This is a genomic window from Dickeya aquatica (assembly GCF_900095885.1).
In the GTDB taxonomy this organism is placed as follows: domain Bacteria; phylum Pseudomonadota; class Gammaproteobacteria; order Enterobacterales; family Enterobacteriaceae; genus Dickeya; species Dickeya aquatica.
Genome location: NZ_LT615367.1, coordinates 173,014 through 288,111, shown reverse-complemented (window position 1 = coordinate 288,111; position 115,098 = coordinate 173,014). Strand labels below are relative to the sequence as shown.

Sequence of the window (115,098 nt, the reverse complement as noted above, 5' to 3'; positions counted from 1 at the left end):
CCACTGACCATCATGCACAGCTACGCTGCATGCATTGTTGTATACCGTAGCAAGTAAATTTTTTACTCAAATCTTCGATATTTTTCCAAGAAATCCACTTTTCTCTGTAACAAAGAAGGGTGACGAGTAACACCATCTTGGTTAACGAGACTGGAAAGCGGCTTATGAAGCACGCAACGCTGAGTGACAGGTTCTGGGTTCTGCGCATTTGTCCTGGCATCCGCACTTAGTCTGTTTTTTACTTCTTTTTCGGCCCCTCATGGTGGTAACCTGCCATTTGGACGATGAATTCTTATCAGGAAAGGACACTGCGGCTGCTGTCTGTTCAGCAGACCTGAATACCATACGCTTTATTACGGCTGGGTAGCGGGCTATTTCCTTCCTTAACTGGTTGCGCCATGCAGAACATACTTATGATTAAAGAGCAATCTTTCGCCACGCCTTATCTTCAATTCAATCGCCAGCAGTGGGCTAACTTACGTGATTCTGTGCCACTCACCCTGACTGAAGATGAAATTATTAAACTCAAAGGCATCAACGAGGATCTCTCTTTAGATGAGGTTGCAGAGATTTATCTGCCATTATCGCGTTTACTGAATTTTTATATTAGTTCTAATTTACGGCGTCAGGCTGTACTTGAGCAGTTCTTAGGCACGAACGAGCAAAAAATTCCGTATATTATCGGTATTGCAGGTAGCGTTGCTGTTGGGAAAAGTACAACTGCACGAGTATTACAGGCACTACTTAGCCGCTGGCCGGAACACCGTAAAGTTGAATTAATTACAACGGACGGTTTTTTACATCCGAACAAAGTATTACAGGAAAGAAACCTGATGAAGAAAAAGGGCTTTCCACAATCCTATGACATGCATAGCTTGGTAAAATTTGTTTCTGATATAAAATCAGGCGTCTCACGCGTTAGTGCACCGACATACTCCCATTTAACGTATGATATCGTTCCCGAAAGTAATAAGGTCATAGAACAGCCAGATATTCTTATCCTTGAAGGATTAAATGTTCTGCAAAGTGGTATGGATTACTCCCATGACCCACACCGCGTATTTGTATCAGACTTCGTCGATTTTTCTATTTATGTCGATGCACCTGAAGAACTGCTAAAGTCATGGTATATCAATCGTTTTTTAAAATTCAGGCAAGGTGCTTTTACTAATCCAAATTCCTATTTTCACAATTATGCCAGGCTCGCAGAAGCTGAGGCAATTAATATTGCTTCACAACTGTGGCAGGAAATCAATGGATTAAACCTACAGCAAAATATTTTACCAACGCGTGAGCGGGCCAGCCTGATTATGACGAAAAGCGCTAATCATGCCGTTGAATATGTAAGATTGAGAAAATAAGGGGGGCCCCCTTATTTTCCACGCAAGGATATTTCGCCACCTATGTAGGAGTAGATATCCCCATTTTGCTCCAGAAGCAAAGCTCCTTGTGCATCAATGCCTTTATCAATACCGTTTATTTCTTTGCTACCAACAATTAGTTTTACAGGGCGGTTATAAAAATTATCCAGCCCGATCCACCGAGGAATAAATGGCGAAAGCCCTTGCTGTTCATAGATTATTAATGCATTACGAAGTTCGGTAATTAACTGAACCGCTAACATATTACGGTCAATATCAACACCAGCCTCTTGTAAATTGATCCATCCCTGATTAATTACGTCAGAACCCGATGAATTCATACGCAGATTAATTCCGGCACCGATAACCAGATGCGCTGCATCTCCTGTTCGACCATTTAATTCAACAAGAATACCAGCTAGCTTCTTATCATTTAAATATAAATCATTCGGCCATTTAACTCGCACTCCCTCAGCTCCGAGGTTCCGTAATACTTCAGTCATAATGATGCCGATGACTAAACTGACCCCCACCGCCGCCGCTGGGCCTTGTTCCAAACGCCAGTAAAGTGACAAATAGAGGTTGCTGCCAAAAGGTGAGAACCACTGCCGGCCACGCCGGCCACGGCCTGATTGTTGGTATTCAGCAATACAAACATCGCCTGAGGTAAGTGAGTCAAGGCGATCTAACAGGTATTGATTCGTTGAATCAATAACGGGTAAGACCGCCACCTGGCCACTCGTTACTTCTGAGCGAATTTTATTCGCATCAAGCAACTGAATAGGCCCAGCCAAGGCATACCCTTTTCCTGTTACAGTAAACACATCCCACCCCCATTCTTTAATAGTCTGGATATGTTTATTAATCGCAGCCCGGCTCATTCCGATTATCTCACCGAGATATTCACCCGAATAAAACTCACCGTCAGATAAAATAGAAATTAATTTCAGTGGAACGGTATAATCTTTCATGACAATACCTCGACTGCATCGACTTCTCCAGATGTAGAAATGAATCGAACCTCAGGCTCAAGCCAGATACCAAATTTCATTGCAACTTGATTTCTGACATAACGGGCAAGTTCAACCACATCAAGACTCGTTGCCCCACCCTTATTCACAAGGACAAGGGCCTGTTTATCATGCACCGCAGCCTGGCCTATCTGGTATCCTTTTAAACCACATTGGTCGATCAACCAGCCCGCTGCCATTTTTACATCACCATCAGACTGAGGATAGTGAGGCGCTTGGGGATAATTTACTAATATCCGATCCGCGACAGCGACAGAAACTACAGGATTCTTGAAGAAGCTGCCCGCATTCCCCATTAACGCTGGATCAGGTAATTTACTTTTCCTCATCTGACAAACAGCCTCAAATACCTGTCCTGCCGTTATCGTTGCAGGATTAAAGCGAGTAAGATCGCCATACTCAAGAATAGGTTTCCAGTCTTTAGAAAGATGGAATCCTACCGCTATAATAGCGAATCCATCCTGATATTGGTGTTTGAATACACTATCCCGGTAGCCAAATTGGCATTCTTTAGCGTTCAGTCGTGTGACGTCCCCGCGTTTAAAATTAAGAACATCAACATACGTGCAAACGTTCTTCAACTCCATCCCGTATGCGCCAATATTTTGAATGGGAGCAGAACCAACACATCCTGGAATTAAAGCCAGATTCTCCAGGCCAGGGATGTGATGTTCCAGCGTATATTCCACCAGGTGGTGCCAGTTTTCCCCAGCCCCCACATGAAGTGTCCACCCTAAATTGCCCTCTTGGATCTCGATCCCTTTAATTCTGTTGAGCAGCACAGTGCCATGAAAATCTTCCAGGAAAAGCACGTTGCTGCCTTCACCTAATACCAACACGGGTTTTTCATTTTGATGGGCATATTGCCATGCAGATAATAGCTCAGGCACAGTTGTCGCAGTAATGATACCCGCAGCAACAGCAGGTAATGAAAAAGAGTTAAATTCTCTCAGGGAACAGACAGTGTTCGTCATAGTGAGCAATACCTAGTAAATAGTTAGGTATAGTCTAACTGATCCTGAAAGATTATTGGTTGATGTTTCGATGTCGGCTGAACTGATATCTAGTAATGAAATTATCCAGATATCGGGGGTTTTTAGATAAACCTTAAGTTGAAGGGCTCAAGCACCTGTCATCGCAAAAAGCATACAACGGGTGTAAAACCACACAAAAACCATAAAAAACAAAAGGCCCGGTCTTTCGACCGGGCCCTTCGCTCTGTTTGATGCCTGGCAGTTCCCTACTCTCGCATGGGGAGACCCCACACTACCATCGGCGCTACGGCGTTTCACTTCTGAGTTCGGCATGGGGTCAGGTGGGACCACCGCGCTGTCGCCGCCAGGCAAATTCGTTTCATTCCGGCCGTCATGCTCCGCTTTCGCTTACACACAACCACCCGAACCAATCTCTGAACAAGCTGAATCTCTTCTTTCCGTCTCTCTAAAACACCTTCGGTGTTGTAAGGTTAAGCCTCTCGGGTCATTAGTACTGGTTAGCTCAACGCATCGCTGCGCTTACACACCCAGCCTATCAACGTCTTCGTCTTAAACGTCCCTTCAGGGGAATCAAGTTCCCAGGGAAGACTCATCTCGGGGCAAGTTTCCCGCTTAGATGCTTTCAGCGGTTATCTCTTCCGCACGTAGCTACCGGGCAGTGCCATTGGCATGACAACCCGAACACCAGTGGTGCGTTCACTCCGGTCCTCTCGTACTAGGAGCAACCCCCCTCAATCTTCCAACGCCCACGGCAGATAGGGACCGAACTGTCTCACGACGTTCTAAACCCAGCTCGCGTACCACTTTAAATGGCGAACAGCCATACCCTTGGGACCTACTTCAGCCCCAGGATGTGATGAGCCGACATCGAGGTGCCAAACACCGCCGTCGATATGAACTCTTGGGCGGTATCAGCCTGTTATCCCCGGAGTACCTTTTATCCGTTGAGCGATGGCCCTTCCATTCAGAACCACCGGATCACTAAGACCTGCTTTCGCACCTGCTCGAGCCGTCACTCTCGCAGTCAAGCTAGCTTATGCCTTTGCACTAACCTCCTGATGTCCGACCAGGATTAGCTAACCTTCGTGCTCCTCCGTTACTCTTTGGGAGGAGACCGCCCCAGTCAAACTACCCACCAGACACTGTCCGCAACCCCGATTAGGGGCCCACGTTAGAACATCAAACATTAAAGGGTGGTATTTCAAGGTTGGCTCCATGCAGACTGGCGTCCACACTTCAAAGCCTCCCACCTATCCTACACATCAAGGCTCAAGGTTCAGTGTCAAGCTATAGTAAAGGTTCACGGGGTCTTTCCGTCTTGCCGCGGGTACACTGCATCTTCACAGCGAGTTCAATTTCACTGAGTCTCGGGTGGAGACAGCCTGGCCATCATTACGCCATTCGTGCAGGTCGGAACTTACCCGACAAGGAATTTCGCTACCTTAGGACCGTTATAGTTACGGCCGCCGTTTACCGGGGCTTCGATCAAGAGCTTCGCCTTGCGGCTGACCCCATCAATTAACCTTCCGGCACCGGGCAGGCGTCACACCGTATACGTCCACTTTCGTGTTTGCACAGTGCTGTGTTTTTATTAAACAGTTGCAGCCAGCTGGTATCTGCGACTCCCGTCAGCTCCGTCCGCGAGGGACTTCACCCACAGGAGCGTGCCTTCTCCCGAAGTTACGGCACCATTTTGCCTAGTTCCTTCACCCGAGTTCTCTCAAGCGCCTGAGTATTCTCTACCTGACCACCTGTGTCGGTTTGGGGTACGATTTAATGTTACCTGATGCTTAGAGGCTTTTCCTGGAAGCAGGGCATCTGTCACTTCAGCACCGTAGTGCCTCGTCATCACGCCTCAGTGTTGACAGCAGACCGGATTTGCCTGGTCCACCCACCTTCACGCTTAAACCGGGACAACCGTCGCCCGGATGACATAGCCTTCTCCGTCCCCCCTTCGCAGTAACACCAAGTACAGGAATATTAACCTGTTTCCCATCGACTACGCTTTTCAGCCTCGCCTTAGGGGTCGACTCACCCTGCCCCGATTAACGTTGGACAGGAACCCTTGGTCTTCCGGCGTGCGGGTTTTTCACCCGCATTATCGTTACTTATGTCAGCATTCGCACTTCTGATACCTCCAGCAGCCCTCACAGGCCACCTTCACAGGCTTACAGAACGCTCCCCTACCCAACAACACATAGTGTCGCTGCCGCAGCTTCGGTGCATGGTTTTAGCCCCGTTACATCTTCCGCGCAGGCCGACTCGACCAGTGAGCTATTACGCTTTCTTTAAATGATGGCTGCTTCTAAGCCAACATCCTGGCTGTCTGGGCCTTCCCACATCGTTTCCCACTTAACCATGACTTTGGGACCTTAGCTGGCGGTCTGGGTTGTTTCCCTCTTCACGACGGACGTTAGCACCCGCCGTGTGTCTCCCGTGATAACATTCTTCGGTATTCGCAGTTTGCATCGGGTTGGTAAGCCGGGATGGCCCCCTAGCCGAAACAGTGCTCTACCCCCGAAGATGAATTCACGAGGCGCTACCTAAATAGCTTTCGGGGAGAACCAGCTATCTCCCGGTTTGATTGGCCTTTCACCCCCAGCCACAAGTCATCCGCTAATTTTTCAACATTAGTCGGTTCGGTCCTCCAGTTAGTGTTACCCAACCTTCAACCTGCCCATGGCTAGATCACCGGGTTTCGGGTCTATACCCTGCAACTTAACGCCCAGTTAAGACTCGGTTTCCCTGCGGCTCCCCTATTCGGTTAACCTTGCTACAGAATATAAGTCGCTGACCCATTATACAAAAGGTACGCAGTCACCCTGATAAATCAAGGCTCCCACTGCTTGTACGTACACGGTTTCAGGTTCTATTTCACTCCCCTCGCCGGGGTTCTTTTCGCCTTTCCCTCACGGTACTGGTTCACTATCGGTCAGTCAGGAGTATTTAGCCTTGGAGGATGGTCCCCCCATGTTCAGACAGGATACCACGTGTCCCGCCCTACTCGTCGAACTCACGGCCTGTGCATCTTCGTGTACGGGACTGTCACCCTGTACCGTGCGCCTTTCCAGACGCTTCCACTGACACACACGCCGATGATGGTTCTGGGCTCCTCCCCGTTCGCTCGCCGCTACTGGGGGAATCTCGGTTGATTTCTTTTCCTCGGGGTACTGAGATGTTTCAGTTCCCCCGGTTCGCCTCACACACCTATGAATTCAGTGTGTGATAGTGTGTCGAAACACACTGGGTTTCCCCATTCGGGTATCGTCGGGTATAACGGCTCATATCGCCTTGCCGACGCTTATCGCAGATTAGCACGCCCTTCATCGCCTCTGACTGCCTAGGCATCCACCGTGTACGCTTAGTCGCTTAACCTCACAACCCGAAGGTGTTTCGGGATGCAAGTTTTTGAGAGACTCGAACAACACATGCATTCTCATACACATGCTGTCGTTTCAATTTTTCAGCTTGTTCCAGATTGTTAAAGAGCAGAATACTTCGCAGCATACTGTTGCCAGTACACTCTGAAGTCATTCGTTAATGGTGGAGCTATGCGGGATCGAACCGCAGACCTCCTGCGTGCAAAGCAGGCGCTCTCCCAGCTGAGCTATAGCCCCATTGTGTGAGTTCAACCTTTTTCAGCCCCGCGCCGTGCTCCCGCACCCTCGCGAAACTGGTAGGCCTGAGTGGACTTGAACCACCGACCTCACCCTTATCAGGGGTGCGCTCTAACCACCTGAGCTACAAGCCTATAAGGTTTTACTGCTCATCTTCTTCATCAGACAATCTGTGTGGACACCACGCAGGCTCTTCACTCGGTAAGGAGGTGATCCAACCGCAGGTTCCCCTACGGTTACCTTGTTACGACTTCACCCCAGTCATGAATCACAAAGTGGTAAGCGCCCTCCCGAAGGTTAAGCTACCTACTTCTTTTGCAACCCACTCCCATGGTGTGACGGGCGGTGTGTACAAGGCCCGGGAACGTATTCACCGTAGCATTCTGATCTACGATTACTAGCGATTCCGACTTCATGGAGTCGAGTTGCAGACTCCAATCCGGACTACGACGTACTTTATGAGGTCCGCTTGCTCTCGCGAGGTCGCTTCTCTTTGTATACGCCATTGTAGCACGTGTGTAGCCCTACTCGTAAGGGCCATGATGACTTGACGTCATCCCCACCTTCCTCCGGTTTATCACCGGCAGTCTCCCCTGAGTTCCCACCCGAAGTGCTGGCAACAGAGGATAAGGGTTGCGCTCGTTGCGGGACTTAACCCAACATTTCACAACACGAGCTGACGACAGCCATGCAGCACCTGTCTCAGCGTTCCCGAAGGCACCCTCGTATCTCTACAAGGTTCGCTGGATGTCAAGAGTAGGTAAGGTTCTTCGCGTTGCATCGAATTAAACCACATGCTCCACCGCTTGTGCGGGCCCCCGTCAATTCATTTGAGTTTTAACCTTGCGGCCGTACTCCCCAGGCGGTCGATTTAACGCGTTAGCTCCGGAAGCCACGCCTCAAGGGCACAACCTCCAAATCGACATCGTTTACAGCGTGGACTACCAGGGTATCTAATCCTGTTTGCTCCCCACGCTTTCGCACCTGAGCGTCAGTCTTCGTCCAGGGGGCCGCCTTCGCCACCGGTATTCCTCCAGATCTCTACGCATTTCACCGCTACACCTGGAATTCTACCCCCCTCTACGAGACTCTAGCCTGTCAGTTTTGAATGCAGTTCCCAGGTTAAGCCCGGGGATTTCACATCCAACTTAACAGACCGCCTGCGTGCGCTTTACGCCCAGTCATTCCGATTAACGCTTGCACCCTCCGTATTACCGCGGCTGCTGGCACGGAGTTAGCCGGTGCTTCTTCTGCGGGTAACGTCAATGAACAGACGTATTAAGCCTGCCCCCTTCCTCCCCGCTGAAAGTGCTTTACAACCCGAAGGCCTTCTTCACACACGCGGCATGGCTGCATCAGGCTTGCGCCCATTGTGCAATATTCCCCACTGCTGCCTCCCGTAGGAGTCTGGACCGTGTCTCAGTTCCAGTGTGGCTGGTCATCCTCTCAGACCAGCTAGGGATCGTCGCCTAGGTGAGCCTTTACCCCACCTACTAGCTAATCCCATCTGGGCACATCCGATGGCAAGAGGCCCGAAGGTCCCCCTCTTTGGTCCGAAGACGTTATGCGGTATTAGCTACCGTTTCCAGTAGTTATCCCCCTCCATCAGGCAGTTTCCCAGACATTACTCACCCGTCCGCCGCTCGTCACCCAGGGAGCAAGCTCCCTTGTGCTACCGCCCGACTTGCATGTGTTAGGCCTGCCGCCAGCGTTCAATCTGAGCCATGATCAAACTCTTCAATTTAAGTTTGATTGTGTTTTCCGAAGAAAACGGTGCTCAAAGAATTTACTGTTATTTCGTAATGAATTAACTGTTGTCACTCTTCAAGACTTTCACAAAAGTTTTTGCGAAGTGTCCTGCGAGTGCCCACACAGATTGTCTGATTAATTGTTAAAGAGCAGTGCGACCGGCCTGAGCCTGCTGTCGCGAGGTGGCGTATACTACGCTTTCCTCATGAAGAGTCAACGCTTTTTTTCGTTTCTTCTTCGCTGACACCGCGCTGCGTTGCCGCTGTTGCCGTGTCAGTGGAGGCGCATTATAGGGACTTCCTGCGGGCTGACAAGCCCTAATTGCAAAAAATCTCTCAAGCGTCTCTTTTTTCATCATCATGGCGAAACTTACCCCACAATGCGCTATTACTGTACTTTTTTATGCGCCATTTGCCCGAATGATTGCGCAAAACGCGCCACTTGCTCCCAGTCCGTGTACTCGATTTCTTTGGTGCTGTCCGTTTCTCCGCCGGTCATCCGCATGATGAGTTGGATCATGACTCGGTCAAACCAGCGATAACGAGGATAACGCAGCGCACCAGCAAACACCGCGCCAAGGTCAGGTTGCCAGGGCGAGCGTAGCAGGAACTTGCGGGTGTAGGCATTGGTTTGCAGCGAGCGTTTCTCAGGTTTCCGTGCGGTGAGATTGACGCAAAAGAAGGCGCTCGGCTTCTGCTGTAATCGCGCAAGGTTCTGGCGGATAAATTTCTCTACCGCCGGGTTGATATGCCCATAACGTACTGACGCGCCGATCATGATGCTATCGTACTTATCCAGATCAAACTCCTGGGCAGTTAGGATGTTGGCAATATCGCACTCCAGCACCCCTTTGAGGTTATTGGCAATAAAGGCGGATATCGCCCTTGTCTGCCCATCCCGGCTGGAAAACAGTATTAACGCTTTCATGGTTCTTTCCCTTTATCCGTTATTCTCGCCAGAAGGTCGGCGTAAACAGTACCAGCATAGTAAAGACCTCAAGGCGGCCAAATAGCATGGTGACAATCAGAATCCATTTTGCGGCATCGTTCATCGAGGTAAAGTTGTCAGCCACCGTGCCAAGACCCGGCCCGAGGTTGTTTAGCGTGGCTGTGACGGCCGCAAACGCCGAGAAATTATCGACCCCGGTTGCGATCACTGCCAGCATGCTGACAATAAACACCAGCGCATAAGCCGAGAAAAAACCCCATACCGCTTCGAGGATTCGCTCTGGCAACGCGCGTTGCCCAAGTTTAATGGTGTAAACCGCATTGGGATGAACCAGACGTTTTAGCTCCCGCGAGCCTTGCAAAAACAGCAGCAGGATACGTATCACTTTAAGTCCTCCACCCGTTGAACCGGCACAGCCGCCAATAAAGGCCGAGCACAGTAGTAGCACAGGTAAGAACAGCGGCCAGGATGCGATACTGTCTGTGGTGAACCCGGCAGTCGTCGCCATCGATACCACCTGAAAGAATGCCTGGTTCAGGGTTTCCAGCCCGCCCTTGTAGACATGATGCCCCCACAGTACCAGCGTGCAGACCACAACCAGCGACAGTTGCACAAAGATAAACATGCGAAATTCCGGGTCACGCCAGTAAACACGAAGGCTTCGCCCACTGAGTACCGCAAAGTGCAAACCGAAATTACAGCCGGAAATCAGCAGGAATATCGCAATAATGGTGTTAATCGTCGGGCTGTTAAAATAGCCGATACTGGCATCGTGGGTAGAAAATCCGCCAATGGCGATTGTGGAAAAGCTATGCCCGATAGCATCAAACACCGACATGCCCGCCAGCCATAAGGCCAGCGCACACAGCACCGTCAGCAAAACATAGATTAACCAGAGTGTTTTGGCGGTTTCGGCAATACGCGGGCGCATCTTGTTGTCTTTCAATGGCCCGGGCATTTCGGCACGATAAAGCTGCATCCCCCCGACACCGAGTATCGGCAAAATAGCCACCGCAAGCACAATGATCCCCATGCCACCCATCCATTGCAGCATCTGGCGATAAAACAGAATCGCTTTCGGCAACGCATCAAGCCCCACCAAAGTGGTGGCTCCGGTGGTGGTCAGGCCGGAAAAAGACTCGAAGAATGCATCGGTCATTGACAAACTGGGGCGCTCGGCGAACAAAAACGGTAACGCCCCAACGCTGCCCAGCACCGTCCAAAACAGCACCACTATCAAGAAACCTTCACGACTTTTCAGTTCGTGTCGATGCTTGCGATTCGGCAGCCATAGCGCCATGCCGATGGCCAGCGCGACAAAAAATGTCTGGATAAATGCGCGCCCCGCGCCATCGCGGTAGATAAGCGCCACCATGCCGGGAATAAACATGGTGCCGGAGAAAAGAATAACCAGTAGTCCGACAATGCGGGTTATGGCACGCAAATGCATCAGGGAGCCTTCCTTAATGGTTCAAGATTACGCGCTGGGATTATTGTGAAATTGACTGTAAATGCAACGCGCCACGACTCATATCTCGCAGGCGGCGTGCAGCCTCATCAAGCACGGTGACGGGAAGCGCCACCAGCAGCGAAACCTGACTGGTGTATTCGCTTGCTATCACCTGCCCTTGCAGGGCCTGTACCGTACTTTCCACCTGAGATAACAACGCATAGTCACACTGCAACCGAAACGGTTGCAGCATCACTTTTTGCTGCACCGGTAATTGTTTTAACGCTTGCTGAACGCCGCCGCCATAGGCTTTCACCAGCCCGCCGGTGCCAAGCTGAATACCACCATAGTAGCGCACAACAACCGCCACCACTTCGCCCATACCGCTGCCCATCAGTTGTGCCAGCATCGGTTTACCCGCCGTGCCGGAAGGCTCTCCGTCATCAGAAAAACCCAGTTGCTGCGAATCATCCGGCGCACCGGCGACATACGCCCAACAGTGATGTGCGGCATCAGGGTGCGCATGCCGCACCTGCTGGATAACCTCACGCGCGGCAGCCACCCCACACGCCGGTGACAACAGCGTGAGGAAGCGGCTTTTTTTGATCTCTTCCTGCACGCTGACCGACGTTGCAGGGATAGGGTATGACTGCATCAGGCTAAATCGAGATCGCGGGTCAGGTTTTCGATGCGTTTATCGTGCATGACCACGTTATCCTCAATGCGAATACCGCCAAACGGGCGCAGCGTGTCAAGCTTCTGCCAGTTGAAGTGCTGATGCATCGCGCCCTGACGCCAGGGCTCCAGCAGGGAATCAATGAAATAAATACCGGGTTCGATAGTCATCACCATACGAGGCTCCAGTATCCGCGTGCAGCGTAAATAAGGATGCGCGGATGGCGCAGGTAGCGTGGCACCGCTGTCGTCCTGCATAAAACCGCCGACATCATGCACCTGCAAACCGAGCGGATGGCCAAGGCCATGCGGCAGAAACGGCGTGGTGACGCCTTGCTCCACCATAGCCTCTTCACTCAGGCCGTTGACCAACTGATGACGTTTTAACAGCACCGCCACCCGGTGATGCATTTGCAGATGATAGTCGCTATAACGCACGCCGTTTTGCAACGTGCCTATCAACGCCAGTTGCTCAACGTTCAGGTCTTTCACCAGCGCCGCATAGTCATTATCTGGGTTCGCGGCATAGCTGCGGGTAATGTCTGCCGCATAACCGTTGTACTGCGCACCGGCATCGAGCAAAAAACTGCGGATATCGGCAGGCGCGCGCTGTTCGAGTTGAGTGTAATGCAGCACGGCAGCGTGCTCATTGAGTGCGACGATATTGTCATAAGGCACATCAGTATCACGATGGCCGGTCGCGGTCAGGTAGGCGAGGTTAATATCAAATTCACTCATGCCCGACCTAAAGGCCTCCAGTGCGGCACGGTGGCCAGTCACCGCGGTTTTCTGCGCCTCACGCAGGCAGGCCAGCTCATAATCGGTTTTATAGGCACGATGATAATGCAGGTAATCCAACACGCCTTGCGGGTTAACGTGTTGAGCGTCAATCCCTAGGCTCAATGCCCGTTGCGGCAGTGCGCCAATATAGGCGACCCGCTCGCGCCGGGCCGGAAGCTGCGTGCCAATATCATCAGCCTTGCGCAGCACCGAAATATCCCAGGCGGATGTCCAGAAACTCTCCGGCACCGGCGCGACGTTATGCCAGTAATCAACCGGGGAATAGAACCACAGTTTCGGCACGGACACACCATCGACCCACAACCAGCAATTGGGCACCTGTGTGACCGGTAGCCAGGCCTTAAATTGCGGGTTGACGGTAAACGGGTAGGCGTGGTCGTCGAGAAACGCCATCATCAACTCACCGGAGTGGATCAATAAGGCATCCAGATTATGCCGCGCCAGTACCGCCTGAGTGCGCTGTTGCAAGGTGGCGACATGTTGATGATACAAAGACGTTAGCGTTTCCATCACTATCCCTATCGTTAACAGTGTGTCTGCTCAGTGTACCACAGCCCCCGGTAGCGGCAGCGTTGCCTGCCTTGTGATCCCGACGGCAAATTACCCATCCGTTATTTGCATTTCATTAACATTCACACCACAATTTTCATCATCTGGTCGTACCAGATCAGGGATACTTTAGGGAGATAACTATGATCTACCAAGGCGACACCCTCTATCTGAGGTGGTGTGAGGAGGGTATAGCCGAGCTGGTGTTTGCCGCGTCAGGCAACATCAATACGCTCGACACGCGCACTGTCGCAAGCCTGGGCGAAGCCCTGCGCCACCTCACCCATCAGCCTGACTTGCGCGCTTTACTACTGCGTTCAGATAAACCGGCCTTCATTGCCGGGGCGGATATTACGGAATTTCTGTCGTTGTTTGCCGCCCCGGCGCAAACGCTGCAACGCTGGCTGACGCAGGCAAATGCCATTTTCAGCCAACTGGAAGATTTACCCGTGCCCACCTTGTCCGCCATTAACGGTTATGCGCTGGGCGGCGGCTGCGAGTGCGTGCTGGCAACGGATTTTCGCGTAGCCTCCCGCGAAGCGCGCATCGGTTTACCGGAAGTCAAACTTGGCATCATGCCGGGGTTTGGCGGTACCGTCAGGTTGCCTCGTCTTATCGGTGTCGATAACGCACTGGAGATCATCGCCGCCGGAAAAGACCTGTGCGCCGCCGATGCGTTAAACGTCGGGCTGATTGATGCACTCACCGAGCGCGATGCCTTGATTCCGGCAGCACTGCATACGCTGAGTCAGGCTATCAGCGGCAAACTTGACTGGCGCGCCCGCCGCCGCCAGAAAACCGCCGCGCTGCGCTTAGGCCGCAGTGAAGCGATGATGAGCTTTCTCACCGCCAAGGCGAGGGTGCAGCAGCTTGCTGGCCCGCACTATCCCGCACCGATGAAAGCGGTCAACACCATTGAAGCGACCGCCGGGCTGGCGCGTGATGCCGCCTTGTTACAGGAAACGGAGCATTTCGTCGCACTGACACAAACGCCAGCCGCTTCGGCGCTGGTAGGCGTATTTCTGAACGAACAGGCGGTAAAAAGCGCCGCCAAAAAATGGGTCGCAGGAGCCCGTGCTCCCGAGCGCCTGGCCGTATTGGGCGCAGGCATCATGGGCGGTGGCATCGCCTGTCAGGCCGCGCGCAAGGGTGTCCCCGTCTGGATGAAAGATATCCGTGACGCCGCATTAACGCTCGGCATGACAGAAGCGACGCAACGGCTGCATGCCGACGTCGAGCGCGGGAAAATGGATGTCATGACGCTGGCGCAGACGCTGGCCCGTATCCATCCCACGCTGCATTATGACGCAGTTGAACAAGCCGAACTGGTCATTGAAGCCGTGGTGGAAAACCCGCAGGTGAAAGCCAGCGTGCTGGCAGAGGCAGAAGCGCACCTCAGCGAGCATGCATTGCTGGTTTCCAATACCTCCACGATTTCCATTACCCAGCTTGCCAGCGCGCTGAAACGACCCGAGAATTTTTGCGGCCTGCACTTTTTCAACCCGGTACACCGCATGCCGCTGGTTGAAGTGATTCGCGGGGCCCAAACCAGCGACCAAACCCTTGCGGCAGTCGTCGCCTTTGCCGCCAAACTGGGGAAAACCGCGATTGTCGTGAATGACTGTCCTGGCTTTTTCGTTAACCGCGTGCTGTTCCCCTATTTTGCGGCGTTTTCGCTGTTGATGCGTGATGGCGCGGATTTCAGGGACATTGACGCCGTAATGGAATCCCGTTTTGGCTGGCCGATGGGCCCGGCGTATCTTCTGGATGTGGTAGGACTGGATACCGCGCATCATGCACAGGCGGTCATGTCCGCCGGTTTTCCACAGCGCATGGCGAAAAGCGAACGGGATGTGATTGATGTGCTGGTCGCGCACCAGCGCTTTGGTCAAAAAAGCGGAGCCGGTTTTTATCGCTATCACACCGATGGTAAAGGCAAGCAACACCGCGAACACGATGCACAGACGGATGTCTTGCTCGATGCGGTATGCCAGCCCAAACGCACATTCAGCGCCGATGAAATCATTGAGCGGCTGATGGTGCCGATGCTCAACGAAGTCGCACGCTGCCTGGAAGAGGGCATTGTAGCGAGCCCGGCACAGGCGGATATGGCGTTACTTTATGGACTCGGTTTTCCGGCTTTTCGCGGCGGAGCCTGCCGTTACTTCGACACCCTCGGTGCCGAGCATTATGCGCACATCGCACAGTCGCTCTCCGGTCTGGGGGCACTCTACAGCCTGCCTGAAAGCCTGCAACAGATGGCACAACAGCAGCAGTGTTTCTATCCGGCGGCCGCACCGCACGCCGATTTATCGCTTCATCACCCGGCATAAGGACGCAGAAATATGGAAAACGCCGTGATTGTTGATGCCCTGCGTACCCCGATGGGGCGCTCCAAAGGCGGGGCATTTCGTCAGGTACGCGCCGAAACGCTCGCCGCGCATGTGATGCGCAGCCTGCTGGAACGTAACCCGGCGCTGAATGCCGCTGATATTGATGATATTTACTGGGGCTGTGTGCAACAGACACTGGAGCAAGGCTTTAACGTCGCACGCAATGCCGCCCTGCTGGCCGACATACCCCACCATGTTCCTGCCGTCACGATTAACCGCCTGTGTGGTTCCTCTATGCAGGCGCTGCACGATGCCGCTCGCGCCATCAGGGTGGGTGATGCCCAGGTTTGCCTGGCCGGCGGCGTCGAACATATGGGCCATGTGCCAATGACACACGGGGCCGACTTTCACCCCGGGCTCAGCCACACCGTTGCCAAAGCGGCCGCCATGATGGGGCTTACCGCCGAAATGCTGGCGCGTCTGCACCGTATCAGCCGCGAACAGCAGGATGCGTTTGCCGCCCGCTCCCACCAGCGCGCCTTTGCCGCTACGCAGTCAGGGGCCTTTTCCCACGAAATTGTGCCTACCGGCGGGCATCGCGGCGATGGCGCTCTGCATCTGTTTGACTACGATGAGGTCATCCGCCCGGAGACGAACCTTGACGCGCTAGCCTCGCTGCGCCCGGCGTTCGACCCGGTTAACGGCACGGTCACGGCGGGCAGCTCGTCTGCACTATCAGATGGTGCCGCGGCCGTATTGGTAATGAGTGAGTCTCATGCCCGGGCGCTGGGCGTCACGCCCCGGGTACGTATTCGCGCCACCGCCGTGGTGGGATGTGACCCGTCGCTGATGGGGTATGGCCCGGTGCCCGCGACACGTAAAGCCCTGCAAAGAGCGGGGCTGAGCATCGGCGATATCGGCGTGTTTGAGTTAAATGAAGCGTTCGCCGCACAGGTACTGCCCTGCATCAACGACCTTGGCCTGATGGACTGCCTCGACGACAAGGTCAACCTGAACGGGGGGGCGATAGCGCTGGGCCATCCGCTCGGGTGTTCCGGGGCGCGCATTTTGACCACGCTGATAAACCTGATGGAACAGCGCGACGTGGAATTTGGCCTGGCAACGATGTGTATCGGACTGGGGCAAGGCATCGCCACCGTGCTCGAGCGGGCATGATAAAGCGCTTGCGGTGAGAAAGCGTTCAGGCGGCAGAAGAAGGCCGCCTGAATTTACCGCCACGCGCCAGACGACAACTTATTCTGGCTGTACCGTGGGGCAGTAGAGCGCGTAAATGGTACTGAGCAAGGTGAGTATTTTCGGGTCATCAATACGATAGAAGATCTGTTTACCTTCACGCCGGGTGGTGACCAGATGCAGGCGGCGCATCACCCCTAACTGCTGTGACAGCGTGGGCTGATGGATATCCAGCGCCTGCTCCAGTTGCCCGACGGAGGCTTCGCCCTGGCTGAGAAAGCACATCAGCATCAGCCGATCGCCATTCGCCATCGCCCGCAGGACATCCGCCGCGCCATGAGCCGCATCACGAATTCGCCGCTCGCTGATACCCGCTATTGCTACCGCCATGTCGTTACCTTTTTGCATGCCTGAAAGTGAATTGATCGCAAAATAGAGTGACCGAGACAATCTACTTTTTTATATAAAATAATCATTCACAACACGTCAAGACTGCATCGAAGACGCCGACAGGATCAGATAAACGAAAACGCATCGCTGTACATATGCGCAAGCTGCGCACCACGCTCATTACAAAAACGCTCACGGGCAATTTTCGCCATTTCAAAGCGCCCGGCGATATAAATATCGTGTGCCGCCAGTGAACCGAAGTCCTGCAATACGGCACTCAAAACCGTACCGGAGCGGCCATGCCAGGTTTCATCCGGCTGCTCAACCACCGGAATGACACTCAAATTCGCGTGCTGCTGCGAAAGCGACTCCAGTTCACCCAGGTCATACAAATGGCTTAATTCGCGCCCGCCCCAATAAACAGACACCGCTCGCTCAGGCTGATGTGCCAGCACCGTCAGCAGAATAGAGCGCACATAAGAAAACCCGGTGCCTCCGGCAATCAAGATTAACGGGCGATCGCTGTCTTCACGCAGCCAGGCCTCACCGTGGGGGATGTCCACCAGCAGTGATTTCTCTTGCAAAATGCGCTCCATGACCGCCATCGCATACAGGTTCATCTCGGATGCGCCGATATGTAGCTCAATAAAGCCTTGCTCATTGGGTGTTGATGCCATCGAAAACGGGCGTTTATCCCGTTCATCCATCACCACCATCAGGTACTGCCCGGCACGGAAAGAAAAAGGGGAGGCGGGCAACAGGCGCACCCGATAAACCGTGTCGGTGATAGCTTCCACCGACGTCACTGTACAGCTCAACGTTGTCATGCAATCCCTCTGTCGGGTCGAAGCAAAACGGAGAACAGCATAAGCGCCCTCAACGCGACTTATTGCTGTCATTCAAAATAGCCAACTCATGCCACATGGCGTCTACCCGCGCCACCACCGCCGGATCCTTGGTGATGGGATGGCCCCATTCACGCTGCGTTTCGCCCGGCCACTTGTTGGTGGCATCCAGCCCCATTTTGGAGCCGAGCCCTGAAACCGGCGAGGCAAAATCCAGATAGTCTATCGGCGTGTTTTCCACCAGTACCGTATCTCGCGCCGGATCCATACGGGTGGTAATGGCCCAGATAACATCTTTCCAGTCACGGGCATTGATATCATCATCGCAAACGATAACAAATTTGGTGTACATAAACTGGCGCAGGAAAGACCAGACACCCATCATTACCCGCTTGGCATGTCCGGCGTACTGTTTCTTCATAGTAACCACCGCCAGACGGTAAGAACAGCCCTCCGGTGGCAGATAAAAATCGACAATTTCTGGAAACTGTTTCTGTAACAGCGGCACAAACACTTCATTTAACGCCACGCCAAGCACCGCTGGCTCATCAGGCGGTCGTCCGGTATAGGTCGAATGATAAATCGCATCACGCCGCTGCGTGACATGGGTGACGGTAAAAACCGGGAACTGATCGACTTCATTATAGTAACCGGTGTGGTCGCCATAAGGCCCTTCGGGCGCGGTTTCACCCGGTTCGATGTAGCCTTCCAGCACAATTTCCGCGCTGGCGGGCACCTCAAGATCGCTCGACAGGCATTTCACCACTTCGGTTTTGTGGCCACGCAGCAACCCGGCAAAGGCATATTCAGACAAGGTATCCGGCACCGGTGTGACCGCGCCAAGAATAGTCGCCGGGTCTGCGCCAAGCGCCACAGCCACCGGAAAACGCTCACCCGGCCGCTGCTGGCACCACTCCTGAAAATCGAGTGCGCCACCGCGATGGGACAACCAGCGCATGATAAGCTTATTACGCCCAATCAACTGCTGACGGTAAATACCCAGATTCTGCCGCTCTTTAAACGGCCCACGCGTCACCGTCAACCCCCATGTTACCAGCGGTGCGGCATCTCCGGGCCAGCAGTGCATAATCGGAATACGCCCTAAATCAACCGCCTCGCCTTCCCAAACCTGCTCCTGGCAGGGTGCACCCGACACGCGTTTGGTAGGCATGTTCAGTACCTGACGAAACTTCGGCAGTTTATCCACCAGGTCACGAAACCCGCGCGGCGGTTCCGGCTCCTTTAAGAATGCCAGCAAGCGGCCAACGTCACGCAGCGCGCTCACTTCCTCTTGCCCCATCCCCAGCGCCACCCTTTTCGGTGTACCAAACAGGTTGCATAACACCGGCATGTCATAGCCTTTGGGGTTTTCAAACAATAAGGCCGGGCCTTCAGCACGCAGGGTGCGATCGGCGATTTCCGTCATTTCGAGGTAAGGATCAATCGGCTGACGAATGCGTTTAAGCTCGCCTCTCGCTTCAAGCTGAACGAGAAATTCACGTAAGTCACGGTATTTCATGCTGATCATCTGAAAAGTCAGTGGAGTGGCTATTATAGAGGCTCTTCACAATGCTGTCGCTTACCGGCAACACGGTTTGTTCTTGAACACTCAGAACATTCACCGGGGGAAAAATCCATTCTGGAAATTTTTATCCCGCATGGCTTTTGCTATGCTGCGCGCTGTGACAACCACAGAATGTGCCAACCACAAAATAAGTGAAACTATGCAAGCCTGGTATCTACTGTATTGCAAACGCGGCCAACTGCTACGGGCCAAAGAACATCTGGAGCGCCAGGAGGTCGTTTGCCTCAGTCCGATGATAGCACTCGAGAAAATCGTGCGGGGGAAACGCACCGAGGTCAACGAACCACTGTTTCCCAATTACCTGTTTGTGGAATTTGACCCGGAGCGGATCCACACCACCACCGTGGGTTCTACCCGAGGCGTCAGTCATTTTGTGCGCTTCGGCAACCTGCCAGCCACCGTTCCCCAGCAGGTGATTGATGATTTACACCAGCATCAGGACACGCGATATATTGACCCGCAAACACCGCAACCGGGGAATAGCGTGGTGATTACCGAAGGCATGTTTAGCGGCCTGCAAGCCATTTACACCGAACCAGACGGCGAAGCGCGTTCAATGTTGTTACTCAATCTGCTCAACAGACAGGTGCGACAGAGTATCGACAACCGTCAGTTTAAAAAAGCCTGACAGTCATGACGGCCCCATCAAGGGATGGATGCAGGAGCCGTCATCGTGACACAGTGAGGTGCGTTAGCGGCGTTGCGCTTCGTCATGCAGCCACTGTGCGACGCGTTTGGCAAAATAGGTTAATACGCCATCGGCACCGGCCCGCTTAAAACACAACAGCGACTCCATCACCAACGGTTGCTCCTGTAACCAGCCATTCTGAATCGCCGCCATCTGCATGGCATACTCGCCGGATACCTGATAGGCAAATGTCGGCACACCGAACGTGTCTTTCACCCGGCGCACCACATCCAGATAGGGCATGCCCGGTTTAACCATGACCATATCTGCCCCTTCCTGCAAATCTTGTGCTATCTCTTGCAGCGCCTCGTTACTGTTGGCCGGATCCATCTGATAAGTTTTCTTGTTGCCGCCTTTCAGATTGCCCGAGGAGCCCAGCGCATCGCGAAACGGGCCGTAATAGCAGGACGCGTATTTCGCGGAATAGGCCATGATTTGGGTATTGATCAGACCCTGAGTTTCCAGTTGATCGCGAATCGCGCCAATACGCCCATCCATCATGTCGCTGGGAGCGACAATCTCCGCACCGGCCTCCGCATGGGACAACGCCTGACGCACCAGAATCTCTTTGGTAATGTCATTGATAACGTAACCGTCATCATCAATCACACCATCCTGACCATGCGTGGTATAGGGGTCTAATGCCACATCCGTCAGCAACCCAAGTTCTGGCACGGCATCTTTCAGCGCCCGCACGGTGCGCTGCACCAGCCCTTCGGGGTTATACGCCTCTTCCGCCAGCAGTGATTTTTTATCCGCCTCAATCACCGGGAACAGCGACAATACCGGGATGCCCAATTTGGCGATAATCTCCGCTTCGCGGACCAGTTCATCAATCGTCAGGCGATACACGCCCGGCATGGAGGGCACTTCCTGCCGCCCTTGCTTGCCTTCCATCACAAATACCGGGTAAATAAGGTCATTCACCGTCACCTGATGCTCCGCGACCAGGCGGCGGCTAAAATCATGACGACGCAGGCGACGCATACGCCGCCCAGGGAACGTACCGGGAAAAGCAGTGCTCATCATTATTCTCCTTGCAGGCCCAGCCGGAAAACCCGACGGGCATTGTCATCCACCTTGCTGCCGAGCCTTTCGGCGTCCTGCCCGCGCCAGGCCGCAACCTGACGGACAATGTGTGGCAGAAAGCAGGGCTCATTACGCCGGGATGCAGGCTTTGGATGTAAATCCCGGGGTAACAAATAGGGGGCATCAGTTTCCAGCAACAGACGGTCATCTGGAATACGGGGCAACAGCGCGCGCAATTCCAGCCCGCGCCGTTCATCACACACCCAGCCGGTAATACCGATCATCAGCCCGGCACGCAGGCAAGCATCCAGTTCATCGCCCGTACCGGTAAAACAGTGCAATACCACCGCAGGAAGCTTGCCAAGCCAGGGGGTCAGTATCGACATAAAACGTTCATGAGCATCACGACAATGCAGAAAAACCGGCATCGCCCGCTCAGCGGCGATCGCCAGTTGAGCGCTAAACGCCTGTTCTTGCTGCGCAGGGGTAGAAAAGTGACGGTTAAAATCGAGCCCACATTCACCGAGTGCCAGCACCTGGTGATGTGCGGTCAATTGATATATCGCCTCTGCGGTCATTTCATGCCATCCACTCGCGTCATGCGGATGCACGCCCGCCGTTGACCAGCAATACCCCGGATACCGGCATGCCAGCGAATAGGCCTGCTGGCTCTCCTCAACGTTGGTTCCGGTTAGCAACAAGCCGGTGACACCCGCCTCACGCGCTCGCGCCACCACCTGTTCACGATCGGCCTGAAACTGCGAACTGGTTAAATTCACACCAATATCAAACATCGCTGGCAACCCCGCACATCATCACCGCCACGGTTCACTCGCTGATAGGCGGCCAAAAAGACAACACCTCCCGAAAGAGGTGTTACGCTAAACCGGTGTGACATCATCCACCACACGCATGTGACTGCACTATCAGGAAGAGGGGGCTGACTCGTCCACGCTCTCTTCTTCATCAGGATGACGCCGCTTGCCGACATAAAAACGCGCGAAAAACACGCCGATTTCAAACAGCAAATACATGGGGATAGCCAACAGCGTCTGGGAAAAGACGTCTGGCGGTGTCAGTAACATGCCTACGACGAATGCCCCGACCAGCACGTAAGGCCGTTTCTGCTTTAGCCCTTCCGGTGTGACAACACCACTCCAGCACAGCAGCACAATCGCCACCGGCACCTCAAACGACACCCCAAACGCCATAAATAGCGCCATCACAAAATCAAGATAGTTATTGATATCGGTGGCTATCAGTACCCCTTTGGGCGCAGTTTGTGCAAAAAAGGCAAACGCCAGCGGAAACACGATAAAATAGGCAAAGGCCATGCCCATATAAAACAACAAACTGCTGGAAACCAGCAACGGCATCATTAGCCGCCGCTCATGTTTATACAGTGCCGGGGCCACGAACGCCCACACCTGATACAGCACCAACGGTGCAGACAGGAACACCGAAACAATCAGCGTCAGTTTGATTGGTGTGAAAAACGGCGACGCCACATCGGTTGCTATCATGCTGGCTCCAGCCGGCATCTGCTTTATCAATGGAGCTGAGACAATCTGATAGATATCGTTGGCAAAATAGATTAACGCCAGAAATACCACCAGCACGCTGATAATGCTGTTTAACAGTCGTTTGCGTAGCTCTATCAAATGACTGATCAGCGGTTGGGTTTGATCAACAGCCATACGTTAACGATCACCAGAAGGTTGGGAAGAAACAGCCGCGACCGACTGCGCAGTATTTGCTTTAACTTCAGCGGTTTTATGCTCAGCGGAATGCTGCACAACGACGTTATGCTCATCCGATTGGCTGGCAGATGCGCCCGCAGCATGGCTTGCCACAGACTTTGATAACGTCACACGCTTCGCATCTGATACCTCACCGGGCGCAGAAGTAGCAACGGGTAACGTCGCTGCCTGCCGGTCATCACCCAGGGGCGGCTCTGATAACGGGATATGCTCCGGTAATTCGGTGCCATCCGGTTTGATACCGAGAGGACGCTTTATCGCTTGTGCCGCTTCTTTAAGCTCATCCATAGAGGCTTTGAGTTCCGGCGACAGATTCTGCAATTGGCTCGCCTGCTCGACTTTCTTCAGGCTTTCCTGCAACTCCTGTAATTTCATTTCCTGTGCCAGCTCGTTTTGCACCGTTGATGCCAGCGAGCGCAGGGTACGAATCCAGCCTGCCACCGTTCTTACCGCAACCGGCAGACGTTCAGGCCCCAATACCACCAGTGCAATCACAAACACCAGCAACAGTTCACCAAAGCCGATATCAAACACCGGTTACACCCGCTCTTTAGGCTGATTTTTCTCTTCCTGGCTGCTCTGCGGCTTGTGCTCCGTAACGGACTTGGTCGCAAAGTCAGCATCCTGTTGCTGTTTGTCATCCTGTGCAGCAGGCTGGTCATCACTCATCGCTTTCTTGAAGCCTTTGATAGAGGCACCGAGATCGGCACCAAGCGATTTGAGCTTGCCCGTACCAAACAATAAAACCACGATGACCGCTATCAATAACAAACTTGGAAGACTAATACCGCCCATACTCTGCCTGCCTCTTTGTTCAAAAGGAATTCATGCTACACACTCATCACCCTAACCTCGGTGACAAAGCCATATTCAACGTGTACACCGCCAACCTATTATCCAGGCCACCAAACCGGCCGCAATCAGCCCGGCAGGAACAACATGAGCCTCCGCCTGGCTTATCAGTAACGCAGTGCCACTGAGCAACAATGCCGCCCCAACACCCAGCATATAACGAGACTGCCCCTGACGGATGCGCTGGGTACGCAGCTCATTAGACAACCGATCCATATTCTGTTTTAGCATCTTATGCTGGCGTAAGCTGTCGTAGAACAGCTCTGGGATCTCAGGCAGTTTCTCTGCCCAAAACGGCGCTTTTTCTTTAAACGCCCGCAACATTGCAGGAAGACCAACCTGGTCTTTCACCCAGGTTTCCAAAAAAGGTTTCGCCGTCTTCCACAAGTCAAGTTGCGGGTAAAGCTGGCGGCCAACGCCTTCAATATACAGCAGCGTCTTTTGCAGCAGCACCAGTTGTGGCTGCACTTCCATATTAAAGCGACGAGCCGTATTAAAGAGGTTCAATAATACATGACCAAAAGAAATTTCTGCTAACGGCTTTTCAAATATCGGCTCGCATACGGTACGAATAGCGAACTCAAACTCTTCAACGTTAGTGTCTTGTGGTACCCAGCCAGAATCGACATGCAGTTCCGCCACACGGCGGTAATCCCGGTTGAAGAAAGCGATAAAATTCTCAGCCAGATAGCGTTTATCCTCTTTGTTCAGAGAACCAACGATGCCGCAGTCAATACCAATGTATTGGGGATCTTCCGGGTGTTCATAGCTGACAAAAATGTTGCCTGGATGCATATCTGCATGGAAAAAGCTGTCGCGGAACACCTGAGTAAAAAACACCTGCACCCCACGCTCTGCCAGCAATGGCATATTCACGCCATGCCGTTTAAGCGCGTCGATATCCGATACCGGAATACCGTAAATGCGCTCCATCACCAGCACACGCTCGTTACAATAATCGGAATAAATTTCCGGTACATATAGCATCGGGCTGTTTTCAAAGTTACGTCGCAGTTGAATGGCGTTGGCGGCCTCACGCAGCAGGTTAAGCTCATCAAGCAGGGTTTTTTCGTAGTCACGCACCACTTCACGCGGGCGCAAACGTCGGCCATCAGGCAACAAGATGGGCAGCCAGCCAGCCAGTCGGTTCATCAGGCGCATGTCGGCTTTGATAACCGGTAAGATATCTGGCCGAATCACCTTGATGACAATCTCTTTGCCTGTAGTTTTCAGACGCGCCGTATGCACCTGGGCAATCGATGCCGATGCCAGCGGCTTGACCTCAAAGTCGTCAAACCAGGTTTCCAGCTTCCCCCCCATCGATGCTTCAATTTGCTGGCGAGCAAGTTCGCCATCAAATGGTTCAACCTGATCTTGCAGCATGGCCAGTTGATCGGCGATAGCAACAGGAAACAGGTCACGGCGGGTAGACATCATCTGGCCAAACTTAATCCACACCGGGCCAAGCTCCTGCAACGCCAGACGCAAACGCTCTCCCAGTGGTTTCTCTTTGTGTCGGTTTGGCAGCCAAAACAGCAAGTGACGCCACAAACGCAGCGGTAGCGTTAGCGGAATGCGTGGGATAAGCTCATCAAGCCCGTAGCTCAGCAGTACCCCGATAATCCGGTAAAGACGCAATAATTCTCCCGGCGTCATTGTACTCCCTCCAGCCTGGCCAAACGCGCAGCCAGCGCATCAAGCGATTGCTCCAGTGCGTCAACCTCTCCTGCAAACCAGACCCCTTCCAGCTTGCCCGGTGACAAACGCCACTCTTCAGTGAGTGTTTCTGATAATGCCTGCTGTTGACGGCCGAGTCCTTGCGTTAAGCCCTTTACCAGCTTACCCGCTGCCTGGCTTAACCCTTCAGCCGCGATATCACCCAGCCAGGGTGACAGCCATTGCGCAAGGTCAAACTCCGCCATATCCAGCAGCGTGATAAATTGTTGTGCCACCTGAATATCCCCTTCCAGCACTAAATCACCACTGCGCATCAGCGCGGACAGTTGCTGACGATCGCGTAATGTCATCAATGCGGACAATCGGGTTTGCAGCAGGCAATCTGGTGGCGTTAGCCACTGGCTTACTACGTCAAGGCGATACTCAGAGAAAACTAACACCAGCGGTGTTTCCAGCTCCGCCACCTCGATTCTCAAGGTTTTACCATGCAAACGCTGACGCGCCGCCTTCATGCTGCGGTCACGAAACAAGAGCGAATTCAGTGCTGTTTCCAGCGCTGCCGTCAACACAGGCATTATCAACATAGGCATATCCCGCTCAGAATTTAAATCCGCGATGCAGTGCCACAATACCACCGGTGAGGTTGAAATATTCCACGTTGTCAAAACCGGCCTCGGCCATCATCCCTTTCAGCGTGTCCTGGTCAGGATGCATACGAATAGATTCTGCCAGATAACGATAGCTGCCAGCATCGCTGGCCACCAGTTCACCGATACGAGGTAATACATGGAAAGAGTAGGTATCGTAGACTTTACTGAGTGCTTTCACCGTCGGTTTGGAGAACTCAAGTACCAGCAAGCGCCCACCAGGCTTAAGCACCCGGCACATTGAACGCAGCGCTTTTTCTTTATCCGTCACGTTACGCAACCCAAAAGAGATGGTGATGCAGTCAAAGAAGTTATCAGGGAATGGCAACGCCTCTGCATTGGCCTGAACATAGCTGACATTGCCCACCACGCCATTATTACGCAGTTTTTCACGCCCAACTTTCAGCATCGAAGCATTAATGTCAGCCAGTACCACTTCGCCTTCATCACCCACCAGACGGGAGAATTTCGCTGTCAGGTCGCCAGTACCGCCCGCCAGATCCAAAACACGCTGCCCACGGCGCACACCACTGCATTCAATCGTGAAGCGTTTCCAGATGCGGTGAATACCAAACGACATCAAATCGTTCATCAGGTCATATTTGGCTGCCACAGAGTGAAATACATCTGCCACCATTGAGGCTTTTTCGTCTTTAGCCACCGTGCGAAAACCAAAGTGTGTCGTTTTGTCCGAATCGTCTGCCATGTTATCCGCCTGCTTTTTCAACTTCAGGAGCCTATTACCTATTAATGGGTAAGGAGTATAAACAGCTAGAGAGTGTAACAGACCCTGCCCAAAAGCGACCGCCCTTCTTTTCATACCCGCATACCCGGTCACACCCGCACCTCAAGCCTGCCGGTCATCGGCTACGCGTCTGCCGGTTCGCTATCCCCTTGTTCCGGCTCATGATGCGATGACGACAACGCCTGCACCGAGTCAGATGGTAAAAAATCATCCTCAACGGCTGGCAGATTTATCGGTTTTTTAATCTCAACCCCTAATGCGCGGAACCCTTCGGCCTGATTGATCAAATTACCCCGCCCGCCCGCCAGCTTTTTCATCGCTTGCCGGTATCCTGCCTGTGCTTTATCAAGCCCCTGCCCCAATGCAGCCATGTCATCGATAAACAGGCGTAACTTGTCATAGAGCCGGGAGGCACGTTCGGCAATGTGTTGAGCATTGCGGCTTTGTTGTTCGTAACGCCAGAGGTTGTTAATGGTTCGCAACGCAACCAGCAGCGTGGTGGGGCTGACCAGCATAATATTGTGACGCAACGCCTCGGTGATGAGGTCTGGCTGGTGGTTAATCGCCACCAAAAACGCCGGTTCCACCGGAATAAACATCAACACATAATCAAGCGAACGCAGCCCCGGCAGTTGCTGATAGTCCTTCGCACCCAGTTGACGCAGATGACTACGAATCGATAACAGGTGTTCATTTAATGCTGCCGCCCGCTCAGGCTCATTATCAGCGTTGAAATAGCGTTCATAAGCCACCAGCGACATTTTGGCATCAATCACCACATCTTTACCGTGCGGTAAACGCACCACCACATCGGGTTGCAGGCGGTTATTCTCCCCCGTTTTCAGGCTGACCTGCGTTTCATACTCATACCCTTCTCGTAACCCGGAGCTTTCCAGAATGCGGCTAAGCACCACTTCCCCCCAGTTGCCCTGAGTTTTATTATCGCCTTTCAAGGCGTTGGTGAGGTTGATAGCTTCCTGCGCCATGCGGGCGTTAAGCTGTTGCAGGTTACGAATCTCATGCGCCAGCGTATGCCGCTCGCGCGATTCCGCACCAAAACTCTCCTGCACCTGACGGCGAAAACCATCCAGTTGCTCGCGCAGCGGGGTCAGCAATTTCTCCATGCTCTGCTGATTTTGCCTATCCACCTTGTGACCATTCTGTTCAAAGATGCGATTGGCGAGGTTCTCAAACTGGGTGGATAAGCGTTGCTCGCTGTTCATCAACAACCGCTGTTTTTCTTCCGCCGCCAGCCGGGTTTCCTCAAGACGAATGGTGACTTCACGCAGCTCGGCTTCCTGCGCACCGTTCGCTTCGCGCAGCGTACGCAGTTCCTGATTAAGCTGAGTGCACTCTTCACGTAACTCCGCCAACTGGCGCAATTTTTCCTCACCGGCCGCGCGTTGCGCATGTAACGTGCGCAACTCCTGCGCCTGTTGCTCGAGCCGCTGTTGCTGTTGCTGGCTGGCCTTTTGCGTTTCAGCCAGCGACTGACGCGCCAGCGCCAGCGCCTGCTGCTGCAACTGCAATTCGGTGTCATGGCGTGCCTGGCGCTGCTGTTGCAGCAAGCTTGTCATCAGCCACCCCAGCAATAACCCCACCACACCGCCGCCTACACCATAAAACAAGGAGATATCCACACTCCCCCACATTGCTGATTACTGTTTGCGCCAAGGTAAAGTGAGACTGTATATCTGTCCAGAGGTGATCTGAAAAATCCGCCGTGAGAACCGCTTGCGAATGAAGGAAATGCGAGCCACCTTCAGAAACCCGGCGAGAGAAAAAACAAAACCGGCCAAGTGGCCGGTTTCTGAAGGTGGGTAACGCGTAGTTTAGGCCAGGCTTTGTTTGGCAACAGTGATAGCCTGAGCCACCTGCTGAGGCGACACGCCACCCTGGGCGGCACGTTTTTCCAGACAGGATTGCAGCGACAGCGCCGGATAAACATCGTCTGCGATAACCGCGCTAAACTGTTTAAGCTCGGCCAGCGACAGCGCTTCCAGCGCTTTGCCCTGACGAATCGCCTCTACCACCGCTTCACCGACGATATGGTGCGCTTCGCGGAATGGCACGCCCTTGGCAACCAGATAATCCGCCAGTTCGGTCGAATTCGCATACCCTTGCTCGGCCGCTTCCTGGCAACGCGGGCGTTTAACCTGAATACCTTCGAGCACCAGTGCTGCCATCAGCAGGCAGTCGTGCCAGGTGTCCAGCGCGTCAAACAGCCCTTCTTTGTCTTCCTGCATATCCTTGTTATAGGCCAGCGGCAGGCCTTTTAGCGTCACCAGCATACCAGCCAGCGCGCCCTGTACACGGCCGCACTTACCGCGGATCAGCTCCAGCGCATCCGGGTTTTTCTTCTGCGGCATCAGCGACGAGCCGGAAGTCACACGGTCAGACAACTCAACAAACGCGGCCTCACCACTGTTAAAGAAAATCAGATCTTCAGCAAAGCGCGACAGGTGCACCATGCCGATAGAGGCATCAGACAGCAGTTCCAGTACGTGATCGCGGTCAGAGACCGTATCCAGACTGTTGCGGGTAGCAGAGGCAAACCCCAGCCAACCGGCTAACTGCTCGCGATCAATCGGATACGCGGTGCCCGCCAGCGCGCCGCAGCCCAGCGGGCTGACATCCAGACGCTTAAGCGTGTCTTCCAGGCGGCTTTCATCGCGCGCCAGCATTTCGTGATAGGCCAGGCACCAGTGGGCAAACGTCACCGGCTGGGCGCGTTGCAAGTGGGTGTAACCGGGCATCACCGCATCCTGATTGGCTTCGGCGGTAGCGACCAAGGCCGCACGCAGATGACGAATCGCCTGCGCCAGCTCACTCACCTGCGCCTTGCACCACAGTTTCAGGTCAGTCGCTACCTGATCGTTACGGCTGCGTCCGGTATGCAGTTTCTTACCCAGATTGCCGACTTTCTCGATCAGTTTCTGCTCAACCCAGCTGTGAATATCTTCCGCATCGCTTTGCAGAATCGCCTCAGGGTCGGCCTGCACTTCTGTCAACAGCACATTGAGTGCCTGCTCCAGTTGCTGCTGTTCCTGAGCGCTCAGTACGTTCACCGTCACCAGCGCTTTAGACCAGCCAATGGAACCGATGATGTCCTGCTCCGCCAGACGGTAATCAAACCGCAGTGAATCGTTGAACTGTTTAAAACGCCGATCGGCTGCCTGCGTGAACCGCCCGCCCCACAAAGCCATAACTACACTCCCGGTCTCTCTGATAAAGGCGGGCCGACTCCTGTCAAACCCACCGTTGAACTGCTTGCGTTTCACCGGCGGCTTACGCCGGAAGAAAGCGTGATGAAGACTGGCCGATTACGCCAGAATACGGGTGCCGATAGACTCGCCATTAAACAGCGCGGGTAACTGCTCGGCATGTCGCCAGCTGGCGATATCCACCGGACGGCCCAGTGCGCGCGCGGCATCCAGCGCCGCGTTCACTTTCACAATCATGCCATCGGTAATAATGCCCTGAGCAATCAGATCTTCTGCTTTACCGGCGGTCATTTCCGCAATGCGCTGGCCTTTGCCGTCCAGAATGCCGCTGACATCGGACAACAAAATCAAATCCGCGCCCAGCGTCTGCGCCAGTGCGGTAGCCGCCTGGTCGGCATTGACGTTCATCAGCTCACCGCCAACAGTAATGCCGATAGAGCTGATAACCGGCAGATAACCCGCGCCCAGCAGGGTGTTAAGCAACGCCGGAGAACCCACTTCGGCTTTACCGACATGGCCCAGTTCGTCATTCAGCTGTGTCACCACCGTGCTGCCGCCGTCGGCCAGGCTCAGGCCCACGGCGTTGATGCCGTGACGAATCGCCCAGGCCAGCAGCGTTTTGTTAGCTGAACCCGCCAGTGCGCCGGTAATGATGTCGATTTGATCGGCGGGCGTCACACGCAGGCCGTTTTTCTTCACCACCGGTAGCGACAGTTTCTTCATCAGGTCATCGACCAGACAACCGCCACCATGCACGATAACCAGCGGGCGTTGATGTTGTTGACGGTAAGCCACCAGCGCGGTGAACAGGCGCTCCAGCGCCTCTTCGCTATCGAGTAACACGCCACCTAATTTGATAATTAACGGATTCATCGGTCTTTGCGCCTCAGCAGGTCATCAGAGTAAGGATTGGGTTTCAGGGAAACCGAAGCGAATGTTCATGCACTGCACCGCCTGCGCCGCCGCACCTTTAAGCAGGTTATCTTCGGTGGCCACCACGATCAGGTGTTCGTCTTGCACCACGAAGCCGATATCGCAGAACGGCAGGCCGACAACGGATTTTAGTGCCGGGACGCCTTTCTCATATAAGCGCACCAGCGGTTTGTCGTGATAGGCGTTGTGATACGCCTGCGCCACATCTTGCGCGGTAATGCCCGGCTGAAGACGGCAAGTGATGGTGGCCAGAATGCCGCGCGGGAAATTGCCCAAATGCGGGGTGAAAATCACCGGAATACCGAGATGGGTGGCGATTTCCGGGTGGTGGCGATGATTAAAAATGCCATAAGGTTGCAGGCTGACCTCACAAAAACTGTTGGTCATGCTGGCCTTGCGCCCGGCACCGCTGACGCCGCTGGTGGCATCAATCACCGGCCACTGGTTCGGGTTGAGCAATCCGCCTTCTACCAGCGGCTTGAGCGCCAGTTGGGAGGCCGTCGGATAACAGCCCGGCACCGCTATCAACCGAGCCTGTTTTATCTTCGCTGCCTGCCATTCCGCCAGACCGTAGACTGCCTGTGCCAGCCAGTCGGTATGCTGGTGCTCGAAGCCGTAGTAACGGGTATAGAATTCAGGGTCTTGCACGCGATACGCGCCAGAAAGGTCAAACACCGTACAACCGGCGGCCAGAAACTGCGGCGCTAAATCGTGGCTCACTTTGTGGTCGGTTGCCAGAAACACCACATCAACGCCGTTGGCGGCTTCAGCCACATCGGTCAGCGGCTGTACCGGCAAATCGACAATGCCTTTAAGCTGAGGATGCAACTCGGAAATGCGTTTTCCTGCATCAACACTTTGCGCAGAAACCGCCAAAGCGGTTATGTTCATTTGTGGGTGACGGTTCAGGTACAAGGCCAGCTCAGCGCCGGTATAGCCACTTGCACCAACGATCAACGTATTCAGCATGAGTTCGGTATACCTTTATTGCCAGATAGGTGAAACAGGGAGCAGGCTCATCAGCGCAGCTACGCCGTGCACCCACAAAGCCAGAAGAAATGATTATGCGATAATCTCACCTCGCCGCACAGCTTATTGATTTCATTTCGCCTGGCATTATTGTATTTTTATTCACAATAACTGCATGAATATTGATACTATCCTAACCCAGAGGCTGTCAACAGTGAAGATGAATTTACCCCCTTTTATGGAGATCTACCGGGCATTGATCGCCACGCCGTCCATCAGCGCCACCGAGCGTGCGCTGGATCAAAGCAACGAAACCTTAATCAACCTGCTGGCAGGCTGGTTTAGCGATCTGGGGTTTCACGTTGATGTCGAGCCGGTGCCGGGCACGTTCAATAAATTCAACCTGCTGGCCCGGCTGGGCGAAGGCAACGGCGGGCTGCTGCTGGCCGGTCACACCGACACGGTGCCGTTCGACGACGGCCGCTGGACGCGCGACCCTTTTACTCTGACGGAGCATGACAACAAGCTCTACGGGCTCGGCACCGCCGACATGAAAGGCTTTTTCGCCTTTATTCTTGATGCGCTGCGCGATGTGGACGCCAGTAAGCTGACCAAGCCGCTGTACATTCTGGCCACCGCCGATGAAGAAACCACCATGGCCGGTGCAAAATATTTCTCTGAATCAACCGGCATTCGCCCGGATTGCGCGATTATCGGCGAACCGACCTCGCTGCAACCCATTCGCGCTCACAAGGGCCACATGTCGAACGTGGTACGTATTCAGGGCCAGTCCGGTCACTCCAGTGACCCGGCGCGCGGTGTTAACGCCATCGAATTGATGCACGAAGCCATTTCCGAGCTGATGGGGCTACGTAACACGCTCAAAAATCGCTATCACAACCCGGCCTTCCACATTCCCTACCCGACCATGAATTTCGGCCACATTCACGGTGGCGACGCCGCTAACCGCATTTGCGCCTGTTGCGACCTGCACATGGATATCCGCCCGCTGCCGGGTATGACGCTCAGCGATCTCAACGGCCTGCTGAGTGACGCGCTGGCCCCGGTCAGTGAGCGCTGGCCGGGCCGCCTGACCATCAGCGAACTGCATCCGCCGATCCCGGGTTACGAATGCCCGGCGGATCACCCTCTGGCACAAGCGGTAGAAAATCTGGCCGGCCAGCCGACCGATGTGGTGAATTACTGCACCGAAGCGCCATTCATCCAGCAGCTATGCCCAACGCTGGTGCTCGGCCCCGGCTCTATCAATCAGGCGCATCAGCCGGATGAGTTTATCGATATGTCGTTTATCAAACCGACGCGCACGTTAATTAGCCAACTGGTGCAGCATTTCTGCCAGTCATAAGCCGAACCCCAGCCCGGCATTGCGTGCCGGGCTGTCACTTTCCCCCGCGATATTCCCTGCCTGACTTGCTTTTCGCTACGCCCTAAGATAAGTGTCACTTATCAGCAAGCTTTTGTAATTAAATTTCACAAATTGCCTTTGTACCGCGTAAACAGGTACAACTGTAGGGATTAAATCAGGTTGATTGACGAACAATGGCGAACGTGGCTAGATAACAGACAGTAACCACACCATTTTTGTGTGTAATAAATTTACAAAATCACGAGGCAGGTCAGGGTAACTATGAACGAACAATATTCCGCCATGCGGAGCAATGTCAGCATGTTGGGCAAGCTACTCGGTGACACCATCAAGGATGCGCTGGGAGCGAATATTCTTGAACGTGTTGAAACGATACGCAAATTATCGAAAGCATCACGCGCAGGCAGTGAAACACATCGTCAGGAGCTGTTGACCACCTTACAGAATCTGTCCAATGAGGAGCTGTTGCCGGTCGCCCGCGCGTTTAGCCAGTTTCTTAACCTGACCAATACCGCCGAGCAGTACCACAGCATTTCGCCGCATGGCGAGGCCGCCAGTAACCCGGAAGCGCTGGCAACCGTATTTCGCAACCTGAAAAGCCGCGACACATTAAGCGAGAAAGATATTCGTGATGCGGTCGAATCGCTGTCTATTGAGCTGGTGCTGACCGCGCACCCAACCGAAATCACCCGCCGCACGCTGATTCACAAACTGGTCGAGGTGAATACCTGCCTCAAGCAGCTCGACCACGATGACCTGGCCGACTACGAACGCCATCAGATAATGCGCCGTCTGCGCCAGTTGATTGCCCAGTATTGGCATACCGATGAAATCCGTAAAATTCGCCCGACGCCGGTGGATGAAGCCAAGTGGGGCTTTGCGGTGGTGGAAAATAGCCTCTGGGAAGGGGTGCCGGCTTTCCTGCGCGAACTTGACGAGCAGATGGACAAAGAGCTGGGCTACCGCCTGCCGGTGAATTCCGTCCCGGTGCGCTTTACGTCGTGGATGGGCGGCGACCGTGATGGCAACCCAAATGTCACCTCGGACATCACCCGCCACGTGCTGCTGTTGAGCCGCTGGAAAGCCGCCGACCTGTTCTTGCGCGATGTGCAGGTGCTGGTGTCTGAACTGTCCATGACCACCTGTACGCCAGAGCTGCAACAGCTGGCGGGCGGCGATGCGGTGCAGGAGCCGTACCGCGAGCTGATGAAGGCACTGCGCACACGCCTGAATATTACGCTCGAATACCTTGATGCGCGTCTGAAAGGCGAGCATGTCGTCGCGCCGAAAGAGTTGCTGGTCAATAATGATCAACTCTGGGAGCCGCTGTATGCCTGTTACCAGTCACTGCATGCCTGCGGCATGGGCATCATCGCCGATGGCCAGTTGCTCGATACGCTGCGCCGCGTGCGCTGCTTTGGCGTGCCGCTGGTGCGCATTGATGTGCGTCAGGAAAGCACCCGTCACACCGAGGCCGTGGCGGAAATCACCCGCTATCTGGGGCTTGGCGATTACGAGAGCTGGTCAGAGCCCGACAAGCAGGCGTTTTTGATTCGCGAGCTCAATTCCAAACGTCCGTTGCTGCCGCGCCAGTGGGAGCCGAGCGCCGATACGCTCGAAGTGCTGGAAACCTGCCGGGTGATTGCCGAAACCCCGCGCGACTCCATCGCCGCCTACGTCATTTCGATGGCGCGTACCCCGTCGGATGTGCTGGCGGTACATCTGCTGCTCAAAGAAGCCGGTTGCCCTTACGCGCTGCCGGTGGCTCCGCTGTTTGAAACCCTTGATGACCTCAACAACGCCGACAGCGTGATGACCCAGTTGCTGAATATTGACTGGTATCGCGGCCTGATTCAGGGCAAACAGATGGTGATGATTGGCTATTCCGACTCCGCCAAAGACGCCGGGGTGATGGCCGCGTCCTGGGCGCAGTACCGGGCGCAGGATGCGCTGATCAAAACCTGTGAGAAATACGGCATTGCCCTGACGCTGTTCCACGGGCGCGGCGGTTCGATTGGCCGTGGCGGTGCCCCCGCGCACGCCGCTCTGCTTTCTCAACCGCCGGGCAGCCTGAAGGCGGGCCTGCGCGTCACCGAACAAGGCGAGATGATCCGCTTTAAATTCGGCTTGCCGGAAGTCACCATCAGCAGCCTGTCGCTGTATACCTCGGCTATTCTCGAAGCCAACCTGCTGCCGCCGCCGGAGCCAAAACAGGAGTGGTGCCAGATTATGGATGAGCTCTCGCTCATCTCGTGTGACATGTACCGGGGTTATGTGCGTGAAAACCCTGATTTCGTGCCTTATTTCCGCGCCGCCACGCCGGAGCTGGAACTGGGCAAATTACCGCTCGGCTCTCGCCCGGCCAAACGTCGGCCCAACGGCGGCGTGGAGAGCCTGCGCGCCATTCCGTGGATTTTCGCCTGGACGCAAAACCGCCTGATGCTGCCCGCCTGGCTCGGTGCCGGAGCCGCATTGCAGAAAGTGATTGATGACGGCCAGCAAAACCAGCTCGAAGCCATGTGCCGCGACTGGCCGTTCTTCTCTACGCGCATCGGGATGCTGGAGATGGTGTTTGCCAAAGCCGACCTGTGGCTGGCGGAGTATTACGACCAGCGGCTGGTGGAGAAATCCCTCTGGTCGCTGGGCAAACAGCTGCGTGAACAGCTGGAAAAAGATATCAAAGCGGTACTCACTATCTCCAACGATGACCACCTGATGGCTGACCTGCCGTGGATTGCCGAATCCATCGCGCTGCGTAACGTCTACACTGACCCGCTCAACGTACTTCAGGCCGAGCTGCTGCACCGTTCACGCCAGCAAGACACGTTAGATCCGCAAGTCGAACAAGCATTAATGGTGACGATTGCCGGTGTCGCCGCCGGGATGCGTAACACAGGCTAATCGCCCTCGCCCCCGCCTGGCCATGCGCCCGGCGGGGGCGCTTTCCCGCATTACTCCAGATACGCCGCTTGCAGCGCTGCACAGGCGCTGGCATCCAGCCCATAATCCTGCGCCAGCCAGTTATTCACCGAGCCATGTTTTTCACGGATGGCACGCAGCGCCGTCAGCAAAAATTCCTCACGCGCGGAAAGCACGAAATCAAAGCGCGCCAGCGCTTTTTCGCTCAGGTTAGCCGCTAAATCTTCGAGTAGCTGGCGACGAAAAGCGGTCAGGGTTGATTCCGTTACCAGATAGTCTTCCATCACCGTGTGCTCATCGGCACCCAGCGCAAACAGCACCAGCGCCGAGCCAATACCGGTTCTGTCTTTCCCCACCGCGCAATGCTGCACCAGCGCACCGTCACCGGGCTGGCGCAGGAGTGACACCAGATGCTGATACGCCGGATTGCCAAACGGCAGGCGGCGATACAGCTCTAGCATAAAGGCCTGCGAGTCAAAGGCTTCAAGCTTTTCCGAACCCAGCGTTTCCAGGCTGGCAGTCACTTCATGGCGCAGCGGATTGGCGGGCACCTGATGATAACGCGCCCCTTGCCACAGCTTATCCGGGCGCAGCGAGGCCTCTTGCTGGTCACGATAATCCACCACATGCGCCACCGGAACACGGGCAAGGTGCGCCATATCACGCGCACTCAGCATGTCGAGCGCTCCAGCGCGAAACAACCGCCCTCGCCGCACCTGCCGCCCGTCGCTGACCCGAATGCCGCCCAAGTCGCGAAAATTGACGCCACCGTCAAGCGGCAGCACTGAAGGATGCAGTAAGGAAGTTAACGTCATGTTTTACCTTGTTATTATCAGTTCAGGTATCGGAATTTTGGCCACGCCATCACCCGCTCAGGCGCACAGGTATTATTCAATTCGTGCATTAAATTAGCATGAAGGCCGGAAAAAGCAGGGGCAATAGATGGGATAGGTGAAAACAGGCAGAGAAACTTCACAGGCCGCGACAGAAACCCCATCGCAGCCTGGCCTACACGACGATGCCTTACACGGCGTCGTTCAGTAACTGGCGGGCCGCCGCCAGCACCACATTAACAGAGGCGTGCTCCGCTTTTTGCATCGTGGCGGTATCAGGAATTTCCTGCTGGGTGCGGTTGACGATGACCCCAGCCACCATACCGGCGCGCAGCCCCTGACTGGCACACATCGTCAGCAGCGTGGCGGATTCCATTTCATAGTTCAGCACCCCCATGCTCTGCCACTCTTTCATCGAGCCCTGAAAGCGGCTCACTACCCGGCCGGAGTAAGTGTCGTAACGCTCCTGACCCGGATAGAACGTATCTGACGATGCCGTTACGCCGACATGCAGCGTCGCACCGGCGTCTCGCGCCGCCTGTGCCAGCGCGCTGGTACAGGCAAAATCGGCCACCGCCGGGAATTCCAGCGGCGCAAAATGCAGGCTGGCTCCGTCAAGGCGCACCGCCGCCGTCGTCACCAGCACATCGCCCACCGCAATGTGCGGCTGGATAGCGCCGGTGGTGCCAACGCGCAGGAACGTGCGCACGCCCAGTTGCGCCAGCTCTTCAACCGCAATCGATGTAGAAGGGCCGCCAATACCGGTCGAGCAGACAACCACCGGTTTGCCTGCCAGTTCAGCGCGCCAGGAGGTAAACTCCCGGTGCGAGGCCAGAAACACCGGGTTTTCCATCAGCCGGGCAATTTTCTCAACGCGGGCCGGATCGCCGGGCACAATCGCCAGCGTCGCGCCATGCAAATCTTGCTTGGTTAAACCGAGATGAAATACATCAGACATATATGCCTCCAGACAAACGCTCAGGTACGTTGTCATCTTAGCGCACAGCCACAGGCCAATTAAGTGAGGCATATCGCTGATTGGAAAGTAACAAATAGACTTTTACATTATTTTAGTGATGGAAATCACAATTTAAGCGGTAATCATGGCGCAAAGCACAGAGAGCGATGCCTGAATCCTCAGTCTTCGCCATACCTGACATGCCAGCATCACTGACTCACACACGCGGGCTCACCCGCTGACAGGAGGAAAGCCATGAATTCCGATGAGCAACTGACATCCCACCCCCTATCCCCCGGCTTTGCGAAAGCCGCCGGGCCCGATGCCACTGGCGCTATCATTACCGACGCCACCGGGCTGACCTGCGGTGAAACCACCCTGACAACGCAGGGAGAAGCGCTGCCGATTTACTTTGCTAAACCGCAACGCACCGATGGCCCGCTCCCGATCGTTTTGGTGGTACAAGAGATCTTCGGCGTGCATGAATATATCCGTGATGTATGCCGACGGCTGGCGAAACAGGGTTATCTGGCGATTGCGCCGGAACTCTATTTTCGCCAAGGCGACCCGCAGCAATACCATGATATTCCAACGCTGCTGCGCGAACTGGTGAGCAAGGTGCCGGACCATCAGGTTCTGGGCGACCTTGACCATACCGTACACTGGGCGGTGCAGCAGGGTGGCGATGCCGCACGTCTGGCGATCACCGGGTTTTGCTGGGGCGGGCGCATCAGTTGGCTGTACGCCGCGCATAACCCACAGCTGAAAGCGGCGGTCGCCTGGTATGGCAAGCTGGTCGCGGACAAAACGCTCACCTCGCCACGCCATCCGGTTGATATCGCCCCCGCATTAATAGCGCCAGTGCTGGGCCTGTATGGTGGGCAGGACGGCAGCATTGGGCCAGAACAGGTCGATGCCATGCGCCAGGCGTTGCAGGCAAGCCGTGTCGATACGGATATCATCGTCTATGCCGATGCCGGGCACGCCTTTCACTCCGATTACCGCGCCAGCTACCATGACGCCTCAGCCAAAGATGGCTGGCAACGCATGCTGGCCTGGTTTGCCCGCTACGGCGTGGTGTGATCCACATCCGGCAAAACGGACAAGGGAGACGCGATGGTCTCCCTTGTGATTATCAGGTGGTGATGAGGAATGCCCCCATCCTGTGTGTCACATCCTGTGGTGAACGCGTATCCTGTCAGCCGTCACGCCACTCCTCATCACCGTTGTCACTTCGCTTTACTTTACTGAGCGCTGTCACGCAGGCGTTTGGCCGCCGTCACCATGTTCGCCAGTGACTGGCGGGTTTCCGGCCAGCCGCGCGTTTTCAGGCCGCAGTCCGGGTTCACCCACAGGCGCTCTGCCGGAATACGCTGGGCCGCTTTGCGCAGCAGCGCTTCAATCCATTCCACGCTCGGTACGTTCGGCGAGTGAATGTCATACACGCCGGGGCCGATTTCATTCGGATATTCGAACTCTTCAAACGACTCCAGCAGCTCCATATCAGAACGTGAAGTTTCGATGGTGATCACGTCCGCATCCAGTGCCGCAATCGAATCCATGATGTCGTTGAATTCGCAATAACACATGTGGGTGTGGATTTGCGTATCGTCTTGCGCCACCGCCGCATTCAGGCGAAACGCATCCACCGCCCACGCCAGATAGGCCGCCCAGTCAGAGCGGTGCAGCGGCAGCCCTTCACGCAGCGCCGGTTCGTCAATCTGGATGATGCCGATACCGGCCGCTTCCAGATCCGCCACTTCATCGCGCAGCGCCAGCGCAATCTGTTTGGCAATGGTTTCACGGCTGACATCTTCACGCGGGAATGACCAGCACAAAATCGTGACCGGGCCGGTCAACATGCCTTTTACCGGCTTGCTGGTCAGTGATTGTGCATATTTCGCCCACTCCACCGTAATCGCTTCGGGGCGGCTGATGTCGCCAATCACCACCGGCGGTTTCACGCAGCGTGAACCGTAACTCTGCACCCACCCGTTCTGGGTAAAGACGAAACCGTCGAGATGCTCGCCAAAATACTCCACCATGTCGTTACGCTCGGCTTCGCCGTGTACTAACACATCCAGCTCCAGCCGCTCTTGTTCCACAATCGCCTGTTTGATGTGCCCGGCGATGCCGGTACGGTAGTTTTGACCGTCCAGACGACCTTGTTTGAAATCCAGCCGCAGGCCGCGAATTTCGCTGGTTTGCGGGAATGAACCAATCGTGGTGGTCGGCCAGGCAGGCAGTTTGAAGCGTGCACGCTGGGCTTCGGCACGCACCGGATACGGGTGCTGACGCTGGCTGTCTTGCGCGGTGATAGACGCCAGACGCTGCGCCACTTCTGGGTTATTCACCCGGGTCGATGTCTGGCGGGCGCGGATCGGTGCGCTATAGGCCACCAGCTCATCGCTATTGCCGCGGTTCAGCGCCTTGGTCAACAACGCCAGCTCCTGACACTTCTGAATCGCAAACGCGAACCAGCTTTTTACTTCGTCATCCAGACGGGTTTCCACACTGAGATCAATCGGGCTGTGCAGCAGCGAGCAAGAACTGCCCAGCCACAGGGTGCGTTTGCCGAGCAGCGGTTGCAGGCGCTCAAACCAGCTCGCCAGGTCGGCACGCCAGACGTTACGGCCATTGATAACACCGAGTGACAATACCCAGTCAGCCGGTAACTGCGCATTGAGCGTGGCGGCGTCATCTTTGCCATGCACCAAATCGACATGCAGCCCCTGCACCGGCAGTGCCTTGATAACGTCCAGATTCTGGCTGATGCTGTCGAAATAGGTGGTCAGCAGCAGTTTGCTCTGGCCTTGCAGCGCAGCGTAAGCCGGTTTAAACGCCGCCTGCCATTCGCCATCCAGCTCCAGCGCCAGCAGCGGTTCATCAATCTGTACCCATTCAATGCCGCGTTTGGCCAGTTCCGCCAGCACCTGCTGATAAACCGGCAGAATGGCACTGAGCAGATCCAGACGGTTGAACGCTTCCCCTTTCACCTTACCCAGCCACAGGTAGGTCACAGGGCCGAGCAGTACCGGTTTCACCTTGTGGCCCAGCGCCTGCGCTTCGTCTACTTCATCAAGCAGTTGCGTCCAGGTCAGCCTGAACGACTGGCCTTTGGTGAATTCCGGCACCATGTAGTGATAGTTGGTGTTAAACCATTTGGTCATTTCCGCCGCCGCTGCGGGCTCACCGGTCGGTGCGCGGCCACGGCCAATACGGAACAGAGTATCGAGATTTACTGCGCCGTCAGCGCTCTGATGGCGGGCCGGGACATTGCCCAGCAACAGGCTGGTGGTCAACACATGATCGTACCAGGCAAAATCGCCTACCGGCAGCAGCTCAACGCCTGCGTCTTTCTGCTGTTGCCAGTGACGGGCGCGCAGCTCACGCCCTACGGCCAGCAGTTCATCCTGAGTGCTGTTGCCCGCCCAATAGCTTTCCTGTGCTTTTTTTAGTTCACGACGCAGACCGACGCGCGGGAAACCGAGAGTGTGATTGATAATTGCCATGCCTGAATCCTCATTTAGCCGTCCAGATGTTTACACATCCATAATCCGCAGGTAGTGTAGTGAGCACAAGCGCAATTTATTCACTGTCACTGTGAAGGACTCTCATGATCGAACTTAAACACTTACGGACACTCCAGGCGCTGCGTAACACCGGATCGTTAGCCGCCGCCGCCGCCCAGCTCCACCAAACACAGTCGGCACTGTCACACCAGTTCAGCGATCTGGAACAGCGCCTGGGATTTCGCTTATTCGTCCGTAAGAGCCAGCCGCTACGTTTCACACCACAGGGGGAGATCCTGCTGCAACTGGCCGAACAGATCCTGCCGCAGATTCAGCAGGCGCTACAGGCCTGCAATGAACCGCATCAAACCACGCTGCGACTGGCGATTGAATGCCACAGTTGCATCCAGTGGCTCACGCCAGCGCTGGAAAATTTCCACCAACACTGGCCACAGGTGGTGATGGATTTTAAATCCGGCGTGACGTTCGACCCACAGCCTGCGCTCCAGCAAGGCGAGCTGGACCTGGTGATGACCTCGGACATCCTGCCGCGCAGTGGCCTTCACTATTCACCGATGTTTGATTTTGAGGTGCGGCTGGTGCTGGCACCCGACCACCCGCTGGCCAGTCGTGAAGTCATTGAGCCTGAAGATTTAGCGCAAGAAACGCTGATGATTTACCCGGTGCAGCGCCAGCGGCTCGATGTCTGGCGTCATTTCCTGCAACCGGCGGGTGTCAGCCCCTCGCTAAAAAGCGTCGATAACACGCTGTTATTAATTCAGATGGTCTCGGCGCGCATGGGTATTGCCGCACTGCCACACTGGGTGGTTGAAAACGTTGAGCGGCAAGGGCTGGTAGTGACCAAAACGCTGGGGGAAGGCTTGTGGAGCCGGCTGTACGCCGCGGTACGCGATGGCGAACAGCGCCAGCCGGTCATAGAGGCGTTTATTCGTTCTGCCCGCCAGCATGCCTGTGCGCATCTGCCGTTTGTGCGTGACGCTTCACGACCCAGCGCTGGTGCACCCACAGCGCGGCCACAATAACCGCGCTGCCCAGCATAAAGCGGCTCCAGTCCGGCGTTTTCTGCCAGAACGCGAAGTTGACCAGCAGCCCGGCCGGTACGTGAAAGTTGTTCATAATACTGAGCGTACCGGCATCAACCTGCGTCGCGCCGTAGTTCCACATAAAGTAGCCAAGCCCGGACACCACCACGCCAAGGAACACCAGCACCTGCCACTGTACTGTCGCCGCAGGCAGTTTTGCCATGTTGCCAAACAGCCCCCAGGCAATCAGTGTCACCAGCGCCGCCCCGAGGTAAAACCAGGAAAACGCGCTGTGCTGCGGCATCGGGTGCAGCTCCATCAGGCGCTTATAACCAACCTGACCGACGGCAAAACAGACGTTGGCCGCCTGCACCAGTAACAGCCCCCACCAGAAGTGATCGCTCACACCGTGGTAATGGATAATCGCCGCACCCAGCACCGCCAGCAGCGCGCTAAACGCATAGCCCCAGCGCAAGCGCCTGCCGCTTAACAGATCATAAATCAACGTCACGTAAAGCGGCGTCATTACCGAAAACAGCAGCACAGAGGGAACGTTCAGGTAGAGGTAACTGCGAAAGAAAAACAGGTACATGATGCCAAGCTGGAAAGCGCCGACCAGTAAATACAGCCCCAGCACTTTGGGAGAATAACCGCGCCAGCGCAAAAAAGGCAGGAACACCAGCGCCGCCAGCACCAGACGAAACATCGCCGAGAACCAGCTATCGACCTGGCCTGCCAGATATTCGCCAATCAGGCTAAAGGAAAAGGCCCACAAAATCGTGGTGATGATTAATAACGGCACAGTGAGGCTCGCTCCATAACACGCAACGGGTGCAGCATTGTAGTCGAGTTACGCAGCTGAATTTCCGTCAAGATGGTTTACATCAGAGCAAAAAAAGCGCACTCAGCCACTCAGAATTGCCAACGCAGCCAGACGAAAAACACAATTGCCCTTAAAAACACATTGCCGTTATTGTGCGAACCAGAAAAAGATGGCCTGCCCTTATCCGGCAGGCGTCAAACAAGACGTCAGAGCCCCAGCGTCAAATCCCGTCGCCGTCTTCAAAGCCGCGCAGCGAGCCGTTGAAGTATTGATCCATATCCAGCGACGGTTTGTCACTCTCCGGGCGGCCCACAATCCGCGCAGGCACACCGGCAGCGGTGGTATGCGGCGGCACCGGCTGTAACACCACGGAACCCGCACCGATTTTCGCCCCGCAACCGACTTCGATATTGCCGAGGATCTTGGCTCCTGCGCCAATCATCACTCCTTCACGAATTTTCGGGTGACGATCGCCATTGGTTTTACCGGTTCCCCCGAGCGTGACGGATTGCAGAATAGAGACATCATTTTCCACCACCGCCGTCTCACCAATCACAATACCGGTTGCATGGTCGAGCATGATGCCACAGCCAATACGGGCGGCCGGGTGGATATCCACCCCAAACGAGACAGAAATTTGATTTTGCAGGTAAATCGCCAGCGCCCGGCGGTCTTGCTGCCACAACCAGTGGCCGATACGGTAAGCCTGCAAGGCGTGAAACCCTTTAAGGTACAACAGCGGCGTGGAGTATTTATCCACCGCCGGGTCACGCAGACGCACCGCCATAATATCGCGGGCGGCAGCGGCAATCATTTGCGGGTCGGCGCGATAGGCCTCTTCCACCACTTCACGAATGGCAATGGCGGGCATGATGGCATTCGCCAGTTTGTTGGCGAGCATATAACTTAACGCACTGCCCAGGTTCTCATGTTTTAACAGCGTCGCGTGAAAGAAGCTGGCCAGCATTGGTTCGCAATCCGCCAGACTGCGCGCCTCATCCTTAATGTATTTCCAGACCAGTTCCAGCTCATCATTCGACATTGCGCTACCTCTTTGAAAAACCGTCAACTCACCGCGTTAACCTGTGCTGCCGCTCAATTTATTACCACAACGAAACGGTATTTTTGTCACAAAAACCATTTTTTTTACAATAAGACAACGCCGGGCCACCCGCAGGAAGCCCGAACCATATCCGGTGATTACACCCGGCTGCTTTCGTCTTTTCGTGCACGCCCGAGCAAACTTAGCGCGGCTTCACGGGCATCTTTGCCACAGTACAACACCTGCCAAAGCTGCTCGGTGATTGGCATTTCAACACCGTAGCGCTGCGCCAGCGCCATCACTTCTTTGGTATTACGGTAGCCTTCCACCACCTGACCTATTTGATTCTGGGCACTGATGACGTCCATGCCCTGCCCCAGCATCATGCCAAAGCGGCGGTTACGCGACTGGTTATCGGTACACGTCAGCACCAGATCGCCTAAACCGGCCATGCCCATGAAGGTGGACGGGTCAGCCCCTAACGCCATGCCAAGACGCGTCATTTCCGCCAGCCCGCGGGTAATGAGCGCCGTGCGCGCATTGGCACCGAACCCCATGCCATCAGACATGCCAGCGCCGATAGCAATCACGTTTTTTACCGCTCCACCGAGCTGCACACCAATAAAATCCGGGTTGCTGTAGACGCGAAAACTTTTGCCACAGTGCAGCAATTGCTGCAAATCATCGGAGAATTGCCGGTCGGTCGAGGCCAAAGCAATCGCGGTCGGGAGACCGGCGGCCAGTTCTTTGGCAAAGGTCGGGCCAGAGAGCACCGCCAGCGGGATAGACTCACCTAACACATCCCGCGCGACATCCTGCAACAAACGGCCCGTTTCCGCTTCCAGCCCTTTGGTGGCCCACACTAAGCGGGCATCCGCACGTAAATGCGGCCTGAGCTGTTGCAACACCTCGCCAAACACATGGCTTGGCACCACCACCAAAATATCGCGGCTGGACGCCAGCGCCTGTGGCAGTGAGCTTTCCAGTTGCAAGGTATCCGGGAAAGAGACGTCAGGCAAAAACGCCTGGTTGCAACGCGCAGCCTGCAACGCATGGATATGCTGCGGATCATGCCCCCAAAGTACGACACGATGGCCATTGCGGGCCACCGTGATCGCCAGCGCGGTGCCGTATGAACCGGCACCGATCACTGTCATGGCTGCATCAGGCACGCGCATCAGGCATCCAGCTTCTGGGTGCTGCCTTCCTGGCCTGCCTGCTGTTCCAGATAGTTCATGAACAGAGCATCAAAGTTAACCGGAGCCAGGTTGAGCTGCGGGAAAGTACCACGCGATACCAGGCTGGTGATGCATTCACGCGCATACGGGAACAACACATTCGGGCAATACGCGCCCAGGCAATGCGCCAGTTGAGTACCGTCAATGCCAGACACGGTAAAGATACCGGCCTGCTGAACTTCGCACAGGAATGCCGTCTCTTCACCCAGTGTCGAAGTCACGGTCACACGCAGTACCACTTCATAGACATCATCAGCCAGTTGTGTCGAGGCGGTGTCGAGATCCAGTTTGACTTCCGGGTTCCACTCCTGCTGGAACACTTGCGGCGCATTCGGCGCTTCAAACGAAATATCTTTGGTATAGATACGCTGGATCTGGAAATTCAGTTCGACGTTATTTTGTTCAGACATGTTGAATAATACCCTTTTGTTAGATTTCCTTGCGCGCTTCCTTTCGCCAGGAAAGTCACGCCATAACACAAACAGACAGCGCCCGCAGAGGGCACGGCCTTATTTACCGCGCACCAGCGGGAGATTCTCACCACTCCAGCCCGCCAGCCCGTCTTTCAAAATCAGAACGCGCTCAAAACCGGCGTTGAACAGATGTTCACCTGACTCGCGCGATGACATGCCATTGGCGCAAACCACAATCACCGGCTGTGCTTTGTGCTTTTCCAGCTCACCGAAGCTGCCGCTCTTGATGTCATTCGGCAACAGGTTGATAGCCCCGGCGATATGACCACGGCGATAATCGTCACGATTACGGGTATCCACCACTACCGCATCTTCTTTATTTATCAGCTGGATAGCCTCACCACGAGCCACTTCTTTTACCTTGGACAGTTTACTTTTCACTGTCAGCACGATGACTGCAATCAACAAGGCAACCCAGGCAACGCACATGACAGGGTGTCGGCTGATAAATGGCATAATCTCTTGCATGGGGTGTAACGACTCCGAAATCAGTTAATCAATTCAAATACAGGGTGTCTGAGTATACCTATGCCATAGTGCAATTACAGCCTGTAAGCCAATATCGCGTCACGATTCTGCGCAGCCGCCTGCATTTATCCCTCACGGCAGCGAAGATTAACCAAGGCACAACATCCGCCAACTGTCATGGATAGAAATAGAAATCCCAGACAACACAACTGGTAAGCGAAGGTTCATCGTGGAATAATCTTTCACCATGAGCAAAAACGCCTTCTCTGTACCGTTGCCCGTGGGCCGTGACAAATTGTTGATCCGGTGCGCCAGTGTGCTTTGTGTCGGCATGCTGCTGCTGCCGTGTCCTGGCCGCAGCGAAGACAGCCAGCAACAGCTGAAATCGTTACAGCAGGATATCGCAGAGAAAGAAAAAAGCGTGCGCGACCAGCAGCAGCGGCGCAACGTGCTGCTTACTCAGTTGAAACAGCAAGAGCAATCCATCGCGCAATCTACCCGTCAGCTACGGGATACGCGCGCCACGCTTGAGCGACTCAATCAAGACATCACCCACCTTGGCACGTCGATAACCAAACTACAGGCCCAGCAAAAAACGCAGGAAACGCTGCTGTCCCAGCAACTGGATGCCGCCTTTCGCCAGGGCCAACACAACGCCTTACAACTGGTACTCAGCGGTGAAGACGCACAGCGCCGCGAGCGCATTCTGGCTTACTTTACTTACCTGAACCGGGCGCGGGAAAAGTCCATCGGCGAGTTGCAACAAACCCGCGCGCAACTGGCGGCGCAAAAGCAGCAGATTGAGCAAAAGCAATCACAGCAAAAGCGCCTGCTTGGCGAGCAGCAACAGCAACAAAAAACGCTGGAGAAAGCGCAAAACGAGCGCCAAAGCATACTCGGCTCGCTGGAACAGGCGCTGGCAAAAGACCAGCAACAGTTAACCGAGCTGCGCCAAAATGAAAGCCGCCTGCGTGACCAGATAGCCCGCGCCGAGCGTGAAGCCAAAGCCCGCGCCGAGCGCGAGGCCCGCGAAGCCGCCCGCTTACGCGAAAAAGAGGAGCAGGCTAAACAGCGCGGAGCCCGTTACAAACCGACGGAGCAAGAACAGTCTTTGATAGCGCGAACCGGTGGTCTGGGTCAGCCTGCGGGTCAGTACGTCTGGCCGGTGCGGGGGCGCACCCTGCATCGTTTTGGCGAGCCGCTACAAGGCGAACTACGCTGGAAAGGGCTGGTGATTGCCACCAGCGAAGGCACCGAGGTGCGCGCCATCGCCGATGGCACAGTGCTGATGGCCGACTGGCTGCAAGGCTACGGCCAGGTGGTGGTAGTCGATCACGGCAGGGGGGATATGAGCCTGTACGGTTATAACCAGAGTGCGCTGGTTGCCGTCGGTGCACAGGTCAAAGCCGGCCAGCCGCTGGCGCTGGCAGGCAGCAGCGGCGGGCAGAGCCAACCCGCGCTCTATTTCGAAATCCGACGTCAGGGACAGGCGGTCAACCCCATCTCTTGGTTAGGAAGGTAAGTGTGCGTTTACTCCTCTGCCGTCTGTTGGCGGCTATCGCCCTATCAGGCGTAATACTCACGTCAGCGCAGCCAGTTCTGGCCGGTAAGCTGGCGCTGGTGATTGACGATTTTGGTTATCGCGCGCATAACGACAATCAGATTCTGGCAATGCCGACGGCGGTTTCCATCGCCGTGTTGCCCAACTCACCCAATGCCCGCGATGTCGCCACCAGAGCGCACGCACAGGGGCGCGAGGTGTTAATCCACCTGCCAATGGCCCCTATCAGCAAACAGCCGCTGGAAAAAGACACGTTACGCCCGGACATGAGTGAAGCGGAAATCACCCGCATCGTGCGTGAGGCGGTCAATAACGTGCCTTATGCAGCAGGGCTCAATAACCATATGGGCAGTGCGATGACTGCCAGCCTGCCGGGGATGCAAAAAGTGATGCGGGCCATGAGCGCCTATCGGCTCTACTTTCTTGACAGTATGACGATAGGGAGCAGTCAGGCCAGTCGCGCCGCGGCAGAGACAGGCATCAAGGTACTCAAACGCAAGGTTTTTCTTGATGACAGCCAAAACGTTGCTGATATCCGCCAGCAATTCAACCGCGCCTTAGACATCGCCAGACGCAGCGGATATGCGATTGCCATCGGCCATCCTCATCCCGCCACCATCACGGTGTTGCAGCAAATGCTGCCTGCGCTGCCTGCCGATATTGTGCTGGTACGGCCAAGCCAATTGCTCAATGAAGCAGAGCAGCGCTATCAGCCGGTGCCGACACAGCTCGCAGCAAGGCCCGCGCCGCAAAAACGCCTGCGCCCGGTTCAGGTCTGTGCATTCAAGCCTTTACCGGCGATGTCGCAGTTTGAACTGTGGCGTCGCCTCGGTCAGTACCTCAGCGAAAGCGCGGGTGTGCACTATATGCAACAGCGCTGGCAAATCTGGCTCGGCTGAGGGTAACCTGCGCCCGGCATCCGTGCATGCCGGGCGTGCTGATACGATAAACATCAATCGGGGCGCACAGGCTACCAGTCAAGGATCACTTTACCGGACTGCCCTGAGCGCATCACATCGAAGCCGTGCTGGAAATCATCGCGGTGAAAGCGGTGGGTGATAACCGGTGAGAGATCCAAGCCGGACTGGATAAGCGCCGCCATCTTGTACCAGGTTTCAAACATTTCTCGGCCATAAATCCCTTTAATTACCAGCCCTTTAAAAATGATCTCGCTCCAGTCCACCGGCGTTGCCTGCGGCGCAATACCCAGCATGGCGATACGCCCGCCGTGATTCATCACCGACAATAAGCTGCGAAACGCCTGCGGCGCGCCGGACATTTCCAGCCCCACGTCAAACCCTTCCGTCATCCCCAGCTCATGCATCACCGCCTCAAGCGCGGTATCGGCGACATTCACCGCCCGCGTCACCCCCATGCGGCGCGCCAGCGCCAGCCGGTACTCGTTGACATCGGTTATCACCACATGACGCGCCCCGACATGGCGGCACACCGCGGCTGCCATCACCCCTATCGGCCCGGCCCCGCAGATAAGCACATCTTCCCCCACCAAATCGAACGCCAGCGCGGTATGCACGGCATTGCCAAACGGGTCGAAAATCGCGGCTATCTCATCAGGAATGGCGGCTGGCAGGCGAAAGGCATTGTATGCCGGGATCACCAGATACTCGGCAAACGCCCCCGGTCGGTTCACGCCAACACCGGATGTGTTACGGCATAAATGCCGCCGACCGGCACGGCAGTTGCGGCAATAACCACAGGTAATATGGCCCTCACCCGATACCCGGTCGCCCAGATGAAACCCCTCAACCTCCTGCCCGATGGCCACAATCTCGCCAACATACTCATGGCCTGTCACCAGCGGTATCGGGACGGTTTTCTGCGACCATTCATCCCAGTTGTAGATGTGAACATCCGTGCCACAAATGGCGGTTTTGCGGATTTTAATCAGCACATCATTGTGACCAGGTTCCGGCTCTGGCACGTCAGTCAGCCAGATACCCGGTTCCGGTCGCAGTTTTGCCAGCGCTTTCATACCGTTCCCCCTCAGTCCACCACGCCAAGCTGCTGTCCCACACGAATAAATGCCGCCACCGCCTGTTCAACCTGCGCTGGCGTATGCGCAGCCGACAGTTGCGTGCGAATGCGCGCCTGCCCTTGCGGCACAACCGGGTAGAAAAAGCCGCTGACATAAATGCCCTGATGGCGCAGTGCAACGGCAAACGCCTGCGCCAGCCGGGCATCGCCCAGCATCACCGGAATGATGGCATGGTCAGCCCCAGTCAGCGTAAAACCGGCGGCGGTCATCTGTTGGCGAAACCGGTTTGCGTTGCGCCACAACTGCTGGCGCAGCGCCTGCCCGTCACGCACCAGCGTCAGTGCAGCAAGAGACGCCGTGACTATCGAAGGGGCGAGTGAGTTCGAAAACAGATAAGGGCGCGAGCGCTGGCGTAACCACGTAACCACCTCGCGGCGGGCCGCAATATATCCGCCGCTGGCACCGCCGAGCGCCTTGCCCAGCGTGCCGGTGAGGATATCAACCTGCCCCATCACCTGATGATATTCAGGCGTGCCGCGCCCCTGCTCACCGACAATGCCCACCGCATGCGAATCATCCACCATCACCAGCGCGTCATAACGGCGTGCCAGCTCGCAAATGCCCGGCAGATTGGCTATCACGCCGTCCATGGAAAATACGCCATCGGTAGCGATAAGCAGATGACGCGCCCCTTCAGAACGCGCCTGCTGCAACCGTGCTTCCAGTTGCCGCATATCGTTATTGCCATAGCGATAGCGGCGCGCTTTTGATAGCCGAATACCATCAATAATCGACGCATGGTTCAGCGCATCCGACACAATTGCATCCTCTTCGCCCATCAGGGTTTCGAACAGGCCGCCGTTGGCATCAAAACAGGAGGAGTAGAGAATGGCGTCCTCCATACCAAGAAAATGCGCCAGTTGTTGTTCAAGCTCGGTGTGGATATCTTGTGTGCCGCAAATAAAGCGCACCGAGGCCATACCGAAACCGTGGCTATCCAGCCCGGCTTTGGCAGCACCAATCAATGCCGGGTGATTCGCCAGCCCTAAATAGTTGTTGGCACAAAAGTTGATCAACTCATCACCGCAGGCGGTGCTGACCTGGGCCTGCTGGGGGCTGGTAATGGGCTGCTCGTCTTTGAACAGACCATCACGCTGCAACGCTGCCAGTTGAGCGGTCAGTTGCTGATAAAATGCCGCAGGCATCGCTTATTCTCCTTTCTCCATGACACACCCTATGCAGGTAAAGGTAGTGGAGAAATGCAAACCGGGCTGACGGCTTTAGCGCAAAACCCCACCGCCATCACACGATAAATGCGGCGCAGTACGCAGGATATAGCGAGAAAATCAGCACAGGATGCCCGCTGTGCGCGGTAATGTTATGATAGCGCCCAACAGGTGTAGAGCGCGGTGCTCTACCAGCAAGCTTAACAAGGTAACTCCCATGATTATCGTGACTGGCGGTGCCGGCTTCATCGGCAGCAATATCGTGAAGGCGCTCAATGACGCCGGACACCGGGATATTCTGGTGGTCGATAACCTCAAAGATGGCACCAAATTCGCCAATCTGGTTGATCTGGACATCGCCGATTACATGGACAAGGAAGATTTTATTGCCAGTATCGTTGCCGGTGACGATCTGGGCGATATTGACGCGATTTTCCATGAAGGTGCCTGTTCATCCACCACCGAGTGGGATGGCAAATACATGATGGATAACAACTATCAGTATTCAAAAGAGGTGCTGCACTACTGTCTTGAGCGCGGTATTCCATTCCTGTACGCCTCCTCTGCGGCAACCTACGGTGGCCGTACCGATAATTTCATTGAAGATCGCCAGTACGAACAGCCGCTTAATGTGTACGGCTACTCCAAATTCCTGTTTGACCAGTATGTGCGTGAGATTCTGCCGCAGGCTGAGTCACAGATTTGCGGCTTCCGTTATTTCAATGTCTACGGGCCGCGTGAAAGTCACAAAGGCAGCATGGCGAGCGTGGCTTTCCACCTCAATACCCAACTGAATCAGGGCGAAAAGCCGAAACTGTTCAGCGGCAGCGAAAACTTCAAGCGTGATTTCGTTTATGTCGGCGATGTGGCAGCGGTGAATCTGTGGTTCTGGCAGCACGGTGTCTCCGGTATTTTCAACTGCGGTACTGGCCGCGCCGAGTCGTTCCAGGCCGTTGCCGATGCGGTACTGACCTGGCACAAGCAAGACAGCGTCGAATACATCCCGTTCCCGGACAAACTGAAAGGCCGCTATCAGGCATATACCCAGGCCGACCTCAGCAAATTACGGGCTGCCGGTTATGACAAGCCGTTCAAAACCGTCGCCCAAGGGGTGACTGAATACCTTGCCTGGCTTAACCGCAGCGTTTGATTTGTCTGGCCGTAAGGAAATACCAACGGTATGAAAATTCTGGTCATCGGCCCGTCGTGGGTAGGCGACATGATGATGTCGCACAGCCTGTATCGCACGCTCAACGCGCAATACCCGCAAGCCTCGATTGATGTCATGGCACCGGCCTGGTGCCGCCCGTTGCTGGCGCGTATGCCAGAGGTCAATCAGGCGCTGGCCATGCCACTTGGCCACGGTGCGCTGGCGCTTGGCGAACGGCGGCGATTGGGCATGGGACTGCGTGAACAGCACTATGATCGCGCCTATGTGTTACCCAATTCGTTTAAATCCGCACTGGTGCCGTTTTTTGCCCGCATCCCTCAGCGCACCGGCTGGCGCGGCGAAATGCGCTACGGCTTACTGAACGACGTGCGGGTGCTTGATAAAGCCGCCTTCCCGTTAATGGTGCAACGCTATGTCGCGCTGGCCTATGGCCGCGATCGGATACATAGCGCCAGCGACCTGCCGCAGCCGCTACACTTACCGCAACTGAGCGTCAGCGAAGCCGAAAAAGCTACCGCACTGGCCGCATTTCCGCTCGCCGGGCAGAGACCCATTATTGGTTTTTGCCCCGGAGCCGAATTCGGCCCGGCGAAACGCTGGCCTCACTATCATTACGGCGCACTGGCGCAATCACTGATAGATAACGGCTATCAGGTAGTGCTATTCGGTTCTGCAAATGACCGGCAGGCCGGGGAAGATATCTGCGCCACGCTCAGTCACGAGGCGAAAGGATACTGCTTAAATCTGGCAGGCCAGACCTCGCTGGATCAAGCCGTCGTCCTGATCGCCGCTTGTCAGGCGGTAGTCAGTAATGACTCGGGCCTGATGCACGTCGCCGCTGCGCTCAACCGCCCGCTGGTGGCGCTGTATGGCCCCAGCAGCCCGGACTTCACACCGCCACTGTCTCAGCAGGCCGAGGTGATTCGCTTAATTAGCGGCTATCATCGGGTACGTAAAGGGGACGCCGAGCAGGGCTACCATCAAAGCCTGATCGACATTCAGCCACAGCAGGTACTCGAAGCCCTGTCACGCCATATTGCTGTTCAGGGGGCGCCAGCATGAGGGTGCTGATTGTTAAAACCTCATCCATGGGCGATGTGCTGCACACCCTACCGGCATTGACCGATGCAATGCAGGTGATTCATGGCATTGAATTTGACTGGGTAGTGGAAGAGGGCTTTGCCCAGATACCCGGCTGGCATCCGGCAGTTGACCGCGTCATTCCCGTCGCCATTCGCCGCTGGCGTAAAAACTGGTTTAGTGCGCCGGTTCGTGCTGAACGCGCGGCGTTTAAACAGCGCCTGCGGGAAAAGCGCTATGACGCAGTCATAGACGCGCAGGGATTACTGAAAAGCGCCTTGCTGGTGACACGACTGGCCCATGGCAACAAGCACGGCCTTGACTGGAAAAGTGCGCGTGAACCGCTGGCAAGCTGGTTCTATCAATACCGCCACCCGGTCGCGCGCCAGCAACATGCCGTAGAGCGTATTCGCGCGCTGTTTGCCATGAGTCTCAATTACCGCAAACCGGCAGAGCAAGGCGACTATGCGATTGCCGCACGCTTTCTCTCAACGTCGGTTGCCGATACATCACCCTATCTGGTGTTCCTGCACGCGACCACGCGTGATGAAAAACACTGGCCGGAAACCCACTGGCGTGAACTGATAGCCCTGACAGCGCCAACCGGGCTGCGTATTCTGCTGCCCTGGGGAGCAGAACATGAACATCAACGGGCACAGCGTCTTGCCGAAGGCTTTGCGCATGTCGAGGTGCTGCCAAAGCTCACGCTGGAGCAGGTTGCCGCCGTGCTGGCGGGCGCGCAGGTCGTGGTATCGGTGGATACCGGTTTAAGTCACCTGACGGCGGCACTTGATAGGCCCAATATCACCTTATATGGCCCGACCGACCCTGGACTGATTGGCGGCTACGGGAAAAACCAAACGGCGGTGATATCTTGTAACAATAAGATGGACAGTATTTCCGCCGAAAATGTATTCAGGCAGCTCACAGAGAATGATATAAAACGCTAATCCTTAATAGTGATAAGGATTAGCGGCGTTGTATGACAGCAGTTAACGGACGTCAGGGGCCTTAAATGATAGACGAAACTGCATTGAATCAATGAATTGAAGCAAGGCACCTGGAAAAAGCATGTTGATATTTCAAAAAAGAACCGCAATATCATTATTATTGGCAATGACCTTGTTGTTGTGTGCTTTTTGGGCTAGTCCAAGTCAGATACTTCCATTTCACAGAAATTTTTTAATCTATTCTGTATTTTTTATTGCCATGGTCTATCTGTCAAAAGATAAAAACCTTTTAGCGTGTATAGATATTAAAAAAATAAAAAGTGTCATATGGATATTGGCGGCTATGACGGTTATCACACTTGGTTGTGGTCTTCTGTTTTCACCCTCTCATAAAGAGATGCTCAGTGCATGGCAAAGCCAATGGTTACGCCCGCTAATGTTATTTGCTTATGGCTTGTTATTTTACCCCCTGATTTTAAGTTATTTTAAGAAAATAACCATTAACTGGATAATTACTGCAATTATTACCAGCTTTTGGGCTCCAATATTTATTCACAACCTATCCATAGCATATTTATCCTTCAAGACAGGTAGTATCCCCTGGGGAGATACGTATATATTCCCATCCCGCCTTGAACTGAGCTTTCAAATCAACCTAATCAGTATCATTATTTTTACCGACTTATTTCTTCGTATTTTTAACGAAGAACACTTACTAAAAATCAACACCAGCACCCTGATTTTCTTTATCATTAACAATATTATCGCCACCATCTTCGCCAATACACGCTGGGGCACTATTGGTATGATTTTGGGGTTATTGTCTATCGGGTTTGTTTTTTTCATAAAAAACATAAAAAAAGCAAACCTCATAAAAATATCCATATTCCTGAGTTTAATCATATTCAGTACCATCACTGTTGGCGTGTTTTCTTATAAAGAAGATCCAAGATGGAAAGGCATCAGCGGGGATATGATAGTTGGCTGGAATGCACCGAGTGACAGCTTCTGTTTTATATTCAACAGCCCGGAAAGAACGGTTCCTGAGCGCAATGATGGCACACCCGTCAATCACTCCAACGCCTGTCGCATGGCCTATATTCATCAGGCAACAACATTTATTCTTGAGCACCCATTAGGCATGGGAACCAGTAAAACGGCCTTTCTTTACCGTTTACAGGAGAAATACCATAATCCGCGAATTGATATCAGCCACAGCCATAGTGGGGTTCTGGAGTACGGTTTACAGTACGGTATCATTGGCATGCTACTATGGGTGATATATAACATTGTCCTGATGAAGAAAGCCTACCATGCTTTTTTCAGAGAAAATAAAAAAATAGGTATAGTTTTATTATTAATTTCAGGTGGTTTCTTTTTCCGCTCTGCGGTAGATCGCATTTTGCTTGATCACTATATGGAAGAATATATGTTCTTATGTGGCCTTTTATTAAGTCTTATCTCATATAAAGGCCCGCAGAATAATAAGGTGGCATAAGACACTCTCTTCCACCTGACTCAGGCTGTTTAAACTCAGCCTGAGTCCGTATAAAAAAGACAACACACCAAAAAATAACAAACGCCATCACTTATTGATGGTTATAAAAATAATATTAATGACCTTTTTAAAATTAAATCCATAGCACGAACAAGCCATAATTCCAGTTACTCTCATAGATATAAAAAAACATTGCATTAGATATTTTCAACAAATATAATTAGTGTATTATAAATTATGCTGAATTATTCATGATGGAAAATATAGATAAAAACAGAAGAGTAGATAAAGCTCACATAAAACTGAGTTATATCACTCATTTTTATTGTAACCAAAACAATATAAATTCCGTTGTTTCGCTGTTGCGGGAGTATGAAAAGTATGACCCTGCACTGCTGGATGTGATTCAGTTTGTGATTGTGGATGATGGTTCTCCCGTCAGCTATGATATTCCTGACGTTAACCTCAACATCACCTGGTTAAAGATCAATGAAGATATCAAGTGGAATCAGGCGGGTGCCAGAAACCTCGGGGTGCTGTATGCACAATCGGACAAGTTTGTTGTTACCGATCTTGATCACATTATTCATGAAAATACGCTGAGATATATGGTTGAACGCCGTAATCCAGGCCGTTCCTTCTTTAAAATCTATCGCAACGCGTCAGAAAATCCCGGTAAAATTTATAAAGGCCACTCCAACCTGTTCTTCATGTCACGGGCAAGGTTCATGCGTTTCTTTGGCTATGATGAAGAATTTTCAGGGAATTATGGGGCGGAAGATTATCGTTTCGTGAAGTACCAAAAATATCAGGGCTCTGTTCAGCGCTACCTGCCGAAAAAATACCTTTGCTCGGAGCGCAATCTTGACCGGGAAAAATCCTACCATACCCTTGAGCGCGATCTTTCTGCCAACACGCCAATTGATGCCAGAAAAAAACAGGAAATAGAAACCTATGGCAAAGATTACGGTCATAGCCGGATGTTTCTGAATTTTACCTGGCAGATAACAAAAACCCACCACCGGCCAGCGCCGGTGCCGCAGGAAAACAGGTGGTGGAAACCATTGTGGTGGCTGCGTTACGCTTTTGGTTTTCTTGCCCGCTAAAAATGGCCTCTCTCAGGCAGCGGCTCGAGAGAGGTTTATCATCCGGCTATACGCAATGATAAGGCAGTACGGAACTGGCCTTGAGCCTATTAAGAGGCATCTATCGTTTTGATACGCTCACGGACTTTGGCTTCTACCTGCTCGGGTGAAATAATCCTCATCCGGTTATCGACCTGCGTATTGAGGTTATTTTGTACGCCATAGATAACATCGTGCAATTGGGGGTCTTGATAAGGCCCGGTAACAGCGGGAATCGCCCCGACAAACAGGCTCACCGTCGGCACGCGTAGCGCTATTGCCAGATGTAGCGGCCCGGTATCTCCGGTTAATAACAGATCCATCCCCTGAATGGTGGCAACGAGCTCTTTCAGTGTGGTCGCCCCAATCTTGTTGAGTACCCGGCTGTGATACCGGCTATCCAGGGTGTTAAAAAACGCCTGACCTTGCGCAACTTCCCGGTCGCCACCACCAATCAGCACAATGTCGATACGCTCATCCGATTCACACAAACGCACCGCCAGACCGGCAAAGTATTCAACCGGCCAACAGCGTTCCGGCGTTGAGGCTCCCATCTGAAAACCAATCACTCGTCGATGTTCTGCTTTCACTACCGGCGTAAGCGCAAAGGGAATGCGCATGGCAATATTCCCGGTATCTGCCCCCAGCATCGCCACCAGTTCAAGGCGGCGCTGAATAAAATGCCCGTGGAAACCCATAATATAGCCAGACAACCAGCGATTCATGACCTCAATGCCATCCTGATGGTTATCACGCAATACATAGCGAGCGCCAGAGAGCACCGCGCTGAGATAATCGTAAGGATCATGCGAATGCAGGATAATCGCCAAATCGGGTAGTGCGATGCGCTGAATATCTTTTACCAGCTTAGGCACCGTGTTGACCTTACTGTTCCAGCACACGACGTGCTGCCAGTCTTGCCCACCCGCAACAAATTCATAGAGCTTTTTATGCACCACCAGCGTAATGGTGGCATTCGGAAAACGCTGGCGTACCGCACGTATCGCCGGTGTGTTGAACATAAAATCGCCCAGGGCTGTCGTGGAATAAATCACGATATGAGAAAAATCGGTTTCATTCACTAACTGCTGTGCGGGCTGTAATCGCGCTTTTCTGGCGGCGACCAGGCGCAAATAAAGATCAACCGCTTTGAATTTCCAGCCTTTCTTCATCCTTTCGCAACCTTGATACTCTGGTAGTATTCGTAAAGTGTTTTGCCCTCTGTGCGTTCTGAAAGCCAGGCAAACAGCGCCGTCAGGTCGTCATAGAGCGCTTCAATCTGTGCTTCATTGGTAAACGTCGGGCTGCCGCCGGGCATAAATTCCGAAGAATGCAGCATGAATTCGACATAATCGCTGCCTTCAGCCAGCGTCTTTTCCACCACCCATTTCATCTGCGCCAGATTATTTCTTTTCGGGCGCAGCCAATGTACTGATGGGCTTCGTTTTTTTCCCGCCAACGCGCCAAAAGCCTGTTTGAGCCCATTAACAATGGCGTGATGCTTATATTGAATGCTCATCGGCACTTCAAGCAGCGCGGAATCACCCGGCTGGTCAATCTGGTGGATATCCATGAAATACGCCTGACGCGGAAAGCGGCGATAATCGGTTCCGCCTTCACCATTTGGCGCGCCGGACGCTGTTTGCCAGTTCACGCGCGGCGTCACCGAACAGTCAACCCGATAGCCGAACTCTACCAGTAGCCTGGCATAGTCGGCATTCATGGCCCAGCGCCCGGCGCGATGGCTGCGCATCGGCATCTGGAAGGTGTCTTCCAGCAACGAGGTCATATAGGCAATTTTCTCGCGCATGACCGCTTCAGGGTATTCGATAAGATAGGGTTTGTAGTGCCAGTCATTGTCTGTCAGAGCGAACTGCGGGGGGCTGTTCCAGGCGTGCAGGTGCATCCCGACCTCACCCTGATTTCTGGCGATAACATCACGCGCAAACTCAACATACGCAGGATCGCTGGCCATCTCATAGTTGGTCAGCCAGGTTGGCTTGAAACCATATTGTTCACACAATGCCTGAAAACGCGGCAGATAGCGGGTATTTTCCGTCAAAATGCGCTCGTCATTCTGCCAAAGGTTGTCGCCTTCCGTATCAATCGTAATGATAAACGCGGGTTTGCTCATGGAAATATTCACCTGATAATCGGGAAGCCTATGTTACGCAAGCAGCCTTCACGCCGTAAACCGCAAATATCAGCCTTAGCGAGGCGGGATGACCGGCTAAAGCGGGCATAACCGGTTCGCCTGCGCGAACAACAGTAGCCACTCATGACGATGTCATTTAAAATCACGGCCTGCTTGCAATGAGAGCCGTCGCTGATGAATCATAACGTCGCAACCACCGCGATCCAGCGTATTTTGCTGATTAAATTGCGCCATCATGGCGACATGTTGCTGATTACTCCTGTTATCAATACATTGAGTGAATGCTATCCGAATGCCCGGATAGACGTGCTCATGTATCTGGAAACGCAAGATATGCTGGCAGCCAACCCACGGATTAACCGGCTGATAACGATTGATCGTCAGTGGAAGAAACAGGGCATCGCCGCGCAACTGACCCACGAATACCGCCTGCTCAAAGACATTAAGAAACAAGGCTATGACATGGTGGTGAATCTGGCCGATCAGTGGCGTAGCGCATTGATTACCGGCCTGACCAAGGCACCTGTCAGGCTCGGGTTCAATTTTCCTAAACGTCAGCACCTTGTCTGGCGTCGCAGTCATACCCAGTTGGTAGAGACTGACGGCCATGCCACGCAGCACACGGTCGAACAAAATTTATCTATCCTGACTCCCTTGCACCTCGCCACCCTCAGTACACAGGTGTCGATGTGTTATACCCCGTCAGACTGGCAATACACTCAGTTACGCCTGCAACAGCAACAGGTGGGTGAGCGCTATATTGTGGTGCAGCCCACGTCACGCTGGTTATTCAAATGCTGGGATGAGATAAAATGGGCCGAGGTGATCGGTGCCCTGCATCAGGAGGGCTATCAGGTCGTGCTAACCTCTGGGCCGGAGGCCAGCGAGCAGCGCATGGTGGCGCAGATCATGGCGCATTCGCCCAAAGAGCGTGTTATTTCGCTCTCTGGCCAGTTAACGCTACGCCAGTTGGCCGCACTCATTGACCACGCCGCGCTATTTCTCGGTGTAGACTCGGTGCCAATGCACATGGCCGCCGCGCTACACACGCCCTGCATTGCCCTGTTCGGCCCCTCAAAGTTAACGTTCTGGCACCCCTGGCAGGCGAGCGGTGAGGTTATCTGGGCAGGCCACTATGGCGACTTGCCCGATCCTGATGATATTGATACCAACACCGAGCAGCGCTATCTGGATCTTATTCCCGCAGAGGATGTGATTGCCGCCGCCAGGAGACACTTATTGTGACACCACTACGCATTGCGATAGTTCGGCAAAAATACCGCCCCGATGGTGGCGCAGAACGGTTCGTCGGACGGGCGCTGGAAGCGCTGACCACCGAAAATCTGCAATTGAACGTGATTACGCGAGAATGGCAGGGCAACAGAAAGGCCGACTGGCAGCTACATATCTGCAATCCCGGTTACTGGGGGCGTATTAGCCGCGAGCGTGGTTTCGCCAACGCGGCGCGAACCCTGTGGCAACAGCAGCATTTTGACGTGGTGCAAAGCCATGAGCGTATCGCCGGTTGTGATATCTACCGGGCCGGTGATGGCGTGCACCATCGCTGGTTACAGCAGCGCGCACGGCTCTTACCGGGCTGGCGTAGCAACCTGCTGTTCGCTAACCGCTTTCACCGCTATGTGATGCAGGCGGAAACAGCGATGTACCGTGCGCCGCAGCTCAAGGCGGTTATCTGCAATGCGGAGATGATAAAACGCGAGATCATGGACGAATTTGGCCTGCCGGCCAGTAAAATCCATGTCATTTATAACGCTATCGACAGCCAGCACTTTCTGCCAGCCAGCGCCGAACAGCGCCAACAGGTGCGCACCGCGCTCTCCTTGCCAGAGCACAGCACCGTGCTGGTGTTTGTCGGCTCCGGCTTCGAGCGCAAAGGGCTGGATGCGGCCATCCGCGCACTGGCCACCACAGACCGCTACCTGATTGTCGTCGGCCAGGATAAAGCCGAACGCAAATACCGCGCCCTTGCCACATCGCTCGGTTGTGCATCCCGGGTGCGCTTCGTCGGTGTACAAAAAGACCCGCAGCCTTATTATCATGCCGCCGACGGCCTGCTATTGCCGACGCTCTACGACCCCTTCCCGAATGTGATTCTGGAAGCGATGGCATGCGGCCTGCCGGTTATCACTTCGACAACGTGTGGAGGCGCGGAGTTTATTCAACCGGGCAATAACGGGTATATTTGCGATGCGCTGGATATCGCCGCACTGGCCGAGGCAATAATGGCGCTGCCATCTGCTGCCCCCGGTAGTAGTATGGGCGCGGCTGCGCGTCATCGCATCCTTGATGAGTCGCCGCAAAAGCTGTCGCAAAAGCTCATCTCGCTCTACCAAACCATACTGGAGTAACGCATGAGGATCCTGATCGTTATCGATGGCCTGCCCGGTGGCGGAGCGGAAAAAGTGGTACTGACGCTCGCCCAGGGGTTGATCGCCGCCCGGCATCAGGTTTCGCTGTTCTCATTACGGGATGTACAGGAGTATCCGCTGCCTGCGGGGCTGACCTATCAAACCCTTGTTGATCGCTGTACCTCGCCCTGGCGTAAGTTAAATGAACTGACTCGCCGGGCAAAAGCGCTGGATACGGCCATCCGCGCAGCGGAATCCCGCCACGGCAACTTCGATCTGGTGCTGTCTAATTTGCATAAAACCGATCGCATCGTCGCTCGTTGCGCGGCGCTAAAGCGCAGCAGCGTCTGGTTTTGTCTGCACGGTATGTTTTCACCGTCTTATATTGGCCATCGTCAGGGCGTTTCACGCTGGCTAAAACGCAAGAAAATTCAGCGTGTTTACCAGCAACGCAATCTGGTTGCCGTCTCGCAAGCCGTGCTTGGCGACATGCGCAATGCGTTTCAGGTTTCGCCTGCCCGTGCCGAGGTTATCAATAACCCGTTCGATTTTGACCGGATTGCCGAACTGGCTGCACAACCCTGTGAGATGGCGGGCAAAGCGTACCTGATTCACGTCGGGCGTCTGCATCCGCATAAACGTCACGATCGCCTGTTGCAAGCGTATGCCCTGAGCGGCATCACGCTACCGTTACTGCTGTTAGGCAAGGGGGCCAGCGAATATACCCGGCAGCTACAACAGCTTGCCGAAACGCTCGGCGTTGCTGACCGGGTTATCTTTCACGGCTTTTGCGACAATCCTTACCCTTATATCCGCCATGCGCGCCTGCTGGTACTCAGCTCAGACAGCGAAGGTTTTGGCAATGTCCTGGTCGAAAGCCTGTTCTGCGGTACACCGGTGGTCAGCACGCGCTGCCCCGGCGGGCCAGAGGAGATCCTGACCGGCGATCTGGCACGCGGCTTGTCGAACCTGAATGAACGCGATCTGGCGCAGACGATGCTGTCAGTATTGCAGTCACCGCCACCGATCGCCGCAGAGCAACTCGATCGCTATCGTCTTGAGACGATCTGTGCGCGCTATCTGGCACTGGCTGAGTCACGTTGAGCCACTCCCTGTAAACCCGCACGGCGGCCAGCGGCTCATACTGCGTCTCTACTTACGCAACGCGTGCCACGCACCGTTGACGACATGAAAGAAAATGCATAATTCTCTACGACGAATACAATATCAATGACTATGTTACAAACTCTGTATACCTTTTTGTTTTATATCATTCAGCCACTTATCTGGCTGCGCCTGTGGCTACGGGGACGAAAAATTCCGGCTTACCGCAAACGCTGGGGTGAACGCTACGGTTTCTATAAAAGTCAGGTGAAGCCTGACGGCATCCTGCTGCACTCGGTTTCCGTGGGCGAAACGCTGGCGGCCGTGCCGCTGGTACGCGCGCTGCGCCACCGTTATCCGTCTCTGCCGATTACCGTCACCACCATGACACCAACAGGCTCAGAACGGGCGCTGTCAGCCTTTGGTAAAGATGTCTACCACGTCTACCTGCCCTATGACCTGCCGGGTGCCATGACGCGCTTTCTCGACCACGTACAGCCACGCCTGGTTATCATTATGGAAACCGAGCTATGGCCGAATCTTATCAGTGCACTGCATCAACGTCAGACGCCATTAATTATCGCCAATGCCCGCCTGTCGGAACGTTCATCCAGGGGATATCGCAAGCTCGGCCGCTTTATGTCTGCGCTGCTGCGCCGCATTACGCTCATTGCAGTACAAAACGCCGAAGATGGTGAGCGCTTCATCGAGCTTGGGCTAAAACGCAGCCAGTTAAATGTCACCGGTAGCCTGAAATTCGATATTTCCGTCACCCCGGAACTGGCCGCCCGCGCGGTGACGCTGCGTCGCCAGTGGGCATCACAGCGCCCGGTGTGGATTGCCGCCAGCACCCACGAAGGGGAAGAGAGCATCATCGTGCAGGCCCACGCCGAGTTGCTTAAAACGTTTCCTAATCTGCTGTTGATACTGGTGCCACGCCACCCTGACCGCTTTGATGACGCCAAAGCCATCGTGCGCAAAGCCGGGCTCACTTACACGCTGCGCAGCACCGGAGCCATCCCGCCAGCCACCACCCATGTGGTCATTGGCGATACCATGGGTGAACTGATGCTGCTTTATGGTATTGCCGACCTGGCATTTGTTGGCGGCAGCCTTATTGATCGCGGCGGTCATAACCCGCTGGAGCCTGCGGCTCACGCCATTCCGGTACTCATGGGGCCGCATACCTTTAACTTCAAAGATATCTGTGCCCGGCTGCAAGCCGCTGACGGGCTTATTACCGTTAGCGATAGCGCATCGCTGATAAAACAAGTGATGACATTGCTATCTGACGACGATTACCGCCGTTACCACGGCCACCACGCCGTCGACGTGTTGCACAAAAATCAGGGCGCACTGCAAAGTCTGCTGACGCTGCTGGAGCCTTATCTGCCGCCACGGAGCCAGTAATGAGCCGAAAACGCCTGTCTGTTGTGCTCATCAGCCACAATGCTGCCGAGCTGTTACCCGACTGTCTGGCCTCCGTTCAGTGGGCAGATGAAATTATCGTACTGGATTCAGGCAGTCAGGATGCCACACTGGATATCGCCCGCCGCTATGGCGCACAGGTCTACCAAAATACCGACTGGCACGGCTTCGGCCAGCAGCGCCAGCTGGCGCAGCAGTACGCCAGCGGCGATTATATTTTCATGATTGACACCGATGAACGGGTCACACCGCCGCTGCGTCAGGCTATCGAGGCGGTGCTGGAGGCACCGGCTGACAACACGGTGTATCGCTGTGCCCGCCGTAACCTGTTCCTCGGGCGGTTTATGCGACACAGCGGCTGGTACCCGGATGCCGTCATCCGGCTCTATCCGAGACATTACCGTTATAACAACAATGCCGTACATGAGTCGCTGGATTACGGCAGTGCAAAGGTTGTCTCGCTGCACGGCGACCTGATGCACCTGACATGCCGCAATCTGTTCGATTTTCAAAAAAAGCAGCTCGCTTACGCTCAGGCGTGGGCCACCGAGCGTTTTCAACAGGGCAAACGCTGCCGTTTTTCGGCCATTGTGCTGCATACGCTGGGGGCATTTGTCAAAACCTGGCTCTTGCGCGCGGGCTTCCTTGATGGCAAGCAGGGGTTTCTGCTCGCGCTGGTCAATGCGCAATACACCTTTAACAAATATACTGGACTGTGGGCGTTAGCACGCCAGCCACACTCGCCTTCAGAACGTCAGCCTCAGGAAAGCCAGCATGACAAAGACTAGAGCGATTTATCCCGGCACATTTGATCCGATGACCAACGGGCACCTCGACCTGCTGACACGCGCCACCCGTATGTTTGACCATTTGATTCTGGCCATCGCCGCCAGCCCGGGAAAGAACACTCTGTTTACACTCGAAGAGCGAGTCTCGCTGGCAAAAGCCGCAACCGGCCACCTGAATAACGTGGACGTGATAGGTTTTACCGACCTGATGGCTAATTTTGCTCACCAGCAGCACGCCACCATTCTGGTTCGCGGGCTGCGGGCCGTGTCTGATTTTGAATATGAGTTGCAACTGGCAAAGATGAACCACCACCTGATGCCAACGCTGGAAAGCGTTTTTCTGATGCCATCGGAGCAGTGGTCGTTTATCTCTTCGACGCTGGTAAAAGAAGTGGCCCGACACGGCGGCGATGTGTCACATTTTCTGCCACCCCCGGTCGCCAGCGCACTGCTGGAAAAGTTAGCCGGAAAATAGCCATCCTTAACACGGCATACTATCGCTGGCAGCGTTTACAAAAAAAGGTACTGCGCTGCCCCTGCTTGATGCTGTCTATCGCTGTACCACAGTGATGGCATGGCTCACCGCTGCGGCCATAGACCTGTAGCGCCTGCGCAAAATAGCCCGGCTTACCGTCCGATTGCAGAAAATCGCGCAGCGTGGTGCAGCCTTGTTCGATGGAGCGTTGCAACACCTGTTTAATCGCCCGCACCAGTTGCCCGGCTTCAGCCTCAGACAATGACCCCGCGGGCCTGCCCGGCAGGATACCGGCGCTAAACAGGGATTCACTGGCGTAAATATTCCCCACGCCAACCACGGTTTTGTTATCCATAATCCACTGTTTTATCGCCGTCTTTCTGCCACGAGACTGCGCAAAAAGGTATGCGGCAGAAAACACTTCATCCAGCGGCTCCGGCCCCAGATGCGAAAGATGCGGGCTGGTCGCTAAATCCGTGCACCACAACCATGCGCCAAAGCGCCTTGGGTCGGTGTAGCGCAGCACCTTACCGCTATCCATCACCAGATCAACATGGTCATGTTTGCCCGGCTCACTGTACTCCGGCAAGACCCGCAGGCTACCCGACATCCCAAGATGGACAATAATCCAGCCCGCAGGCAGCTCAATCAGCAGATATTTAGCGCGCCGCTGCACGCTTAGCACCGGCGTATCGCTCAGTGACAAAATTTCAGGAGAGACCGGCCAGCGCAAACGTGCGTTACGCACCTCAGCATACGCAATGGTATGGCCAACCAGCCACGGTGAAATGCCGCGGCGACTGGTTTCTACCTCGGGTAATTCAGGCATGTTCCCTCCTGTTTTTCTGTATGCGAGCATAAAAAAACCCGGCCGAAGCCGGGTTTTTCATATCCACTAAAATTACTTGATTTTAGCTTCTTTGTAGAGAACGTGCTGACGGACAACTGGATCGAATTTTTTCAGTTCCAGTTTTTCCGGCTTAGTACGCTTGTTCTTCGTAGTGGTATAGTAGTGACCAGTACCAGCAGAAGAAACCAGCTTGATCTTCTCGCGAACACCTTTAGCCATGATTCAGTTCCTTAATACTTTTCACCACGGGCACGCAGATCGGCCAAAACCGCTTCGATACCCTTTTTATCGATAACACGCATACCTTTAGCAGATACGCGCAGCGTTACAAAACGCTTTTCACCTTCAACCCAAAAACGATGGGAATGCAGGTTTGGCAGAAAACGGCGTTTAGTCGCATTCATTGCGTGGGAACGGTTGTTACCCGTCACCGGACGCTTGCCAGTAACTTGGCAGACTCGGGACATGTCTATTCTCCAAAAATCAAATCAGCTCGAGCTTCGTAGAGGATGTTGGCCGCCTCGTCAGGCTCTAGAGCCCATCTCAGCAACTTCACTGAAACGACTCTGTCATCAGGGTAAACCTGCTGAGATAGGCTCTTAACGCCACACCCAAGATTCTCAAAGGTGGCGTAGTATACGCTCTGAAGCGTATGCGCTCAAGTCCCGAACAGCTAAAGATCCCCAAGGATCGCGGAAATATCTTCAAATCCAGCCCCGCTCGGCAAAAGAGACGTATTCGCCGCGCCCAATCACCAGATGATCAAGCACCCGAATATCCAGTAACTGGCAGGCCGTCATGATGCGACTGGTAATCAACCGGTCAGCCTGGCTGGGCTCCGCCCGCCCCGAAGGATGATTGTGAGCCAGAATCAGCGCGGCGGCATTTAGCTTTAACGCTTCTCGCACGATTTCACGCGGGTGCACTTCCACACTGTGCAGCGTGCCGGCAAACATCTCTTGGTGCTCAATCATCCGATGCTGATTATCCAGAAACATCACCAGAAACACCTCCCGCTCATGATGAGCCAGCAACAATTGCAGGTATTGCTGCGTCACCTGTGGATTGAGCATGGCGTCCTCCCGTGCCAGATGAGAAGAGAACAGCCGTCGGGACAATTCTGCCACTGCCTGCAACTGGGTGTACTTGGAAACCCCTACCCCACGCACCGTGCTAAAAGCCGCCCAGTCAGCCGTCATCAGTTGATGCAGCGAGCCAAACTGCTGCAACAGGTTTTGCGCCAGTTGCATCACATTCACACCGTCAACCCCGGTACGCAGAAAAATCGCCAGTAATTCAACATCACTGAGCGCCGCCACCCCCAGCGCCAGCAATTTTTCACGCGGCGCGCATCCGTCAATCCATTCCATGTGATAGCCATTCCCTGTGATAGCCGTTCCCGGGGATAGCAACTCGCCATCCCCGCCCCGCCGGGGTGAGCGCTATCATCGCATAGCGGGCACATCGCCTCGACAGGCGAATTCAGCGCTTGCGAAGCCACTCGCAGCAATGACTGCAACAAAAAGAAAACCCATAAAAGGGATAACGCTCACACTCTTTCGACATAGCAAAATGATAAAAGAATTTTACCAATCAGATGGAGTTACCGCCGATGAAAAGCAAACTGCTCACAGGTTTAGGTTTACTGCTCGCCACGCTGTCCTTCTCTGCGCTGTCCGCGCAATCAACGTTGGACAGAGATGCTCAGACTGCACTACGTACCGCACTGCATGATGAGTATCACGCCGAAGCGTTCTATGCGGCGGTGACAGAAAAATGGGGCCCGGTTGCACCGTTTAAAAACATTATTCAGGCTGAACAAAACCACGCGCATATGCTGGCACAACTGATGCAAAGTTACGGTATACCGGTTCCTCCCAATACCTTATCTGGCAGCGACAGAATCAAGAAAAGCGTACCGGCTACGTTAAAACAGGCGTGCGCAATGGCGGCCAAGGCCGAAATAGCCAACCGCGACATGTATGACAAAACCTTAATTGCACTCGTCAGCCGCCATCGCGACATCGTGACTGTGTTTCAAAAACTGCGGGATGCATCGCAAGATAACCACCTGCCCGCGTTTAAACGCTGCCAATAACCCCCGCCTGACCGGACTACCGCGTCAATGCCCCATCAGCCACGCCCATTCATATCGGCGTGGCGGCTGGTGGTGACGAAAAACGTACCATCCGGGCCGACTTCGCCTACTTATGATAAAATAGCCGCCCTTTTAGGCTGACAAGCGGATATAACGATGACAGATTCTTCCAGTCTGCATGGGCACTCCGGCACGTTGCTGGCAGAAAAACAGCAGGCCGAGACGCCTCTGTTGGGCAAACACATTGTACTGGGTATCAGTGGCGGTATTGCGGCCTATAAATGCCCGGAGCTGGTCAGACGCCTGCGCGAGCGGGGGGCGCAAGTGCGTGTGGTGATGACGCCTGCCGCCAGCGCGTTTATCACGCCACTCACCCTGCAAGCGGTCAGCGGTTATCCGGTTTCGACCGACTTGCTTGACCCGGCAGCGGAAGCGGCGATGGGGCATATTGAGCTAGGGAAGTGGGCCGATCTGGTGCTGCTGGCACCCGCCTCAGCCGACCTTATCGCGCGCCTGGCAGCAGGCATGGCCAATGACTTGCTCACCACCGTGTGCCTGGCCACGGCTGCGCCCGTCGCACTGGCTCCGGCCATGAACCAGCAGATGTACCGTGCCGCCGCCACACAGCATAACCTCCAGCTATTGTCATCGCGTGCCGTGATGCTCTGGGGGCCGGATAGCGGCAGCCAGGCCTGTGGCGATGTCGGCCCCGGCCGGATGCTCGACCCGCAAGATATCGTGGCCCGGGTGGTGGCACATTTCACCGGTGATACCGGTGTCAACGATCTGCAACACCTGAAGATTATGATAACGGCCGGCCCGACGCGTGAAGCGCTCGACCCGGTGCGGTTTATCAGCAATCACAGTTCGGGGAGAATGGGGTTTGCTATCGCCGCCGCCGCCGCCGCCCGCGGGGCGCAAGTCACTCTGGTCGCCGGCCCGGTGAGCCTGCCTACTCCCGCAGGCGTCAACCGCGTTGACGTCACCACCGCGCTGGAGATGCACCAGACGGTCATGCATCACGCTCACGCACAGCACATCGTGATAGGCTGTGCCGCCGTGGCTGACTACCGTGCGCAAACCATCGCCGATGAAAAGATCAAAAAGCAGGGGGATGAAATCAGTGTCACTCTGGTGAAAAATCCAGATATCATCGCCGATGTCGCAGCGATGGCGGAAAACCGTCCTTATGTCGTCGGGTTTGCTGCCGAAACCTGTAATGTGGAAGAATACGCGCGCCAGAAGCTGGCCCGCAAGCAGCTTGACCTGATCTGCGCGAATGATGTTTCCCTTTCCGATCAAGGCTTTAATTCGGAAAATAACACGTTACACCTTTTCTGGCCGGAGGGTGAAAAACGCCTGCCGCACGGCAGCAAACACCTGTTGGGCCAACAGTTAATTGACGAGATTGTCTGCCGTTATGATGAAAAAAATCGACGTAAAAATTCTTGATGCGCGTATCGGGCAGCAATTCCCGCTGCCCACTTATGCGACCCCCGGTTCCGCCGGACTGGACTTGCGCGCCTGTCTGGATGGCAATGTGGAACTGGCAGCGGGTGAAACCACGCTGGTGCCAACCGGGCTGGCTATTCATATTGCCGACCCGTCACTGGCGGCGGTGATCCTGCCGCGCTCGGGGCTGGGCCATAAGCATGGTGTGGTGCTGGGTAATCTGGTCGGGCTGATTGACTCTGATTATCAGGGGCAGTTGATGGTGTCGGTGTGGAACCGTGGCAGCCAGTCTTTTACCATTACGCCCGGCGAGCGCATCGCCCAGATGGTGTTTGTACCGGTCGTGCAGGCTGAGTTTACTCTGGTCAACGATTTCGTCGGCAGCGAACGAGGAGAAGGGGGTTTCGGCCACTCCGGTCGTCACTAAGCCCCTTTCCCTGCCCCAGGAAAATGATAAAGCCACAGCACGGGTGTGACTGTGGCACAACTGGGCGTTGCTCCGTTACATTTTTAGCAAGGGTTTTTCTGACATGGCAGAGAAAGAGAATACGAAAAGGAATCGCCGCGAGGAAATTCTGCAAGCGCTGGCGCAAATGCTGGAATCGAGTGACGGCAGTCAGCGTATTACCACCGCCAAGCTTGCTGCCACCGTGGGTGTTTCTGAAGCCGCACTTTACCGGCACTTTCCCAGCAAAACACGCATGTTTGACAGCCTGATCGAATTTATCGAAAACAGCCTGACAACCCGTATCAACCTGATTTTGCAAGACGAAAAAGATACGTTTAACCGCCTGCGGCTGATTTTGCTGCTGATCCTGGGGTTTGCCGAAAAAAATCCCGGCCTGACGCGCATCCTCACCGGCCATGCACTGATGTTTGAGCAAGACCGCCTGCAAGGGCGCATCAACCAGTTGTTTGACCGTATCGAATCGCAGTTGCGTCAGGTGCTGCGTGAGCACAAATTGCGTACCGGTCAGGCATTTCGGCATGATGAAACGCTGCTCGCCAGCCAGTTGCTGGCCTTCTGCGAAGGGATGCTTTCCCGTTTTACCCGCTCGGCGTTTCGCACCCTGCCAACGCAGGATTTCGACACCCGCTGGCCGCTGCTGGCAGCGCAGTTGCAATAAGCGCAGGCGTGGCCTGCACACCACGCCACCGGGGGTATTGTGGCGGCTTACAGAACGGCGACAGGGCCGCAGCCGCCAGCAGGCTTATACGCCGAACTGTGCGCGATACGCCGTTACTGCGTCCAGATGCGCGGCCAGCTCCGGTTTTTCGGCCAGATAGCGAATCAGTTCCTGCAACGTGATGATGGATGTCACTTTGCACTGATAATCCCGCTCCACTTCCTGAATCGCAGACAACTCGGCCTGCCCGCGCTCCTGGCGATCCAGCGCTATCAATACCCCGGCGAGCGTGGCACCCTGCGCGGCGATAAGCGCCATCGATTCACGAATGGCCGTGCCTGCGGTGATAACGTCATCCACCAGCATAATGCGCCCTTGCAACGGGCTGCCGACCAGATTGCCGCCTTCACCGTGCGTTTTGGCCTCTTTGCGGTTAAAGCAGTAAGGCACATCGCGATCGTGGTGCTCGGCCAGCGCCACGGCGGTGGTGGTGGCAATCGGAATGCCTTTGTAAGCGGGCCCGAACAGCACATCAAACTCAACGCCTGCATCCACCAGCGCCGCCGCATAAAACCGCCCCAGTAACGCCAGGTCACGCCCGGTATTAAACAGACCGGCATTAAAGAAATAGGGGCTGATGCGCCCGGACTTCAGGGTAAATTCGCCAAACTTCAAAACCTGTTTGCTCAGTGCGAACTCGATAAACTGGCGCTGATAGGCCTTCATGACTCCCTCTCTTGTCATCACGGGGTGGCGCAAAGCCAGCACGCTACCGGCCTGGGCCACCACACACCAAAAAAAAGCGACCCGCAGGTCGCTTTAAACATTACGCCGCCAGTGCGGCTTTTTGCGCACGGACAATCTCTTCAATCCCCTGACGCGCCAGCGCCAGCAGGGAGAGCAATTCGTCATGGCTGAACGGCTCACCTTCGGCGGTGCCCTGAATTTCTATCATGCGGCCATCTTCGGTCATCACCACGTTCATGTCGGTTTCTGCCGCTGAATCCTCGACATATTCAAGATCACACACCGCCTCGCCGTTGACGATGCCGACCGATACCGCCGCGACCATGCCTTTCAGCGGGCTGGTTTTCAGCTTACCACTGGCGACCAGGCCATTGAGCGCATCCGCCAGCGCCACACAGGCACCGGTAATCGAGGCGGTGCGTGTACCGCCGTCAGCCTGCAATACGTCGCAGTCCAGCGTGATGGTGTACTCACCGAGTTTGGCCAAATCGACCGCGGCGCGCAGGGAGCGGGCTATCAGGCGCTGAATTTCCAGCGTGCGGCCGCCCTGCTTGCCTCTGGCGGCTTCGCGGGCGTTACGGCTGTGGGTGGCACGCGGCAACATACCGTATTCCGCGGTAATCCAGCCTTGTCCCTGACCTTTCAGAAAGCGCGGTACCCCTTCCTCTACGGTGGCGGTGCACAGCACCTTGGTATCGCCAAACTCCACCAAAACCGACCCTTCGGCATGTTTGGTGTAGTGACGGGTAAATGTGAGAGGGCGAATTTGCGGGGCACTTCGACCTGTTGGGCGCATGGCTCATCTCCGGCGGGTTCGTTAAACTGGCGCGCATTATACGGGCTTACCCCGGCCCTGCCTACCGCCAGTGACGATGAAAATTTCACCAACACAAGCACCCGATGCACAACCGCACCGGGCGGCTGGAGTGTGCCTGCACACCGGAGTAAAATGCCCCATCACTTCACTGCCAGCCACGCAGACCATGAACCTTCCACCTTCACCACCGCCAGCACAGCAGGCTGCTCCGGCCCGTTCGCCTCACTGGCAACAGCAAGGACACGCGCCGGACTACCGCTTCTCGCTGGCCAATGAGCGCACGTTTCTGGCCTGGATTCGTACCGCGCTGGCGTTTCTCGCCGGGGCCATCGCCATCGACCAGTTTGCCCCGATGCTGGCGACACCGGTGCTGCGCACGGTGGCGGCTATCTTTCTGTCGCTGGCCTCAGCGCTGCTGGCGTGGATGGCCTATCGCCGCTGGGCGGGCAATGAACGGGCGATGCGCACCGGCCAACCGCTGCCCTACACCCGGTTACTGTTGGTGATGGCAAGTCTGGTCTGTACCCTGTCGTTGGGTCTGGCACTGGTCATGGTGTGGCACTAACGCCATGATGCCGCGCCCTGCCACCGTGATCCGCGACCCCGGCTTACAACCGGAACGCACGCGGCTTGCCTGGTCCCGTACCGCCTTCCTCCTGTTGCTCAACAGCCTGCTGCTGTTCAAGGCCAGCGGGCAAACGCACGACCTGATGTGGCTGATACCCGGCGGCCTGTTACTGGCGATGAGCGCGATGACCTATCTATGGGCGCGTTTGCGCCTGAGCATACTGGCGCAAAACGGCCACCCTTGTAGCCGGGCATCACGCCTGATAATGCGCCTGCTCACGCTGGTGGTGGTGCTGTCCGCCTTAAGCCTGTCAGCGGTGATGTATTACGGCCCGCCCCTCTCGGGTGAGGCAAACGTTTTTGATCTGCCTGTCTGGGTATACCTCTGCGCTATATCCCGGCGGCAGAAAATAAATTAAGCATTAAATAACAGTAAATTAGATAATTTACCGCTATAGCCTCAGGTTATACCCCTGCCATAAACAAGCATTCGTCAGAAAAAAAGCGCCGTGGAATAGTCTTAAGCATCTTCTGTAGACAACCACGGACAAGACAGCATGCTGATCCCTCAACCTTATCTGCTTTTTCTTGGCGATGTGACCGACCCGCTGGCGGTGAAAACCGCGCGCGGCATTCACACCTGGCGTGCCGAACAGTGTGTCGGGCAGTTGCGTCTGCCGGGCAGCACAGTGTCGCTGGGATTAGACGATCTGGACATTGCCGAAGCACGCGCCCAAGGGGCGAAAACGCTGGTGCTGGGCACGGCTAACGCCGGTGGCTTTCTGCCCGCGCACTGGCTTGATACCGTGCGCGCGGCCATCGCAGCGGGCATGAACGTCGCCAACGGCCTGCATCAGCGCCTGACAGACGTTCCCGGCTTGTCGGCACTGGCCGAACAGCATCAGGTGCAGTTATTCGATATTCGCCACATGCGCCCGGAACTGACGGTCGGCAGCGGTGAAGCGCGCAGCGGCAAACGGGTGTTGACCGTCGGCACCGACTGTTCGGTCGGCAAAATGTACACCTCGCTGGCGCTGGAAGCGGCGATGCGCAAACAGGGCATGAAGGCCGATTTTCGCGCCACCGGCCAGACGGGTGTGCTGGTCGCCGGTGACGGCATCGCTATTGACGCCGTGATTGCCGATTTTATTGCCGGTGCCGCCGAAGCGCTGTCACCGGCCAATGACGATGACCACTGGGATATCGTAGAAGGCCAGGGGTCACTGTTTCACCCCTCTTACGCGGGCGTGACAACCGGCCTCATCCACGGCGCGCAACCGCACTGGCTGGTGATGTGCCACGAAATGGGCCGCCCGCATATGCGCCACTTGCCGCACCAGCCGATGGTGGAGCTTCAGGAATGCGTCGAAGCCTGCCTGCGCACGGCACGGGTCACCAGCCCGGCGGTACAGCTGGCGGGGCTGGCCATCAACACCTCGAATTACGCCGAGCAGGACGCACGCGAGTATTGTCAGGCGTTGAGCGCACGCTTTGGCGTGCCGGCCACCGACCCGATTCGCTTTGGTATTGATGACATCGCCGCCCTGCTCAAGGCGCAAGGGTAAGCCGATGCGACACCTGCATATTGAAACCGTAGAACTGCCGCTGGCGCGCCCGTTTGCCATTGCGCGCGGCACCCGCACCGCCGTTACCGTGGTGCGCGTCACGCTGGAAGAGAACGGGTTTATTGGCCGGGGAGAATGCACGCCCACCGCGCATTATCAGGAAACGCCCGTAAGCGTTAGCCAACAACTGGAAAGCGTGCGCCAGGCGGTGGAAAGCGGCCTCAGCCTCGCCGCGTTGCAGCTCGCGCTGCCGCCGGGTTCGGCTCGCAACGCACTCGATTGCGCGCTGTGGCGACTGAATGCGGCGCTGGCCAGACAAACGCTGTGGCAGCACCTTGCCATGACGCCGCCCTCGTCGGTTATCACCGCTGAAACCCTCAGTCTGGACACGCTGGAAAAGATGACTCGCGCAGCGGCCGATGCGGCGTCACGCGGGGCGCTGCTGCTAAAAATCAAGCTTGATGCCCGGCAAATTGTCGAGAAAGTTAGCGCCATTCGTCAGGCAGCCCCCGCCGCCACCCTGATTGTCGATGCCAATGAAGCCTGGAGCGGGCTGGCGCTGGAGCCATTGCTGCACCAGTTGGCCGGGCAGGGCGTGGCGATGGTCGAGCAACCGCTGCCCGCCGGGCAGGATGCGGCGCTGGCGGGCTTTCACCATGCAATTGCGGTGTGTGCCGATGAGAGCTGCCACCACCGGGGTGACATCGCCGCGCTGGGCGATCGCTATGAGATTATCAACATCAAGCTCGATAAATGCGGTGGCCTGAGCGAGGCGCTGGCGATGGTCGCTGAAGCCCGCCGCTACGGGATGCGCATTATGGTCGGCTGCATGCTCGGCTCCTCGCTGGCGATGGAGGCCGCGCTGCCGGTAACGCTGGCGGCCGAACATGTCGATCTCGACGGGCCGATTTGGCTGGCCGCCGACAGCTCACCGTACCTGACCTATAACCTTGGCCGAATCTGGCTGTAACCCCCGTGGAGTGATGATGACGGCCACCTTCAACGACGCCAATACCGCCAGCTTAGCGCCCCGGCCGGTGCTGGAAATCGACGACCTGAGCGTCAGCTTTCGTGGCCGCTCCGGCAGCCATCTGGCGCTTAATGGCGTCTCTTTTTGCATCAACAAAGGCGAAGTGGTGGCGGTGGTCGGCGAGAGTGGCTCGGGCAAATCCGTCACGTCGCTTACCGTCATGGGGCTGCTGGCTGACTCCGCCCGTATTGAGCGCGGCGCTATCCGCTTTACCGACAACCACGGTCAGTGTCATGACCTGCTGGCGCTAAAAGAAGAGACGCGCCGCAGCCTGCGTGGCCGCGACATGGCGATGATTTTTCAGGAACCGATGACCTCGCTCAACCCGGTGCTGAACGTGGGCGACCAGCTTACCGAAGCGCTGCGCGATCACCGCCTGTGCGATGCCGCCAGCGCCCGTGAAAAAGCGCGCGACCTGTTGCTGCGCGTGCGTATCGCCGATGTTGACAGGGTGATGAACAGCTACCCGCACTCGCTGTCCGGCGGCATGCGCCAGCGGGTGATGATTGCTCAGGCGCTGGCCTGCGACCCACAATTATTGATTGCCGATGAGCCGACCACCGCGCTGGATGTCACCGTGCAGGCGCGCATTTTACAAATCCTGCGCGATCTGCAACGCCAAAGCGGGATGTCGGTACTGTTCATCACCCATGACATGGGCGTGGTGGCGGAAATCGCCGACCGGGTGGTAGTGATGTATCGCGGCGAAGTGGTGGAGCAAGGCACGGTGGCGGAGATTTTCACCCGGCCACAGCATGATTACACCAAAGCGCTGCTGGCGGCCGTACCGCGCCTGGGCGACATGCACGACAGCGGCTGGCCGCGGCGCTTCCCATTACTGGGGCAGACCGATTTGCAGCAACCGGCCCGTGACCATCTCACCGCCCGTTACGACCTGCCACCGCTGCTGGATGTTCGCGGCCTGAAAGTCTACTACCCGGTACGCAGCGGCCTGTTTTCCGCCATTACCCACCGGGTACACGCCGTCGAACAGATAGACTTCGCGCTCTGGCCGGGGGAAACACTGGCGATTGTCGGCGAATCGGGTTGCGGTAAATCCACCACCGGACGGGCGCTGCTGCGGCTGGTGGAGAGCCAGGCCGACAGCCTGCTGTTTAACGGCCAGGAGATAGCCTCACTGCGCGAGCGCGATTTTCTGCCGCTGCGCCGCAAAATGCAGATGGTGTTTCAAGACCCGTATGCCTCGCTCAACCCGCGCCTGACCGTCGGCTTTACCATCGCCGAGCCGCTGCTGCTGCACGGGCTGGTGCCATCACTGGAAGAGGCGACGCCGCAGGTGCAGGCGTTGCTCAAAAGCGTTGGCCTGCAACCGGAACACGCCCAGCGCTACCCGCACGAGTTCTCCGGCGGCCAGCGCCAGCGCATTGCTATTGCCCGCGCCATGGCACTGCAACCGCAGGTGATCATCGCCGACGAAGCGGTGTCAGCGCTGGATGTGTCGATTCAGGCGCAGGTCGTCAACCTGATGATGGATCTCCAGCAGAAAACCGGCGTGGCGTGGATTTTCATCTCCCACGATATGGCGGTGGTCGAGCGCATTGCCAATCGCGTGGCGGTGATGTACCTCGGCCAGATAGTGGAAATCGGCCCGCGCCAGTCGGTGTTTAACAACCCGCAGCACCCTTACACCCAACGGCTGCTGGCCTCGGTGCCCATCGCCGACCCGGCCCGGCGCTACACACGCGAGCTGGATGACCGTGAAATCCCGTCGCCGCTGCGTAAAGCGCATGAGGTGGTAGAAAAAGCCCGTTACCGCGAAGTGTCACCGCACCACTGGGTGAGCGACGCCGGGCTCGGGCAGTAACGGGGGGCCTGGTTATCACACAGGGTCATTGTCCGTTGCCCAGCATGAAGTACCCGGCCAACACCAGGGCCACCCCTTGCGTTTGTGCGATAAGCCCATTCGCAGGTTAAACAAAATAAAAAACCAATAACGAGTCAAAGCACCACCCAAAATAGCCAACACAACCCGCAACACACCATTACAGGAGACACCATGAAATCGTTACGCCCTAAAGTCGCTGCACGTCGTTCCGCTGTCGCTCTCGGCTTGTCGCTGTGTCTGGCCGCTGCGGCACAGGCGCAGGATTTGCGCATCTCCATGTACGCCGATATCACCGGGTTGGACCCGCACGACACCTCCGACACCCTGAGCTACTCCATCCAGAGCGGGATTTTTGAACGCCTGTTCCAGTTTGATAATCAGATGAAGCTGGAGCCGCGTTTGGCCACCGGTTACACCGGCAATGCCGACGCCACCGAATTCACCGTCACCCTGCGCGAAGGCATCACCTTTCAGGACGGCACGCCGTTTAACGCCGACGCGGTCAAAGCGAACCTCGACCGCCTGGCCGACCAGAGCAAAGGGCTTAAGCGTAACAGCCTGTTTAATATGATTAAGAGCGTGACCGTGGTGTCACCGACGCAGGTCAAAATCGAGCTGAACAAGTCGTTCGGGGCCTTTGTTAACACGCTGGCGCACCCTTCTGCGGTGATGCACAGCCCGGCAGCGCTGGCGCAATACCCGGACGAAACCCAGTTGCGCGTCCACCCGGTCGGCACCGGCCCGTTCAGGTTTGTCGAATGGCAGCAGGGTAAAGAGGTCAAACTGGCGAAGTATGACCACTACTGGCAAAAAGGCTGGCCGAAGGTGGATAACGTCAGCTTCTACCCGTCACCAGAAGACGCCACCCGCGTCGCGGCGCTGAAATCCGGCCAGTCGGATGCCATCTACCCGCTGCCGTCCGATTTGGTCAACACCGTGCAGGAAGACAGCAAACTGCTGGTACAGCGTGACCCCAGCATCTATCTGTATTACATGGCGATTAACACCCAGCACGGGCCGTTGAGCGATGTGCGGGTGCGTCAGGCGCTGAACTTCGCCATTAACCGTAACCTGTGGCTGAAAGTCGGCTTCGCCGGTATGGGCCTGCCCGCCTCCTCGGTCATGGCCCCGCGCGTGCAGTTCTTCTCCAGCCAAAGCGAGCCGAACTACACCTACAACCCGGCCAAAGCCAAAGAGTTGCTCAAAGAAGCCGGGTATGAAAAAGGGCTGGAGCTAAAACTGTGGGTGAGCAACGCCACCTCCGCTGTGCGCAGCGCTCAGTTCTTCAAACAGCAACTGGAACAAGTCGGAGTGAAAGTGACCGTCACCCCGATGGACTCCGGCACCCGCAACGAAAAACTGTTTGGCGTAAAAGATCCGAAGCAGGCGGAATTCGACCTGTACTACGGTGGCTGGTCGCCGTCTACCGGTGATGCCGACTGGGCGCTGCGCCCGCTGTTTGCGACAGAGTCCTGGGTGCCGAAAGCCTATAACGTGTCGTATTACAGCAACCCGGCGGTGGATAACGCGATTATCGCCGGGCTGGCCACGGCAGATAACGGCAAACGCACCGCCGCCTACGCTGATGCCCAAAAACTCATCTGGAAAGATGCCCCGATGGTGTTCCTCGGCGTGCCGGATAACCTGGTCGGTAAAGTGAAAAATCTGTCTGGCGTTTACATGCTGGCGGACGGGTCATTGATTTTCGATCAGGCTGAGTTCAAGTAATCACACAGGGGATCGCCATGTTTGCTTATATCGTCCGACGTTTGCTGGAAATGATCCCGGTGTTGCTGGTGATCTCCCTGTTGGTGTTCGGTTTTATCAAATTGCTGCCGGGCGACCCGGCGCGTATCTACGCCGGCCCCGATGCCCCGATTGAGGCGGTGGAAGCCGCCCGTGAGCGGCTGGGGCTCAATAACCCGCTGCCACAGCAATATATTGACTGGCTCGGCGGGCTGCTGCACGGCAATCTCGGCATCACCTACCGCACGCAACAACCGGTGTTGACGGTTATCCAGAAAAGCTTTCTGCCCACGCTGTGGCTGGCGCTGGCCGGTTTCGCCTGGTCGGTGATTCTGGGGCTGCTGATTGGCGTGATGGCAGCGCTCAAGCGCGGTAAATGGCAGGACTGGTCGCTGATGAGTCTGGCGGTGGGCGGCATCTCGATGCCGCCGTTCTGGCTCGGCTTGCTGCTTATCCAGTTTGTCGCCATGCCGTTTGGCCTGTTCTCGGTCAGCGGCTACAACAAACCCGCGGACATGATTCTGCCCGCGCTGACGCTCGGCGCATCCGTCGCGGCAGTCATGGCGCGCTTTACCCGCTCGGCGTTTCTCGAAGTGATGCAGGAAGATTACGTGCGCACCGCGCGCGCCAAAGGGCTGCGCCAGCGGCTGATCGTCTGGAAACATGTGATGCGCAACGCGCTAATTCCGGTCATCACCATGCTCGGCTTGCAGTTCGGTTTTCTGCTGGGCGGCTCGATTGTGGTGGAAAGCGTGTTTAACTGGCCGGGGCTCGGCTGGCTGTTGATTGAGTCCATCAAATCGCAGGATCAGCCGGTGATCCAGGCGCTGGTGATGCTGTTTGTCTTTGAATTTATTCTGATTAATTTGCTGATTGACCTGCTGTATGCCGTGGTCAACCCGGCCATTCGTCTGCGTTAGGAGCGGCGGCAATGAACACCTCTCAAAAACCGGCTGTGGCCGTCCCCCCTGCGACGGTCAATCATGCCGCCATCCGCTCGCCGTGGCGTGATTTTCTGCACGCCTTTGTGCGCCACCCCATGGCGCTTTTCGCCGGGGGGTTCGTGCTGCTGCTGGTGCTGGTGGCGCTCTTTGCGCCGTGGCTGGCCCCCTGGAGCCCGATGGAGTCGGACTGGATGGCGCTTGGCGCTGCGCCTTCCGCCGGGCACTGGATGGGCACTGACGATCTGGGCCGCGATGTGATGAGCCGCATTATTTATGGCGCGCGCATCTCGCTGTATATCGGCATCGTCTCGGTCAGCCTCGGCATGGCGGCCGGTATCCTGCTCGGTTTACTGGCCGGTTACTACGGCCGCTGGGTCGATATGCTGATTATGCGCGGCTGCGATGTGCTGTTCGCCTTTCCCGGTATGCTGCTGGCTATCGCGGTGGTCGCCATTCTCGGCCCCGGCCTGAATAACGTGATTATCGCCGTGGCGGTGTTCAGCGTGCCGGTGTTTGCCCGCATCGTGCGCGCCTCCACGCTGTCGCTCAAACAGGCGGCTTACGTGGAAGCGGTGCGCTGCGCCGGTGCGCCAGACCGTATCATCCTGCTGCGCCATATTCTGCCCGGTACACTGCCGAGTGTGATTGTCTATTTCACCATGCGCATCGGCACCAGCATTCTGACCGCCGCCGGGCTGAGCTTTATCGGCCTTGGCCCGGAGCCGGATGTGCCCGAGTGGGGCAATATTCTGGCGATGGGCCGCAGCCTGATGATGGCAGGCCAGTGGCACGTCAGCGTGTTTCCGGGGCTGGCAATTTTCTGCACCGTGCTGGCGTTTAACCTGCTGGGCGACGCGCTGCGTGATACGCTCGACCCGAAGATGAAAAATTAGGTCATAACGATGAGCGCGTACCAACAGGCACAACTGACGACGCTGCTGCAACGCTGGCGCACCGAGCGGCAGCTTGGCTCGCCGCGCCTGCCGTGTGGCCCGCACAACCGCTTAAGCGATGTCGCCGGGGTGCGGGTCGGCCACGCGACGCTGGCCGAGGGCGAGATTCAAACCGGCGTGACCGCCATTGTGCCGCCGGGCGACAACCTGTTTCACCAGCCATTGCCCTGTGGCGCAGCGGTACTCAACGGCTTCGCCAAGCCGGTCGGGCTGGTGCAAATTGAAGAACTGGGGCAATTACAAACCCCCATCCTGCTCAGTAACACCCTGAGCATCGGCACGCTGTTTACCACGCTGGTGCGCGACGCCATTGCCCGCAATCCCGAACTGGGCCGCAGTCTGCCGACCGTCAACCCGCTGGCGCTGGAGTGCAACGACGGCTGGCTGAATGACATTCAGGCGCTGGCGGTCACAGACGCGCTGGCGCGTGCGGCGCTGGATAACGCCACGGCGGATTTCGCCCGTGGCAGCGTCGGTGCCGGGCGCGGCATGAGCTGCTTTGCGCTCAAAGGCGGCATCGGCACCGCGTCGCGGCACATTGCCGCGCTGGATGCCACGCTGGGCGTGCTGGTGCTGGCTAATTTCGGCGCGCTACCGGCGCTGACGCTTGACGGCGTGCAGGTAGGCGAGGCGATTGCGCCGCTGCTGCCGGAACTGGCCCCGCAGCGCGATGCCGGTTCCATCATCATCATTATGGCGACCGACGCCGCGCTCGATGCGCGCCAGTTAAGCCGCATCGCCCGCCGCGCCGGGGCCGGGCTCGGTCGGCTCGGCAGCTATTGGGGCCACGGCTCCGGCGATATCGCCGTGGCCTTCTCCACCCAGCCTCAACCGCAGCCGCCGGATGACGCCCGCCTCGAACCGCTACTCAATGCCGCCGCCGATGCCACCGAACACGCCGTGCTGGATGCGCTGTTACAGGCTGAGGCCGTCACCGGTTTTCGCGGCCACCACCGCCCGGCGCTGGCACAGGTGCTTGATACGCTGGCACAACGATTGGTTTCACCGCCGTCACCGGCGATAAGGACACTGACATGAAGGTTTTTATTTCTGCCGATATCGAAGGCATCGCAGGCGTGATGCGCCCGGAACAATGCAGCCCCGGCACGCCGGACTACCAACTGGCGCGCGGGCTGATGGAACAGGAAGTGAACGCCGCCATCGACGGCGCGTTCGCCGGTGGTGCCCGCGAGGTGGTGGTGGCCGACAGCCATGCCGCCATGACCAATCTGCGCGCGGAGAATATCGACCCGCGCGCCCGGCTGGTGCAGGGCAAACCGCGCGCCTTGTCGATGGTGGAAGGGCTACAACAACAGGCGTTCGATGGCCTGATGTTCATCGGCTTTCACAGCGCCGCCTCCGAGCACGGCGTGCTGGCGCACACCATTAATGGCCGGGCGTTTTACCGGGTGCGGGTAAACGGCGACGTCATGGCGGAGGCCGATCTCTACGCCGCCGCCGGTGCCGAACTGAACACCCCGCTGTGGCTGGTAAGCGGCGACGACACGCTGCAACGCTGGATTGAACGCCACTACCCGGCGGCGGCGTATGTTTGTGTCAAACGCGCGATTTCCCAGACCGCCGCCGAGTCTCACAGCCCGCAGGCCGCCCGCGAAGCGATCCGTGAAGCGGCCAGGCAGGCGGTAGAACGGGCTCACACGACCCCCTCCTGCCGCCTGCAAGCGCCCTATGAACTGGAGCTGATGGTTACCAAACCGGTGCTGGCTGACCTGTTCTGCCTGATCCCGGGGGTGATTCGCCAGGATGCGATGACCGTGCGCTATCACTCGCCGACTATCGCGCCGCTCATCAGCCTGCTGGGAGCCTTCTCCTATCTGGCCACCACGCAGAACTGAGCAATATTCAGACTGCTGACAAACCTCTAAGTATAGGAACGTGGGTTTTTCCGGCGTCAAAACTGTGCTGAGGTGGGTGACTTCGCCGGGTAAGCCGCAGGACGCGGCGAAAGCCCGTGCCGCGTCTGAAAAAAACGCCGGGAGCGTTTTTGAACAGCGTTTACGCTGGCCCGCAGGGCGAGCCCCAGGGATGGGGCGAGTAACCACGTCACGGGCGGCCCGAATAGCGAAGGCGAACGCCGAAGGTACCGCGCCAGCGGCACAGTTTAGCCACCAGCCAGTGGTCAAGGAGAGGCGGCACTTGAGCCTCTCCTTGTCGGGCGTACGATGATTCCGCAAAGGAACCCGAGGTCATTACGCACGAAACGCGCCACGGTTCTGACATGGCTTCGCCTGTAATAAAACAACATGGCGGTTTGTTAACCGCCCCAGTCTTGTGAATAACGGGAGAGACGATGAAACCGGTTATTGTGATTCATGGTGGTGCAGGCGCGCTTAGCCGTGCGGCGATGGACAGCGAAAAAGAGCAGCATTATCGCACCGCGCTGCAACAGATTGTCGCCGCAGGTCAGGCGATGCTCGCTGCGGGTGCCAGTGCGCTGGATGTCGTTACCGAGGCGGTGAGACAACTGGAAGAGTGCCCGTTATTTAACGCAGGCAAAGGCGCGGTATTCACCGATGCGGCCACCCACGAACTCGATGCCAGCATCATGGATGGCCGCACGCGGGAAGCCGGGGCGATTGCCGGGGTAAACCGGATCCGCAACCCAATTCTGGCCGCCCGTTGCGTGCTGGAGTACAGCCCGCATGTGCTGTTCACCGCCGCCGGTGCCGAAGCGTTTGCCCGCGAGCAGGGCCTTGAGATGGTGGAGCCGGAGTTTTTCTCCACCGATGAGCGCTACCAGCAGTTGTTGAAGGCGCAGGCAGGCAGCGGGCACATCCTGCTGGATCACGATGGCGCACAGGCAACGACTGGCGGCGACCCGCTCGACCCCGACCGCAAATTCGGCACGGTGGGTGCAGTTGCGTGTGATGCCGCAGGCAATCTGGCCGCCGCCACCTCGACCGGCGGCATGACCAACAAACGCGCCGGGCGCGTCGGCGATTCGCCAATCATTGGCGCAGGCTGTTATGCCGATAACCGCACCGTGGCGGTGTCCTGCACCGGCACCGGCGAAGTGTTTATGCGCAGCGTCGCCGCTTATGATGTTGCCGCGCGCATCGAATACGGCAAGCTGCCGCTTGCCCAGGCAGCGGAACAGGTAGTGATGGAAAACGTGCTGGCGCTCGGCGGCAGCGGCGGGCTCATCGCCGTGGATGCGCAAGGCCACATCGCGCTGCCGTTTAACAGCGAGGGGATGTATCGCGGCTACGGTTACGTGGGGGAAGAGGCGGTGGTCGGCATTTACCGCGACGGCACCCACACATAACCGAGGCTCGGCGGCCCGGCGTTATTCAACGCGGGATTATTGTCTGCGGCGTGACGCGGTGCCTCATCGCCAGGGCTGCCCTGCGCGGAGTGCTGGCTGGCGGGTGCGCCGTCGGGCGTCACCAGACCGGCTACGCGCTCAAGGCCCTGAACCTCAACGCCCTGTAGCACCGGCTGACCGGCCGTGACCGGCACCGTCACCACCGGTGCCGCGGGTGTTGCGCGATACTGGACATACGACTGGCCCTGCTCATCACGCTGGATGGCCTCGGGTGCAAGCGCGATGCCGCGCGCATTGCGGTACAATATCACCGCCAGCCGGGCGCTCATGCCAAGCCGCACCGGCGGGTTGAGGCCCGCGAGCGGGCTGTCGATAGCAACCACCACATCGTAATACGCCCCGCTGCCCTGCCCCTCGGCAGCACCGGTTTGCATCGCGCCGGTTTGCAGGGCAATAGTGGCGATGTGCCCGTCCAGCATGTGCCCGGCAAAACCGTCGCCGCTGATTTGCACCGCCATGCCCTCTTGCAACAGGTGTAAGTCCGTCTCTTCGACCCGCGTGAGCACCTCGAATCTGTCCTGCCCGATAACCGTCAGCAGCGGCGTCCCCTGCGTCACCGACAGGCCCGCTTGCACCATCATCGCTTTACCGGTTTGCGGCACGACCGAGCGCACGATAACCCCGGCCACGGGTGCCGTGACCTCCCGACGGGCATGCATCGCCTCCAGCGCCTGATAACGCGCCTGGGCGTTGAGCAGCTCCATCTCGGCAATTTTACGCGCCTCGCCCTGGCCCCGCGCCAGCACCGCCGTTAATTCTTCCTGCGCGCTGCTCACGTCCTGAGTCTGGGTGTTAACCTGCTGTACCAGCGCATCCACCTCCATGCGCGCGACAATGCCTCGGGCAAACAGCGCCTGTGTCTCTCGCAGGCTGGCGTGAGTCTGGCTCAGTGCCTGCCGGGCATGGGTCAGCGCACGGCGCGCGCGCGCCACCTCGGCACTGCTCTCCCACTGGCGCAGTTGTTGTACTTCACGCTGCACTTTCAGCATCTCCGCCTCGGCCTGACGCATCTGAATGGCGAGCTGTGCGGTGTCTATCGTCAGCAGCGTCTGCCCATGCTCAACCCGCTGGCCTTCCTGCACCCGCACCTCACGCACCACGCCTTCGAATGGCGCAGTCAGTGTGATGCGCGTTGCCGCCTGAATTTGCCCGACCAGCCCGAGCTGGGTTTCCAGCGGCTGTGCCACCACCTCGACCCAGCGGCCCGCCTGCGGCGATGTCTGTGCGCCCGGCGATATCATGGCACGCGCCACAAAACCGGCGATAACCAACAGCAGCACCAGCGCGGCTACCGCGCCCCGCTTGCCTATCCGACGGTATAGGGAGGTGAAAAAATCAGTCATTTAACGCGATATCCCAGCTTTCCAGTGTGGTGCCAAGCGTTCTGTCCAGTTCCGCCTGCGCATTCAGATAACTCATCAAGGCATTGAGCCGCGCATTTTCGGCATTGCGTAAATCGTTTTCAAAACTCAATACCTGAAAGTTGCTCGAGCGGCCTGCCGTCAGCTTTTCCCGTTCAATCTCCAGTTTACGGCGCGATAAATCACGGGCGCGCTGGGCGATTTCAAACTGACGCCAGCGCACGCTAATCGCCCTGACGGCGTTGGTCACGTCGCGCTCCAGTTGCTGGCGCGCTTCGGCCAGTTGCAGCGCCTGATTTTGCACCCTGACCTGCGCCTGCGTTTGCGCCTGCTGGCGGCTCATGTCGCCAATCGGGATATCCACCTGCACGCCAACATAGTTCTCCCAGTTGCGGGTACTGCCGCTGACCGTGCTGCGGTCACTCACCTGAGTGCGCCCGCCCACCAGCGACACATCCCACAGCCGCTCGTTACGCGCTACCGCCAGCGCTATCTGGGCCTGCTCGGCGCTAATCAACTGGCTAAGGTAGGCCGGTTGCGAGGTCTGCGCCTGCCTGAGCGCCTGCGCCGCGTCCACCTCAATGCGCGCCGCCTGCATGGCATCGGTGGCCACAATCGGCGTATTCAGGCCCAGCGCCAGCAACTGTAATAACGCCAGCCGTGAAGTATCTTGTTGGTTAACGGCGTCTTCATAACCCAGCTCCTGGGTAGCGACATCCGCTTCGGTTTGCACTATCTCAAATTCCGCCATCCGGCCTGCGGCAATCATCGCCCGGTTGACCTCCAGCAGTTGCCGCGCCCGCGCCAGCGCATCCTGCGCTATCTGCACCTGCTCTTGGGCGCGCAGGACATCACGATAGGCGATGATGACCTGGGTTATCGTCTGCGACACCGTGGTTTTCAGCCCCAGCCGGTTCATCTGTTCCGTCAGTTGCGCCAGCCGCACCGGGGCCGTCGCCGCCTCACGGCCCGCGCCGCGCAGCAGCGGCTGAATCACCGAGAGGTTCGCGCCATCGTTGCGCGACACCCCGGCGTCATCCGCCTGCGTATGGCGCACCGTCCAGCCGAGGCTCATGCGAGTGCCGTAAGGGGTCAATAACGTGGAGGTCGGCGTCAGGTTGCCCTGCCGATAGCGGTCGGACTGATTGCGCGCCGATAAATAACTGCCACTGAGTGCCAGCTTCGGGGTGAAGCGATCTTCCGCCACGCGCAGGTCAAATTTTTGCGCTATCCGGTCGAGGTAGGCGCTGCGAATAGCCCGGTTATCGCGCAGCCCCAGATAAATCGCATCACTCAGCGTCAGCTCAATGCGTTGGGCGGCTGGCGATGGGTGGGCATTATATGACGATGCGCCCGCTCGCGTGGCCTGCGACGGGGTGAGTTCAGCCCCGGCCACGCCCGTCAGCAACAGCATCAGAAATATCATCAGAAACAGGCTATGGCGGTTAATCATCACGCAGCGCCCTGACCGGTTGCAGGCGGGCAGCGGCCCGCGCCGGGCTCAGACCAAAAAACAGGCCCGCCAGTACGGAGCTGCCCATCCCTAATACCAGTGACAACGGCGAGAAGCTAAACTCCGCCCCGCCGGAGAGCGTCACAAACAACCAGGCCGCCGCCACGCCCACCAGCGCCCCCGCCAGCGCCCCGAGCGTGGTCAGCGCAATCGCTTCTGACAAAAACAGGCTGGCGATATCGCGTGGCCGCGCGCCCAGCGCCATGCGCACGCCAATTTCCCGCCGCCGTTCGCTGACGTTCATCAGCATGACGTTCATCACACCGACACCGCCGACGATCAATGAAATCCCGCCGAGCCCCGCCAGCAGCCAGGAAAACAGATGCGATTGTTGGGCGATGCCCGCCAGCAGTTGCCGGGGGACTTGAACCTCGATTTGCTGGCCGGGCAGCAGTGACTGAAGGTGGGACGGTAACGCCAGCGCCAGCGACTCCAGCACCTCGCTGTTGCGCGCGCGCACCAGTACCGTGTTGATAGCAGGCGCAGGCAGCAGACGGCTCATGCCCTCAAGCGGCACCAGAATGCTGTCATCCACCGACATCGTCAGTAACGGGTTCGGCCCGCGAGGGTGCAACACCCCAACAATCTGAAACAGATAGCCGCCCAGTTGCACCCGCGTGCCCGGTGCCACCGCCACCCCTTTGGCCGCCAGTTCCTCGACCAGGTGCGCCCCGATCACCGCGTGGGTGCTGTTGGTATCAAACTCACTCAAAAAGCGCCCCTGCGCCAGTTGCAAATCCAGCACGCTGGCAAGCGCCGGGTTCACGCCCGCCAGCAGGGTGTTGATACTGCGCCCGCCGATACGCGACTCCAGCGAGGTAATAGTCAGCGCCGACAGGCTGCGGATATCCGGCAACGTATCGGCCAGCCCGCGCATATCCGGCACGCTGGCTGGATACGGCGACATCTGGCTACCGGCGGGGGGGTGTACCGTCGCCACCAGCACGTCGCTGCCCATATTGCGGAACACCGCCATCGCCTGTGCTTCGGCGTTATGGCCAATATTCATCAGCGCCACCACCGCCGCACAGCCGACCGCGATGCCCAGCAGCGCCAATACCGCACGCCGCCCCAGCAGGCGCAAGCTCTCCAGCGGTTCACTCACCTGCTGGCGTAACGACGGGCCGTATGACGATAGCCGCTCACGCATCCGCCTGCTCCCAAATGCGGCCATCGCGCACCTGAATACAGCGCTGCATCCGGCGGGCGAGGCTGTTGTCATGCGTGACCATCACCAGCGTCACCGCGCGTTGATGATTCAGGGTTAACAGCAGGCCGATAATCTCTTGTGCGGTTTGGCTGTCGAGATTGCCGGTCGGCTCATCGGCCAGTAACAGCGCAGGCTCGCCCACCAGCGCACGCGCTATCGCCACCCGCTGACGCTGCCCGCCGGATAAATCGGCCGGGCGGTGGTGCTCACGCCCGGCCAGCCCCACGCGGGCCAGCTGTTCGCGCGCCCGCTGCCGCGCCAACGGGCGCGCGATCCCGCGGTAATACAGCGGCAGGGCAACGTTGTCCTGAAGGTCGAGGCGCGCCAGCAGGTTGAAGCTCTGGAAGACAAAACCGATAGTGCGGTTGCGCATCATGGCGCGCGCATCGTCGCTGGCCTGCGTCATCTCGGTGCCCGCCAGCCACAACCGCCCGCCGGTCGGCTTATCCAGCAAACCGATGATGTTCAGTAAGGTGCTTTTACCCGACCCCGACGCGCCGATAATGGCGCAGGATTGCCCCCTGGCGACAGACAAAGAGATATCGTGCAGTACCGGTTGTACCGCCGGGGCCCCGGCGGCATAGGAATACGTAATGTGTTCTAAACGAAGCGAATCTGCTGGGCCAGCCTCGGGCATCCTGTCCTGTATCCTTGTTCTTTCCCTGTCACGACGGCGCTGGCATTCTAGCGCAAAATCATGCCATCGGTAGCGCGGGCGGGCATTATTGCGAGGCCGCTTGCACCTGCCCGGCACGTAGCGCCTGTGCATTGAGCAACGGGCGCAGCGCATCCTGCTGGCGCGCCAGCTCGTCGTCACTGCCGCCCTGAAGGATCAGGCTGGTCAGTTGGGCGGCGTAACCGTCTGGCAGTTGCGCTTCTTCTATCGCCGGCAGCGACTGATAGTGTTCCAGAATCGATTTATACGTACTGGCCGACACCCGGCCTTTGCGCTCGTACTCGTCATTCATTTTGGCAATGACGGCTCGCTTCCAGTCTTGTTCTTGATCATAAGATTCTTGCCACGCCGCCCGACGTTCATTCACGGTAAATGCACCGCTCTCGTCATAGGCTATCAGCGCCAGCTTATCGCGCGACATGCCCTTAAACGGGTTCGCCCCTTTGCCGTTGGTAAAATCGGTTGCCTGACGCGCCTGCGCCAGCCGCTGTGCGTCGCTGCTGTCCGGCACTTCGGCATCAAAGGCCGCTTTGTTCTGGTTATAGCCAGCCCCAAACAACTTCTCCGCCACTGTACTCGCTAATGTTGCAAGGCCGCGCCGGTCGGTGCTGGCATCCCGCGCCGAAGCCCGGGTGGCCGCCTCACTCAGGAGCCGCGCCATGCCGGATAACTGCGGCTGACCACTTGCCGCCGTGCTGCCGCCGGTGGCGTTTGCCGTCGCCGTCGTGCTGCCGGTGGCTGTGGTAGACAGTGTGCGCGTCTGGGCGGCGCTGTTGCCGTAGGTCGTGGTAAGGGTATTGATGTTAGTCATGGTCTGCTCTGCGCGCCCGCTGGTTACGGCTGGGCGGCTTTCGCCTGCCCGGTGCGTAACGCCTGTGCATTGAGCAACGGGCGCAGCGCATCCTGCTGGCGCGCCAGCTCGTCGTCACTGCCGCCCTGAAGGATCAGGCTGGTCAGTTGGGCGGCGTAACCGTCTGGCAGTTGCGCTTCTTCTATCGCCGGCAGCGACTGATAGTGTTCCAGAATCGATTTATACGTGCTGGCCGATACCCGGCCTTTGCGCTCGTACTCGTCCATTATTCTTGCAACAACACCTCGTGCCCACTCTGCGTGCTGATCGTAAGATTCTTCCCACGCCGCCCGACGTTCATTCACGGTAAAGGCACCGCTCTCGTCATAGGCTATCAGCGCCAGTTGATCGCGCGACATGCCCTTAAACGGGTTTGCCCCTTTGCCGTTGGTAAAGTCAGTTGCCTGACGCGCCTGCGCCAGCCGCTGTGCGTCGCTGCTGTCCGGCACTTCGGCATCAAAGGCCGCTTTGTTCTGGTTATAGCCAGCCCCAAACAACTTCTCCGCCACTGTACTCGCTAATGTTGCAAGGCCGCGCCGGTCGGTGCTGGCATCCCGCGCCGAAGCCCGGGTGGCCGCCTCACTCAGGAGCCGCGCCATGCCGGATAACTGCGGCTGATCGCTTGCCGCCGTGCTGCCGCCGGTGGCGTTTGCCGTCGCCGTCGTGCTGCAGGTGGCTGTGGTAGACAGTGTGCGCGTCTGGGCGGCGCTGTTGCCGTAGGTCGTGGTGAGGGTATTAATGTTAGTCATGGTCTGCTCTGCGCGCCCGCTGGTTACGGCTGGGTGGCTTTCGCCTGTCCGGCACGCAACGCCTGTGCATTGAGCAACGGGCGCAGCGCATCCTGCTGGCGCGCCAGCTCGTCGTCACTGCCGCCCTGAAGGATCAGGCTGGTCAGTTGGGCGGCGTAACCGTCTGGCAGTTGCGCTTCTTCTATCGCCGGCAGCGACTGATAGTGTTCCAGAATCGATTTATACGTACTGGCCGACACCCGGCCTTTGCGCTCGTCTTCTTCGTTCATTTTAGCGATGACTGCCTGTTTCCAGGACTCTTCCTGATCGTAAGCTTCTCTCCACGCCGCCCGACGCTCATTCACGGTAAAGGCACCGCTCTCGTCATAGGCTATCAGCGCCAGCTTATCGCGCGACATGCCTTTGAACGGGTTCGCCCCTTTGCCGTTGGTAAAGTCAGTTGCCTGACGCGCCTGCGCCAGCCGCTGTGCGTCGCTGCTGTCCGGCACTTCGGCATCAAAAGCTGCTTTGTTCTGGTTATAACCAGGCCCCAGCAGTTTATCGATAACCCTGTCGGCAATAGCGGCAAGGCCGCGCCGGTCGGTGCTGGCATCCCGCGCCGCCGCCCGGTTGGCCGCCTCGCTCAGGAGCCGCGCCATACCGGATAACTGCGGCTGACCGCTTGCCGCCGTGCTGCCGCCGGTGGCGTTTGCCGTCGCCGTCGTGCTGCCGGTGGCTGTGGTAGACAGTGTGCGCGTCTGGGCGGCGCTGTTGCCGTAGGTCGTGGTGAGGGTATTGATGTTAGTCACAATCTGCTCCTGTCGATAACACGTAGCACTTCTGTTCGTTGCCAGACGGCGAGGAGCCCCTCCTTGCACCGCATACAAAAGCAAAAAGAGGGGCACCTGAGGCGGCTTACCTCATGGTGAACTCTACACTCCAGGTGTAGTTAGCAAGGCTCTGTGATGTGATGGTGGCATTACACACCGCGCCGTTGCTGGCCTCGGCATTTTTCGTCCACTTCGGTGCCTTGGCGATGGTGCCGGTAAACAGGCCGCCTGGGATCACGGTGTTAACAAAGGTGGTGCTGAATACGCAGGTTTTTCTGCCAATGGTGTAACGCACTACAGCGGCATTAACATCTGGGCTGAGAGTATTCTGTACACGGTAAAAACTCGTTGTTTGTGCTTCCACCTGAGTCGATGGTTTAGGGTTAGCAATCGCATCCGTGCTGATTTCATTATTGGTAATCGGCTTATAGGTTGCAGTTTCATTGCTTAAATTTTTAAACGTGATACTTACAGCGGGGCCGGCATACGCCGCCTGTGCGGTAAACATCATGGCGGTACTGATTGCCATGCCCAGGATACTGTTCTTGATTAGCATAATATTTTGTTTCCATGTGTTGTCTTTGTCGCAGAGCGGCGCTCACGCCCGCCCTGCCCGGTCTACAGCGTGCGCTGTAAATCCTTTCCGGCCACTTTGCAACCGACGTCTTCCTTGTCACAGACCCCGTTTTACGCAAAGTCCCTTTACATTCGTTACGGTAACGATCTGACAAAGTTAACGACCCCAACACCAGAAACTTTAATTTTTTTTATGTATTACGCGTTTTCGTAAGCGAGACTGGCCCCGCAATTTGCCCGTTGATTCATTCGGTTATCCACGCTGATAGCGCACCACCCGGCTGCGATTAAGCAGCAGCACCAGCTCGCCATGCTCCCGCCACAGTGAAAAGCGTTTTTCCCACGGGCCATCCTGCACGCAGGCAAGCGCGCAGCCGTGGCCAAGCGCCTGCACGGTGCCGGTCAGCGCGGCGGGGCCTATCCCCATCACGAGTTGCTCGCCGTCAATCACCAGCTCGCTGCGCGCCTCGGGCTGTCGCCAGCGCCCTTGCAGCGCCGCCACGCTGTCATCAGCCTGCGCCGCAACAAAACGGCACGGCGCATGGCCGATTTCCCCCTCAATCACCGCGCCATGTTGTCGCAAACGCATCGGGAAATGGCTTGAGAGCGATACCGCTTCGCCCGGCGTGTCGCCGTGGCCCAGCGAGTCGCCGTGATAGAGCGTTTCCGTTGCGCCAAGCCAGCAGGCGCTGGTTGCGCCAATTTCCAGCCAGTGGCCGCCGGATTGCGCCACGTAGCGCCCCGGCGTCAGCGTATGGCCGCGTACCGGTAACGGCTGGCCTGACAGCGCAGCCATCACCCGCAGCGCACTGTCATAGGTCGCCACATCTTCACGGTTTGCCACCAGCGCCACCCCCACGCGTCGCTGTGGGTCGAGCAGGAAATAGCTCTTGTAGCCCGCGTGCGAACCGCCGTGGCCGATAAGCGATACCGTACCAAGACGGCTGTGCGCGACGCCAAGCCCGTAAGCGGTCTGGCGGCCATCACGCAGATAACGCGGGGCGCAAAGGCGCGCTAATACCCCTTCGCCCGGCCCCTGATTCATTAGCAATGCTTGTAGCCAGCGCGTCAGGTCATGCACGCTGCCCGTCACACAGCCGGAGGTGGACAGGTGTAATCCGGCGCAGGATAACTGCCAGCCCTGCGGCGATAGCCAGTAGCCCGGCACCAGACCGGGCACGATATCAAACCAGGTTTCCGGCGCGCTCAGGGCAATCCCCAGCGGGGCATTCACCTGCCGGGCCAGCCAGTCGGCAAAATACATCCCTTTGGCTTTCAGCGCTTCTTCCACCAGACGATACCCGGTATTGGTGTAGGAAATTTCGCTGCCTGCCGGGTAATTGAGCGCGCCATTCGCGGCGACAAACGCCAGCAGACGGCTGGCGGTGGTGGCGTTATAGACCGACAAACCGAGTAGCGACAGGCTTTCGCGCACATCCGGCAAACCGGAAGTCATGTCCAGCGCCTGCCCGATAGTCACCGCCGCGCTCGCGCCGCGCAATGGCGGCAGATGCGTGTCGAGGCGGTCGGTCAGCGCCACTGCGTGAGAGGCCGCTCCTGTCACCATCGCCGCAAACAGATGTTTGGTGACGGAGGCAAAGCGCACTACGCTTGCGGCGGTAAAAGGCGTGCGCTGCGCCAAATCCGCCAGCCCGCCGCAGCAGGCGGCATGAATCTGCTCGCCGTCAAACACGGTGATGGCCCCGCCCGGCGCACCGGGTTGCCGCCAGGATTGCGCGATGGCCTCGGCTTCGTCGAGGGCGGCGCGCCAGTGTAATGTCATGCGGGTTGCTCCAGTGTCATACTCAAATCATACAGTTCAGCGGTGTGCGGGTGATGCAGGTTACGCGCGCGCAAATCCGTCACGCTCAGTTGCTCAACCATCTCGCCGTGCTGCATCACGCCGATGCGCTGGCACAGATGCGACACCACCGCCAGATTATGGCTGACCATAAGGTAGGTGAGCTGGCGCGCCTGCCGTAATTCCGTGAGCAGATTGAGGATTTCCGCCTGCACCGACACATCCAGCGCCGAGGTGGGTTCATCGAGCAGCAGCACTTGCGGTTCGGCAATCAGCGCCCGGGCAATCGCCACCCGCTGGCGCTGGCCGCCGGAGAGCTGATGGGGAAAGCGAAAACGCACGCTCGCGGGCAACCCCACCTCCGCCAGCGCCTGGGTGATGCGCTGTTCGGCGCGCTCAAAACGGTGTATCAGCAAGGGTTCGTGCAAAATACGGTCAATGGTCTGGCGCGGGTGCAGCGATCCATACGGGTCTTGAAACACCATCTGCACTTGTCGGAAGAAGGCGCGATCGCGCCGTGGTTGCTGGGCCATACCGCCAAATTCAATGCGGCCTTGCCAGTGGCGATTCAACCCGGCCAGCGCGCGCAAAATGGTGGACTTGCCTGAACCGCTCTCACCCACCATGCCAAAGCTGTCACCGTTTTTGAGCGCAAAACTCACCCCTTTCACCACCTCGACACCGCCAAAAGCAATGCGCAGATTGTCTACCTTAATCATGCCACTCTCCAGTCATGCCGTTTTCCAGGCCGGATCGCGCTGCAACACCGGCAGGCGATCGCGCGGGTGTTGCAGCGACGGCAGGCAGGCCAACAGCCCTTGCGTGTAGGGGTGTTGTGCCTGTAACAGTGCGCTGGCCTTGACCATTTCCACCACGCGCCCGGCATACATCACCGCCACGCGGTCACAAAAGTGCGACACCAGCGGCAGGTCATGGCTTATCAGAATCAGGCCCATGCCGCGCTGCGACACCAGCTCATCCATCAGGCAGAGGATCTCCGCCTGTACGGTGGCATCGAGCGCCGAGGTCGGTTCATCGGCAATCAGCAGTTCCGGGTCAGGAGCCAGCATCATGGCTATCATCACCCGCTGGCCCATGCCGCCGGAGACTTCATGCGGGTAGCGCTGCGCCACCCGCTGTGGCTCGCGGATGCGCACCTGATCCAGTAACGCGATAGCCGCCTGCATCGCCGCCCGGCGGCTGCCGCCTTTGTGCTCGCGCCAGGCCTCGGCTATCTGCTGGCCGACGCTCATCACCGGGTTGAGCGAGTATTTCGCGTCTTGCAGAATAAAGCCGATGCGCTTGCCGCGGATCTGCCGCAAGGTTTTCTCGCTCGCCCCCAGCAGGTCGATACCATCAAAACGCAATCGGTCTGCCTGTAGCCGCGCATTACCCGGCAGCAGTTGCATCAGGCTGCGGGCGGTCAGCGACTTGCCGGAACCGCTTTCACCGACAATAGCGAACTTCTCTTTCCCAACGCTAAAGCTCACCCCGCGCACTGCTTCAACGGTTTGCGTACCGCTGGCAAACGCGACGCGCAAATTTTCAATTTCCACCAGCATTTAACGCTCCTTCGGGTCAAGCACATCGCGCAGGCCATCACCGAGAAAATTACACGCCAGCGACGTGAGGAAAATGGCGACACAGGGCACCAGCGGCACCCACCATGCGTTAAACAGAAAACGGCGCGCGGTGGCTATCATGGTGCCCCACTCCGGCGACGGCGGTTGTGCGCCCATGCCAAGGAAACCAAGGCTGGCGGCGGTAATGATGATGGAGCTCATATCCAGCGTCACCCGCACAATCAGGCTTGAAACACACAACGGCATGATGTGACGCACGATAATGCGCAGCGGTGCCGCGCCGGTCATGCGGCTGGCGGCGATAAAATCGCTGTGGCGATATTGCAGGGTTTCGGCGCGTGCCAGCCGCGCATAGGGCGGCCAGGCCGTCAGCGCGATGGCCAGCACCGCGCTCTCCACGCCCGGTTTGAGTGCGGCGACAAACGCCAGCGCCAGCACCAGCCGGGGAAAGGCCAGAAAAATGTCGGTCAGCCGCATCAGGACTTTATCCGCCATGCCGCCGGCATACCCGGCCACACAGCCCACCAGCAATCCGACAGGGGCGGTCAGCGCCACCACCGCCATCACCATCCCAAGCGTCGTTCGTCCGCCATATAGCATACGGCTTAACACATCGCGCCCGAGCTCATCGGTGCCCAGCCAGTGATGCACCGACGGCGCGGCCAGCCGGTTCGATAAGTCCTGAAAACCGGGGTCGTAAGGCGCAAGCCAGGGCGCAGCCAGCGACAGTAGTAACATCAATACGATGATGATAAGCCCCAGCATCGCCAGCGGGTGGCGGCAAAACGCCAGCCACAGCCGGTAACGTTGCCCCCACAGCGCCTGACGGGGCGTGGTGGGCGTATCATCGAGCAACCAGGCTCGTGAGAGAAAGAGACTCATGTGACGCGTGGATCCCAAAGTCGATAGAAAATGTCAGCCAGCAGGTTCAATAACACGTAGACCGCACCGACCAGTAATGTGGCACCCACCACCGGGTTCATGTCCGCGTTAAGCAGCGCATTGGTCAGGTACTGACCGAGCCCCGGCCAGGAGAAGACGTTTTCCGTCACCACTGCGCCTTCGAGCAACCCGGCATAGGTCAGCGCCAATACCGTCACCAGTTGCACCGCCACCGTCGGGAACGCATGCCGCCACACCACCCGGCGAGAGGACAGCCCTTTGGCGCGCGCGGTAATGATAAATTCGCCGCTTAATGCATTGAGCATGAAGGTGCGGGTCATGCGGGTGATATACGCCATACTGAAATAGGCCAGGATCAGCACCGGCTGGGCCATGTGCGCCAGCGCATCGCGCAGCGCGTCATAGTCGCCCGCCAGCAGTGCATCGACGGTCAGCAAGCCGGTGACGTGCGGCACCATGTCCTGAAACAGGATGTCCTGCCGCCCTGGCCCCGGCGCAATCCCCAGCACGGCGTAAAACACCAGCAGGCTCAGGAGCGCCAGCACAAACACCGGCAGCGAGTGCCCAGCCAGACAGATGACGCGCAGGGTTTGATCCAGCCAGCTGCCCTGACGCACCGCCGCCCACACGCCAAGCGGAATGCCGACCAGCGCGGCGACGATAATCGCCGCCGTCGCCAGCTCCAGCGTGGCCGGGAAATAGCGGGCGATGTCAGCCGTCACGGCGTTTGAGGTCAGGATCGAGCGCCCCAAATCACCGTGCAGCAGTTGGTTAAGGTAGTGGCCGTATTGCACCCACAGCGGGCTATCGAGCCCCATTTCCTGACGCACGCGCTCCACCACCGCCTGAGGCGCGTTGTCGCCCACCGCCGCCAGCACCGGGTCTGTCGGCATGATGCGGCCGATAAAAAAGGTCAGCACCGACAGCCCCAGCAACGTCAGCAGCAGGCTGCCAAGCGCGCTGCCTACACGAATCAGGCCAGACATCAGGCTTTCTTCACTTGCTGATACGGCACCTTGCTTAACACCGTCATGGTGACGCCGCTGAGATTCTTACGGCAGGCCAAGGTCTTCTCGTCTTGCATCATCAGCGTGAACGGGCTCTGCTCGCGGTGGTTGCGTTGCAGGGTTTCATACAGCGCGATGCGTTTGGCCGGGTCTTGCTCGTGCAGCGCCTGTTCGGTGAGTTGATTGAACGTCGCATCTGACCAGTTGCAGCGCCACGCCAGCGTGCGGTTGCGCGCGCCGTCGCTGTTATCGGTGTTGATGCAAAACGCCTCGGCATTGGAGTTCGGGTCAAAATAGTCCGCGCCCCAGGCCGTTAGCGCCAGTTGTTGCTGGCGGGCGCGCATTTTGGTCAGCACCTGACGGTTTTCAGCGGCAATCAGCTTCACCCGGATGCCGATAGCGCCGAGCTGGGTCTGAATCGCCTGCGCGATATCGGGGTATGGCTGGGCGGAGTAGTGATCGAGCGTCACCTCAAAGCCATCGGCATAACCGGCGTCGTTGAGCAGCGCTTTGGCTTTGGCGACATCGAGATGGAACGGGTTATCTTCCAGTGCCGCCGGGAAACCGCCCGGCAAAAAACTCTGATGCACTTTGTGCGTCAGCGGCAGGATGTGTTTCTGGATGCTGTCATAGTCGAGCGCCCACTTGATCGCCTGCCACACCTGCGGTTTTTTCAGGAACTCGTTGGCGGTGTTGCACGACAGCAGCATCACGCTGGCGATGCTTTGGCGCACCAGATGGTAGCTGGCGTCATTAACCAGCGGGCGGATTTGCTCGGTGGTGAGATTACGGGCGATATCCACATCGCCTTTTTGCAGCATCAGCAACTGGGCCGACGGGTCAACGATGTGCTTGAGCAACACGCGCTTAAAGGCGTTGTCTGCCGGAAAGCGATCGTTTTTCTGCAATATAATGCTTTCGCTGGCTTTCCAGCTCACCAGTGAGAACGGGCCGGAACCGGCGCTGTTCTGCTTCAGCCACTGGTTGCCCCAGTCATTATTCTGCTGGTTGGCCAGCGCCAGTTTTTTCTGCACCACGCTGCCTACTGGCGCAGACAAACAGTAGAGCAGGAAGGTTTCCGCCGCTGGTTGCTCAAGGCTTATCACCAGCGTGTTCGCATCCGGCGCGGTAATGCGCTGCTCCACATTCTCTTTGGTCAAACCGAACTGGTTGATGATAAACGCCGGGCTTTTATCCAGCTTCACCGCACGCTGTAACGAGAACGCGGCATCTTCCGCTGTCACCGGCGCGCCATCGGCAAAGGTGGCTTGCGGGTTAAGGTGGAAGGTAAAGGTTTTGCTGTCGGCACTGACATCCCAGCTCGCGGCCAGCGAGCCCATCACCTGCTGCGGGTTCGCCGGGTTTGGCATCACCAGCCGCTGATAGAGGTTGCCGATTATCTCGGTGCCCACCGCTTCGAACGCCTCTTGTGGGTCGAGGCTGGTCATATTGTCGAGCTGCATCGCCATTACCAGCACCGAGGGCGGTGTGTCGGCAAAGGCGGTATTCAACCCAAGCCAGGACAGTAAAGGCACGGTCGCGCAACCGGCAAGAAAACGTCTTCTGGTAACCATCATTCCCCCAAGTGTCTGATTTAAAAATAAAATGAAAGTTATTTTTTCTCTCTGCGGCTTGACAGACCTTTCAGGCACTGGCTTAAATGGTGGCGCGGTGAGCAACATTTCACCGCCTGAAGCCACCGCCAAAGGGCGGGGTCTTCAACGCGCCATGTCAGACTATCCGTTTCTTTTCAACCCAGTATCGGTGCTGCTTCCATGTCAGATTCACCTGTGTCAGATTCGCCTGCGTCAGACAAGCCGCCTGTGCATCACGCGGTTCTCCCTGTCTTCGATGGCCACAACGACGTGCTTTCACGCCTGTGGCGACTGCATCGCGACAACCCGACCGAGGCCTTTCTCAACGGCTCGCAAGGCCACATCGACCTGCCGCGTCTGCGCCAGGGCGGGTTTGCCGGTGGCCTGTTTGCCACCTACGTCCCTTCAGAACGAGGTGATGCAACATCCATACCAGATGGCAACATTTCATTTACCACGCCATCACTGGCGCAGGCGCGTGAGATCAGCCTCTGGATGATAGCCACCCTGTTGCGCCTTGAGGCGCACTCCGGCGGGCAGTTGCGCGTGTGCCGCAGCGTGGCGGATATTCAGCGCTGCATGGCGGACGGGGCTATCGCCGCCGTGATGCACATCGAAGGCGCGGAGATGATCGATGCCGGGCTGGAACTGCTGGATGTTCTTTATGCCGCCGGGTTACGCAGCCTGGGGCCGCTGTGGAGCCGGGAGAATATTTTTGGCCAGGGTGTGCCGTTTCGCTTTCCCTCTTCGCCGGATACCGGCAACGGGCTGACCGAAGCCGGTATCCGGCTGGTGCGCGCCTGTAATGCCAAACGCATTCTGGTGGATGTGTCACACATGGATGAAAAAGGCTTTTGGCAAACCGCACAGATTTCCGATGCACCGCTGGTGGCCAGCCACTCCAACGCCCACGCACTGTGTGCCCAGTCACGCAACCTGACCGATAAGCAACTGGCGGCTATTCGTGAGCGCAACGGCTTTGTCGGCGTCAACTTTGGCACCTCATTTTTACGCGCCGACGGGCAAAAAGACCCGACCACCACCGTGGCGGAGATTGTGCGCCACATTGAATACCTGCTCGACAAGCTCGGCGAAGACGGCGTCGGTTTCGGCTCCGATCTCGACGGCACCACCGTGCCCGCCGATTTGCGTGATGCCGCCGGATTCCCCGTTTTGGTGCAGGCGCTGGCCGAACGCGGCTACGCACGCACCTTGTTGGAGAAACTCAGTTACCGCAACTGGCTGCGGGTATTGCACGCCACCTGGGGCGAGTAGCGCACAGGCTGGCGCGGCAGATGAGTTGTCGCCCTGGCTGAAAGGATGGCCTGATTCTTGCTGGTTTTACCGTTGACGCAAATTTGGGCCACTCGCCCTCTCACAAGGTAACGACCATGCGTTTACGTCACATCGAAGTCTTTCAGGCGATTACTCAGGCTGGCACCATCAGCGGTGCGGCACGGCTGCTCAATGTCTCCCAGCCGAATGTCAGCCGGGTGCTAAACCATGCCGAACAACAGCTTGGCTTCGCCTTGTTCGAGCGCCGCCCGCAAGGGCTGGTGCCCACGGTGGAAGGGCAGCGGCTGATGCCCGAGATAGAACGGCTCTACCATCACCTGCAAGAGATAACGGCGCTCACCGAGCAGATCCGCCAAGGCCAGCATCAGACCCTGCGCCTCGGAGCCGCTCACGCCTTCGGCCAGATGATTGTCGCCCCGGCGATGGTGGCCTTTCAGCAGCAGGCACCCAGAGTGCGTATGGAGCTGGTCACCGAGCACTTCTGTACGCTATGCCAGAACATTCAGCAGCAGCAGCTCGACCTGGCGCTGGTGTTCGGCCAGCAAGTGCCGCCGGATTTACTGGCCGAGCCGCTGTGCCAGTCACGTATGGTGGCGATTTTGCCCAAAGAGAGCCCGCAGCAGGGGCCGGTATCACTGGAGTGGCTGTGCCACAACAACCTGCTGATGATGCAGCAACAAGACCCGCTCGGCCAGGTAGTACACCGCGCCCTGCGCGACCGCCACCTCAAACCGGCGGCCTCGCTGTACATCAAAACCTATTCGGTGATAGCCGACATGGTGCTGGCAGGCGGCGGCACCGGCATTGTTGATTTATTTACCGCTCGCCGCTATGCCGGTCAGCTCAAAATCGTGCCCATCAGCCAGCCGCTGCCGTTCGAAGTGATGCTGATAAGCCGCCGTGATATCCCGCAATCCCGCGAGATGCTGCAACTCAAACAGGTGCTGAAAAACCAATGCCGTGAACTTGCCAGTCAGTGTCAGCCGCTACTCGAAGCCGCCTGACAGTACACGCCCCGGCCTGCATTTATCGGTAAATAAACGGTCTGCCGCCCGCACGCACCGCCAAACCTGTTCAGCGCTGTCGCTTTTGGCAGTGCGCCCGTTATAATTACCCCATCATTTCTTAACAGGTATGCACCGATGATTCGTAGCATGACCGCTTACGCCCGGCGAGACATCAAGGGTGAATGGGGCAGCGCCGCCTGGGAGCTTCGCTCCGTTAACCAGCGTTATCTGGAAACCTACATCCGTTTACCCGAACAGTTTCGAAGCCTGGAGCCGGTAATCCGCGAACGCATCCGCAACCGCCTGACACGCGGCAAAATTGAATGCAACCTGCGTTTTGAACTCGACCCGCGCGCACAAGGGCAACTCATTCTCAACGAACCACTGGCGAAACAGCTGGTAGCCGCAGCGAACTGGGTCAAAATGCAAAGCGACGAAGGCGAGGTCAACCCGCTCGACATCCTGCGCTGGCCGGGGGTGATGTCGGCACAAGAGCAGGACCTGGACGCCATCAGCGCAGAACTGCTACAGGCGCTGGAAGCGACGCTGGGTGACTTCATCCTCGCGCGCGAAAGCGAAGGCAACGCGCTCAAAGCCTTGATTGAACAGCGGCTGGCAGGCGTCAGTGCCGAAGTCATCAAGGTGCGCGCCCACATGCCGCAGATTTTGCAATGGCAGCGGGAAAAGCTGCAAAGCAAGCTCGACGAAGCGCAGCTACAGCAGCTTGACGGCAACCGGCTGGAACAAGAGCTGGTGCTGATGGCGCAACGCATCGACGTGGCCGAAGAGCTTGACCGGCTGGAAGCCCATGTGAAGGAAACCTACAAAATCCTCAACAAGCAGGAAGCCGTCGGCCGCCGCCTGGACTTCATGATGCAGGAATTCAACCGCGAATCGAACACGCTGGGTTCCAAATCCATCAACGCCGACGTCACCGCCTCCGCCATCGAACTGAAAGTGCTGATTGAGCAAATGCGGGAGCAGATTCAGAATATTGAATAATATCTCAGGCGATCTCACCTTGTCTCACCCAAGCTAAACCCACCTCTAACGGCCCGTATTTACGGGCTATTTTTTGTCGCATTGTCTCATCGTGTATCACTAAAGCGCATGTTTAGCGTGTACTTATCTATGTACATAATGATTTTTATGTCATCATGAGTATGTACACATAGCAGATAAGCAGAGTCATACATGGCAAAAATGACAGACATACAAATCAAGGCATGGATCAGAGCTGACGAACGTTTCGAAGCAAAGTCGGATGGTAATGGCTTATACCTTTGTTTTCCAAAGAAGTATGCTGCTCCATTCTGGCGTTTTCGCTATCGTTTCTCTGGAAAGCAGCGAGTAATGGGCATCGGTTCCTATGCCGAACTATCACTAGGCTGTGTCCCTTAACTTAACAACCGCTTCAAAAATAACCTGATCGCCCCCAGCTTTAGCATACTCAGGTAGTTTCTGGCTGTTTTTTCCGAGCGTGTAGCGATACGACGATTTTCTTTGAGTATCGCAAAGCAGCGCTCCACGACATTGCGTTTTTTGTACAGGCCTCTGTCGAGGGGCCGACGTCTGTCCTGACTGGCTTTCTCATTCGATTTAAACGGAATTACCACTTTTATTCCCTTTATTTTCAAATGAATGCGGAGGCTGTTACTTGAGTAACCCTTATCCGCCAGTACCGCTTTCGGACGCGATTTCAGATGCCCACTTCTTCGGATAATCCCGACGCGGTTAAGCAACGTTTCCGCATACCGGCTTTCGTGGGCCTGTCCACCGCTCAGGCAAAAACTTAGCGGTAATCCTGTGCCATCTGTCGCCAGATGGATTTTGGTGCCAAAGCCGCCGCGTGAGCGACCCAGCCCATGGTCCTCGTGTTCATCGGGATGTTTTTTTTCGCACCAGCGGCCGCTTTCAGGGCGCGAACGTTACTGCCATCCAGCGCGATAACATCCCAGTCAATCAGTGCGCCCTCATCCAGAATCTGGAGTAATTTATTGAAAATACTGTTTATTACTCCGGCTTTAGACCACCGGTTAAAGCGGTTGTAAATCGTTTTCCATTGACCATAACGCTCAGGTAAATCCCGCCACGGTGCGCCGGAGCAAAGCACCCAAAATATGCCATTCATGACATGCCGGTGAGCAAAGTAAGGACGGCCGCCTCTGGAAGAGCCTCTTTCAGGCGGCAGCATGGGAGAAATCAGCGCCCATGCATCATCGGGAAAATCGTAACGAGCCAAATTGAAGTACTTTTTGTGGCAAAATCATGTCCCTGATTGTACAAAAAACAGTTACGGGACACACCCTAGCAAGAGCGCGGGAAACAGCTAAAGAGCTCTCTGCGCGTGTAGCATTGGGTTATGACGTAGCCGGAGAGAAGCAAGAACGGAAAGCTGATGCCCTCAAAAAAATGGAGTCTGAAAAGCACGCACTTCGGGTTTCCCAATTAGCCAGCGAATATTTTGAACGTCAGATACTTAAACGCTGGAAGCACCCCGAGATACTGCGCCGCCGCATCGAAAAAGATATAAATCCAAATATAGGCAATCTGCGAATAGAGGACGTTCGCCCCTATCATATTGATGATATGTTGCAAAAAATCCTTCTGCGGGGAGCGCCTACCGTTGCCAATGACGTTCTCAGGTGGACTCGACGGATCTTTGACTACGGTATCAAGCGGCACATGCTGGCTACTAATCCAGCAAGTGCATTTGATATCTCTGATGCCGGAGGACAAGAACAAAGTCGTGAACGCTGGTTAAGCCGAGAAGAACTGGTAAAGCTTTTTCAGGTAATGCCGTTGACCAAGGGGTTTTCCCGGCAGAATGAACTAACTATGAAGCTCATTTTGGCCCTCTGTTGCCGAAAGATGGAATTGTGTGGCGCTAGATGGTCAGAATTTGATCTGGATGGAGGTGTCTGGCATTTGCCCGCTGAACGCGTTAAAAACGGCGATGGTATTGATATCCCGCTTGCTGCCCCCGTTATTGGCTGGCTTACAGAATTGCAAAACATGTCCGGCAACAGTGAATGGGTCCTCCCGGCAAGAAAAATGCAACACCGCATGATTCCTCATATTCAGGAAAGTACCTTGCCTGTAGCGTTAGCTAAAATAAGAGCAAATATGCCAGACGTACCAAATTTCACGATTCATGATTTTCGGCGAACGGCACGCTCCCATTTGGCTGCGCTGGGTGTAGATCCGGTGATAGCAGAGCGTTGCTTAAACCACAAAATAAAGGGTGTAGAAGGCATATACAATCGCTATCAGTACTTTGATGAGCGTAAAAAAGCATTAGATATATGGTGCGCATTGCTTGTTTCATTAGAAAATGGGGAAGCTTACAACGTAACCCCTTTTAGAAAAGAAATCGCATAAATAAAAACATCATCAAGATTTTTTACGTTTAGTCCCCTGACTTAAGGTAATCTGCTCAGGGGACCATATCTATGGGCTATTTATTTTTCTTATACTTCCCGTCCATAGCCCCTATGGCTGACACGCCACAGTAACTATCACAATCTTTAGTAATAACCTGCATCGCCCCACTTCTTAATTCACTGATCACTGCTATACACATACTCGATTGATCATTATAAACCCACCGATTACGTTGTCCTTGTTGAGCGACACTAGGCATTGCTTTACCATCCAGTTCACATACGCCAGATGTAGCATCATACGATGCATTGATATTAAATCTGGCATAACCTCCCTCTGGGGTGAGGGAAAGAACTCCATTTCTCTTTTTATAATCACTAGCATAGGCTGAAACAGATAAAGATATTATTATAGTTAAAATGAAAATTTTCATAAAATAATCCTTATATAATCAACCTTTAAAACCATTATTCATTGCTACATTAACAAGGATTGAATAAAAAGAACTAAAGACTATAGCTTCTTCTTTCGCATCCACTGCTGATGTAATACCATCATCATCAACAAGTGAATTTAAAAAAAACTCGTCACCATCCTTATAAAGTGCGAATCCCATGGATGGATTTCCTTTGAATTTAATTTTAAACCCAATATATTTACCATCACGAATAGTACGGATGGATTGCATATTTTGAATGTCAAATAAAACAGAAATAAATTCTCTTACGGTACAAAACCTTCCAAAATTATGAACCCAACTAGGTCGAGCGTATACGATAGAATTGAGTTGATTATCGGAGAGGCCTAAGGATGAAATTTCTTTATCATGTTTAGCCACAAGATGATGAAAAGCAGACTCTATCGTCCTCGCATTATCGTTCCCCGCAACCATCTGTACAACAGAAGGTTCAGATGACGAATAAGCAGAACTACAAAAAATCATCAAAGGTATCATTAAAAATTTAGCACAAGATAAAATCTTCATATTTTCCTCTTAAGTTAATCGTAAACAGTTTTTAAATTTTCAGCTCGCTACTTCCAGACAAGAGACATCAAATTTGAGTTAAATCCTTTTATTGAGCGTGTGAAGACTGAGAGATTAAGTCCACAACCATCAAAAAATCCATAAGAGAGTAAAATTTACTTTATAGTCCATTAGAGATGTTCATGCAAGCGTAAAATAACATCAAAATGCCATTTATAGACATTTTTGATGAGCATGGGGCGGAAAAATGGCGAAGCTTGCATCAGAGGTTGCAGATAAGTTGGTTGGTCAACGTATCCAGATGCGCAGAAAAGAACTCGGTATGACTGCGCAGCAGCTCGCTGAGTATGCAGATATTTCTCAGCAACAGCTTTCACGTTACGAAAGAGGAACAAATAAAATAAATGTCGCGCATCTGGTAAATATTGCAATAAAAATGAACACCCCTATTGGTTGGTTTTTTATTGATTGCTTAGATGACAGTTCCTATGTAAATAACGAACAACCAGAATTTGTTCCAGTAAAAGATGTAGATCTAAAGAATAGATTTGAACAAGTTTGGCCTCGTCTAACACATGAACAACGCCGAGTTTTAATCATGTTCCTAGATGAATACACATAATTAATTTATATTACAAGAAGCTTTTCAGACAGAAATATGTTTTTGTCATGAAAGCTATATATTTTACTTCCATAATTTCTATATCATTCCGAGTTAGTTGATTAAAAATCACTCATTAAACTCCAATCCGTTGCCGGAAAAATAGCAATTCTTTTGCTCACGACATCCGCAGGGATCAGCAAAAAAAAGCTGTTCTCATGATCTACCAAACTCATCTTTTTCACTCAGAACGCGCGAAACTTTTCACATAGAAAACCTGAAAATTTCCGCCGCCGAACGTTTGTTTTGAAACCCAGAAATTTCGAAACTTTTCGGCATTTAAAATTTTCTGAAATTTTCTGAAATTTTTAAGCATAAAAACTCATACATTTCATATAGTTAAATCGTCACATTCGATTTATCTACAAAACTGTAAATCGTTGAGGTATCAATCCGATGCGCTTTTATGTGGATTCAAACGATGTCAAATCAACGCCTGATCAAGGTTAAAACTGTTTTGGAACTATGCGCAATTTCTCGCGCAACGCTCTACCGACAAATCGAAGCAGGTGCATTTCCTCGGCAAGTCAGCCTAACCGGAGCACGCGCAGTTGCATGGCGGGAAGAGGAGGTTTTGGAGTGGATAGCTGAGCGTCTCAAAGTACCTTCGCGTTGAGTTAAATAATTTCTCCTCTAATAGCCCGTTATAGACACACTTAATATATCAATAGAGCATCTATCAGTTGTAAGTTTTTAAATATTATCTATTTGATGTTCTCTATTAAAATATATAGCCGATAAAATACTTGGCTGATTTAATACTCTATCCTAATTCTGGCTGATAGCCGTATGGATTAACTATGCTTCTCAATAAAAATAACATAGATACTTGTTCCTCATTGAAGATTGGGAAAGACAAGGATGGTAATTTTTTAAAAACACGAATAGACAAGCTAACCTTAGTAAGTTTCTTTATGGGAAAAACAGAAATGAAAGAAAGCTATTTAAAATTAAAAAACATTGGAAAAGAAAAAAGTGAAAATTATTCCATAGCACATATAAAAAACAAAGATAATTTGCCCTATAGACGTGCATTATTGATAAAAAGAAGAAATAAGAAGCCTACAGTTTTGTTACGCATAGATTACTCACCAATTAATAAAAATACCGGAGGCATAAGGTTCGATTTCCATCCACAACATCTCACTACTAAAAAATTTAAGCATCTACTCTTATGGATGAATAAGAAATTAGGAGAGGTTTTTTACCAGTTATTAGCAAGAGCATGGATAACGCAGATTGATGTTGTGACCTGCCCCCAGTATTAGATACAACGATCAGTTAGTAATATCGGTTTGTTTACCTTCTAATTTTCCATTTCTCCAGCTTGCTGCAAATTCAGACGGCGTCTGGTAATTCAGCGATGAATGAGGTCTGGACTCGTTATAGTCCTGCCGCCAGTCATTAATGATTTTCCGGGCATGAAGAATATCGCTGAACCAGTGTTCATTCAGGCATTCATCCCGAAAGCGACCGTTGAAACTCTCAATAAATCCGTTCTGCGTTGGCTTACCTGGCTGGATAAGTCGCAACTCCACACCATGCTCAAAGGCCCATTGATCGAGCGCACGGCAGGTAAATTCCGGGCCCTGATCGGTTCTTATTGTCGCCGGATAGCCACGAAAGAGCGCGATGCTGTCCAGAATACGCGTGACCTGAACGCCTGAAATACCGAAAGCAGCAGTGATCGTCAGACACTCCTTCGTGAAATCATCCACACAAGTCAGGCACTTAATCCGGCGGCCGCTGGCAAGTGCATCCATGACAAAATCCATCGACCATGTCAGGTTCGGCGCATCCGGGCGAAGAAGCGGAAGCCGCTCAGTCGCCAGACCCTTACGGCGCTGTCTGCGTTTTACGCCCAGGCCATTGAGATGATAGATGCGGTAGACCCGTTTGTGGTTAACGCAAAGGCCTTCACGACGCAGAAGCTGCCAGATACGCCGGTAACCGAAACGTCGGCGTTCCATTGCCAGTTCGGTGATACGTGCAGACAGATACGCATCAGTAGCCGGGCGGTGCGCATCATAACGGCAGGTCGACAGGGACAAACCTGTCAGCCTGCAGGCACGCCGTTGCGACAGACCTGTCGCTTTGCACATCACTGTCACGGCTTCCCGCTTCTGGTCTGTCGTCAGTACTTTCGGCCCAAAGCCACCTGTAGTGCCTCTTTATCCAGCATGGCTTCGGCGAGCAGCTTCTTGAGGCGGGCGTTCTCTTCTTCAAGTGACTTAAGCCTTTTTACTTCAGGTACGTCCATGCCACCAAACTTCTTACGCCACGTATAAAACGTGGCGTCGGAGATGGCGTACTTACGGCAAAGTTCGCGGGCGGAAACACCCGCCTCGGCTTCGCGAAGAATATTGATGATCTGTTCGTCGGAAAAACGCTTCTTCATGGGGTTGTCCTCATGTTGCTGATGAAGACATTACTAACATCGTCGTGTGTTAATCAATGGGGAGCAGGTCAGTTGCTCTCGATTTGTATGGCCGCCGTTTACATGATTATATATGGAGCTTAGAGAGGGCAGGAAAAACCATGTATTATGATACATTAAAAGGTTTGCCGGGGATACAGATTGGAAGTAAACGCTCTCAAATCCATCTGCTTTGTTATGAAAAGATAGATGCTTATGGAAATAAATCTCAAAAATTTAAAGGCCAATCAAAATTTATAAAAATAAATCCAAATAATCATAAAAGATTTTTGCGTATTGAATCTCGCTATAGACCAAATGCTAAACCTACAAGTAAAAATGGTAGACCAATGATGCTTGCCGATCTTCTTACCATGAAAAACCCTTTCGAACGGCTGCAAGTTTACTCTAAAGACATGCCTCATCAACTTTTGGGAAAAGGATTTATTTTTGAAATACCGAATGAACCAAGTCTGGGTAGGTTGAAACAATATATCTTAAAAGATATGCAATACTCACGCCTGCCCCGGAACATTATAAATGAAATAAAAAAGCATAAAATAGATCTGTTTAATAAACATAATTTTTGGTATAGGTGGCCACTATTAGTCAAAAAAATAGGATGCATACTGGATATCGCTCAAGAATATAGTAGTAAAGAATAAGCAGTCTATTATTAACGAAATATAAAACGCACGAGGAAAAATTACGTGCAGAATTTATAATAGCCTGTTTTATTATAAAGAAGGTAATATATTATTACTCTACCAGCATTAACTAATCATTGACATAGAAAAAAATCTTGTTAGCATAAGCATGGGCCTATAGAAAGATTTTGTATCATGTTTCGTGATATGTGAAAAAAAAGTTAGAGGCAACGCCTTAAGTATGCTCGGTCATGAGGAACTACCTCACGCCCTGCTAAAGAGTTTCTATAGTGCCCTTTATCAATTCTATTAGGGAATCATATGAGTTTCCTGGCTAAACTAAAAGAATCTCAGAACATTTCAGATATTGCAAATCTGCTTGGTTGCTCACCAAAATCATTAGCATATACAATCTATAAAAGCCAAAATAATTATATAACATTTAAAATTAGAAAGAAAAATGGTGGTCACAGAGATATTAAAGCACCAGCAAAAAAACTTAAGGAGTTGCAGCGGCGGCTTGCTAAAGGATTACAAGAGTGTATCGAAGAGATCAATGGTAAAAAAAATAAAAGGATATCTTCGCATGGTTATACAAAAGGAAAATCAATTTTTACGAATGCTTATGAGCATAAAAATAAAAATCTTGTACTAAATCTTGATTTAGAGAATTTTTTCGACAGTATCAATTTTGGAAGAGTCAGAGGATATTTTATCCACAACAAAAACTTTATGCTTCCAGAAAAGACAGCAACGATTATTGCCCAAATTGCTTGCCATGAGAACAGTCTTCCCCAAGGCAGCCCCTGCTCCCCTGTAATATCCAATATGATTGCTCAAATATTAGATGTAAAACTCAGTGCATTAGCAAAGAAAAACAAATGTTTCTATACCAGATACGTCGATGATTTGACTATATCAACCAATAGAAATATCTTTCCTAATGATATTATGGAATTACATGACCACAAACCTATTATTGGAAAATCATTAATAAATGAAATAAAAAGATCTGGTTTCACGATTAATGATAATAAAACAAGAGTCCAATGTAAGGATTCAAGGCAGGACGTTACGGGCTTGATCGTAAACAAAAAAGTTAATGTCAAATCTGAATTCAAACATCTTGCCAGAGCAATGGCCAATAATTTTTTCAAAAATAATCAAGCATTCATATCTTTAAACGGAGAAAAAACGCCTATAAGCCTTGAAAAACTTAATGGAATGTTAAGTTTCATATATCAAATAAGAAATAGAATGGATATGCAAAATGCCAATGGTCAACCTAGAAAAACACATGACTCATTTGAAAAAACTTATTCTGATTTTTTGTTTTATAAAAATTTTGCAGCAAATAATAGAACAGTTGTAATATGTGAAGGTGAAACCGATAACATATATTTGAATTATGCTTTTAAAAACTTGGTAAGCTATTATCCTGAACTACAAAACTATGGAAAGGGAATCAAAAAAAGAATAGATATTCATTTATTCAAGCAGACCAAGTTACTTTACCGATTATTAAATATTACCGATGGAGCAGGGAATAACATCAAGTTATTAAATACTTATCAGAAAAGAATGAGTAGATTTTCATCTCCCCGAGAAAGTTTCCAGTTATATTGCTACTTGATAACGACAGCGGATCAGTTGGGGTCGAAGGAGTGATCAACAGAGAATTTATGGAGACACGGGAAATACTCGATGGTTTTACTTATGTATGTGAAAATTTTTATGTTGTTAAAACCCCTTTGATATTTGATATGAAAGAAACAAAAATCGAGGATTTTTTCGACACAAAAACTTTATCTAAAAAATTAGGAGAAAAAAGTTTCACCACCAACAATAAATTTGACAAAAATCTTTATTTTGGCAAGAAAAAATTTGCAGAGATAATTGTTAAACAGAATCATAAAGATATTGATTTTTCAAAATTCAAAATGATCATTGAATTATTTAAAAATATATTCATTGATTACCAGCACAGAATAAATATATAAGCCACATGCGTAATATAAATTGAGAGTTTGGGTGCTTTTTATTCTACGTTGGGCTGAGCCATAAACATAACATTACTCTTTTTAAAATAGTTAATCGTTAATGCTTAGACCATAAATTTACTCCCATCATGCCGGAGATTTCCTCCATATCTATCCATCTTTTAGTATAAAATTCGTAGCTTTCAACATATATTTGCTTAAAATTCATCATTAAATTCGCTTTCCTCATTTTATGTATTTTTTGTGCTATATCATAAATCCTAGCAATGATCCCCCATCAGTATTTACACAATGAAGTTCATTGGTAGATAGCAAATAATGTTCTTGTTCTAACTCTCATAATTTTAGCATCAACTGATACTCAGGTGCCCTTGCCTTGATTATTGCCTCAGAGTGCATTTTTATTTTATGACCTAGAAAAGGAGTTATTAATGAGAGAATCCTCCATTTATACATCCCAAGCAAAATTGAATATATACTCTTAACCAATGTGCAATCGCTAAAATAAAAAACATGTTATTCCCCATAAATAAACCCATTAGTTTGATAACTATTGCTGAATGACTCTAGCAATACTATGGACTGAAAAACTTAACCTTTGAGTTTATATTTCTCATGCAATTGTATTTTCTTTTGATCTAATAATTTCAACAATGATATTTTAATCAACTCTCGACCTATACCACTTTTATTCTCGGATAAATTTAAGTTAATTATTTCAACGTTCAATTCTGAATGCATCGATTCAATATCATTGAATTCATAATTTATTCTACATGTTCCTATATAATCGGAGCATGAGAATGTATAGTCACATGCGATTTTATAAAGTTTAATATATTTGTGATAATTTTTATTTGATACAAAAAAAGTCGAGTGAATACCTTTTCCCTTTAATTTTAAGTCTTCAATTGTATCTTTCATCCATTTCAAATTATCTGGCGCTTTATCATCAACTCCATCAGGAGAGAATTGCAGATCTTTAGTATCCTTGAAATAGAGTTCGTTGACTCGCCAATTAAATGATAAATCGTTTAAAAACTTAACTCTCCCCATGTTATCAAAGTCGCCAAATTTAATAGATAACATTTCCTCTTCATCTAATATATGATTTTGCTTTTTAAGTTCTTTTGTCACATATGATATTATTCGATTACCAAAATCCTTTACTTCTTTTGAGGAATGACAAAAGTTCAACTGGACGTCTAATGTTGTGGTATTCTTATCTAATTCAATATAACCCTTATGATAAGTTATATTTTCACCCCAGTTTTTTGTTATATCTTGCCTTTCAATTTCAAAGTCAAGCCTCACAATATTAGGTTGTTTTGTATCTGGTGTTACAAAAAAAGGAGATGATGATAGCTTAACAGTTCCAAACTTATCATCTAATAAACTTTCAAAATCAATATTAATATCCAAAGCATCAGTTAAAGAAGAATCCGAAGACCACTTTATTCTCCTTGTGAGTATTTTAGGGTTCTCCTCTCTTGTCTTGTATGTTTCTTTTAATTCTGAATACTCCTCTGCGGATAAGCCAGTTTTTATTAATATACTACCCAGTAATTTTTTATCTTCGCTTGAAGAAAACACACCACGGGCGCGAAGTATATTTTTCAATTCTCCAGGCTTTACATAATGCTGCCCAATAAGTTGACGTAAAAAGTCTCTCGTCGGTAAAAAATTATTTTTACTCATTATGCATACCTCGTACTCCATGATCGTTATAAGTATCAACAGAAAATAATATGTCTAACTGGTCAGGCAGACTCATTCTCACCTGTTTCACATCAGTATCATGTTCAATTTTATTATAATCAGGAAAAACAAATAGATAGTTGTTCGTCATTTCGCTAGTATACTCTCGAGAGGCCTGAATATACATTTCTAAATTATTTTTGCTAAAACCATCTTTGCAGACAATAATAAATTTCGGTTTATCATCAGGTAATAGCGGATTTTCAACGACGAATGCAATAAATCTTGAATTTAAATATTCCACTGGTAAAATTTTAGTTTTTCTAGTAAGTTTTTTATCTGCATAATTCATTGATGTTTCAGATAGATAATAAGACCAATACTGCCCAGTAAACTTAGTCTCAATATAATTCAATACTTTCATATGAAAATTCACAACATCATTATCTACTATAAAGACATTTCCGAATTCATAGTCCGTATCTAGTCTGCATGAGGATATTTTTTCAACAACATTATCGTAGGTATCTTTGGCACAAGATACCCAAAAAAGAACGCCGGTATCTATTTGATTAGAATATCCTTTAAATCGACTGGTTACGTCTCGTTTCAATTGGGAACGCCTGAAACATTCTAAGCCAGTAATGAGATCGTTCATATGTTTCTTAAAGGTTGTAACGGGTGCCGCTGGATAAGGCTTTAAGGTATTTTTGCAGGATATATATACGTTTTGTATAGCTTGATATTCTACGTTACTGATATAAGTAAATAACCTGTCAACACCATGTGTCGTTCTTGGTGTACCCTTCTTAAGAGCATGTTTATCAGAATGAATGCAGGGTAACGGAGTATCAGATAATGAAGCTCCCCAGCCAATCCGCTCAAAAAAGACCTTTGCTATATTTTCACCGACCTCACCAACATATCTAGATAGCTCACCCATATATCCTTCCAATGACGTGAAAAATAAGAACTATCTTAAAATAAAATGTTAAAAAGGTATAGCTTCACATCTACATGTTTTTATCATAAAAATCAGCTTATTATATTTTACATATCAAATTGTATAATTACAGATTGTTCACTTTTTACTTAGCGTCCTCTCATACTCCAGTCTGTAAGGCCAGAATGCGCAAGCGCATGATAAGTGTACCGAATCTCAATACACAAATCCGTAACACAAAACAATGCAAATCAACATGTACTTAAACGTGTACTTAATTTAATATTGAATTTATTTTTATCTATAAATTCAGACATTTGCATATGAAATCAACATTCAGATTCAATTGGGAAAAACCTTTACCTCTTGCTAATTTTAAAAAAGACCAATATCAAAATAATTATATTTGAATGGTAGTCAATGAAGTTGGTTAATAAAAAATATGTTGCATGCAAAATTTCATTGGCCATAGCCAAACGAAACATTTATAATTTACCAATCAAAGTAACTATAAAAGCATGTGTCCACTCAAAAAGAGGTTACTTCCCCAAAATGATAAGCCAAATCAAAAGCAAGATAATCACGTTAGAACCACTTACTTCAATGAGGTTTTTTGCCGCTGCGGGGGTTGTATTTGCGCATTATGGTTACGATTATAATACTGGTGGAATC

Annotated in this window: 106 protein-coding genes, 2 tRNA genes, 3 rRNA genes and 1 pseudogene (1 of these 112 only partly in view); 48 read left to right on the top strand and 64 right to left on the bottom strand. The window is 54.7% G+C overall.

Annotated features, from left to right (window positions below; all coding sequences use genetic code 11):
• The first annotated feature begins 413 nt into the window (after window positions 1-413).
• Window positions 414-1,361 carry a type I pantothenate kinase gene (gene coaA / locus DAQ1742_RS01300; protein WP_035345650.1) on the top strand — a complete coding sequence of 316 codons (948 nt, stop codon included), beginning with the start codon at window positions 414-416 and terminating at the stop codon, window positions 1,359-1,361.
• A gap of 11 nt (window positions 1,362-1,372) precedes the next feature.
• Here coaA and birA read toward each other — a convergent pair whose 3' ends face one another.
• The 11 genes from birA to pepQ all read right to left on the bottom strand — a co-directional run bounded on the left by birA (window position 1,373) and on the right by pepQ (window position 13,137).
• On the bottom strand, window positions 1,373-2,332 hold the full coding sequence (gene birA / locus DAQ1742_RS01295) for a bifunctional biotin--[acetyl-CoA-carboxylase] ligase/biotin operon repressor BirA (protein WP_180706212.1): 960 nt from the start codon (window positions 2,330-2,332) through the stop codon (window positions 1,373-1,375).
• On the bottom strand, window positions 2,329-3,366 hold the full coding sequence (gene murB / locus DAQ1742_RS01290; RefSeq protein ID WP_035339289.1) for a UDP-N-acetylmuramate dehydrogenase: 1,038 nt from the start codon (window positions 3,364-3,366) through the stop codon (window positions 2,329-2,331). Before murB ends, birA begins: the two co-directional genes overlap by 4 nt.
• A 253-nt stretch (window positions 3,367-3,619) precedes the next feature.
• Window positions 3,620-3,735 (bottom strand): 5S ribosomal RNA (gene rrf / locus DAQ1742_RS01285).
• Between the two features lie 118 nt (window positions 3,736-3,853).
• A 23S ribosomal RNA gene (locus DAQ1742_RS01280) occupies window positions 3,854-6,762 on the bottom strand.
• Window positions 6,763-6,928: 166 nt separating this feature from the next.
• Window positions 6,929-7,004 (bottom strand) — tRNA-Ala (locus tag DAQ1742_RS01275).
• 57 nt (window positions 7,005-7,061) lie between these two features.
• A tRNA-Ile gene (locus DAQ1742_RS01270) sits at window positions 7,062-7,138 on the bottom strand.
• Between the two features lie 68 nt (window positions 7,139-7,206).
• Window positions 7,207-8,748: ribosomal RNA gene (locus DAQ1742_RS01265) — 16S ribosomal RNA — on the bottom strand.
• Together the 16S, 23S and 5S rRNA genes with 2 tRNA genes alongside form the textbook arrangement of a ribosomal RNA operon.
• A gap of 392 nt (window positions 8,749-9,140) precedes the next feature.
• Window positions 9,141-9,680: a menaquinone-dependent protoporphyrinogen IX dehydrogenase gene (gene hemG / locus DAQ1742_RS01260; protein ID WP_035339287.1), complete on the bottom strand. Its 540-nt coding sequence runs from the start codon at window positions 9,678-9,680 to the stop codon at window positions 9,141-9,143.
• A gap of 19 nt (window positions 9,681-9,699) precedes the next feature.
• Window positions 9,700-11,151, bottom strand: a complete 1,452-nt coding sequence (gene trkH, locus DAQ1742_RS01255) for a Trk system potassium transporter TrkH (RefSeq protein WP_035339286.1) — start codon at window positions 11,149-11,151, stop codon at window positions 9,700-9,702.
• A 40-nt stretch (window positions 11,152-11,191) separates the two neighbouring features.
• Window positions 11,192-11,806 (bottom strand): IMPACT family protein, encoded by a 615-nt coding sequence (locus DAQ1742_RS01250; protein ID WP_035339284.1) that lies wholly within the window; start codon window positions 11,804-11,806, stop codon window positions 11,192-11,194.
• Window positions 11,806-13,137: a Xaa-Pro dipeptidase gene (gene pepQ / locus DAQ1742_RS01245; RefSeq protein ID WP_035339282.1), complete on the bottom strand. Its 1,332-nt coding sequence runs from the start codon at window positions 13,135-13,137 to the stop codon at window positions 11,806-11,808. Before pepQ ends, DAQ1742_RS01250 begins: the two co-directional genes overlap by 1 nt.
• 182 nt (window positions 13,138-13,319) lie before the next feature.
• Here pepQ and fadB point away from each other — a divergent pair, with 182 nt between their 5' ends.
• Both fadB and fadA read left to right on the top strand, forming a co-directional pair.
• A complete protein-coding gene (gene fadB, locus DAQ1742_RS01240; RefSeq protein WP_035339280.1) occupies window positions 13,320-15,509 on the top strand; it encodes a fatty acid oxidation complex subunit alpha FadB in 2,190 nt (729 codons plus the stop codon).
• A 12-nt stretch (window positions 15,510-15,521) separates the two neighbouring features.
• The gene (gene fadA, locus DAQ1742_RS01235; protein ID WP_035339278.1) at window positions 15,522-16,685 is read left to right on the top strand and encodes an acetyl-CoA C-acyltransferase FadA; all 1,164 of its coding nucleotides are present in this window, start codon (window positions 15,522-15,524) and stop codon (window positions 16,683-16,685) included.
• Between the two features lie 78 nt (window positions 16,686-16,763).
• Here fadA and DAQ1742_RS01230 read toward each other — a convergent pair whose 3' ends face one another.
• The 3 genes from DAQ1742_RS01230 to ubiD form a co-directional block, all read right to left on the bottom strand.
• Complete coding sequence (locus tag DAQ1742_RS01230) at window positions 16,764-17,093, bottom strand: ArsR/SmtB family transcription factor (RefSeq protein ID WP_051123983.1); 330 nt, start codon at window positions 17,091-17,093, stop codon at window positions 16,764-16,766.
• A 125-nt stretch (window positions 17,094-17,218) separates the two neighbouring features.
• The gene (fre, locus tag DAQ1742_RS01225; RefSeq protein WP_035339276.1) at window positions 17,219-17,920 is read right to left on the bottom strand and encodes an NAD(P)H-flavin reductase; all 702 of its coding nucleotides are present in this window, start codon (window positions 17,918-17,920) and stop codon (window positions 17,219-17,221) included.
• A 49-nt stretch (window positions 17,921-17,969) separates the two neighbouring features.
• Window positions 17,970-19,466, bottom strand: a complete 1,497-nt coding sequence (gene ubiD / locus DAQ1742_RS01220) for a 4-hydroxy-3-polyprenylbenzoate decarboxylase (protein WP_071604050.1) — start codon at window positions 19,464-19,466, stop codon at window positions 17,970-17,972.
• A 196-nt stretch (window positions 19,467-19,662) separates the two neighbouring features.
• On the opposite strand from ubiD, the gene rfaH reads away from it, so the two are divergent.
• Window positions 19,663-20,151, top strand: coding sequence for a transcription/translation regulatory transformer protein RfaH (gene rfaH, locus DAQ1742_RS01215; protein ID WP_180706211.1), 489 nt, complete (start codon window positions 19,663-19,665; stop codon window positions 20,149-20,151).
• 63 nt (window positions 20,152-20,214) lie between these two features.
• On the opposite strand, the gene hemB is transcribed toward rfaH, so the two are convergent.
• The 12 genes from hemB to argC form a co-directional block, all read right to left on the bottom strand.
• The gene (hemB, locus tag DAQ1742_RS01210) at window positions 20,215-21,237 is read right to left on the bottom strand and encodes a porphobilinogen synthase (protein WP_035339273.1); all 1,023 of its coding nucleotides are present in this window, start codon (window positions 21,235-21,237) and stop codon (window positions 20,215-20,217) included.
• Between the two features lie 2 nt (window positions 21,238-21,239).
• Window positions 21,240-22,034, bottom strand: coding sequence for a 3'-5' ssDNA/RNA exonuclease TatD (tatD, locus tag DAQ1742_RS01205; RefSeq protein ID WP_035339271.1), 795 nt, complete (start codon window positions 22,032-22,034; stop codon window positions 21,240-21,242).
• A 132-nt stretch (window positions 22,035-22,166) separates the two neighbouring features.
• A complete protein-coding gene (gene tatC, locus DAQ1742_RS01200; protein ID WP_035339269.1) occupies window positions 22,167-22,937 on the bottom strand; it encodes a Sec-independent protein translocase subunit TatC in 771 nt (256 codons plus the stop codon).
• A 3-nt stretch (window positions 22,938-22,940) separates the two neighbouring features.
• Entirely contained in the window at window positions 22,941-23,534 is a 594-nt protein-coding gene (tatB, locus tag DAQ1742_RS01195) for a Sec-independent protein translocase protein TatB (protein WP_035339268.1), read from the bottom strand.
• A gap of 3 nt (window positions 23,535-23,537) precedes the next feature.
• Entirely contained in the window at window positions 23,538-23,795 is a 258-nt protein-coding gene (tatA, locus tag DAQ1742_RS01190; RefSeq protein WP_035339266.1) for a Sec-independent protein translocase subunit TatA, read from the bottom strand.
• A gap of 75 nt (window positions 23,796-23,870) precedes the next feature.
• Window positions 23,871-25,508, bottom strand: coding sequence for a ubiquinone biosynthesis regulatory protein kinase UbiB (gene ubiB, locus DAQ1742_RS01185; RefSeq protein ID WP_035339264.1), 1,638 nt, complete (start codon window positions 25,506-25,508; stop codon window positions 23,871-23,873).
• Window positions 25,505-26,113, bottom strand: a complete 609-nt coding sequence (gene ubiJ, locus DAQ1742_RS01180; protein ID WP_035339263.1) for a ubiquinone biosynthesis protein UbiJ — start codon at window positions 26,111-26,113, stop codon at window positions 25,505-25,507. The genes ubiB and ubiJ overlap by 4 nt, the downstream gene beginning before the upstream one ends.
• 13 nt (window positions 26,114-26,126) lie before the next feature.
• A complete protein-coding gene (gene ubiE / locus DAQ1742_RS01175) occupies window positions 26,127-26,882 on the bottom strand; it encodes a bifunctional demethylmenaquinone methyltransferase/2-methoxy-6-polyprenyl-1,4-benzoquinol methylase UbiE (protein ID WP_035339261.1) in 756 nt (251 codons plus the stop codon).
• A 161-nt stretch (window positions 26,883-27,043) separates the two neighbouring features.
• Window positions 27,044-28,561, bottom strand: coding sequence for a DNA recombination protein RmuC (gene rmuC / locus DAQ1742_RS01170; protein ID WP_035339259.1), 1,518 nt, complete (start codon window positions 28,559-28,561; stop codon window positions 27,044-27,046).
• A 192-nt stretch (window positions 28,562-28,753) separates the two neighbouring features.
• A complete protein-coding gene (gene argH / locus DAQ1742_RS01165; RefSeq protein WP_035339257.1) occupies window positions 28,754-30,127 on the bottom strand; it encodes an argininosuccinate lyase in 1,374 nt (457 codons plus the stop codon).
• A 117-nt stretch (window positions 30,128-30,244) separates the two neighbouring features.
• A complete protein-coding gene (argB, locus tag DAQ1742_RS01160) occupies window positions 30,245-31,018 on the bottom strand; it encodes an acetylglutamate kinase (protein ID WP_035339255.1) in 774 nt (257 codons plus the stop codon).
• A 24-nt stretch (window positions 31,019-31,042) separates the two neighbouring features.
• Complete coding sequence (gene argC, locus DAQ1742_RS01155) at window positions 31,043-32,047, bottom strand: N-acetyl-gamma-glutamyl-phosphate reductase (protein ID WP_035339253.1); 1,005 nt, start codon at window positions 32,045-32,047, stop codon at window positions 31,043-31,045.
• A 214-nt stretch (window positions 32,048-32,261) separates the two neighbouring features.
• Here argC and argE point away from each other — a divergent pair, with 214 nt between their 5' ends.
• Window positions 32,262-33,413, top strand: coding sequence for an acetylornithine deacetylase (gene argE, locus DAQ1742_RS01150; protein ID WP_035339252.1), 1,152 nt, complete (start codon window positions 32,262-32,264; stop codon window positions 33,411-33,413).
• A gap of 282 nt (window positions 33,414-33,695) precedes the next feature.
• Window positions 33,696-36,335 carry a phosphoenolpyruvate carboxylase gene (ppc, locus tag DAQ1742_RS01145; RefSeq protein WP_035339250.1) on the top strand — a complete coding sequence of 880 codons (2,640 nt, stop codon included), beginning with the start codon at window positions 33,696-33,698 and terminating at the stop codon, window positions 36,333-36,335.
• Between the two features lie 50 nt (window positions 36,336-36,385).
• Here ppc and DAQ1742_RS01140 read toward each other — a convergent pair whose 3' ends face one another.
• Both DAQ1742_RS01140 and udp read right to left on the bottom strand, forming a co-directional pair.
• Window positions 36,386-37,168: a tyrosine-protein phosphatase gene (locus tag DAQ1742_RS01140; protein WP_035339248.1), complete on the bottom strand. Its 783-nt coding sequence runs from the start codon at window positions 37,166-37,168 to the stop codon at window positions 36,386-36,388.
• 208 nt (window positions 37,169-37,376) lie between these two features.
• A complete protein-coding gene (udp, locus tag DAQ1742_RS01135) occupies window positions 37,377-38,144 on the bottom strand; it encodes a uridine phosphorylase (RefSeq protein ID WP_035339246.1) in 768 nt (255 codons plus the stop codon).
• A 255-nt stretch (window positions 38,145-38,399) separates the two neighbouring features.
• On the opposite strand from udp, the gene DAQ1742_RS01130 reads away from it, so the two are divergent.
• Entirely contained in the window at window positions 38,400-39,227 is an 828-nt protein-coding gene (locus DAQ1742_RS01130) for a dienelactone hydrolase family protein (RefSeq protein ID WP_035339244.1), read from the top strand.
• 161 nt (window positions 39,228-39,388) lie between these two features.
• Here the strand turns inward: DAQ1742_RS01130 and metE are convergent, their stop codons facing one another.
• Window positions 39,389-41,656: a 5-methyltetrahydropteroyltriglutamate--homocysteine S-methyltransferase gene (gene metE / locus DAQ1742_RS01125; protein ID WP_035339242.1), complete on the bottom strand. Its 2,268-nt coding sequence runs from the start codon at window positions 41,654-41,656 to the stop codon at window positions 39,389-39,391.
• A 104-nt stretch (window positions 41,657-41,760) separates the two neighbouring features.
• Between metE and metR the strand changes: the two genes are divergently transcribed.
• Window positions 41,761-42,699 (top strand): HTH-type transcriptional regulator MetR, encoded by a 939-nt coding sequence (gene metR, locus DAQ1742_RS01120; protein WP_035339241.1) that lies wholly within the window; start codon window positions 41,761-41,763, stop codon window positions 42,697-42,699.
• On the opposite strand, the gene DAQ1742_RS01115 is transcribed toward metR, so the two are convergent.
• The 5 genes from DAQ1742_RS01115 to DAQ1742_RS01095 form a co-directional block, all read right to left on the bottom strand.
• Entirely contained in the window at window positions 42,602-43,501 is a 900-nt protein-coding gene (locus tag DAQ1742_RS01115; protein ID WP_035339239.1) for a carboxylate/amino acid/amine transporter, read from the bottom strand. The two genes, metR and DAQ1742_RS01115, sit on opposite strands and share 98 nt — an antisense overlap.
• A 241-nt stretch (window positions 43,502-43,742) precedes the next feature.
• Window positions 43,743-44,564 (bottom strand): serine O-acetyltransferase, encoded by an 822-nt coding sequence (gene cysE / locus DAQ1742_RS01110; RefSeq protein ID WP_035339237.1) that lies wholly within the window; start codon window positions 44,562-44,564, stop codon window positions 43,743-43,745.
• Window positions 44,565-44,722: 158 nt separating this feature from the next.
• Window positions 44,723-45,742 (bottom strand): NAD(P)H-dependent glycerol-3-phosphate dehydrogenase, encoded by a 1,020-nt coding sequence (gene gpsA / locus DAQ1742_RS01105; RefSeq protein ID WP_035339235.1) that lies wholly within the window; start codon window positions 45,740-45,742, stop codon window positions 44,723-44,725.
• The gene (gene secB, locus DAQ1742_RS01100) at window positions 45,742-46,212 is read right to left on the bottom strand and encodes a protein-export chaperone SecB (protein ID WP_035339234.1); all 471 of its coding nucleotides are present in this window, start codon (window positions 46,210-46,212) and stop codon (window positions 45,742-45,744) included. Before secB ends, gpsA begins: the two co-directional genes overlap by 1 nt.
• 99 nt (window positions 46,213-46,311) lie before the next feature.
• Window positions 46,312-46,743 (bottom strand): rhodanese-like domain-containing protein, encoded by a 432-nt coding sequence (locus DAQ1742_RS01095; protein WP_035339232.1) that lies wholly within the window; start codon window positions 46,741-46,743, stop codon window positions 46,312-46,314.
• A 247-nt stretch (window positions 46,744-46,990) separates the two neighbouring features.
• On the opposite strand from DAQ1742_RS01095, the gene envC reads away from it, so the two are divergent.
• Both envC and DAQ1742_RS01085 read left to right on the top strand, forming a co-directional pair.
• Window positions 46,991-48,265 (top strand): murein hydrolase activator EnvC, encoded by a 1,275-nt coding sequence (gene envC, locus DAQ1742_RS01090; protein ID WP_051123982.1) that lies wholly within the window; start codon window positions 46,991-46,993, stop codon window positions 48,263-48,265.
• Between the two features lie 23 nt (window positions 48,266-48,288).
• Entirely contained in the window at window positions 48,289-49,203 is a 915-nt protein-coding gene (locus tag DAQ1742_RS01085) for a divergent polysaccharide deacetylase family protein (protein ID WP_035345643.1), read from the top strand.
• A 71-nt stretch (window positions 49,204-49,274) separates the two neighbouring features.
• Here DAQ1742_RS01085 and tdh read toward each other — a convergent pair whose 3' ends face one another.
• Complete coding sequence (tdh, locus tag DAQ1742_RS01080) at window positions 49,275-50,297, bottom strand: L-threonine 3-dehydrogenase (protein ID WP_067486529.1); 1,023 nt, start codon at window positions 50,295-50,297, stop codon at window positions 49,275-49,277.
• A gap of 11 nt (window positions 50,298-50,308) precedes the next feature.
• Window positions 50,309-51,505: a glycine C-acetyltransferase gene (locus DAQ1742_RS01075; RefSeq protein ID WP_035339226.1), complete on the bottom strand. Its 1,197-nt coding sequence runs from the start codon at window positions 51,503-51,505 to the stop codon at window positions 50,309-50,311.
• A gap of 238 nt (window positions 51,506-51,743) precedes the next feature.
• Between DAQ1742_RS01075 and rfaD the strand changes: the two genes are divergently transcribed.
• From rfaD to DAQ1742_RS01050, 5 genes are all read left to right on the top strand, one after another.
• Window positions 51,744-52,676, top strand: coding sequence for an ADP-glyceromanno-heptose 6-epimerase (gene rfaD, locus DAQ1742_RS01070; protein ID WP_035339224.1), 933 nt, complete (start codon window positions 51,744-51,746; stop codon window positions 52,674-52,676).
• A 30-nt stretch (window positions 52,677-52,706) separates the two neighbouring features.
• Window positions 52,707-53,759, top strand: coding sequence for an ADP-heptose--LPS heptosyltransferase RfaF (gene rfaF, locus DAQ1742_RS01065; RefSeq protein ID WP_035339222.1), 1,053 nt, complete (start codon window positions 52,707-52,709; stop codon window positions 53,757-53,759).
• Complete coding sequence (gene rfaC, locus DAQ1742_RS01060) at window positions 53,756-54,727, top strand: lipopolysaccharide heptosyltransferase RfaC (protein ID WP_035339221.1); 972 nt, start codon at window positions 53,756-53,758, stop codon at window positions 54,725-54,727. The genes rfaF and rfaC overlap by 4 nt, the downstream gene beginning before the upstream one ends.
• A gap of 121 nt (window positions 54,728-54,848) precedes the next feature.
• Window positions 54,849-56,225, top strand: coding sequence for an O-antigen ligase family protein (locus DAQ1742_RS01055; protein WP_035339219.1), 1,377 nt, complete (start codon window positions 54,849-54,851; stop codon window positions 56,223-56,225).
• A 254-nt stretch (window positions 56,226-56,479) separates the two neighbouring features.
• A complete protein-coding gene (locus DAQ1742_RS01050) occupies window positions 56,480-57,331 on the top strand; it encodes a glycosyltransferase family A protein (RefSeq protein WP_035345641.1) in 852 nt (283 codons plus the stop codon).
• Window positions 57,332-57,420: 89 nt separating this feature from the next.
• Here the strand turns inward: DAQ1742_RS01050 and DAQ1742_RS01045 are convergent, their stop codons facing one another.
• Window positions 57,421-58,521: a glycosyltransferase family 9 protein gene (locus DAQ1742_RS01045; RefSeq protein WP_035339217.1), complete on the bottom strand. Its 1,101-nt coding sequence runs from the start codon at window positions 58,519-58,521 to the stop codon at window positions 57,421-57,423.
• Window positions 58,518-59,483, bottom strand: coding sequence for a polysaccharide deacetylase family protein (locus tag DAQ1742_RS01040; protein WP_035339215.1), 966 nt, complete (start codon window positions 59,481-59,483; stop codon window positions 58,518-58,520). The genes DAQ1742_RS01045 and DAQ1742_RS01040 overlap by 4 nt, the downstream gene beginning before the upstream one ends.
• Before the next feature lie 195 nt (window positions 59,484-59,678).
• Here DAQ1742_RS01040 and rfaQ point away from each other — a divergent pair, with 195 nt between their 5' ends.
• From rfaQ to coaD, 6 genes are all read left to right on the top strand, one after another.
• Window positions 59,679-60,749 (top strand): putative lipopolysaccharide heptosyltransferase III, encoded by a 1,071-nt coding sequence (gene rfaQ, locus DAQ1742_RS01035; protein ID WP_035339213.1) that lies wholly within the window; start codon window positions 59,679-59,681, stop codon window positions 60,747-60,749.
• Window positions 60,746-61,873, top strand: a complete 1,128-nt coding sequence (locus DAQ1742_RS01030) for a glycosyltransferase family 4 protein (RefSeq protein ID WP_035339211.1) — start codon at window positions 60,746-60,748, stop codon at window positions 61,871-61,873. Before rfaQ ends, DAQ1742_RS01030 begins: the two co-directional genes overlap by 4 nt.
• A 3-nt stretch (window positions 61,874-61,876) precedes the next feature.
• Entirely contained in the window at window positions 61,877-62,977 is a 1,101-nt protein-coding gene (locus DAQ1742_RS01025) for a glycosyltransferase (RefSeq protein WP_035339209.1), read from the top strand.
• A gap of 132 nt (window positions 62,978-63,109) precedes the next feature.
• The gene (waaA, locus tag DAQ1742_RS01020) at window positions 63,110-64,387 is read left to right on the top strand and encodes a lipid IV(A) 3-deoxy-D-manno-octulosonic acid transferase (RefSeq protein ID WP_035345639.1); all 1,278 of its coding nucleotides are present in this window, start codon (window positions 63,110-63,112) and stop codon (window positions 64,385-64,387) included.
• Window positions 64,387-65,193, top strand: a complete 807-nt coding sequence (locus DAQ1742_RS01015; RefSeq protein WP_035339207.1) for a glycosyltransferase family 2 protein — start codon at window positions 64,387-64,389, stop codon at window positions 65,191-65,193. Before waaA ends, DAQ1742_RS01015 begins: the two co-directional genes overlap by 1 nt.
• On the top strand, window positions 65,180-65,668 hold the full coding sequence (gene coaD, locus DAQ1742_RS01010) for a pantetheine-phosphate adenylyltransferase (protein WP_035339205.1): 489 nt from the start codon (window positions 65,180-65,182) through the stop codon (window positions 65,666-65,668). The genes DAQ1742_RS01015 and coaD overlap by 14 nt, the downstream gene beginning before the upstream one ends.
• Window positions 65,669-65,687: 19 nt before the next feature.
• On the opposite strand, the gene mutM is transcribed toward coaD, so the two are convergent.
• The 4 genes from mutM to radC form a co-directional block, all read right to left on the bottom strand.
• Window positions 65,688-66,497 (bottom strand): bifunctional DNA-formamidopyrimidine glycosylase/DNA-(apurinic or apyrimidinic site) lyase, encoded by an 810-nt coding sequence (mutM, locus tag DAQ1742_RS01005; protein ID WP_035339203.1) that lies wholly within the window; start codon window positions 66,495-66,497, stop codon window positions 65,688-65,690.
• A 72-nt stretch (window positions 66,498-66,569) separates the two neighbouring features.
• The gene (gene rpmG / locus DAQ1742_RS01000; protein WP_012882902.1) at window positions 66,570-66,737 is read right to left on the bottom strand and encodes a 50S ribosomal protein L33; all 168 of its coding nucleotides are present in this window, start codon (window positions 66,735-66,737) and stop codon (window positions 66,570-66,572) included.
• 11 nt (window positions 66,738-66,748) lie between these two features.
• Complete coding sequence (gene rpmB, locus DAQ1742_RS00995; protein ID WP_012763801.1) at window positions 66,749-66,985, bottom strand: 50S ribosomal protein L28; 237 nt, start codon at window positions 66,983-66,985, stop codon at window positions 66,749-66,751.
• 237 nt (window positions 66,986-67,222) lie between these two features.
• Entirely contained in the window at window positions 67,223-67,888 is a 666-nt protein-coding gene (radC, locus tag DAQ1742_RS00990) for a RadC family protein (protein WP_035339201.1), read from the bottom strand.
• A 242-nt stretch (window positions 67,889-68,130) separates the two neighbouring features.
• On the opposite strand from radC, the gene DAQ1742_RS00985 reads away from it, so the two are divergent.
• From DAQ1742_RS00985 to slmA, 4 genes are all read left to right on the top strand, one after another.
• Window positions 68,131-68,616 carry a ferritin-like domain-containing protein gene (locus DAQ1742_RS00985; protein WP_035339199.1) on the top strand — a complete coding sequence of 162 codons (486 nt, stop codon included), beginning with the start codon at window positions 68,131-68,133 and terminating at the stop codon, window positions 68,614-68,616.
• A gap of 156 nt (window positions 68,617-68,772) precedes the next feature.
• Complete coding sequence (gene coaBC / locus DAQ1742_RS00980) at window positions 68,773-70,068, top strand: bifunctional phosphopantothenoylcysteine decarboxylase/phosphopantothenate--cysteine ligase CoaBC (RefSeq protein WP_083960963.1); 1,296 nt, start codon at window positions 68,773-68,775, stop codon at window positions 70,066-70,068.
• Complete coding sequence (dut, locus tag DAQ1742_RS00975; protein WP_035339197.1) at window positions 70,037-70,495, top strand: dUTP diphosphatase; 459 nt, start codon at window positions 70,037-70,039, stop codon at window positions 70,493-70,495. The genes coaBC and dut overlap by 32 nt, the downstream gene beginning before the upstream one ends.
• A gap of 103 nt (window positions 70,496-70,598) precedes the next feature.
• Window positions 70,599-71,195 (top strand): nucleoid occlusion factor SlmA, encoded by a 597-nt coding sequence (slmA, locus tag DAQ1742_RS00970; protein WP_035339195.1) that lies wholly within the window; start codon window positions 70,599-70,601, stop codon window positions 71,193-71,195.
• Window positions 71,196-71,279: 84 nt separating this feature from the next.
• On the opposite strand, the gene pyrE is transcribed toward slmA, so the two are convergent.
• Window positions 71,280-71,921, bottom strand: coding sequence for an orotate phosphoribosyltransferase (gene pyrE, locus DAQ1742_RS00965; RefSeq protein WP_035339193.1), 642 nt, complete (start codon window positions 71,919-71,921; stop codon window positions 71,280-71,282).
• A 100-nt stretch (window positions 71,922-72,021) separates the two neighbouring features.
• Window positions 72,022-72,738 (bottom strand): ribonuclease PH, encoded by a 717-nt coding sequence (gene rph / locus DAQ1742_RS00960; protein ID WP_035339191.1) that lies wholly within the window; start codon window positions 72,736-72,738, stop codon window positions 72,022-72,024.
• A 187-nt stretch (window positions 72,739-72,925) separates the two neighbouring features.
• On the opposite strand from rph, the gene DAQ1742_RS00955 reads away from it, so the two are divergent.
• The 11 genes from DAQ1742_RS00955 to DAQ1742_RS00905 all read left to right on the top strand — a co-directional run bounded on the left by DAQ1742_RS00955 (window position 72,926) and on the right by DAQ1742_RS00905 (window position 84,696).
• Window positions 72,926-73,324: a YidH family protein gene (locus DAQ1742_RS00955; RefSeq protein WP_035339190.1), complete on the top strand. Its 399-nt coding sequence runs from the start codon at window positions 72,926-72,928 to the stop codon at window positions 73,322-73,324.
• Window positions 73,325-73,328: 4 nt separating this feature from the next.
• Window positions 73,329-73,745, top strand: coding sequence for a DUF202 domain-containing protein (locus DAQ1742_RS00950; RefSeq protein ID WP_067486523.1), 417 nt, complete (start codon window positions 73,329-73,331; stop codon window positions 73,743-73,745).
• 138 nt (window positions 73,746-73,883) lie between these two features.
• Window positions 73,884-74,891: an N-acetyltransferase DgcN gene (gene dgcN / locus DAQ1742_RS00945; RefSeq protein WP_035339188.1), complete on the top strand. Its 1,008-nt coding sequence runs from the start codon at window positions 73,884-73,886 to the stop codon at window positions 74,889-74,891.
• Window positions 74,892-74,895: 4 nt separating this feature from the next.
• Entirely contained in the window at window positions 74,896-75,861 is a 966-nt protein-coding gene (dgcA, locus tag DAQ1742_RS00940) for an N-acetyl-D-Glu racemase DgcA (protein WP_035339185.1), read from the top strand.
• A 13-nt stretch (window positions 75,862-75,874) separates the two neighbouring features.
• Window positions 75,875-77,746: an ABC transporter ATP-binding protein gene (locus DAQ1742_RS00935; protein ID WP_371327836.1), complete on the top strand. Its 1,872-nt coding sequence runs from the start codon at window positions 75,875-75,877 to the stop codon at window positions 77,744-77,746.
• Window positions 77,747-77,938: 192 nt separating this feature from the next.
• A complete protein-coding gene (locus DAQ1742_RS00930) occupies window positions 77,939-79,495 on the top strand; it encodes a glutathione ABC transporter substrate-binding protein (protein ID WP_035339181.1) in 1,557 nt (518 codons plus the stop codon).
• A gap of 17 nt (window positions 79,496-79,512) precedes the next feature.
• Complete coding sequence (locus tag DAQ1742_RS00925) at window positions 79,513-80,433, top strand: ABC transporter permease subunit (RefSeq protein WP_035339179.1); 921 nt, start codon at window positions 79,513-79,515, stop codon at window positions 80,431-80,433.
• Between the two features lie 11 nt (window positions 80,434-80,444).
• Window positions 80,445-81,350: an ABC transporter permease subunit gene (locus tag DAQ1742_RS00920; protein WP_035339177.1), complete on the top strand. Its 906-nt coding sequence runs from the start codon at window positions 80,445-80,447 to the stop codon at window positions 81,348-81,350.
• A gap of 9 nt (window positions 81,351-81,359) precedes the next feature.
• Window positions 81,360-82,448 carry a DmpA family aminopeptidase gene (locus DAQ1742_RS00915; protein WP_035339175.1) on the top strand — a complete coding sequence of 363 codons (1,089 nt, stop codon included), beginning with the start codon at window positions 81,360-81,362 and terminating at the stop codon, window positions 82,446-82,448.
• Complete coding sequence (locus DAQ1742_RS00910) at window positions 82,445-83,266, top strand: M55 family metallopeptidase (RefSeq protein ID WP_035339173.1); 822 nt, start codon at window positions 82,445-82,447, stop codon at window positions 83,264-83,266. The genes DAQ1742_RS00915 and DAQ1742_RS00910 overlap by 4 nt, the downstream gene beginning before the upstream one ends.
• Window positions 83,267-83,721: 455 nt before the next feature.
• Window positions 83,722-84,696, top strand: a complete 975-nt coding sequence (locus DAQ1742_RS00905; RefSeq protein ID WP_035339171.1) for an isoaspartyl peptidase/L-asparaginase family protein — start codon at window positions 83,722-83,724, stop codon at window positions 84,694-84,696.
• On the opposite strand, the gene DAQ1742_RS00900 is transcribed toward DAQ1742_RS00905, so the two are convergent.
• The 14 genes from DAQ1742_RS00900 to DAQ1742_RS00835 form a co-directional block, all read right to left on the bottom strand.
• Complete coding sequence (locus DAQ1742_RS00900) at window positions 84,672-86,099, bottom strand: HlyD family secretion protein (protein ID WP_067486520.1); 1,428 nt, start codon at window positions 86,097-86,099, stop codon at window positions 84,672-84,674. The two genes, DAQ1742_RS00905 and DAQ1742_RS00900, sit on opposite strands and share 25 nt — an antisense overlap.
• The gene (locus tag DAQ1742_RS00895) at window positions 86,092-87,543 is read right to left on the bottom strand and encodes a TolC family protein (RefSeq protein WP_145916225.1); all 1,452 of its coding nucleotides are present in this window, start codon (window positions 87,541-87,543) and stop codon (window positions 86,092-86,094) included. Before DAQ1742_RS00895 ends, DAQ1742_RS00900 begins: the two co-directional genes overlap by 8 nt.
• A 19-nt stretch (window positions 87,544-87,562) precedes the next feature.
• Window positions 87,563-88,780, bottom strand: a complete 1,218-nt coding sequence (locus DAQ1742_RS00890) for an ABC transporter permease (protein ID WP_067486517.1) — start codon at window positions 88,778-88,780, stop codon at window positions 87,563-87,565.
• A complete protein-coding gene (locus DAQ1742_RS00885) occupies window positions 88,773-89,477 on the bottom strand; it encodes an ABC transporter ATP-binding protein (protein WP_035339164.1) in 705 nt (234 codons plus the stop codon). Before DAQ1742_RS00885 ends, DAQ1742_RS00890 begins: the two co-directional genes overlap by 8 nt.
• Window positions 89,478-89,562: 85 nt before the next feature.
• Complete coding sequence (locus DAQ1742_RS00880; RefSeq protein ID WP_035339162.1) at window positions 89,563-90,327, bottom strand: hypothetical protein; 765 nt, start codon at window positions 90,325-90,327, stop codon at window positions 89,563-89,565.
• A gap of 23 nt (window positions 90,328-90,350) precedes the next feature.
• A complete protein-coding gene (locus DAQ1742_RS00875; RefSeq protein ID WP_035339160.1) occupies window positions 90,351-91,115 on the bottom strand; it encodes a hypothetical protein in 765 nt (254 codons plus the stop codon).
• Window positions 91,116-91,138: 23 nt separating this feature from the next.
• Window positions 91,139-91,903 carry a hypothetical protein gene (locus DAQ1742_RS00870; protein WP_035339158.1) on the bottom strand — a complete coding sequence of 255 codons (765 nt, stop codon included), beginning with the start codon at window positions 91,901-91,903 and terminating at the stop codon, window positions 91,139-91,141.
• 106 nt (window positions 91,904-92,009) lie between these two features.
• Window positions 92,010-92,480, bottom strand: coding sequence for a hypothetical protein (locus DAQ1742_RS00865; RefSeq protein WP_051123980.1), 471 nt, complete (start codon window positions 92,478-92,480; stop codon window positions 92,010-92,012).
• A gap of 273 nt (window positions 92,481-92,753) precedes the next feature.
• Complete coding sequence (locus tag DAQ1742_RS00860; protein WP_035339154.1) at window positions 92,754-94,283, bottom strand: serine hydrolase domain-containing protein; 1,530 nt, start codon at window positions 94,281-94,283, stop codon at window positions 92,754-92,756.
• Window positions 94,280-95,020 carry an ABC transporter ATP-binding protein gene (locus DAQ1742_RS00855; protein ID WP_035339152.1) on the bottom strand — a complete coding sequence of 247 codons (741 nt, stop codon included), beginning with the start codon at window positions 95,018-95,020 and terminating at the stop codon, window positions 94,280-94,282. The genes DAQ1742_RS00860 and DAQ1742_RS00855 overlap by 4 nt, the downstream gene beginning before the upstream one ends.
• A gap of 12 nt (window positions 95,021-95,032) precedes the next feature.
• Entirely contained in the window at window positions 95,033-95,863 is an 831-nt protein-coding gene (locus DAQ1742_RS00850; RefSeq protein ID WP_035339150.1) for an ABC transporter ATP-binding protein, read from the bottom strand.
• Window positions 95,864-96,766, bottom strand: coding sequence for an ABC transporter permease (locus DAQ1742_RS00845; RefSeq protein WP_035339148.1), 903 nt, complete (start codon window positions 96,764-96,766; stop codon window positions 95,864-95,866).
• Window positions 96,763-97,773 (bottom strand): ABC transporter permease, encoded by a 1,011-nt coding sequence (locus tag DAQ1742_RS00840; protein WP_035339145.1) that lies wholly within the window; start codon window positions 97,771-97,773, stop codon window positions 96,763-96,765. Before DAQ1742_RS00840 ends, DAQ1742_RS00845 begins: the two co-directional genes overlap by 4 nt.
• Window positions 97,773-99,368, bottom strand: a complete 1,596-nt coding sequence (locus DAQ1742_RS00835; protein WP_035345631.1) for an ABC transporter substrate-binding protein — start codon at window positions 99,366-99,368, stop codon at window positions 97,773-97,775. Before DAQ1742_RS00835 ends, DAQ1742_RS00840 begins: the two co-directional genes overlap by 1 nt.
• A gap of 201 nt (window positions 99,369-99,569) precedes the next feature.
• Between DAQ1742_RS00835 and DAQ1742_RS00830 the strand changes: the two genes are divergently transcribed.
• From DAQ1742_RS00830 to DAQ1742_RS00815, 4 genes and pseudogenes are all read left to right on the top strand, one after another.
• Window positions 99,570-100,664 (top strand): dipeptidase, encoded by a 1,095-nt coding sequence (locus DAQ1742_RS00830; RefSeq protein ID WP_145916146.1) that lies wholly within the window; start codon window positions 99,570-99,572, stop codon window positions 100,662-100,664.
• A 116-nt stretch (window positions 100,665-100,780) separates the two neighbouring features.
• Window positions 100,781-101,689, top strand: a complete 909-nt coding sequence (locus tag DAQ1742_RS00825) for a LysR family transcriptional regulator (RefSeq protein ID WP_035339141.1) — start codon at window positions 100,781-100,783, stop codon at window positions 101,687-101,689.
• Between the two features lie 138 nt (window positions 101,690-101,827).
• Window positions 101,828-102,694 carry a YicC/YloC family endoribonuclease gene (locus DAQ1742_RS00820; RefSeq protein ID WP_035339138.1) on the top strand — a complete coding sequence of 289 codons (867 nt, stop codon included), beginning with the start codon at window positions 101,828-101,830 and terminating at the stop codon, window positions 102,692-102,694.
• 192 nt (window positions 102,695-102,886) lie between these two features.
• A pseudogene (locus DAQ1742_RS00815) lies at window positions 102,887-103,078 on the top strand (Arm DNA-binding domain-containing protein); the annotation flags it as partial.
• Between the two features lie 11 nt (window positions 103,079-103,089).
• On the opposite strand, the gene DAQ1742_RS00810 reads toward DAQ1742_RS00815, so the two are convergent.
• Window positions 103,090-103,934 (bottom strand): IS5 family transposase gene (locus DAQ1742_RS00810; protein WP_152482109.1). Its coding sequence is split into 2 segments (ribosomal slippage): window positions 103,090-103,589 and window positions 103,589-103,934, totalling 846 coding nucleotides; the frame shifts between segments, so codons are not numbered across the junction.
• 26 nt (window positions 103,935-103,960) lie between these two features.
• Here DAQ1742_RS00810 and DAQ1742_RS00805 point away from each other — a divergent pair.
• Entirely contained in the window at window positions 103,961-105,073 is a 1,113-nt protein-coding gene (locus DAQ1742_RS00805) for a tyrosine-type recombinase/integrase (RefSeq protein WP_180706209.1), read from the top strand.
• A gap of 76 nt (window positions 105,074-105,149) precedes the next feature.
• On the opposite strand, the gene DAQ1742_RS00800 is transcribed toward DAQ1742_RS00805, so the two are convergent.
• Together DAQ1742_RS00800 and DAQ1742_RS00795 are read right to left on the bottom strand one after the other, a co-directional pair.
• Complete coding sequence (locus DAQ1742_RS00800; protein WP_035345525.1) at window positions 105,150-105,509, bottom strand: hypothetical protein; 360 nt, start codon at window positions 105,507-105,509, stop codon at window positions 105,150-105,152.
• A gap of 18 nt (window positions 105,510-105,527) precedes the next feature.
• On the bottom strand, window positions 105,528-106,061 hold the full coding sequence (locus DAQ1742_RS00795; protein ID WP_035345522.1) for a hypothetical protein: 534 nt from the start codon (window positions 106,059-106,061) through the stop codon (window positions 105,528-105,530).
• A 247-nt stretch (window positions 106,062-106,308) separates the two neighbouring features.
• Here DAQ1742_RS00795 and DAQ1742_RS00790 point away from each other — a divergent pair, with 247 nt between their 5' ends.
• From DAQ1742_RS00790 to DAQ1742_RS00780, 3 genes are all read left to right on the top strand, one after another.
• Window positions 106,309-106,683: a helix-turn-helix domain-containing protein gene (locus tag DAQ1742_RS00790; protein WP_035345519.1), complete on the top strand. Its 375-nt coding sequence runs from the start codon at window positions 106,309-106,311 to the stop codon at window positions 106,681-106,683.
• Window positions 106,684-107,128: 445 nt separating this feature from the next.
• Window positions 107,129-107,338: a helix-turn-helix transcriptional regulator gene (locus DAQ1742_RS00785; protein WP_368664443.1), complete on the top strand. Its 210-nt coding sequence runs from the start codon at window positions 107,129-107,131 to the stop codon at window positions 107,336-107,338.
• Window positions 107,339-107,522: 184 nt separating this feature from the next.
• Entirely contained in the window at window positions 107,523-107,990 is a 468-nt protein-coding gene (locus tag DAQ1742_RS00780; protein ID WP_180706208.1) for a hypothetical protein, read from the top strand.
• Between the two features lie 9 nt (window positions 107,991-107,999).
• Here DAQ1742_RS00780 and DAQ1742_RS00775 read toward each other — a convergent pair.
• Window positions 108,000-109,120, bottom strand: a protein-coding gene (locus DAQ1742_RS00775; RefSeq protein WP_180706169.1) for an IS3 family transposase whose coding sequence is annotated in 2 segments (ribosomal slippage) — window positions 108,000-108,862 and window positions 108,862-109,120 — 1,122 coding nt in all. Because the reading frame shifts where the segments join, the coding sequence is not laid out codon by codon here.
• A 140-nt stretch (window positions 109,121-109,260) separates the two neighbouring features.
• Here DAQ1742_RS00775 and DAQ1742_RS00770 point away from each other — a divergent pair.
• The 3 genes from DAQ1742_RS00770 (at window position 109,261) to DAQ1742_RS00760 (ending at window position 111,785) form a co-directional block, all read left to right on the top strand.
• Window positions 109,261-109,803, top strand: coding sequence for a hypothetical protein (locus tag DAQ1742_RS00770; protein ID WP_051124143.1), 543 nt, complete (start codon window positions 109,261-109,263; stop codon window positions 109,801-109,803).
• Between the two features lie 303 nt (window positions 109,804-110,106).
• Entirely contained in the window at window positions 110,107-111,453 is a 1,347-nt protein-coding gene (locus DAQ1742_RS00765; RefSeq protein WP_180706207.1) for a retron Ec67 family RNA-directed DNA polymerase/endonuclease, read from the top strand.
• 14 nt (window positions 111,454-111,467) lie between these two features.
• Window positions 111,468-111,785 carry a hypothetical protein gene (locus DAQ1742_RS00760; RefSeq protein ID WP_180706206.1) on the top strand — a complete coding sequence of 106 codons (318 nt, stop codon included), beginning with the start codon at window positions 111,468-111,470 and terminating at the stop codon, window positions 111,783-111,785.
• A gap of 591 nt (window positions 111,786-112,376) precedes the next feature.
• Here DAQ1742_RS00760 and gapS4b read toward each other — a convergent pair.
• Together gapS4b and gapS4a are read right to left on the bottom strand one after the other, a co-directional pair.
• Window positions 112,377-113,483, bottom strand: coding sequence for a GapS4b family protein (gene gapS4b, locus DAQ1742_RS00755; protein WP_035344988.1), 1,107 nt, complete (start codon window positions 113,481-113,483; stop codon window positions 112,377-112,379).
• Complete coding sequence (gene gapS4a, locus DAQ1742_RS00750; protein WP_035344992.1) at window positions 113,476-114,426, bottom strand: GapS4a family protein; 951 nt, start codon at window positions 114,424-114,426, stop codon at window positions 113,476-113,478. Before gapS4a ends, gapS4b begins: the two co-directional genes overlap by 8 nt.
• Before the next feature lie 420 nt (window positions 114,427-114,846).
• On the opposite strand from gapS4a, the gene DAQ1742_RS00745 reads away from it, so the two are divergent.
• On the top strand, window positions 114,847-115,098 hold the 5' portion of the coding sequence (locus tag DAQ1742_RS00745) for an acyltransferase family protein (RefSeq protein WP_035344994.1). The gene runs 990 nt beyond the window's last position; only the first 252 of its 1,242 coding nucleotides appear in the window; its start codon is at window positions 114,847-114,849; its stop codon lies off the right edge, out of view.

What these genes read in the sequence shown, in the direction of transcription:
- coaA (WP_035345650.1), top strand. Translation starts at nt 414, where the DNA reads ATGATTAAAGAGCAATCTTTCGCCACGCCTTATCTTCAATTCAATCGC.
- birA (WP_180706212.1), bottom strand. Translation starts at nt 2,332, where the DNA reads ATGAAAGATTATACCGTTCCACTGAAATTAATTTCTATTTTATCTGAC.
- murB (WP_035339289.1), bottom strand. Translation starts at nt 3,366, where the DNA reads ATGACGAACACTGTCTGTTCCCTGAGAGAATTTAACTCTTTTTCATTA.
- hemG (WP_035339287.1), bottom strand. Translation starts at nt 9,680, where the DNA reads ATGAAAGCGTTAATACTGTTTTCCAGCCGGGATGGGCAGACAAGGGCG.
- trkH (WP_035339286.1), bottom strand. Translation starts at nt 11,151, where the DNA reads ATGCATTTGCGTGCCATAACCCGCATTGTCGGACTACTGGTTATTCTT.
- DAQ1742_RS01250 (WP_035339284.1), bottom strand. Translation starts at nt 11,806, where the DNA reads ATGCAGTCATACCCTATCCCTGCAACGTCGGTCAGCGTGCAGGAAGAG.
- pepQ (WP_035339282.1), bottom strand. Translation starts at nt 13,137, where the DNA reads ATGGAAACGCTAACGTCTTTGTATCATCAACATGTCGCCACCTTGCAA.
- fadB (WP_035339280.1), top strand. Translation starts at nt 13,320, where the DNA reads ATGATCTACCAAGGCGACACCCTCTATCTGAGGTGGTGTGAGGAGGGT.
- fadA (WP_035339278.1), top strand. Translation starts at nt 15,522, where the DNA reads ATGGAAAACGCCGTGATTGTTGATGCCCTGCGTACCCCGATGGGGCGC.
- DAQ1742_RS01230 (WP_051123983.1), bottom strand. Translation starts at nt 17,093, where the DNA reads ATGGCGGTAGCAATAGCGGGTATCAGCGAGCGGCGAATTCGTGATGCG.
- fre (WP_035339276.1), bottom strand. Translation starts at nt 17,920, where the DNA reads ATGACAACGTTGAGCTGTACAGTGACGTCGGTGGAAGCTATCACCGAC.
- ubiD (WP_071604050.1), bottom strand. Translation starts at nt 19,466, where the DNA reads ATGATCAGCATGAAATACCGTGACTTACGTGAATTTCTCGTTCAGCTT.
- rfaH (WP_180706211.1), top strand. Translation starts at nt 19,663, where the DNA reads ATGCAAGCCTGGTATCTACTGTATTGCAAACGCGGCCAACTGCTACGG.
- hemB (WP_035339273.1), bottom strand. Translation starts at nt 21,237, where the DNA reads ATGAGCACTGCTTTTCCCGGTACGTTCCCTGGGCGGCGTATGCGTCGC.
- tatD (WP_035339271.1), bottom strand. Translation starts at nt 22,034, where the DNA reads ATGTTTGATATTGGTGTGAATTTAACCAGTTCGCAGTTTCAGGCCGAT.
- tatC (WP_035339269.1), bottom strand. Translation starts at nt 22,937, where the DNA reads ATGGCTGTTGATCAAACCCAACCGCTGATCAGTCATTTGATAGAGCTA.
- tatA (WP_035339266.1), bottom strand. Translation starts at nt 23,795, where the DNA reads ATGGGCGGTATTAGTCTTCCAAGTTTGTTATTGATAGCGGTCATCGTG.
- ubiB (WP_035339264.1), bottom strand. Translation starts at nt 25,508, where the DNA reads ATGACGCCGGGAGAATTATTGCGTCTTTACCGGATTATCGGGGTACTG.
- ubiJ (WP_035339263.1), bottom strand. Translation starts at nt 26,113, where the DNA reads ATGTTGATAATGCCTGTGTTGACGGCAGCGCTGGAAACAGCACTGAAT.
- ubiE (WP_035339261.1), bottom strand. Translation starts at nt 26,882, where the DNA reads ATGGCAGACGATTCGGACAAAACGACACACTTTGGTTTTCGCACGGTG.
- argH (WP_035339257.1), bottom strand. Translation starts at nt 30,127, where the DNA reads ATGGCTTTGTGGGGCGGGCGGTTCACGCAGGCAGCCGATCGGCGTTTT.
- argB (WP_035339255.1), bottom strand. Translation starts at nt 31,018, where the DNA reads ATGAATCCGTTAATTATCAAATTAGGTGGCGTGTTACTCGATAGCGAA.
- argC (WP_035339253.1), bottom strand. Translation starts at nt 32,047, where the DNA reads ATGCTGAATACGTTGATCGTTGGTGCAAGTGGCTATACCGGCGCTGAG.
- ppc (WP_035339250.1), top strand. Translation starts at nt 33,696, where the DNA reads ATGAACGAACAATATTCCGCCATGCGGAGCAATGTCAGCATGTTGGGC.
- DAQ1742_RS01140 (WP_035339248.1), bottom strand. Translation starts at nt 37,168, where the DNA reads ATGACGTTAACTTCCTTACTGCATCCTTCAGTGCTGCCGCTTGACGGT.
- udp (WP_035339246.1), bottom strand. Translation starts at nt 38,144, where the DNA reads ATGTCTGATGTATTTCATCTCGGTTTAACCAAGCAAGATTTGCATGGC.
- DAQ1742_RS01130 (WP_035339244.1), top strand. Translation starts at nt 38,400, where the DNA reads ATGAATTCCGATGAGCAACTGACATCCCACCCCCTATCCCCCGGCTTT.
- metE (WP_035339242.1), bottom strand. Translation starts at nt 41,656, where the DNA reads ATGGCAATTATCAATCACACTCTCGGTTTCCCGCGCGTCGGTCTGCGT.
- metR (WP_035339241.1), top strand. Translation starts at nt 41,761, where the DNA reads ATGATCGAACTTAAACACTTACGGACACTCCAGGCGCTGCGTAACACC.
- cysE (WP_035339237.1), bottom strand. Translation starts at nt 44,564, where the DNA reads ATGTCGAATGATGAGCTGGAACTGGTCTGGAAATACATTAAGGATGAG.
- gpsA (WP_035339235.1), bottom strand. Translation starts at nt 45,742, where the DNA reads ATGCGCGTGCCTGATGCAGCCATGACAGTGATCGGTGCCGGTTCATAC.
- secB (WP_035339234.1), bottom strand. Translation starts at nt 46,212, where the DNA reads ATGTCTGAACAAAATAACGTCGAACTGAATTTCCAGATCCAGCGTATC.
- DAQ1742_RS01095 (WP_035339232.1), bottom strand. Translation starts at nt 46,743, where the DNA reads ATGCAAGAGATTATGCCATTTATCAGCCGACACCCTGTCATGTGCGTT.
- envC (WP_051123982.1), top strand. Translation starts at nt 46,991, where the DNA reads ATGAGCAAAAACGCCTTCTCTGTACCGTTGCCCGTGGGCCGTGACAAA.
- tdh (WP_067486529.1), bottom strand. Translation starts at nt 50,297, where the DNA reads ATGAAAGCGCTGGCAAAACTGCGACCGGAACCGGGTATCTGGCTGACT.
- DAQ1742_RS01075 (WP_035339226.1), bottom strand. Translation starts at nt 51,505, where the DNA reads ATGCCTGCGGCATTTTATCAGCAACTGACCGCTCAACTGGCAGCGTTG.
- rfaD (WP_035339224.1), top strand. Translation starts at nt 51,744, where the DNA reads ATGATTATCGTGACTGGCGGTGCCGGCTTCATCGGCAGCAATATCGTG.
- rfaF (WP_035339222.1), top strand. Translation starts at nt 52,707, where the DNA reads ATGAAAATTCTGGTCATCGGCCCGTCGTGGGTAGGCGACATGATGATG.
- rfaC (WP_035339221.1), top strand. Translation starts at nt 53,756, where the DNA reads ATGAGGGTGCTGATTGTTAAAACCTCATCCATGGGCGATGTGCTGCAC.
- DAQ1742_RS01055 (WP_035339219.1), top strand. Translation starts at nt 54,849, where the DNA reads ATGTTGATATTTCAAAAAAGAACCGCAATATCATTATTATTGGCAATG.
- DAQ1742_RS01050 (WP_035345641.1), top strand. Translation starts at nt 56,480, where the DNA reads ATGGAAAATATAGATAAAAACAGAAGAGTAGATAAAGCTCACATAAAA.
- DAQ1742_RS01045 (WP_035339217.1), bottom strand. Translation starts at nt 58,521, where the DNA reads ATGAAGAAAGGCTGGAAATTCAAAGCGGTTGATCTTTATTTGCGCCTG.
- DAQ1742_RS01040 (WP_035339215.1), bottom strand. Translation starts at nt 59,483, where the DNA reads ATGAGCAAACCCGCGTTTATCATTACGATTGATACGGAAGGCGACAAC.
- rfaQ (WP_035339213.1), top strand. Translation starts at nt 59,679, where the DNA reads ATGAATCATAACGTCGCAACCACCGCGATCCAGCGTATTTTGCTGATT.
- DAQ1742_RS01025 (WP_035339209.1), top strand. Translation starts at nt 61,877, where the DNA reads ATGAGGATCCTGATCGTTATCGATGGCCTGCCCGGTGGCGGAGCGGAA.
- waaA (WP_035345639.1), top strand. Translation starts at nt 63,110, where the DNA reads ATGTTACAAACTCTGTATACCTTTTTGTTTTATATCATTCAGCCACTT.
- DAQ1742_RS01015 (WP_035339207.1), top strand. Translation starts at nt 64,387, where the DNA reads ATGAGCCGAAAACGCCTGTCTGTTGTGCTCATCAGCCACAATGCTGCC.
- coaD (WP_035339205.1), top strand. Translation starts at nt 65,180, where the DNA reads ATGACAAAGACTAGAGCGATTTATCCCGGCACATTTGATCCGATGACC.
- mutM (WP_035339203.1), bottom strand. Translation starts at nt 66,497, where the DNA reads ATGCCTGAATTACCCGAGGTAGAAACCAGTCGCCGCGGCATTTCACCG.
- rpmG (WP_012882902.1), bottom strand. Translation starts at nt 66,737, where the DNA reads ATGGCTAAAGGTGTTCGCGAGAAGATCAAGCTGGTTTCTTCTGCTGGT.
- rpmB (WP_012763801.1), bottom strand. Translation starts at nt 66,985, where the DNA reads ATGTCCCGAGTCTGCCAAGTTACTGGCAAGCGTCCGGTGACGGGTAAC.
- radC (WP_035339201.1), bottom strand. Translation starts at nt 67,888, where the DNA reads ATGGAATGGATTGACGGATGCGCGCCGCGTGAAAAATTGCTGGCGCTG.
- DAQ1742_RS00985 (WP_035339199.1), top strand. Translation starts at nt 68,131, where the DNA reads ATGAAAAGCAAACTGCTCACAGGTTTAGGTTTACTGCTCGCCACGCTG.
- coaBC (WP_083960963.1), top strand. Translation starts at nt 68,773, where the DNA reads ATGACAGATTCTTCCAGTCTGCATGGGCACTCCGGCACGTTGCTGGCA.
- dut (WP_035339197.1), top strand. Translation starts at nt 70,037, where the DNA reads ATGATGAAAAAAATCGACGTAAAAATTCTTGATGCGCGTATCGGGCAG.
- slmA (WP_035339195.1), top strand. Translation starts at nt 70,599, where the DNA reads ATGGCAGAGAAAGAGAATACGAAAAGGAATCGCCGCGAGGAAATTCTG.
- pyrE (WP_035339193.1), bottom strand. Translation starts at nt 71,921, where the DNA reads ATGAAGGCCTATCAGCGCCAGTTTATCGAGTTCGCACTGAGCAAACAG.
- rph (WP_035339191.1), bottom strand. Translation starts at nt 72,738, where the DNA reads ATGCGCCCAACAGGTCGAAGTGCCCCGCAAATTCGCCCTCTCACATTT.
- DAQ1742_RS00955 (WP_035339190.1), top strand. Translation starts at nt 72,926, where the DNA reads ATGAACCTTCCACCTTCACCACCGCCAGCACAGCAGGCTGCTCCGGCC.
- DAQ1742_RS00950 (WP_067486523.1), top strand. Translation starts at nt 73,329, where the DNA reads ATGATGCCGCGCCCTGCCACCGTGATCCGCGACCCCGGCTTACAACCG.
- dgcN (WP_035339188.1), top strand. Translation starts at nt 73,884, where the DNA reads ATGCTGATCCCTCAACCTTATCTGCTTTTTCTTGGCGATGTGACCGAC.
- dgcA (WP_035339185.1), top strand. Translation starts at nt 74,896, where the DNA reads ATGCGACACCTGCATATTGAAACCGTAGAACTGCCGCTGGCGCGCCCG.
- DAQ1742_RS00935 (WP_371327836.1), top strand. Translation starts at nt 75,875, where the DNA reads ATGATGACGGCCACCTTCAACGACGCCAATACCGCCAGCTTAGCGCCC.
- DAQ1742_RS00930 (WP_035339181.1), top strand. Translation starts at nt 77,939, where the DNA reads ATGAAATCGTTACGCCCTAAAGTCGCTGCACGTCGTTCCGCTGTCGCT.
- DAQ1742_RS00925 (WP_035339179.1), top strand. Translation starts at nt 79,513, where the DNA reads ATGTTTGCTTATATCGTCCGACGTTTGCTGGAAATGATCCCGGTGTTG.
- DAQ1742_RS00920 (WP_035339177.1), top strand. Translation starts at nt 80,445, where the DNA reads ATGAACACCTCTCAAAAACCGGCTGTGGCCGTCCCCCCTGCGACGGTC.
- DAQ1742_RS00915 (WP_035339175.1), top strand. Translation starts at nt 81,360, where the DNA reads ATGAGCGCGTACCAACAGGCACAACTGACGACGCTGCTGCAACGCTGG.
- DAQ1742_RS00910 (WP_035339173.1), top strand. Translation starts at nt 82,445, where the DNA reads ATGAAGGTTTTTATTTCTGCCGATATCGAAGGCATCGCAGGCGTGATG.
- DAQ1742_RS00905 (WP_035339171.1), top strand. Translation starts at nt 83,722, where the DNA reads ATGAAACCGGTTATTGTGATTCATGGTGGTGCAGGCGCGCTTAGCCGT.
- DAQ1742_RS00900 (WP_067486520.1), bottom strand. Translation starts at nt 86,099, where the DNA reads ATGACTGATTTTTTCACCTCCCTATACCGTCGGATAGGCAAGCGGGGC.
- DAQ1742_RS00895 (WP_145916225.1), bottom strand. Translation starts at nt 87,543, where the DNA reads ATGATATTTCTGATGCTGTTGCTGACGGGCGTGGCCGGGGCTGAACTC.
- DAQ1742_RS00890 (WP_067486517.1), bottom strand. Translation starts at nt 88,780, where the DNA reads ATGCGTGAGCGGCTATCGTCATACGGCCCGTCGTTACGCCAGCAGGTG.
- DAQ1742_RS00885 (WP_035339164.1), bottom strand. Translation starts at nt 89,477, where the DNA reads ATGCCCGAGGCTGGCCCAGCAGATTCGCTTCGTTTAGAACACATTACG.
- DAQ1742_RS00880 (WP_035339162.1), bottom strand. Translation starts at nt 90,327, where the DNA reads ATGACTAACATCAATACCCTTACCACGACCTACGGCAACAGCGCCGCC.
- DAQ1742_RS00875 (WP_035339160.1), bottom strand. Translation starts at nt 91,115, where the DNA reads ATGACTAACATTAATACCCTCACCACGACCTACGGCAACAGCGCCGCC.
- DAQ1742_RS00865 (WP_051123980.1), bottom strand. Translation starts at nt 92,480, where the DNA reads ATGCTAATCAAGAACAGTATCCTGGGCATGGCAATCAGTACCGCCATG.
- DAQ1742_RS00860 (WP_035339154.1), bottom strand. Translation starts at nt 94,283, where the DNA reads ATGACATTACACTGGCGCGCCGCCCTCGACGAAGCCGAGGCCATCGCG.
- DAQ1742_RS00855 (WP_035339152.1), bottom strand. Translation starts at nt 95,020, where the DNA reads ATGATTAAGGTAGACAATCTGCGCATTGCTTTTGGCGGTGTCGAGGTG.
- DAQ1742_RS00850 (WP_035339150.1), bottom strand. Translation starts at nt 95,863, where the DNA reads ATGCTGGTGGAAATTGAAAATTTGCGCGTCGCGTTTGCCAGCGGTACG.
- DAQ1742_RS00845 (WP_035339148.1), bottom strand. Translation starts at nt 96,766, where the DNA reads ATGAGTCTCTTTCTCTCACGAGCCTGGTTGCTCGATGATACGCCCACC.
- DAQ1742_RS00840 (WP_035339145.1), bottom strand. Translation starts at nt 97,773, where the DNA reads ATGTCTGGCCTGATTCGTGTAGGCAGCGCGCTTGGCAGCCTGCTGCTG.
- DAQ1742_RS00835 (WP_035345631.1), bottom strand. Translation starts at nt 99,368, where the DNA reads ATGGTTACCAGAAGACGTTTTCTTGCCGGTTGCGCGACCGTGCCTTTA.
- DAQ1742_RS00830 (WP_145916146.1), top strand. Translation starts at nt 99,570, where the DNA reads ATGTCAGATTCACCTGTGTCAGATTCGCCTGCGTCAGACAAGCCGCCT.
- DAQ1742_RS00825 (WP_035339141.1), top strand. Translation starts at nt 100,781, where the DNA reads ATGCGTTTACGTCACATCGAAGTCTTTCAGGCGATTACTCAGGCTGGC.
- DAQ1742_RS00820 (WP_035339138.1), top strand. Translation starts at nt 101,828, where the DNA reads ATGATTCGTAGCATGACCGCTTACGCCCGGCGAGACATCAAGGGTGAA.
- DAQ1742_RS00805 (WP_180706209.1), top strand. Translation starts at nt 103,961, where the DNA reads ATGTCCCTGATTGTACAAAAAACAGTTACGGGACACACCCTAGCAAGA.
- DAQ1742_RS00800 (WP_035345525.1), bottom strand. Translation starts at nt 105,509, where the DNA reads ATGAAAATTTTCATTTTAACTATAATAATATCTTTATCTGTTTCAGCC.
- DAQ1742_RS00795 (WP_035345522.1), bottom strand. Translation starts at nt 106,061, where the DNA reads ATGAAGATTTTATCTTGTGCTAAATTTTTAATGATACCTTTGATGATT.
- DAQ1742_RS00790 (WP_035345519.1), top strand. Translation starts at nt 106,309, where the DNA reads ATGGCGAAGCTTGCATCAGAGGTTGCAGATAAGTTGGTTGGTCAACGT.
- DAQ1742_RS00785 (WP_368664443.1), top strand. Translation starts at nt 107,129, where the DNA reads ATGTGGATTCAAACGATGTCAAATCAACGCCTGATCAAGGTTAAAACT.
- DAQ1742_RS00780 (WP_180706208.1), top strand. Translation starts at nt 107,523, where the DNA reads ATGCTTCTCAATAAAAATAACATAGATACTTGTTCCTCATTGAAGATT.
- DAQ1742_RS00770 (WP_051124143.1), top strand. Translation starts at nt 109,261, where the DNA reads ATGTATTATGATACATTAAAAGGTTTGCCGGGGATACAGATTGGAAGT.
- DAQ1742_RS00765 (WP_180706207.1), top strand. Translation starts at nt 110,107, where the DNA reads ATGAGTTTCCTGGCTAAACTAAAAGAATCTCAGAACATTTCAGATATT.
- DAQ1742_RS00760 (WP_180706206.1), top strand. Translation starts at nt 111,468, where the DNA reads ATGGAGACACGGGAAATACTCGATGGTTTTACTTATGTATGTGAAAAT.
- gapS4b (WP_035344988.1), bottom strand. Translation starts at nt 113,483, where the DNA reads ATGAGTAAAAATAATTTTTTACCGACGAGAGACTTTTTACGTCAACTT.
- gapS4a (WP_035344992.1), bottom strand. Translation starts at nt 114,426, where the DNA reads ATGGGTGAGCTATCTAGATATGTTGGTGAGGTCGGTGAAAATATAGCA.